The 115343-nt window shown below is 72.1% G+C and carries 98 protein-coding genes, 1 tRNA gene and 2 pseudogenes (2 of these 101 cut by a window edge); 70 read left to right on the top strand and 31 right to left on the bottom strand.

Annotated elements, in window-relative coordinates; translation table 11 throughout:
• Positions 1-756, bottom strand: the 5' portion of a protein-coding gene (locus AB0G84_RS19555) for a pseudouridine synthase (RefSeq protein WP_361321813.1). Its footprint begins 288 nt before the window's first position; only the first 756 of its 1044 coding nucleotides appear in the window; the start codon lies at positions 754-756; its stop codon lies beyond the left edge, outside the window.
• A gap of 106 nt (positions 757-862) precedes the next feature.
• Between AB0G84_RS19555 and AB0G84_RS19550 the strand changes: the two genes are divergently transcribed.
• The 3 genes from AB0G84_RS19550 to AB0G84_RS19540 are packed head-to-tail and all read left to right on the top strand — an operon-like array spanning position 863 to position 4157.
• Positions 863-1360, top strand: a complete 498-nt coding sequence (locus AB0G84_RS19550) for a hypothetical protein (protein WP_361321810.1) — start codon at positions 863-865, stop codon at positions 1358-1360.
• Positions 1357-2697, top strand: coding sequence for an AAA family ATPase (locus AB0G84_RS19545; RefSeq protein WP_361321807.1), 1341 nt, complete (start codon positions 1357-1359; stop codon positions 2695-2697). The genes AB0G84_RS19550 and AB0G84_RS19545 overlap by 4 nt, the downstream gene beginning before the upstream one ends.
• The gene (locus tag AB0G84_RS19540) at positions 2694-4157 is read left to right on the top strand and encodes a hypothetical protein (protein ID WP_361321804.1); all 1464 of its coding nucleotides are present in this window, start codon (positions 2694-2696) and stop codon (positions 4155-4157) included. Before AB0G84_RS19545 ends, AB0G84_RS19540 begins: the two co-directional genes overlap by 4 nt.
• Positions 4158-4699: 542 nt before the next feature.
• Here the strand turns inward: AB0G84_RS19540 and AB0G84_RS19535 are convergent.
• A tRNA-Leu gene (locus AB0G84_RS19535) sits at positions 4700-4787 on the bottom strand.
• Positions 4788-5094: 307 nt separating this feature from the next.
• Between AB0G84_RS19535 and AB0G84_RS19530 the strand changes: the two genes are divergently transcribed.
• The 3 genes from AB0G84_RS19530 to AB0G84_RS19520 all read left to right on the top strand — a co-directional run bounded on the left by AB0G84_RS19530 (position 5095) and on the right by AB0G84_RS19520 (position 7853).
• On the top strand, positions 5095-6420 hold the full coding sequence (locus AB0G84_RS19530; protein WP_361321801.1) for a M20/M25/M40 family metallo-hydrolase: 1326 nt from the start codon (positions 5095-5097) through the stop codon (positions 6418-6420).
• Between the two features lie 205 nt (positions 6421-6625).
• Positions 6626-6859, top strand: coding sequence for a chaplin (locus AB0G84_RS19525; protein WP_361321798.1), 234 nt, complete (start codon positions 6626-6628; stop codon positions 6857-6859).
• 184 nt (positions 6860-7043) lie between these two features.
• Complete coding sequence (locus tag AB0G84_RS19520) at positions 7044-7853, top strand: chaplin (RefSeq protein ID WP_361321795.1); 810 nt, start codon at positions 7044-7046, stop codon at positions 7851-7853.
• Between the two features lie 1060 nt (positions 7854-8913).
• Here AB0G84_RS19520 and AB0G84_RS19515 read toward each other — a convergent pair.
• Positions 8914-9102, bottom strand: a complete 189-nt coding sequence (locus tag AB0G84_RS19515; protein WP_006607658.1) for a DUF5703 family protein — start codon at positions 9100-9102, stop codon at positions 8914-8916.
• Positions 9103-9149: 47 nt separating this feature from the next.
• Here AB0G84_RS19515 and AB0G84_RS19510 point away from each other — a divergent pair, with 47 nt between their 5' ends.
• On the top strand, positions 9150-9833 hold the full coding sequence (locus AB0G84_RS19510) for a hypothetical protein (protein ID WP_361321792.1): 684 nt from the start codon (positions 9150-9152) through the stop codon (positions 9831-9833).
• A 536-nt stretch (positions 9834-10369) separates the two neighbouring features.
• Here AB0G84_RS19510 and AB0G84_RS19505 read toward each other — a convergent pair.
• Together AB0G84_RS19505 and AB0G84_RS19500 are read right to left on the bottom strand one after the other, a co-directional pair.
• Positions 10370-13111 carry a helix-hairpin-helix domain-containing protein gene (locus tag AB0G84_RS19505; RefSeq protein ID WP_361321789.1) on the bottom strand — a complete coding sequence of 914 codons (2742 nt, stop codon included), beginning with the start codon at positions 13109-13111 and terminating at the stop codon, positions 10370-10372.
• The gene (locus AB0G84_RS19500) at positions 13108-14091 is read right to left on the bottom strand and encodes an aldo/keto reductase (RefSeq protein WP_361321786.1); all 984 of its coding nucleotides are present in this window, start codon (positions 14089-14091) and stop codon (positions 13108-13110) included. The genes AB0G84_RS19505 and AB0G84_RS19500 overlap by 4 nt, the downstream gene beginning before the upstream one ends.
• A 127-nt stretch (positions 14092-14218) precedes the next feature.
• Between AB0G84_RS19500 and AB0G84_RS19495 the strand changes: the two genes are divergently transcribed.
• Positions 14219-15283, top strand: a complete 1065-nt coding sequence (locus tag AB0G84_RS19495; RefSeq protein WP_361321783.1) for an LLM class F420-dependent oxidoreductase — start codon at positions 14219-14221, stop codon at positions 15281-15283.
• Between the two features lie 259 nt (positions 15284-15542).
• Positions 15543-16331, top strand: coding sequence for a ferritin-like domain-containing protein (locus tag AB0G84_RS19490; RefSeq protein ID WP_361321780.1), 789 nt, complete (start codon positions 15543-15545; stop codon positions 16329-16331).
• Positions 16332-16427: 96 nt separating this feature from the next.
• Here the strand turns inward: AB0G84_RS19490 and corA are convergent, their stop codons facing one another.
• Complete coding sequence (corA, locus tag AB0G84_RS19485; protein WP_361321777.1) at positions 16428-17423, bottom strand: magnesium/cobalt transporter CorA; 996 nt, start codon at positions 17421-17423, stop codon at positions 16428-16430.
• A 59-nt stretch (positions 17424-17482) separates the two neighbouring features.
• Between corA and AB0G84_RS19480 the strand changes: the two genes are divergently transcribed.
• The 4 genes from AB0G84_RS19480 (at position 17483) to mshC (ending at position 21117) form a co-directional block, all read left to right on the top strand.
• On the top strand, positions 17483-18181 hold the full coding sequence (locus AB0G84_RS19480; RefSeq protein ID WP_361321774.1) for a histidine phosphatase family protein: 699 nt from the start codon (positions 17483-17485) through the stop codon (positions 18179-18181).
• A 110-nt stretch (positions 18182-18291) separates the two neighbouring features.
• Positions 18292-18882, top strand: a complete 591-nt coding sequence (locus AB0G84_RS19475; RefSeq protein WP_361321771.1) for a DUF3090 domain-containing protein — start codon at positions 18292-18294, stop codon at positions 18880-18882.
• Entirely contained in the window at positions 18846-19760 is a 915-nt protein-coding gene (locus tag AB0G84_RS19470; RefSeq protein WP_361321768.1) for an SCO1664 family protein, read from the top strand. The genes AB0G84_RS19475 and AB0G84_RS19470 overlap by 37 nt, the downstream gene beginning before the upstream one ends.
• Positions 19761-19887: 127 nt before the next feature.
• Positions 19888-21117, top strand: coding sequence for a cysteine--1-D-myo-inosityl 2-amino-2-deoxy-alpha-D-glucopyranoside ligase (gene mshC, locus AB0G84_RS19465; protein ID WP_361321766.1), 1230 nt, complete (start codon positions 19888-19890; stop codon positions 21115-21117).
• Between the two features lie 490 nt (positions 21118-21607).
• Here mshC and AB0G84_RS19460 read toward each other — a convergent pair whose 3' ends face one another.
• Positions 21608-22711, bottom strand: a complete 1104-nt coding sequence (locus AB0G84_RS19460; RefSeq protein ID WP_361321763.1) for a PAC2 family protein — start codon at positions 22709-22711, stop codon at positions 21608-21610.
• A 262-nt stretch (positions 22712-22973) separates the two neighbouring features.
• Here AB0G84_RS19460 and AB0G84_RS19455 point away from each other — a divergent pair, with 262 nt between their 5' ends.
• Genes AB0G84_RS19455 through AB0G84_RS19425 form a run of 7 tightly spaced genes read left to right on the top strand, consistent with a single transcriptional unit; the run spans position 22974 to position 30734 of the window.
• The gene (locus AB0G84_RS19455) at positions 22974-24332 is read left to right on the top strand and encodes an enolase C-terminal domain-like protein (RefSeq protein WP_361321760.1); all 1359 of its coding nucleotides are present in this window, start codon (positions 22974-22976) and stop codon (positions 24330-24332) included.
• The gene (locus AB0G84_RS19450) at positions 24329-25126 is read left to right on the top strand and encodes an SDR family oxidoreductase (protein WP_361321757.1); all 798 of its coding nucleotides are present in this window, start codon (positions 24329-24331) and stop codon (positions 25124-25126) included. The genes AB0G84_RS19455 and AB0G84_RS19450 overlap by 4 nt, the downstream gene beginning before the upstream one ends.
• A gap of 56 nt (positions 25127-25182) precedes the next feature.
• Positions 25183-26211 (top strand): sugar ABC transporter substrate-binding protein, encoded by a 1029-nt coding sequence (locus AB0G84_RS19445; RefSeq protein WP_361321754.1) that lies wholly within the window; start codon positions 25183-25185, stop codon positions 26209-26211.
• On the top strand, positions 26211-27812 hold the full coding sequence (locus AB0G84_RS19440; RefSeq protein ID WP_361321751.1) for a sugar ABC transporter ATP-binding protein: 1602 nt from the start codon (positions 26211-26213) through the stop codon (positions 27810-27812). Before AB0G84_RS19445 ends, AB0G84_RS19440 begins: the two co-directional genes overlap by 1 nt.
• Complete coding sequence (locus tag AB0G84_RS19435) at positions 27809-28843, top strand: ABC transporter permease (protein ID WP_361321749.1); 1035 nt, start codon at positions 27809-27811, stop codon at positions 28841-28843. The genes AB0G84_RS19440 and AB0G84_RS19435 overlap by 4 nt, the downstream gene beginning before the upstream one ends.
• Positions 28844-28854: 11 nt before the next feature.
• Positions 28855-29856: an aldo/keto reductase gene (locus AB0G84_RS19430; RefSeq protein WP_361321747.1), complete on the top strand. Its 1002-nt coding sequence runs from the start codon at positions 28855-28857 to the stop codon at positions 29854-29856.
• A 20-nt stretch (positions 29857-29876) separates the two neighbouring features.
• Positions 29877-30734: an amidohydrolase family protein gene (locus AB0G84_RS19425; protein ID WP_361321745.1), complete on the top strand. Its 858-nt coding sequence runs from the start codon at positions 29877-29879 to the stop codon at positions 30732-30734.
• Positions 30735-30855: 121 nt separating this feature from the next.
• On the opposite strand, the gene AB0G84_RS19420 is transcribed toward AB0G84_RS19425, so the two are convergent.
• The 6 genes from AB0G84_RS19420 to AB0G84_RS19395 form a co-directional block, all read right to left on the bottom strand.
• Entirely contained in the window at positions 30856-31527 is a 672-nt protein-coding gene (locus tag AB0G84_RS19420; protein ID WP_361321743.1) for a FadR/GntR family transcriptional regulator, read from the bottom strand.
• A gap of 60 nt (positions 31528-31587) precedes the next feature.
• Complete coding sequence (locus tag AB0G84_RS19415) at positions 31588-32625, bottom strand: hypothetical protein (RefSeq protein WP_361321741.1); 1038 nt, start codon at positions 32623-32625, stop codon at positions 31588-31590.
• A 317-nt stretch (positions 32626-32942) separates the two neighbouring features.
• The gene (locus AB0G84_RS19410; RefSeq protein WP_361321739.1) at positions 32943-34547 is read right to left on the bottom strand and encodes a glycerol-3-phosphate dehydrogenase/oxidase; all 1605 of its coding nucleotides are present in this window, start codon (positions 34545-34547) and stop codon (positions 32943-32945) included.
• A 13-nt stretch (positions 34548-34560) separates the two neighbouring features.
• Entirely contained in the window at positions 34561-36102 is a 1542-nt protein-coding gene (glpK, locus tag AB0G84_RS19405) for a glycerol kinase GlpK (RefSeq protein WP_361321737.1), read from the bottom strand.
• 48 nt (positions 36103-36150) lie between these two features.
• On the bottom strand, positions 36151-36939 hold the full coding sequence (locus AB0G84_RS19400; protein ID WP_361321735.1) for an MIP/aquaporin family protein: 789 nt from the start codon (positions 36937-36939) through the stop codon (positions 36151-36153).
• A 228-nt stretch (positions 36940-37167) separates the two neighbouring features.
• Positions 37168-37932, bottom strand: coding sequence for an IclR family transcriptional regulator (locus tag AB0G84_RS19395; protein WP_361321733.1), 765 nt, complete (start codon positions 37930-37932; stop codon positions 37168-37170).
• Between the two features lie 272 nt (positions 37933-38204).
• On the opposite strand from AB0G84_RS19395, the gene metH reads away from it, so the two are divergent.
• From metH to AB0G84_RS19375, 4 genes are all read left to right on the top strand, one after another.
• Positions 38205-41714: a methionine synthase gene (metH, locus tag AB0G84_RS19390; protein ID WP_361321731.1), complete on the top strand. Its 3510-nt coding sequence runs from the start codon at positions 38205-38207 to the stop codon at positions 41712-41714.
• A 278-nt stretch (positions 41715-41992) separates the two neighbouring features.
• Positions 41993-42706, top strand: a complete 714-nt coding sequence (locus tag AB0G84_RS19385; RefSeq protein ID WP_361321729.1) for an HAD family phosphatase — start codon at positions 41993-41995, stop codon at positions 42704-42706.
• Between the two features lie 362 nt (positions 42707-43068).
• The gene (locus tag AB0G84_RS19380) at positions 43069-44676 is read left to right on the top strand and encodes an ABC transporter substrate-binding protein (RefSeq protein ID WP_361321727.1); all 1608 of its coding nucleotides are present in this window, start codon (positions 43069-43071) and stop codon (positions 44674-44676) included.
• A gap of 108 nt (positions 44677-44784) precedes the next feature.
• Positions 44785-46383 carry an ABC transporter substrate-binding protein gene (locus AB0G84_RS19375; RefSeq protein WP_361321725.1) on the top strand — a complete coding sequence of 533 codons (1599 nt, stop codon included), beginning with the start codon at positions 44785-44787 and terminating at the stop codon, positions 46381-46383.
• 80 nt (positions 46384-46463) lie between these two features.
• Here the strand turns inward: AB0G84_RS19375 and AB0G84_RS19370 are convergent, their stop codons facing one another.
• Both AB0G84_RS19370 and AB0G84_RS19365 read right to left on the bottom strand, forming a co-directional pair.
• Entirely contained in the window at positions 46464-47135 is a 672-nt protein-coding gene (locus tag AB0G84_RS19370; protein WP_361321723.1) for a response regulator transcription factor, read from the bottom strand.
• 41 nt (positions 47136-47176) lie between these two features.
• Positions 47177-48088, bottom strand: coding sequence for a RecB family exonuclease (locus AB0G84_RS19365; protein WP_361321721.1), 912 nt, complete (start codon positions 48086-48088; stop codon positions 47177-47179).
• Positions 48089-48288: 200 nt separating this feature from the next.
• Here AB0G84_RS19365 and AB0G84_RS19360 point away from each other — a divergent pair, with 200 nt between their 5' ends.
• The 3 genes from AB0G84_RS19360 to AB0G84_RS19350 all read left to right on the top strand — a co-directional run bounded on the left by AB0G84_RS19360 (position 48289) and on the right by AB0G84_RS19350 (position 51356).
• Positions 48289-49548 carry a site-2 protease family protein gene (locus AB0G84_RS19360; RefSeq protein WP_361321719.1) on the top strand — a complete coding sequence of 420 codons (1260 nt, stop codon included), beginning with the start codon at positions 48289-48291 and terminating at the stop codon, positions 49546-49548.
• Positions 49549-49621: 73 nt separating this feature from the next.
• Positions 49622-50542, top strand: coding sequence for a tRNA (adenine-N1)-methyltransferase (locus tag AB0G84_RS19355; protein ID WP_361321717.1), 921 nt, complete (start codon positions 49622-49624; stop codon positions 50540-50542).
• A gap of 241 nt (positions 50543-50783) precedes the next feature.
• Positions 50784-51356 carry a hypothetical protein gene (locus AB0G84_RS19350; RefSeq protein WP_361322049.1) on the top strand — a complete coding sequence of 191 codons (573 nt, stop codon included), beginning with the start codon at positions 50784-50786 and terminating at the stop codon, positions 51354-51356.
• Between the two features lie 45 nt (positions 51357-51401).
• On the opposite strand, the gene AB0G84_RS19345 is transcribed toward AB0G84_RS19350, so the two are convergent.
• Positions 51402-51695: a ferredoxin gene (locus tag AB0G84_RS19345; RefSeq protein ID WP_361321715.1), complete on the bottom strand. Its 294-nt coding sequence runs from the start codon at positions 51693-51695 to the stop codon at positions 51402-51404.
• A 249-nt stretch (positions 51696-51944) separates the two neighbouring features.
• Here AB0G84_RS19345 and arc point away from each other — a divergent pair, with 249 nt between their 5' ends.
• From arc to prcA, 6 genes and pseudogenes are all read left to right on the top strand, one after another.
• Positions 51945-53711 (top strand): proteasome ATPase, encoded by a 1767-nt coding sequence (arc, locus tag AB0G84_RS19340; protein WP_361321713.1) that lies wholly within the window; start codon positions 51945-51947, stop codon positions 53709-53711.
• A gap of 276 nt (positions 53712-53987) precedes the next feature.
• Complete coding sequence (gene dop / locus AB0G84_RS19335) at positions 53988-55499, top strand: depupylase/deamidase Dop (protein WP_361321711.1); 1512 nt, start codon at positions 53988-53990, stop codon at positions 55497-55499.
• 186 nt (positions 55500-55685) lie between these two features.
• Positions 55686-55904: a ubiquitin-like protein Pup gene (locus tag AB0G84_RS19330; protein WP_361321709.1), complete on the top strand. Its 219-nt coding sequence runs from the start codon at positions 55686-55688 to the stop codon at positions 55902-55904.
• A 140-nt stretch (positions 55905-56044) separates the two neighbouring features.
• Positions 56045-56222, top strand: a pseudogene (locus tag AB0G84_RS19325) (endonuclease domain-containing protein); the annotation flags it as partial.
• Positions 56174-57019 carry a proteasome subunit beta gene (gene prcB, locus AB0G84_RS19320; RefSeq protein WP_361321707.1) on the top strand — a complete coding sequence of 282 codons (846 nt, stop codon included), beginning with the start codon at positions 56174-56176 and terminating at the stop codon, positions 57017-57019. The pseudogene AB0G84_RS19325 and the gene prcB, both read left to right, overlap by 49 nt.
• A gap of 62 nt (positions 57020-57081) precedes the next feature.
• Positions 57082-57933 carry a proteasome subunit alpha gene (prcA, locus tag AB0G84_RS19315; protein WP_361321705.1) on the top strand — a complete coding sequence of 284 codons (852 nt, stop codon included), beginning with the start codon at positions 57082-57084 and terminating at the stop codon, positions 57931-57933.
• A 73-nt stretch (positions 57934-58006) separates the two neighbouring features.
• Here the strand turns inward: prcA and AB0G84_RS19310 are convergent, their stop codons facing one another.
• Complete coding sequence (locus AB0G84_RS19310; protein ID WP_361321703.1) at positions 58007-59056, bottom strand: LacI family DNA-binding transcriptional regulator; 1050 nt, start codon at positions 59054-59056, stop codon at positions 58007-58009.
• Between the two features lie 120 nt (positions 59057-59176).
• Here AB0G84_RS19310 and AB0G84_RS19305 point away from each other — a divergent pair, with 120 nt between their 5' ends.
• The 10 genes from AB0G84_RS19305 (at position 59177) to tatC (ending at position 67636) form a co-directional block, all read left to right on the top strand.
• Positions 59177-60439 (top strand): MFS transporter, encoded by a 1263-nt coding sequence (locus AB0G84_RS19305; RefSeq protein WP_361321701.1) that lies wholly within the window; start codon positions 59177-59179, stop codon positions 60437-60439.
• Positions 60440-60448: 9 nt separating this feature from the next.
• Entirely contained in the window at positions 60449-61810 is a 1362-nt protein-coding gene (gene pafA, locus AB0G84_RS19300) for a Pup--protein ligase (protein WP_361321699.1), read from the top strand.
• A 135-nt stretch (positions 61811-61945) separates the two neighbouring features.
• Positions 61946-62935, top strand: coding sequence for an FKBP-type peptidyl-prolyl cis-trans isomerase (locus tag AB0G84_RS19295; protein ID WP_361321697.1), 990 nt, complete (start codon positions 61946-61948; stop codon positions 62933-62935).
• A 68-nt stretch (positions 62936-63003) separates the two neighbouring features.
• Positions 63004-63378 (top strand): FKBP-type peptidyl-prolyl cis-trans isomerase, encoded by a 375-nt coding sequence (locus AB0G84_RS19290; RefSeq protein ID WP_361321695.1) that lies wholly within the window; start codon positions 63004-63006, stop codon positions 63376-63378.
• Between the two features lie 207 nt (positions 63379-63585).
• Positions 63586-64620, top strand: a complete 1035-nt coding sequence (locus AB0G84_RS19285; RefSeq protein WP_361321693.1) for a WYL domain-containing protein — start codon at positions 63586-63588, stop codon at positions 64618-64620.
• A 23-nt stretch (positions 64621-64643) separates the two neighbouring features.
• Complete coding sequence (locus AB0G84_RS19280) at positions 64644-65594, top strand: WYL domain-containing protein (RefSeq protein WP_361321691.1); 951 nt, start codon at positions 64644-64646, stop codon at positions 65592-65594.
• A gap of 43 nt (positions 65595-65637) precedes the next feature.
• The gene (locus AB0G84_RS19275) at positions 65638-65883 is read left to right on the top strand and encodes a hypothetical protein (RefSeq protein ID WP_361321689.1); all 246 of its coding nucleotides are present in this window, start codon (positions 65638-65640) and stop codon (positions 65881-65883) included.
• 16 nt (positions 65884-65899) lie between these two features.
• Positions 65900-66103: a hypothetical protein gene (locus AB0G84_RS19270; protein WP_361321687.1), complete on the top strand. Its 204-nt coding sequence runs from the start codon at positions 65900-65902 to the stop codon at positions 66101-66103.
• Positions 66104-66321: 218 nt separating this feature from the next.
• The gene (gene tatA / locus AB0G84_RS19265; RefSeq protein WP_361321685.1) at positions 66322-66612 is read left to right on the top strand and encodes a Sec-independent protein translocase subunit TatA; all 291 of its coding nucleotides are present in this window, start codon (positions 66322-66324) and stop codon (positions 66610-66612) included.
• 61 nt (positions 66613-66673) lie between these two features.
• Positions 66674-67636: a twin-arginine translocase subunit TatC gene (tatC, locus tag AB0G84_RS19260; protein WP_361321683.1), complete on the top strand. Its 963-nt coding sequence runs from the start codon at positions 66674-66676 to the stop codon at positions 67634-67636.
• Between the two features lie 435 nt (positions 67637-68071).
• Here tatC and AB0G84_RS19255 read toward each other — a convergent pair whose 3' ends face one another.
• Positions 68072-68218, bottom strand: a complete 147-nt coding sequence (locus AB0G84_RS19255; RefSeq protein ID WP_361321681.1) for a hypothetical protein — start codon at positions 68216-68218, stop codon at positions 68072-68074.
• Positions 68219-68364: 146 nt separating this feature from the next.
• Here AB0G84_RS19255 and AB0G84_RS19250 point away from each other — a divergent pair, with 146 nt between their 5' ends.
• Entirely contained in the window at positions 68365-71181 is a 2817-nt protein-coding gene (locus AB0G84_RS19250; protein ID WP_361321679.1) for a DEAD/DEAH box helicase, read from the top strand.
• 190 nt (positions 71182-71371) lie between these two features.
• On the opposite strand, the gene AB0G84_RS19245 is transcribed toward AB0G84_RS19250, so the two are convergent.
• Both AB0G84_RS19245 and AB0G84_RS19240 read right to left on the bottom strand, forming a co-directional pair.
• On the bottom strand, positions 71372-72118 hold the full coding sequence (locus AB0G84_RS19245) for an SRPBCC domain-containing protein (RefSeq protein WP_361321677.1): 747 nt from the start codon (positions 72116-72118) through the stop codon (positions 71372-71374).
• 2 nt (positions 72119-72120) lie between these two features.
• Entirely contained in the window at positions 72121-72768 is a 648-nt protein-coding gene (locus tag AB0G84_RS19240) for a helix-turn-helix domain-containing protein (RefSeq protein ID WP_361321675.1), read from the bottom strand.
• A 557-nt stretch (positions 72769-73325) separates the two neighbouring features.
• On the opposite strand from AB0G84_RS19240, the pseudogene AB0G84_RS19235 reads away from it, so the two are divergent.
• Positions 73326-74266: pseudogene (locus AB0G84_RS19235) on the top strand (IS5 family transposase).
• 36 nt (positions 74267-74302) lie between these two features.
• Here the strand turns inward: AB0G84_RS19235 and AB0G84_RS19230 are convergent.
• From AB0G84_RS19230 to AB0G84_RS19220, 3 genes are all read right to left on the bottom strand, one after another.
• The gene (locus tag AB0G84_RS19230) at positions 74303-74680 is read right to left on the bottom strand and encodes a VOC family protein (RefSeq protein ID WP_361321673.1); all 378 of its coding nucleotides are present in this window, start codon (positions 74678-74680) and stop codon (positions 74303-74305) included.
• 103 nt (positions 74681-74783) lie between these two features.
• Positions 74784-75644, bottom strand: a complete 861-nt coding sequence (locus AB0G84_RS19225) for a siderophore-interacting protein (protein ID WP_361321671.1) — start codon at positions 75642-75644, stop codon at positions 74784-74786.
• A gap of 47 nt (positions 75645-75691) precedes the next feature.
• Positions 75692-76606: a 5'-3' exonuclease gene (locus AB0G84_RS19220; RefSeq protein ID WP_361322046.1), complete on the bottom strand. Its 915-nt coding sequence runs from the start codon at positions 76604-76606 to the stop codon at positions 75692-75694.
• Between the two features lie 227 nt (positions 76607-76833).
• Here AB0G84_RS19220 and AB0G84_RS19215 point away from each other — a divergent pair, with 227 nt between their 5' ends.
• From AB0G84_RS19215 to AB0G84_RS19195, 5 genes are all read left to right on the top strand, one after another.
• Positions 76834-78024, top strand: a complete 1191-nt coding sequence (locus AB0G84_RS19215) for a glycine betaine/L-proline ABC transporter ATP-binding protein (RefSeq protein WP_361321669.1) — start codon at positions 76834-76836, stop codon at positions 78022-78024.
• Complete coding sequence (locus AB0G84_RS19210) at positions 78017-80617, top strand: ABC transporter permease/substrate binding protein (protein WP_361321667.1); 2601 nt, start codon at positions 78017-78019, stop codon at positions 80615-80617. Before AB0G84_RS19215 ends, AB0G84_RS19210 begins: the two co-directional genes overlap by 8 nt.
• Positions 80618-80777: 160 nt before the next feature.
• Complete coding sequence (locus AB0G84_RS19205) at positions 80778-81215, top strand: hypothetical protein (RefSeq protein ID WP_361321665.1); 438 nt, start codon at positions 80778-80780, stop codon at positions 81213-81215.
• A 33-nt stretch (positions 81216-81248) separates the two neighbouring features.
• Positions 81249-81986: a helical backbone metal receptor gene (locus AB0G84_RS19200; RefSeq protein ID WP_361321663.1), complete on the top strand. Its 738-nt coding sequence runs from the start codon at positions 81249-81251 to the stop codon at positions 81984-81986.
• 113 nt (positions 81987-82099) lie between these two features.
• A complete protein-coding gene (locus tag AB0G84_RS19195) occupies positions 82100-82561 on the top strand; it encodes a hypothetical protein (RefSeq protein WP_361321661.1) in 462 nt (153 codons plus the stop codon).
• 93 nt (positions 82562-82654) lie between these two features.
• Here AB0G84_RS19195 and AB0G84_RS19190 read toward each other — a convergent pair whose 3' ends face one another.
• On the bottom strand, positions 82655-84829 hold the full coding sequence (locus AB0G84_RS19190) for a hypothetical protein (protein WP_361321659.1): 2175 nt from the start codon (positions 84827-84829) through the stop codon (positions 82655-82657).
• Between the two features lie 117 nt (positions 84830-84946).
• Positions 84947-85663: a TetR/AcrR family transcriptional regulator C-terminal domain-containing protein gene (locus AB0G84_RS19185; RefSeq protein WP_361321657.1), complete on the bottom strand. Its 717-nt coding sequence runs from the start codon at positions 85661-85663 to the stop codon at positions 84947-84949.
• 106 nt (positions 85664-85769) lie between these two features.
• On the opposite strand from AB0G84_RS19185, the gene AB0G84_RS19180 reads away from it, so the two are divergent.
• Positions 85770-87506: a CocE/NonD family hydrolase gene (locus AB0G84_RS19180; RefSeq protein WP_361321655.1), complete on the top strand. Its 1737-nt coding sequence runs from the start codon at positions 85770-85772 to the stop codon at positions 87504-87506.
• On the opposite strand, the gene AB0G84_RS19175 is transcribed toward AB0G84_RS19180, so the two are convergent.
• Positions 87503-88627, bottom strand: a complete 1125-nt coding sequence (locus tag AB0G84_RS19175; RefSeq protein WP_361321653.1) for a TDT family transporter — start codon at positions 88625-88627, stop codon at positions 87503-87505. The two genes, AB0G84_RS19180 and AB0G84_RS19175, sit on opposite strands and share 4 nt — an antisense overlap.
• Before the next feature lie 105 nt (positions 88628-88732).
• On the opposite strand from AB0G84_RS19175, the gene AB0G84_RS19170 reads away from it, so the two are divergent.
• Positions 88733-89659 (top strand): LysR family transcriptional regulator, encoded by a 927-nt coding sequence (locus AB0G84_RS19170; RefSeq protein ID WP_361321651.1) that lies wholly within the window; start codon positions 88733-88735, stop codon positions 89657-89659.
• A 147-nt stretch (positions 89660-89806) separates the two neighbouring features.
• On the opposite strand, the gene AB0G84_RS19165 is transcribed toward AB0G84_RS19170, so the two are convergent.
• From AB0G84_RS19165 to AB0G84_RS19155, 3 genes are all read right to left on the bottom strand, one after another.
• A complete protein-coding gene (locus AB0G84_RS19165) occupies positions 89807-90508 on the bottom strand; it encodes a gamma-glutamyl-gamma-aminobutyrate hydrolase family protein (protein ID WP_361321649.1) in 702 nt (233 codons plus the stop codon).
• Between the two features lie 91 nt (positions 90509-90599).
• On the bottom strand, positions 90600-92087 hold the full coding sequence (gene eat, locus AB0G84_RS19160) for an ethanolamine permease (RefSeq protein ID WP_361321647.1): 1488 nt from the start codon (positions 92085-92087) through the stop codon (positions 90600-90602).
• Between the two features lie 165 nt (positions 92088-92252).
• Positions 92253-92984 carry an FCD domain-containing protein gene (locus AB0G84_RS19155; protein WP_361321645.1) on the bottom strand — a complete coding sequence of 244 codons (732 nt, stop codon included), beginning with the start codon at positions 92982-92984 and terminating at the stop codon, positions 92253-92255.
• A gap of 74 nt (positions 92985-93058) precedes the next feature.
• Here AB0G84_RS19155 and AB0G84_RS19150 point away from each other — a divergent pair, with 74 nt between their 5' ends.
• From AB0G84_RS19150 to AB0G84_RS19135, 4 genes are all read left to right on the top strand, one after another.
• A complete protein-coding gene (locus tag AB0G84_RS19150) occupies positions 93059-94447 on the top strand; it encodes a glutamine synthetase family protein (protein WP_361321643.1) in 1389 nt (462 codons plus the stop codon).
• Between the two features lie 13 nt (positions 94448-94460).
• Positions 94461-95843 carry an aldehyde dehydrogenase family protein gene (locus AB0G84_RS19145; protein WP_361321641.1) on the top strand — a complete coding sequence of 461 codons (1383 nt, stop codon included), beginning with the start codon at positions 94461-94463 and terminating at the stop codon, positions 95841-95843.
• The gene (locus AB0G84_RS19140) at positions 95840-96625 is read left to right on the top strand and encodes a 3-oxoacyl-ACP reductase (RefSeq protein ID WP_361321639.1); all 786 of its coding nucleotides are present in this window, start codon (positions 95840-95842) and stop codon (positions 96623-96625) included. Before AB0G84_RS19145 ends, AB0G84_RS19140 begins: the two co-directional genes overlap by 4 nt.
• Before the next feature lie 112 nt (positions 96626-96737).
• Positions 96738-98006: a haloacid dehalogenase-like hydrolase gene (locus AB0G84_RS19135; RefSeq protein ID WP_361321637.1), complete on the top strand. Its 1269-nt coding sequence runs from the start codon at positions 96738-96740 to the stop codon at positions 98004-98006.
• Positions 98007-98045: 39 nt separating this feature from the next.
• Here the strand turns inward: AB0G84_RS19135 and AB0G84_RS19130 are convergent, their stop codons facing one another.
• A complete protein-coding gene (locus AB0G84_RS19130; protein ID WP_361321635.1) occupies positions 98046-99269 on the bottom strand; it encodes an amino acid deaminase/aldolase in 1224 nt (407 codons plus the stop codon).
• A gap of 214 nt (positions 99270-99483) precedes the next feature.
• On the opposite strand from AB0G84_RS19130, the gene AB0G84_RS19125 reads away from it, so the two are divergent.
• The 4 genes from AB0G84_RS19125 (at position 99484) to AB0G84_RS19110 (ending at position 103596) form a co-directional block, all read left to right on the top strand.
• Entirely contained in the window at positions 99484-100734 is a 1251-nt protein-coding gene (locus tag AB0G84_RS19125) for a hypothetical protein (RefSeq protein WP_361321633.1), read from the top strand.
• Positions 100731-101891: a type VII secretion-associated serine protease mycosin gene (gene mycP, locus AB0G84_RS19120; RefSeq protein WP_361321631.1), complete on the top strand. Its 1161-nt coding sequence runs from the start codon at positions 100731-100733 to the stop codon at positions 101889-101891. The genes AB0G84_RS19125 and mycP overlap by 4 nt, the downstream gene beginning before the upstream one ends.
• A gap of 64 nt (positions 101892-101955) precedes the next feature.
• Entirely contained in the window at positions 101956-102687 is a 732-nt protein-coding gene (locus AB0G84_RS19115) for an SseB family protein (protein ID WP_361321629.1), read from the top strand.
• 114 nt (positions 102688-102801) lie between these two features.
• Positions 102802-103596 carry an MIP family channel protein gene (locus AB0G84_RS19110; RefSeq protein WP_361321627.1) on the top strand — a complete coding sequence of 265 codons (795 nt, stop codon included), beginning with the start codon at positions 102802-102804 and terminating at the stop codon, positions 103594-103596.
• Between the two features lie 80 nt (positions 103597-103676).
• On the opposite strand, the gene AB0G84_RS19105 is transcribed toward AB0G84_RS19110, so the two are convergent.
• Positions 103677-104066 (bottom strand): DUF1844 domain-containing protein, encoded by a 390-nt coding sequence (locus AB0G84_RS19105; protein WP_361321625.1) that lies wholly within the window; start codon positions 104064-104066, stop codon positions 103677-103679.
• Positions 104067-104398: 332 nt separating this feature from the next.
• Here AB0G84_RS19105 and infC point away from each other — a divergent pair, with 332 nt between their 5' ends.
• The 10 genes from infC to AB0G84_RS19055 all read left to right on the top strand — a co-directional run.
• Positions 104399-105085 carry a translation initiation factor IF-3 gene (gene infC, locus AB0G84_RS19100; RefSeq protein ID WP_361321623.1) on the top strand — a complete coding sequence of 229 codons (687 nt, stop codon included), beginning with the start codon at positions 104399-104401 and terminating at the stop codon, positions 105083-105085.
• Between the two features lie 125 nt (positions 105086-105210).
• On the top strand, positions 105211-105405 hold the full coding sequence (rpmI, locus tag AB0G84_RS19095; RefSeq protein ID WP_016576627.1) for a 50S ribosomal protein L35: 195 nt from the start codon (positions 105211-105213) through the stop codon (positions 105403-105405).
• A 104-nt stretch (positions 105406-105509) separates the two neighbouring features.
• The gene (gene rplT / locus AB0G84_RS19090; RefSeq protein ID WP_176097768.1) at positions 105510-105893 is read left to right on the top strand and encodes a 50S ribosomal protein L20; all 384 of its coding nucleotides are present in this window, start codon (positions 105510-105512) and stop codon (positions 105891-105893) included.
• Between the two features lie 126 nt (positions 105894-106019).
• Positions 106020-106874: an RNA methyltransferase gene (locus AB0G84_RS19085; RefSeq protein ID WP_361321621.1), complete on the top strand. Its 855-nt coding sequence runs from the start codon at positions 106020-106022 to the stop codon at positions 106872-106874.
• 82 nt (positions 106875-106956) lie between these two features.
• Entirely contained in the window at positions 106957-108087 is a 1131-nt protein-coding gene (locus AB0G84_RS19080) for an ATP-binding protein (protein ID WP_361321619.1), read from the top strand.
• A gap of 192 nt (positions 108088-108279) precedes the next feature.
• Complete coding sequence (gene pheS, locus AB0G84_RS19075) at positions 108280-109404, top strand: phenylalanine--tRNA ligase subunit alpha (RefSeq protein ID WP_361321617.1); 1125 nt, start codon at positions 108280-108282, stop codon at positions 109402-109404.
• Complete coding sequence (pheT, locus tag AB0G84_RS19070; protein ID WP_361321615.1) at positions 109404-111929, top strand: phenylalanine--tRNA ligase subunit beta; 2526 nt, start codon at positions 109404-109406, stop codon at positions 111927-111929. Before pheS ends, pheT begins: the two co-directional genes overlap by 1 nt.
• 458 nt (positions 111930-112387) lie before the next feature.
• Positions 112388-112795 (top strand): YciI family protein, encoded by a 408-nt coding sequence (locus tag AB0G84_RS19065; protein WP_361321613.1) that lies wholly within the window; start codon positions 112388-112390, stop codon positions 112793-112795.
• 8 nt (positions 112796-112803) lie between these two features.
• Positions 112804-113952, top strand: a complete 1149-nt coding sequence (locus AB0G84_RS19060) for a DUF6596 domain-containing protein (RefSeq protein WP_361322043.1) — start codon at positions 112804-112806, stop codon at positions 113950-113952.
• A 348-nt stretch (positions 113953-114300) separates the two neighbouring features.
• On the top strand, positions 114301-115343 hold the 5' portion of the coding sequence (locus AB0G84_RS19055) for a PP2C family protein-serine/threonine phosphatase (protein WP_361321611.1). It continues 190 nt past the right edge of the window; the window shows 1043 of its 1233 coding nt (coding positions 1-1043); it begins with the start codon at positions 114301-114303; its stop codon lies beyond the right edge, outside the window.

Raw genomic sequence — 115343 nt, 5'->3', positions numbered from 1 at the left:
CCCGCTCATATGCACCCGCAGCTGATGCGTACGCCCGGTCGCCGGCAACAGCCGGTACCGCCCCAGCCCGCCCCGCCGCTCCACCAGCTCGATCCGGCTGACCGCATTCACCTCACCGGGCACCTCCCGCGCCGCCGGAACCCCCCGCTCCTTCACGATCCGGCTGCGCACCGTCACCGGCAGCGCCACCCCCGCCTCGTACCGCGCCACCGCCTCGTACTCCTTGCGCACCCGCCGCGCCGCGAACAGCCCCTGGTACGCACCCCGGTCCTCCGGCCGCACCACGAACAGCACCAGCCCCGCCGTCAACCGGTCCAGCCGGTGCGCCGGCTGCAGCGCGGGCAGCCCCAGATCCCGCCGCAGCCGCGCCAGCGCGGTCTCGGTGACGTGCTGCCCCCGCGGCGTCGTCGCCAGGAAATGCGGCTTGTCGGCGATCACGATCCGCTCGTCCCGGTGGACGATCCCCACCTCGAACGGCACCGGTACCTCTGGCACGAAATCCCGGTGGAACCACACATACCGCCCGGCGCAGTACGGCTCACCCCCGCTCAGCGCCCCGTCCACCCCGACGAACCGCCCCGCCCGCAACATCTCCGCCACCCGCGCCGCCCCGACCGCCCCCGCGAACCGGTCCCGCAAATGCTCCCCGACCGTCCCCCACACCCCGTCCGGATCGGCCGGCAACCGCACCCGTACCGGATCGATCCCCTCACGCTGCGGAAGCGGAGCAGGCGGAACCGGCGATCTACGTCTCATGGGAGCAAGAGAACCCCGGTCGGGCGGTGGTTTCAAGCCGGGCCGGTACCCGTGCGGATATCCGATGCCGCCTGCCGCCACGAGGCGGCACCCATAAGATCAGTCTGTGCCTGAGACTTCGAAGGAAGACCATTACGCGAGCGCCGCGTTACGCCACCACAACGATGCGGTCTACCTGCACGACGACGGCCGACTGCCCAATGCGGACCACCATTTCGGCTTCTCCGTGGAATGCGCCCTGAAGAGCCTCATGCTGCGGTACACCCAGGTTTCGGTGGCCCCGGTCAAACCGGGCGGCCAGCCGACCAAGAAGCCGTACATCCCGCAGCAGAGCGGTAAGCAGAGGTATATCGAGCATCTCCCGGAAGCGTGGTCCGATACGGGAGACGTCATATCCGACGCGACGCTCCTGCTCCGCGGCCGCACCGGAAGCGCCCTGTCGGCAATTCTGACGGCGTCGTCGCCGTTCGCCACGTGGAGCGTGCATGACCGCTACAGCGACGGATCCTCTGTGCACGAGGCCGATGTGCGAGCTCGTCGTGCGGCATCAGAACGGATTCTCGGCCTGCACGAGCAGGCGCTCATAGACGGAGTGCTCACGTGACCTTCCCACCCGATCCGGTTCGCTTCGACGAGGCGCGGCCCCTCGCGCTGGCCGTTGCCCTCGACACGGCTGCCTCCGGCGTCGACGTACTGCTCGTGCGGGACATTCTCGGCCGGATCTCCCTGCTCCTGGACGACCGGTCCGGCGGACTCGACGCGGCCAAGACAGCGACGTGGCGTGAGCGCCTCAAGAACACCCTCGGTCCGTACGCGGCGGACCGGCCCCTGCTCCTCGCTTCCGGCCTCTTCCAACCGGATGCATACTTCGCGTCGCCCCGCGCGGCAGCCGAACTCGGTTACGTCGCCCAACCAGGCCACGGCAGCATCCGCTGGCTCGACAACACCGTCGTCGGCGGCGACTGGGCCCGGGTGAGTACCCCGGAGGCGGAGTCCGGGGGAGTGCGCACCGCACGCACCGCGCTCTACGGATTCAAGGGTGGTGTCGGCCGCTCGACCGCAACGTTCATGCTGGCCAAGCACCTCGCCGGGCAGGGCAACTGCGTTCTCGTCGTCGACCTTGACCTTGAGTCTCCCGGCGCGGGCCCGCTGCTCGTCGCGGAGGAGCAGCTACCCCAGTACGGAATCATCGACCAACTCGTCGAATCGGCGCTGCACAACGAGGAAGGCCTCGACCTCGTCGCCCAGGCCACCCATTTCCACCTCCCCAACAACGGCGAGCTCTGGGTAGCCCCCGCCCGGGGACGAGGGGCGCCCGGTACCGAGTACGCCTACGTCGACAAGCTCAACCGTGTCTACGCCGATGTGCCCGGCCACGGTCAGGGCAGTTTCGCGGACCGGCTGGAAGCGGCGGTCCACGCCTGCGAGGACGCAGTAGCCAGGGAGAGCCGCCGTCCCGACGTCGTGCTCCTCGACAGCCGGGCAGGAATCCACGACATCGCCGCCGTTGCGATCTCACGCCTCTGCGACCTCGCCCTGCTCTTCGGCAGCGACAACGGCCAGACCTGGGCGGGATATCGAGCCCTCTTCACGGCCTGGCTTTCCTCGGGCCAGGCGCCGGAGATCCGGGAGAAACTGAGAATGGTCGCCTCAATGGTCCCGGACGCCGATCGTGCTTCCTACCTGGAGACGTTCCGGGACCATGCCTGGGAATGCTTCTCCGTCCTCTATGACGACCTCGTCGATGGCAATACGGGCTTCAACCCCAGCCCGGAGGACGGCTCAGCGCCGCACTCGCCCATTCCGATCCTGTTTGCCATCGAACTCGTCGGCCTTGACGCTGTCACCACGCCAGGTTGGGACGACCGCGCCTTCGTTCGTGCCGCGTACGATTCCTTCCTGAAGACCGTCACCAACCTGATGATCGAAGGACCGCGATGACCGCCCCGCTCGAAGCCGAGGACTACCGGAACCTGCTGGTCGCCGCGCTGCCCCCCGCACAGGACGCGGATACGGTCGAACCTACGCGCTTCAATCTCTTCACCCCCGACTCACATCGCCTCGCGCTGCACGTGGACACCACCGTGGTGCGGGGCGGCCGTGGCGTGGGCAAGACGTTCTGGTGCCGTTCCCTGCTCGACGATCAACTCCGGGAAGTCGCCGCGGAGGAGTACCGCATCGAGCGGCTTCGGAACCTGAAGGTTTCGCCGGGGTACAGCGCCATGCTGGACCCCGATCTGTACCCGGGAGCCGGTGAGCTGGCCAACCTGGTGGACCGCGGCGTGCGCGCCTATGACCTGTGGAACGCCGTGCTGCTCGTGGCACTCGGGCAGCCCGAGCTCCACGGCAACATGGAGTGGAAGGACCGCATCGCCTGGGTGCAGGCCAATCCGGGGGCGCGAGACCGGACCGTCGCCCGTGCCGACAAGCAGGCGCAGTCGGACGCGATCACGCACCTGGTCCTCTTCGACGCGCTGGAGCACCTCCACCGGGACCGCATCCAGGCAGACCGGCTTGTCGCCGGCATCCTCCAACTCGCTCTGGAGATGCGGCTGAGCACCAAGAACATCCGGTGCAAGATCTTCATCCGGCCCGACATGTTCGATGGAGCGCTCCTCCACTTCCCCGATGCGTCGAAACTGACGTCGAACGCCGCCAGTCTCCAGTGGACGACCACCAATCTGTACGGTCTCTTCTTCCACTACCTCGGCAACCACGAAAGCGCCGAGTCCATGAAATTCCGCTCCTGGACAGGCAGCTGGACCGAACACGCAGGACGGCACCTGCTTCCCGCCACGCTGCTCGGTGACGAGCAGATCCAGGCATCGGTCTTCAGCCAGCTGGCCGGCCCGTACATGGGAGCCAACTACCGCAAGGGCATCACGTATACGTGGCTGCCCAACCACCTCATGGACGGCGTCGAGCAGGTGAGTCCCCGCAGCTTCCTCAACGCGCTGAGCATGGCCGTGGACGAGACACGAGGAAAGTACGCGAGCCATCTGTACGCCATCTACCACGAGGGCATACGGAAGGGCGTCCAATCCGCCTCGCAGACCCGCGTCAATGAGATCAGCGAGGACATGCCGTGGGTGCGTACCGTCATCGCACCGCTGGCAGGCCAGCAGGTGCCGATCGACCAGGGACTTGTACTCGACCTCTGGCAGGCATCCGACCTGACGTCCACCCTGGGCAGGGAGGCGGCCCGGGCCAATTCGGGTGGGGCCGGGGCGGAGGTCCGTACCGGGCCGCGCTACCCGGATGACTACCTTCGTCTGATCGACGAGCTGATCGCCCTCGGCGTGATGCGCCGCCGCAAGGACGGCCGGATCGACCTCCCGGACGTGTACCGAATCGCCTTCTCGATCGGCCGCAAGGGCGGGGTGCCGAAGGTCCAGCCGTAAGAGCCTGCCTGCCCAGGCTCCCAAAGCCCTCGGGCCTCCGTCATGGGGGTCGATCCACCCGCAAGCGGCGAGACGGGGCACTACCGCCGGGGCGCGCCACCCTTCATCCGGACGATGCGCGACGCACTCATCGGCGCGGATCCGAGCGCAGTTCCACCAAGGTGTGGCCAATCCCACGCTCGTCGATGGGGTCGGGGAAAGCCGACCACAAGATCCCGTGAGGGTGTCGGCCGGGTGGTGCCCCTGCGCGCCTGGCTCCCTCCCGCCCGAGGGCTTCGGGGCCCCGCCCCTGGACACGGCAGAGGCCACGAACGATCCGTAGGGGGAATCCGCGTAGCAGCGCCGCGAACCTCCGGGGCCACTCACCGGGCTCCACCAAAGCCCGCGACGGGCACACGTGGGAGGACAGCGCGCGCCGACTTGGCCGCCCCCGTACGGGTCGCCCCGGTCTGCCACCCCGTTCTGACCAACGGGATCGCTCGACGGTTGGTCGCGCAAGGGCCCGAGAAACAGAAAAACCCCAGGTCAACTGGGGTTTCTGCTGGTGTCCGAGGGGGGACTTGAACCCCCACGCCCGATAAAGGGCACTAGCACCTCAAGCTAGCGCGTCTGCCATTCCGCCACCCGGACAAGGTGTCTGTCGTTGCGGCCCCGGGCCGTTCCGACGTGGAAAACAATAGCAAACCTTCAGGGGTGGTCGATCACCCCTACATCCGGCCCAGGGCGACCCCGTGACCAGCGGATGTCCGGCGCATTGCGGCCTTGGGACGCAGCACCCAACGGGTGGAGGATGGTCATGGACCCCCCGCCGCCGAGCGCCCCCCGGGCGCGGACGCGGCCGCGAACCCAGAGGAGGCAGCGTGAGCGAGCTCCGCCAGCGAACCGAGGAAAGGTGCCAGCCCCGCGCATGCGGAGCCGAGCGAAGCGAGGTTTCGGCATGAGCGAGTCGCAGCCGGCCCGTACCGTCACCGGCGAGGACGAGGTCGTCGACCTGTGCCGGGACCTGATCAGGATCGACACCAGCAACTACGGCGACCACTCGGGCCCGGGCGAGCGCGCCGCCGCCGAGTACGTCGCCGAGAAGCTCGCCGAGGTCGGACTCGAACCGAAGATCTTCGAGTCCCACAAGGGCCGCGCCTCGACCGTCGCCCGGATCGAGGGCGAGGACCGCTCACGGCCCGCGCTGCTCATCCACGGGCACACCGACGTCGTACCGGCCAACGCCGAAGACTGGACCCACCACCCCTTCTCCGGCGAGATCGCCGACGGGTGCGTGTGGGGCCGCGGCGCCGTCGACATGAAGGACATGGACGCGATGACGCTGGCCGTCGTCCGTGACCGGCTGCGCACCGGACGCAAGCCGCCGCGCGACATCGTGCTGGCCTTCCTCGCCGACGAGGAGGCCGGCGGCACCTACGGCGCGCGCTACCTCGTCGACCACCACCCCGAGCTCTTCGAGGGGGTGACGGAGGCGATCAGCGAGGTCGGCGGCTTCTCCTTCACGGTCAACGAACAGCTGCGGCTGTACCTCATCGAGACGGCCCAGAAGGGCATGCACTGGATGAAGCTGACCGTCGACGGGTCCGCCGGTCACGGCTCGATGATCCACAAGGACAATGCGATCACCGAACTCTCCGAGGCCGTCGGACGGTTGGGCCGCCACGAGTTCCCGGTCCGGGTGACCAAAACGCTCCGGGTCTTCCTCGACGAACTCGGCGACGCCCTGGGCGCCGAACTCGACCCGGAGAACATGGACGACACCCTCGCCAAGCTCGGCGGCATCGCCAAGCTCATCGGCGCCTCACTCCGGAACACCGCCAACCCCACGCAGCTGGGCGCCGGCTACAAGGTCAACGTCATCCCCGGCCAGGCCACCGCACACGTCGACGGACGGTTCCTGCCCGGATACGAGGAGGAGTTCCTCGCCGACCTGGACCGGATCCTCGGGCCATGCGTCAAGCGCGAGGACGTGCACGCCGACAAGGCCCTGGAGACGACGTTCGACGGCGCCCTGGTGAACGCCATGCAGTCCGCCCTCCAGGCGGAGGACCCGATCGCCCGCGCGGTGCCGTACATGCTCTCCGCCGGTACGGACGCCAAGTCCTTCGACGACCTCGGGATCCGCGGGTTCGGCTTCGCCCCGCTGAAGCTGCCGCCGGAACTGGACTTCGCGGGAATGTTCCACGGCGTGGACGAGCGGGTCCCGGTCGACGGACTGAAGTTCGGGGTGCGGGTGCTCGACCGGTTCATCGAACAGAGCTGAGGTCGTTTCCGCTCCGGCGCCCCTGCCGGTCCCGGTGCGCATCGGAAGGGTGTGGACCTGAATTCGGCGCGGATTTCCTGCCGTTCGCGCCGGCTTCGCTGAAAAGAGTGAAAGCCCCGATGTGTTCGTAGCTTCAACGGTCTATTCCTCGTTGCAGGGTGTAGCGGTCCGCGGCTGGGATCGCTTTTGCCTACAAGGAGGAACAATGATCAAGAAGATCGTCGCTGCTGCGACGGCCGCCGGCGGGCTGCTGCTCGCCGGCGCCGGCCTGGCCGCTGCCGACTCCGGTGCCCAGGGCGCAGCCGTGCACTCGCCTGGCATCGCGTCCGGCAACGTCGTTCAGGTGCCGGTACACGTTCCGGTGAACGCCTGCGGCAACACGATCTCCGTGATCGGGCTGCTCAACCCCACCTTCGGCCACTACTGCGTCAACAAGTGACTTTCTGACGCCCTTTGGCGTTGTACCTGCACCCGTATCGGTCCGATCCGGATCGGGCCTCGGAATGCACGCCTCGCATTCCGGAGTCTCTGGGTATTTCGGTGGGCGGGTGGATCGCAGGGCTCTCTCCTTGGGACCGCTACTCGCACGCATTCCGGTAACACACTAGGCAGGGGAACAACCTATGAGACAGGTCGCACGAAAGGGCCTGATCACCATGGCGGCGGCCAGCGGCGTACTCGCTGCGGCAGCCGGCTACGCACACGCGGATGCGGGGGCCGCCGGAAGCGCGGCCAACTCACCCGGCGTGGGATCCGGCAACAACCTCCAAGTCCCGCTCCACATCCCGGTGAACGCCTGCGGCAACACCGTCAACGTGGTCGGGCTCCTCAACCCCGCGTTCGGCAACAACTGCGCCAACGTCGGCGGGCACCACGGCGGAGCGACCGGCGGACAGCACCACGGCGGCCACCACGGTGGCGCCAATGCCGCGGGCGGAACCGCCAACTCGCCCGGCGTCGCCTCCGGCAACCACGTCCAGGCACCGGTCGACGTACCGGTCAACGCCTGCGGCAACACCGTCGATGTCGTCGGCCTGCTCAACCCGGCCTTCGGCAACGGCTGCGGCAACGCCTCGCCGTCGGTTCCGGGCCACCCGCACAACCCGGGGCAGCCCCACCACCCCGGCCACCCGCACCACCCCGGCCACCCGCACCACCCCGGTAAGCCGCACCACCCGGGCAAGCCGGAGCAGCCGGGCAAGCCGCACCACCCGGGGAAGCCGCACCACCCGCAGACCCCCGGCACCCATGAGCACGGCACGCGGCCGCAGACCACGCCGCACAGCCACACCGCGACGCCGGCCAAGCCCGCCGCGCCGCAGCAGCTCGCACACACCGGTGCCGGGTCGATCGGCTATGCGGTGCCGGCCAGCGCCGCCCTCCTCCTCGGAGGCGCCGTGCTCTACCGCAGGGCCCGCACGGCCCGCCGGTAGCCCCTGCGTCACCGCCGCACCCCCACCGATCCCCCCGTCACTGCCTTCCCGGCAGTGGCGGGGGTTCGGCCGTCAGAAGGCAGACGTTCGGGCATCCCCCCCAGCAGCCACAACCTAGACACCCGAAGCCGGGGACGCAGGCACCTGCACCACACAGTGCCTCGCCCCGAAAAGAGCGCCCCGCGGCCAAGACCCGCCCACGACGCGACTCTGAGATCCACGACGCGACTCTGAGATCCACGACGCGACTGCGAGACCCGTGACGCGACTCTGAGATCCACGATGCGACTGTGAGACCCACGATGCGGCTTTGAGACCGGCGACGCGACGTTGAGACCCGCGACGCGGCTCTGAGACCCGCGCCCGAGCAAGCCAGCAGTCCGGCGCCCGCCCAGCTCCCGCCCGCTCTCCAACCGCCCGTCCAGCCCCGTCCGGCGGGGCACAGGCACCGGCACAGGCCCCGGACGCCAAGGCAGGGCTCGTCACACCAAAAGAAGCCCCCAACATTCGAAAGAAGCTGCTGAAGGGCACCGAAGGAAGGGAAGCGTCGCCCCCCACAGAGGGGCTGAACGCCACCCCACAGGGCCGGACATCTTGATGGGGACGCGGACGCGGGGCGCTGCCGGCCATGGCCACGGGCAGCATGGACGGGGTGGGTGGGGACAGGCAGGACCGCGAGAGGCGGAGCGTGCGAGAGATGCCCGCCGCACCATGCGCTATCGGGGCGTTACGGCACGTGAAATCGGCAACCGCCCGCAGGCGCCCCACAGCGTCGGCCCGGCGCCCCCAGCGGCCGGACCCCGTCACCCTCCAGCAAGCGGACCCCGTCGCCCCCGCTGTGCTTGAGCCCCCGGAGCGCTGGCACACCCCGCAGCGCTGAGCCCCGTGCCCTGCAACGCTGGCCTGCCCCCAGCGTGGGTACCGTCCCGACGAGCCTCCTCCACCATGCTCGGCCCAAGCACACTCAGCCCCGCCACGCTCAGCCCCGGCACGCTCGGCTCCACCAAGCCTGGTCCCGTCATGCTGATCATCCCCCACCACGCTCAGTCGCCGACGGCACTCACCACGTGGCGCGGAGCTGGCGAATGATCCGGCGGCGCAGCCGCACCTTGCGACTCCCGTCCGGGTTCAGACGCAGTCGGTCCAACTCCCAGTGTCCGTACTCGGCATGGTCGGTCAGCAGGCGTGTGGCGGCCTTCCGGGACACTCCCCGTGGCACGTACACATCGCAGAATTCGTATTCCGGCATCGCATCTATTGTGCGGGACCGGCCCCGGTACGGATAGCGTCTGCACTATGTCTGATGCTGCGCAGCCTTCCGCTGCCGAGGTACGTGCCGCCGCCGAGGCGGTCAAAGCCGCGCTGGACCGTCACCTCGACGCGGTCGAACGCCGCTCGGGGCAGGACGACCCGGCTGTCTACGCCGCGTTCGACGAACTCGCCGCGGCCGCTGAGCTCTATGACGAGCTGCTCTACGACACCTACGACGAAGTCACCCCCTTCGAGATCCCCGGAAGCGACAGTCTGCCCGCCTACGCGGGCCCGGACGAACCCAGTGCGCTGAGCGTGCTGATCCGGCGCGACTACACCGTCGCCGAACCGCAGCGGCTGCTGCATCAGGCCCAGCGCATCGCCGACCTCGACCCGGACGCCGCCGACGAGGCGGTGGGCAACGCTTCCGAACGCGCCGACGCCGCGGCGGTGGTCGGCAGCAGCGTGCACGCGGCTCTCGGGGTCCTCTTCGGGGAGTTCGAGCCCGACGAGATCGCCTCCCGCCACAAGGAGTTCGGCCTGGAGGAGGGCGACTCCACGCTGTGGGTCGCCGCCGCCGACGACCCGGCCGAGCCGGGGGAGTGGCTCTCCGCGCCGTTCGACCAGGCGGACCCTCAGCGGGTGGTGTGCCGCTTCGATGTCAGCGCGGTCTTCGACGAGGAATTGGACGGCGACGACCTGCTGGAGCCGCTCGACCGGGAACGGTAGAAACGGCCCGGTAGCCCGGTAGCCCGGTAGCCCGGTAGCCCGGTAGCCCGGTAGCCCGGTAGCCCGACAGCCCGACAGCCGGCAGCCCGGTGGCCGGTAGCCGGGTTCGGCGCGGTCCTATGCGGCTGAGCCCTGCCCGGCTGGTTTGCGGCATGGCTCCCGCGGGCTGGGCTGGCGGTGCGGCCCCGCGGTGCGGCCCCTGCGCCGCTGGATGCGGCTGGGCTTGTGGTGGTGCTGCTGCGTGACGGCTCGCGGCGCTGCTGCTGGGTGACTGGGCCCTACGGGGTGACTGGGCCCTTTGGGCTTGTGGCCGGGGTGACTGGGCCCTTTGGGCTTGTGGCGCGGCCCCGGTATGCATCGGCCGTGGTCTGGCCCCCACGGGACCGGGTAGCCCACGGGACCGGGTAGTCGTTCTGGCCCCCACGGGACCGGGCAGTCGTGAGGCTGTCCGTGTCCGGGGTGGGGGCCAGCGCTGTTTGGGGTGCCTCGGCGCCTCCTTCAATCCGGCAACGATTACGGAGAGTTATTAGTTCCGGCTAATCGTTACCCTCTGTTGTTTCGGGGCGGAGGAGGGTGCGAAGGCGGGTGGTGCGGGGCTTGGCCGGCATGGTGGCCACGGCCTGCGGGAGGGCCTGGTCGACGCCCTGGACCACGGAGAGGTGCTGCTCGCCGCGGCTGAAGGCGGTGTAGACCCAGGAACGGGTCAGGCCGCCCGCGGCGTCGCCGGGCAGGACGACGACCGCGGCCGGCCAGCGCATGCCGGCGGACTGATGGGCAGTGAGGGCCCAGGCGTGGCGCACGGTTCCCGCGGCGACCTGGTCCCGGGGCACCACCAGAGCGGCGCCGTCGCAGAGAAGGTGGAGGCCCGCGGCGTCCGCGCCGGTGACCGTGCCGGTGGCCGTACGGCCGGGTGTCGGGGTGTAGGCGACACGGTCGCCGGGGTCGAAGCCGCCGAAGCGACCGGGGCCCGGGTTGAGCCGCTCCTTGAGGGCGGCGTTCAGGGCGCGGGTGCCGGCTGCGCCGCCGTGCCCGACGGTGATGACCTGGGTTCCGTCGGCCGGGATGTTCAGAGCCCGCGGGACCGAGTCGGCGACCAACTGGACGGTGCGGTGCACGGCCTCCCGCGCGTCCCTGACCGGGACGATCACCACTTCCTTGCCGGGCGCCTCGACCTGGCTCAGCTCGCCGATGCCGATGCCCGACACCAGCTCGCCGATCGGACCGAAGTCCGGCGTGCGGGAGACGACCTGGGGGCAGAAGCGGGCCGCGAGGAGGTCGGCGAAGAGCCGGCCGGGGCCGGCGGACCACAGGACGCCGGTGTCGCCGCTGAGCACCAGCCGGGTGCCGTCGGACAGCGACTCGACGAGGAGTGCGGCGGCCTCCAGGTCCAGTTGCGGAGCGTCCAGGACGACCAGGAGGTCGAGCGCGAGCGCGCCGTCCTGGTCGCGGCCGGGTCCCTGCCGGCCGGAGAGCAGACCGGAGACGGTGACGGCCGCCTCGCCCGGAGCGGAGGGGGAGGCGGAATCAGCGGGGGAAGCGGAACCGGAGAGGGAAGCGGGGGCGGAGGGGGGAAGGGAAGGCGAGTTGGCGGAAGTGGCGGTGAGTTCGGTGAGGTGGGCGGCGAGGCGGCGGCGGCCGTTCTCGGTGTGGGTGGCGCCGTAGGCGCGCAGCCCCAGGGAGCGGGCGGCGGCGATCAGTGCGGCTGGTTCGGCGCGCGCAGCTTCGGCACCGGTGTGCGCCACCAGGCCGCTGTCCGCGGCGGCTCGGATCAGTTCGGCGGCGGACGGTGACGCGGCGGCGGCAGCGGCGGCCTCCCAGGCGGCAGGGGAGGGGCGGCGGCGATCCACCGGACCAGGGTGATCCACCGGACCAGGGCGATCCATCGGGCCGGTGAGCGGCGAGGCCTCGCCTTCGGGCGCCCAGGCTGCACCGTCCTCACCCGTCGACGTTGCGCCGCCCTGACTCGTCGACGCTGCGCTGTCCTCGTCCGTCGACGTTGCGCTGACCTCGTCGGCCGGCTCTGCACCGCCCTCGTCGGCCGGCTCTGCACCGCCCTCGTCTGTCGGCTCGGCGCCGTCCGCGGGCGGGGGTTCTGCGCTGTCCCCACGGGTTGGTTCCTCGGCCGGGTCGGTGGCCTGGGTTGTGGGGCTTCCGTCCGCGTCGGCGGCGTGCGAGGTGGGGCGTTCGCCCGCGTCGGCGTCGGCGTCGGGGGCGGTGTCGGCGTCGGTGTGGGAGCCGGCGTCGGGGTCGGCGTCGGGGGCGGTGTGGGAGCCGGCGTCGCCGTGGGCGTTGGGGGCATCGGGCTCGGACGGGCCGGTGGGTTCGGTGGCTGGCTCGAAGGTGTTGAGCAGGCGGGCGAGGCCGTCGGCGACGCTCTCCTCGGCCATGGCGAAGCGGTCCAGGCCGAGGATGATGCGGACGGGCTGTTCCGCTTCTTCGTCATCGTCCTGGGCGGGGCGGGGCCGGCCGCCCGGTTCCTCGATGGCGTCCTGGAAGACCAGGACCGCGCCGTCGGCGATGGCGTTCTGCAGGGCGTCGTCGGGGTCGGGTACCGAGCGCTGGGCCAGTGCCGTACGCAGGGCGGAGGCCTCCAGGGCGGAGTGCCCGGCGACGGCGGCCTGCTCCAGCAGCCAGCAGACCAGGGCCTGGGCGCGGCGTTCGTCGCCCGGCCCGGCCGCCGCGCCCAGCAGTGCCCGGGCGAAGCCGTCGGCCTGTTCGGGGCGGACACCGGGCACGCCGAGCAGCTGCCAGGGATCTTCGCGCAGTGCCTCGGCGGCGCGCTCGCCCAGGACCTCGGCGGCCTTCTCGGCCAGCGTCTCCGGGGCGCCGCCCGCGGCGAGCACCTGGCGTACGCCCTCCAGGCCGGGGGCGGTGGGCGCGGCCGGGGCAGCGGGGACGACCGGGGTGGCGGGCTGTGGGGCCGGGCCGGCAGCCGCGGTGCCGGCCCCGGTGCCCGGGTGGGTCGGGGCCGTGGGCTGTGGGGTCGGGCGCTGGTCGGCGGGGGCGGCGGCCGGACGCGCCGTGGGGTGCTGTGGGGCGGACTGTGCGGAACGGGCGGCGGGAGCGGTGCCGGCCGGGCCCGCGGCGGGTGTAGGGGGTGTTGCGGGGCGGCGGGGAGCGTCGTTGAAGAACGAGGCCGCCGAGCGCTCGCCGCTCTCCACGGCCCGTACGGCCGCCGCCAGCGCCGCCGCCGTCGCATGGCCCGATCCGGCCGCCGGAGCCTGCTGCGCTCCCTGCTGCTCGGGCGGGGTGTCACCGGCGGGGCGGTCGGTACTCACAGCGTGCTCCAGTCGTGATCGGGGTAGTGGTGCACCGGCGCCGATACGTCGTCCAGCGCCCGGCGGATCTCGTCAGGAAGACTAAGGGTCTCCACTGACAATGCGGCTCTGAGCTGCTGCGCTGTGCGTGCGCCCACGATCGGGGCGGTCACTCCGGGATGGTCGCGGACCCAGGCGAGCGCGACCTGGAGCGGGGTGGCGGCCAGTCCGTCGGCGGCGGTGGTGACCGCATCGACGACGCGGCTCGCCGCCTCGTCGAGGTAGGGCGCGACGAACCCGGCGAGGTGGTCCGAGGCGCCGCGCGAATCGGCCGGGGTGGCGTGGCGGTATTTGCCGGTCAGGACGCCTCTGCCGAGGGGTGAGGACGGCAGGACGCCGATGCCGAGGTCCCGGGCCGCGGGCAGCAGTTCGCGCTCGATGCCGCGCTGCAGGAGGGAGTACTCCATCTGGGTGCCGGCGATGCGGTTGCGTATGCCGGGGGCGGCGAGCTGCCAGGTGGCGGCCTTGGCGAGCTGCCAGCCGGAGAAGTTCGACAGGCCGATGTAGCGGGCCCGGCCGCTGGTGACGGCGAGGTCGAGGGCCTGGAGGGTCTCCTCCAGCGGGGTGTGCGGGTCGAAGGCGTGCAGCTGCCACAGGTCGACGTAGTCCGTGCCCAGCCGCTGCAGGGAGGCGTCCAGGGCGGCGAGGAGGTGGCGCCGGGAGCCGTCGATGCGGCGGTCCGCCTCCAGGACGCTGCCGGCCTTGGTGGCGATGACGAGGTCGTCGCGTGGCACGAGGCCTTCCATCAGCCGGCCCAGGAGGTATTCGGCGCCGCCGTCGGCGTAGATGTCGGCGGTGTCCACGAGGGTGCCGCCGGCCTCCCAGAACGTCTTGAGCTGGTCGGCGGCTTCGTGCTCGTCCGTGTCGCGGGCCCAGTTCAGGGTGCCGAGCCCGAGCCGGGACACGCGCAGGCCCGTTCGGCCGAGGTGCCTTTGCTCCATGGGGCTTGAGATTACGCGCCGTGGCGCGGGATCAGGGGACCTGTGGACAACCTGCCGGTGACGCCCGGCGAGGGTGCGCGCTACAGTCCCCGCGACAGCGACGTTACTGAGCGGTAAGGGGAGCGGCATGAGGCTTGGCATCAACCTCGGCTACTGGGGCGCCGGGATGGACTCGGACAATCTCGCGGTGGCGCAGGAGGCCGACCGGCTCGGTTATTCGGTCTGCTGGGCCGCCGAGGCCTACGGCTCCGACGCCGCCACCGTGCTCGCCTGGGTCGCCGCCCAGACCGAGCGGATGGACATCGGCTCGGCCATCTTCCAGATCCCGGCGCGTACGCCGACGATGACGGCGATGACCGCGGCGACGCTGGACGCGCTGTCCGGTGGTCGGTTCCGGCTGGGGCTGGGCGTCTCGGGGCCGCAGGTCTCCGAGGGCTGGTACGGCGTGAAGTTCGACAAGCCGCTGGCGCGCACCCGGGAGTACGTCGACATTGTCCGCAAGGCGATGTCGCGCGAGCGGCTGTCCTACGAGGGGGAGCACTACACGCTGCCGCTGCCCGGTGGCCCGGGCAAGCCGCTGAAGCTCACCGTCCATCCCGAGCGCCCGCACATCCCGCTGTACATCGCCGCGATCGGCCCGAAGAACCTGGAGCAGACGGGGGAGATCGCCGACGGTGCGTTGCTGATCTTCCCGTCCGCCGAGCACCTGGAGGAGACCGCGGTCACGCACCTGCGCGCGGGCCGGGAGAAGGCGGGCCGGACGATGGACGACTTCGACGTCTGTCCGATGGTGCCGCTGGCCGTGGGGCCGCGCGGCGGCGACGGGGACATCGGTGCGCTGGCCGACATGTTCCGTCCGTACACCGCGCTATACGTCGGAGGCATGGGCAGCCGCAAGCAGAACTTCTACAACCGGCTGGCGCAGCGCATGGGTTACGAGAAGGAGGCCGCCGAGATCCAGGACAAGTACCTGGCCGGCGACAAGGAGGGCGCCGCCGCGGCGATTCCGGAGCGGCTGATCGACCAGACCACGCTGCTCGGCTCCGTCGAGCGGATCGCCGAGCGGATGCAGGCCTATGCGGCGGCCGGGGTGACCACGCTGACGCTGGCCCCGGCCGGGTTCACCCGTGAGGAGCGGCTGGCGTCGCTGCGGGCCGGTGTGGAGGCGCTGGAGCACGCCGGGCTGGCGTAGCGGGCGGCACAAACCGGCCGAAGGCCCGGCGCCTGGGCGCCGGGCCTTCCGGGAAGCTCTGCGGCCGTGGTGGGGGCTCGGGGGATCCTCCCCGCCACGGCCGTCGCGCTGCCCAACGCGTCAACGGGCGGGCGGGTTACGCCATGCCCCCGGGTGTGTTTCGTTCGAACGGGGGAACGGGCCGCCGCCCCGGTTGCCGGCACCGGAACGCCCTAATTGACTACTTCTTTACGGGTGTGTCCGTTCGGAGGTGGCGCAGATGTTCTCGGCCCGAAGCTTGTTCCAGGAGATCCTCGACAACGACAACTCCTACCGTCTGTTCTGTTCCATCGCAGCCAGCGGCGAGGCCCAGGGCGGCTGGGAGAACGGCCGGATCGCCGCGCTGCTGCCCGCGTCCCTGCGGGGGCTGGCGCCCAAGGTGGCCCGGCATGGCGCCGACGAGGACAAGCACGGCCGGATCTTCCATGCCCTGATGCGCAAGCGCGGACTGACCCCCACCACGGTCCCCGAGGGGACCGACTACACCATGCTCCTGGAGCGGCGGGGCATCGGTCTGGCGCACGACAAGCTGCGCCGCGACGAGCCACTGACCGAACGGGACGTCATCACCTACCTCGCGCACAGCCGGGTCACCGAGCAGCGCGCCGCCGACCAGATGCAGCTGCTCACCAAGCACTTCGGGGACCACCCCGAGCTGGGCAAGGCGATGCGGATGATCGCCCAGGACGAGGACAACCACCTCGCCTACTGCCACGAGGAGCTGCTGAAACTGGCCTGGGCCGGGCACGGCCGGACCATCCAGCACAGCCTGTACGAGTGTGCCCGTGCCGAGATCGTCGTCTACCGGGACGTCAGCCTCGCCGTGATGGACCACATGGGCCGCATCCTGCGCTGGCCCAGGCCCAAGGCCGCGGCGCTGGCCGCGGCGATCCGGGCGGTGCACGGCTATGAGCGGCTGGCCGGCTGGCGGCGGATGGTCACCCTCACGACGCCCGAGCGGCGGGACCCGCTGGGCGGCCCGGCCACCTCCGCGCCGGAGTTCGTCTAGGAGCGGCGGCCGGCGTGCTGCAGTCCGCGCCGGAGCAGCCCGCCCGGGCCCGTATGCCGGCACCGGCCCGTACGCCGGCACCGGCCCGTCGTGGAGTCACAGCCAGCCGCGGCGTTTGAACAGGCGGTAGAGCGAGACCTCGATCAGCACCATCACCACCAGGATCGCCGGGTAGCCCAGGTGCCACTTCAGCTCGGGCATATCGCTGAAGTTCATGCCGTAGATCCCGGCGATCAGGGTCGGTACGGCGGCCAGCGCCGCCCACGCCGAGATCTTGCGCATGTCGTCGTTCTGCCGGACGCCCATCTGGGCCAGGTGGGCGGAGAGGATGTCCGAGAGCAGCCGGTCCAGGCCGTCCACCGACTCGTTGGCGCGGGTGAGGTGGTCGTCGACGTCGCGGAAGAACGGCCGGGCGTGGTCGTGCACGAACGGCACGCCCGGGTTCTGCAGCCGGGCCATCGGCTCCGCCAACGGGCCGGTCGCCCGCCGGAACTCCATGATCTCGCGCTTGAACGCGTAGATCTCGGCGGCGGTGTTGCGGGTGTCCCGGCCGCGCACCGGAGCGAACACCTCGGTCTCCAACTCCTCCAGGTCCCCCTGGAGTTCGGCGGCCACCTCGATGTAGTGGTCGACCACCGCGTCGCTGATCGCATAGAGCACCGCCCCGGGCCCGTGCCGCAGGATCTCCGGGTGCTCCTCCAGCCGGCGCCGGACCGCGGCCAGCGGGCTGGCCTCCCCGTGCCGCACGGTCACCACGAACGAGTCGCCCACGAAGACCATCAGCTCCGAGGAGGTCACCGTGTCGGCGTCGACGTCATAGGTGACCGGTTTGAGCACCATGAACAGCGAGTCGTCGTAGACCTCCAGCTTGGGCCGCTGGTGCGCCTTGAGCGCGTCCTCGACGGCCAGCGGGTGCAGCCCGAACTCGGACGTGACGAGGTCGAACTCCTCCGCCGTCGGCTCGTACATGCCCAGCCACATGAAGGAGTGGCCCTGGCTCCGCGCCGCCGCCAGGGCGTCCGAGAAGTCGGTCGCGCACTCGGTGCGGCGGCCCTCCCGGTAGATGGCGCAGTCCACGATCACATCTGGCATTCTCGCGCGTCCCCGGGAGCCCTGCCAGGAAGGCGCCCGCAGAACGTAGGCTGGCGGCCATGCCCACGCTGATCCTGCTGCGGCACGGCCGCTCCACCGCCAACACCGCCGGAGTGCTCGCCGGGCGGGCGCCCGGCGTCGCCCTCGACGAGCACGGCGCCGCCCGCTCCGCCGAACTGCCCGCCCGGCTGGCGAGGGTGCCGCTGGCCGCGGTCGTCACCAGCCCGCTGCAGCGCTGCCGGGAGACCGTGCTGCCGCTGCTGGACGCCCGGCCCGGGCTGCCGCTGCACACCGAGGAGCGGATCAGCGAGTGCGACTACGGCGACTGGTCGGGCCGCAAGCTCGCCGAGCTGAACGACGAGCCGCTGATGGAGGTGGTCCAGCAGCACCCCTCCGCGGCGGCCTTCCCCGGCGGCGAGTCGATGCGTGCCATGCAGGCCCGGGCGGTTGAGGCGGTGCGCGACTGGAACGCCCGCATCGAGCAGGCCCACGGGCCCGAGGCGGTCTACGCCATGTGCTCGCACGGCGACATCATCAAGGCGCTGGTCGCCGACGCGCTGGGGCTGCACCTCGACCTCTTCCAGCGGATCTCCGTCGAGCCCTGCTCGGTGACCGTGATCCGCTACACCCGGCTGCGCCCGTACCTCGTACGGCTCGGGGACACCGGGGACTTCGCGTCCTTGGTGCCGCGCGAGGACGGTGGGGGCGCGGGGGACGGCCGGGACGCGGCCGTCGGAGGTGGTACGGGCGCAGCGTGATCGATCGGCGCAGTAGGGTGGGGCGACGGCGCTGCCCGCCACGCCCCTGCGGTTCGCAGGGCGTGCAGCGACCGCAGTGACCCCGCAGTCGAGCAATCGGGAGCAGGACGTTGTCCCGTCAGGTGTTCTTCTACGACGCACCGGACCGCTTCGTGGCCGGTACGGTCGGGCTGCCTGGCCGCCGTAGCTTCTACCTCCAGGCCACCGCGGCCGGCCGCACCACCAGCGTCGCCCTGGAGAAGACGCAGGTCGCGGCGCTCGCCGAGCGGATCGATGAACTGCTCGACGAGGTCGTACGGCGCAGCGGCGGCAACGCCCCGGTACCCGCCGTCTCCCCCAACGAGCTCACCGACACCGCCCCGCTGGAGACCCCCGTGGAGGAGGAGTTCCGGGTCGGCACCATGGCGCTGGCCTGGGACGGCGAGGACGAGCGGATGATCGTCGAGGCGCAGGCGCTGGTCGAGCTGGACGCCGGCAGCGAGGAGGACCTCGCCGACGCCGAGGAGCGGCTGCTCCAGGACGACGAGAACGGCCCGCCGATGCTGCGGGTGCGTCTGACCGGAACGATGGCCAGGGCCTTCGCCAAGCGGGCGCTGGACGTCGTCAACGCCGGCCGCCCGCCGTGCCCGCTGTGCAGTCTGCCGCTCGACCCGGAGGGACACGTATGTCCGCGCCAGAACGGATACCGACGGGACGCCTGAGCGCCCCGGAGCCCGTGGTGGAGCCGGCCGGTCCGGGGCCCGGCCCCGTGGACCCGCCGCTGCCCGCGGGGGTGGCCGGACCCGTGCCGGACACCGTCCTCGCCGAGGGGGAGCTGACCGTGCGCGGCCGGATCCCGGACGCGTCCAACGCCGTGCTGTACTGCACGGTCGCCCTCGACGGCAGCTCTGCGGCCTGTGTCTACAAGCCGGTCGCCGGTGAGCGCCCGCTGTGGGACTTCCCCGACGGCACCCTGGCCCAGCGGGAGGTCGCCGCGTACGAGGTCGCCAAGGCCTGCGGCTGGGACCTGATCCCGCCGACCGTGCTGCGGGACGGCCCATACGGCACCGGCATGGTGCAGGAGTGGATCGAGCCGCCGGAGTCCGACGACGCGGTGCCCGAGCTGCTGGCGCTGGTGGACGGTGCGGAGCCGGGGCCGGGCTGGAAGGCCGTGGGCCTGGCGCAGGTCGCCGAGGACCGCACCGCGCTGCTGGTGCACGCCGACGACCCGCGGCTGCGGCAGCTCGCGGTGCTGGACGCGGTCATCAACAACGGCGACCGCAAGGGCGGCCATCTGCTGCCCGGCACCGACGGGCGGTTTTTCGCGATCGACCACGGCGTGACGTTCCACGCCGAGGACAAGTTGCGCACGCTGCTGTGGGGCTGGGCGGGGGAGCCGCTGCCCGAGGACGCGGTGGAGGCCCTGCGGGGCCTGGCCGACGCGCTGAAGGACGGCGCCCCGCTCGCCGCCCGGCTGGTCGAACTGATCACGGATGCCGAGACCGAGGCGCTGCGGGCGCGGGTGGCGGGGCTGCTGCGCAGCGGCCGGCACCCCGAACCGGGCGGGGAGTGGCCGGCGATCCCCTGGCCGCCGGTCTGAGCCGGCACGGTGGCCCCGGCCGGCGGGGGAGGGGAGCACGCCCGGGGTTCCTGCGCAAGACCGCCTTTCCGGCCAAGACTCCTGGTCCGGTTCGTATGCGGAACATCCGTCCGGTTACGCTCAAGGCATGCATGCATGGCCCGCTTCTGAGGTCCCCGCCCTGCCCGGTCAGGGCCGCGACCTGAGGATCCACGACACCGCGACCGGCGGACGGGTGACCCTCGACCCCGGTCCCGTCGCCCGTATCTACGTCTGCGGCATCACGCCCTACGACGCCACCCACATGGGGCACGCGGCGACCTACAACGCGTTCGACCTGGTCCAACGCGTGTGGCTCGACACGAAGCGCCAGGTGCACTACGTGCAGAACGTCACCGACGTGGACGATCCGCTGCTGGAGCGGGCGGTGGCCACCGGCGACGACTGGACCGCGCTCGCCGAGCGTGAGACCGCCCTGTTCCGCGAGGACATGACGGCCCTGCGGATGCTGCCGCCGCGCCACTACATAGGCGCCGTCGAGGCGATACCCCGTATCGTCCCGCTGGTCGAGCGGCTGCTGGAGGCCGGTGCCGCCTACGAACTGGACGGTGACATCTACTTCTCGGTCGCCTGCGACCCGCACTTCGGCGAGGTGTCCGGCCTGGACGCCGAGGCGATGCGACTGCTGTCCGCGGAGCGCGGCGGCGACCCCGAGCGGGAGGGCAAGAAGAACCCGCTCGACCCGATGCTGTGGATGGCCGCCCGAGACGGCGAGCCGAGCTGGGACGGCGCTTCACTGGGCCACGGCCGGCCCGGCTGGCACATCGAGTGCGTCGCCATCGCCCTGGAGCACCTCGGGATGGGCTTCGACGTCCAGGGCGGCGGGTCCGATCTCGCCTTCCCGCACCACGAGATGGGCGCCTCGCACGCCCAGGCGCTCACCGGCGAGCACCCGTTCGCCAAGGCGTATGTGCACGCCGGGATGGTGGCGCTGGACGGCGAGAAGATGTCCAAGTCCAAGGGCAACCTCGTCTTCGTCTCCACGGAGCGCCGGAACGGCACCGACCCGGCGGCGATCCGGCTGGCCCTGCTCGCGCACCACTACCGCGCCAACTGGGAGTGGACCGACGCGGTGCTCCAGGAGGCGGTGGACCGGCTGGCGCGCTGGCGTGCCGCCGTCTCCCGTCCTGACGGCCCGTCCGCCGACGCCCTCCTGGAGGAGATCCGCACGGCGCTCGCCGACGACCTGGACGCCCCGGCCGCGCTGGCCGCGGTGGACCGCTGGGCCGCGGCGCAGGAGGCCGGGGGCGGCACGGACGAGGGCGCACCGGGCCTGGTCTCGCGGGCCGTCGACGCGCTGCTCGGCGTGGCGCTGTGAGGGCCGGCCGCTGAACCTGGAGTCCTAGAGGGGCGCTTCCGTCGTACGGCGGGGGCGCCCCTTGTGCTGGTGCCGATGTTGGGGGCGCGGCCGCGGGCCGGGGCGGCTCAGGAGTCTGGACGACCGGCCGCCGCGAGGCCGCGGGCCGGGGCGGCTCAGGAGTCTGGACGACCGGCCGCCGCGAGGCCCGCGGCGACCGGTCGGAGGGCACCAACAGGCCTGCGGGCGGCGGCCGTTGCCCGCGCCGCACCAGCTGCCGTGACGGAACGGTCCCGCGGCGCCCACGTTTTCGCCGGCCGACCGCGAAGCGCCTCTGCGGCCCGAATGCGGTCCGAAGGGCGTCTTTGCGCCGAAGAGGTCTTCGCGCTGAAGGGCGCCTCCGCTCGGAGGGGCAACTTTCGGCCCCTGAACGGCGCGGAGGGGCGCCGTACCGGCCCGCGTGGACGGTACGGCGCCCCCGGCTAACGGTGCGGCGCCCTGGTGCCTGTGCCTATCGGTCCTCGGGACCGTCGTCCTTCCCCGGCCGGTCGGCGGGGTCGGCGGGTTCGGCGGAGTCAGTGGGGCCGGTGGAGTCGGCGGGGTCGGTGGGGCCGCTCTCCTGGGAGCCCTGGTCCGCCTCGTCCGTGGGGCGTGGCTCCCGAGGCTCCTTGGGCAGCGGCCGGGGCGGGCGGGTGCGGCCGCTGGCGGTGTCGCGGAGGTAGGAGCTGTCGCCGCCCTCGGTGGCCACGCCGGGTCCGGTCTGCGGGTCGCGGCGCCGCAGGTAGCGCTCGAACTCGCGGGCGATGGCCTCGCCGGACGCCTCCGGCAGGTCCGCGGTGTCCCGGGCCTCCTCCAGCGACTGGACGTACTCGGCGACCTCGCTGTCCTCGGCCGCCAGCTGGTCCACGCCCAGCTGCCAGGCCCGGGCGTCCTCGCTCAGCTCACCCAGCGGGATGCTGATGTCGAGGAGGTCCTCCAGGCGGTTGAGCAGCGCCAGGCTGGCCTTCGGGTTGGGCGGCTGGGAGACGTAGTGCGGCACCGCGGCCCACAGGCTCACCGCGGGGACCCCGGCGTGGGTGCAGGCCTCCTGGAGGATGCCGACGATGCCGGTCGGGCCTTCGTAGCGCGACTCCTCCAGGTCCAGCCGCCGGGCCAGGTCCGCGTCCGAGGTCACCCCGCTGACCGGCACCGGCCGGGTGTGCGGGGTGTCGCCGAGCAGCGAGCCCAGCACCACCAGCATCTCCACGCCCAACTCATGGGCGAAGCCGAGGATTTCGTTGCAGAACGAGCGCCAGCGCATGCTGGGCTCGATCCCGCGGACCAGGACCAGATCGCGCTTGCGTCCCTTGCCGTCCGCATCGCCGACGCGGACGACGGAGAGGCGGGTCGTCGGCCAGGTGATCTTGCGTACCCCGCCGTCCAGGAAGACGGTGGGGCGGTTCACCTGGAAGTCGTAGTAGTCCTCGGCGTCCAGCGCGGCGAAGACCTCGCCCTTCCATTCCCGGTCCAGATGTGCGACCGCGGCGGAGGCGGCGTCGCCGGCGTCGTTCCAGCCTTCGAACGCGGCCACCATGACCGGGTCGATCAGCTCGGGTACCCCCTCGAGCTCGATCACCCAGCGCCTCCTTCCGACCGGTTCGGCCGTCTGGGGGCGGCCGCCGGCAGCAGTTCCTGTGCGTGCGTCACCAAGACTACGGCGTGCGCCGCGCTCCTCCGCAGCCCCTCTGCAAGAACCCGATCTGATTCATCCGATCTGTGTCCGGGATTGATCGCACAACTTCCGTACGGGGTCTGGACGAGCCCTCGCGCAGGGGGCTATACATCGGATGACCGGGAAAGGTCCGATGTTCGTCCGCACCACCCCAGGGGGCATGCGTATGGCCGTGACCGACATCGTCACCGCGTTAGAGGTCCACGACGTCCGATTCCCCACGTCGGAGCGGCTGGACGGCTCCGACGCCATGCACCCCGACCCCGACTACTCCGCCGCCTACCTCGTGCTGCACACCGAGAGCGGGCCGCGGGGGCACGGCCTCTGCTTCACGATAGGGCGCGGCAACGAGGTGATGGCCGCCGCGATCCGGTCACTCGCGCCGTACGTCGTCGGCCGGCGGGTACCGGCCACCGCGGCGGACCTCGCCGCGCTCCACCACGACCTCGTCCACGACTCCCAGCTGCGCTGGCTCGGGCCGGAGAAGGGCGTGATGCAGATGGCGGCCGGCGCGGTGATCAACGCCGGCTGGGACCTGGCCGCCGGCCGAGCCGGCCTGCCGGTGTGGGAGTTCCTGGCCCGGATGACGCCCGAGGAGCTGGTCTCGCTCGTCGACTTCCGCTACCTCACCGACGCCCTGACACCCGACGAGGCGCTGGCCCTGCTGCGCGCCGCCGAACCCGGCCGGGCCGCGCGCACCGCCCGCCTGCGGGCCGAGGGCTACCCCGCGTACACCACCTCGCCCGGCTGGCTGGGCCACGACGACGGCACGCTGGTGCGGTTGGCCCGGCAGGCGGTGGCCGACGGGTTCGGGCAGATCAAGCTGAAGGTCGGCGCCGACCTCGCCGACGACACCCGGCGGATGCGGCTGGCCCGGGACGCGGTCGGGCCCGGCGTACGGATCGCCGTCGACGCCAACCAGCGCTGGGACGTGGCCGAGGCGGTCCGCTGGATGACCGCGCTGGCGCCGTACGCCCCGCACTGGATCGAGGAACCGACCAGCCCGGACGACATCCTGGGCCACGCCGCGGTGCGCTCCGGGCAGCCGGTGAAGGTCGCCACCGGCGAACACATCGCCAACCGGGTGGTCTTCAAGCAGCTGCTGCAGTCCGGGGCGGTGGACTTCGTCCAGATCGACGCGGCGCGGGTGGCCGGCGTCAACGAGAACCTCGCGATCCTGCTGCTCGCCGCCAAGTACGGCGTCCCGGTGTGCCCGCACGCGGGTGGGGTGGGGCTGTGCGAGCTGGTGCAGCACCTGGCGATGTTCGACTACGTGGCGGTCTCCGGCAGCCGGGAGGACCGGGTCATCGAGTACGTCGACCATCTGCACGAGCACTTCACCGACCCGGTCGTCGTCGAGCGCGGCCGCTACCGCGCCCCGGCCGCGCCGGGCTTCTCGGCCCGGATGAAGCCCGGTTCGGTCGCCGCCCACCGCTTCCCCGACGGGCCCGTGTGGCGCGCCCGCCGGCCGCATCCGCATCCACCGTCGCCTCCGCACCAAGGAGAGCAGGAGGTCCCGGTATGACGCCCGCACCGCACACCGGCCGGCCGCCGGGCGACTTCACGGGGATGGCCGCCCTCGTCACCGGCGGCGGCTCCGGGATCGGGGCGGCCACCGCCGCCCTGCTGCTGGCGCGCGGCGCACGGGTCGCTGTCCTGGACCGGGACCCCACCGGCGCACCCGCCGGCGCCGTCCGGGTCCGGGCCGATGTGACCTCCGGTGCCGGGGTACGGGCCGCGGTCGAGGAGGCGGTGGCCGCACTGGGCGCCCTGCACACCCTCGTCGGCAACGCCGGCATCGGCGCGACCGGCACCGTCGAGGACAACGACGAAGCCGAGTGGAACCGGGTGCTGGACGTCAATGTGCTGGGGCTGGTGCGCACCGCCCGGGCCGCGCTGCCGCATCTGCGGCGGGCCGCCGCCGGGGAACCGGGCCGGGTCTCGATCACCCACACCTGCTCCATCGCCGCCACTGCCGGTCTGCCGCAGCGCGCGCTGTACAGCGCCAGCAAGGGGGCGGTGCTGTCGCTCACGCTGGCGATGGCCGCCGACCACCTCCGCGAGGGCATCCGCGTCAACTGCGTCAACCCCGGTACCGCGGACACCCCGTGGATCGGCCGGCTGCTGGCGCGGGCCGGTGACCCGGAGGCCGAGCGCGCCGCCCTGCACGCCCGTCAGCCGATGGGCCGGATGGTCACCGCCGCCGAAGTCGCCGCCGCCATCGCCTCGTTGGCGTCCCCGGCGGCCTCCGGCATCACCGGCACCACGCTCGCCGTGGACGGCGGGATGCAGGGCCTGCGCCCGCGCCCCGCCACCTGAGCCGTCCGGCCCGGGCGCTCGCGCACCCCGGCCGTCCACCACGAACAGGGGAGCCCATGAGACTGCGCACCACCGGCACGGCGGCCTGTGCCGCGGTGCTCGCCACCGCCGCGCTCGCCGGCTGCAACCGGGGCGCCACCGCCGGCGGCCGGATCGGCATCGACGTGCCCCGTACGGACACCGACTTCTGGAACTCCTACCAGCAGTACTTGCAGAAGGACCTGGACCACGGCGGTCCGGACGCCCTGCCGCTGTCCAACTCGCAGAACGACATCGCCAAGGTCGTCGCCGATGTGCAGGCGCTCACCGGCCAGGGGGCCAAGGCGATCGTGATGGCCCCGCAGGACACCGGCGCGATCACCGCCGAACTCCGGCGCCTGGCGGCGAAGAAGATCCCCGTCGTCAGCGTGGACACCCGCCCCGACGAGGGCCCGGTCTACATGGTCGTCCGCGCCGACAACCGCGCCTACGGCGAGAAGTCCTGCGCGTACCTCGGCCGGAAGCTCGGCGGCCGGGGCCGGGTCGCCGAACTCCAGGGCGACCTCAGCTCCGTCAACGGGCGGGACCGCTCCCGGGCGTTCGCGTCCTGCATGAAAAGGAGGTTCCCGAAGATCACCGTGCATGAGCTGGCCACCGACTGGAAGGGCGAGGTGGCCTCGGCCAAGCTGCAGGGCCTGCTCGCCCAACACCCGGACCTGGACGGCCTCTACCTCCAGGCCGGCGGCGCCTTCCTGCGGCCGGTGCTGGCCCTGCTGGAGCAGAAGAAGCTGCTGAAGCCGGCCGGCTCCGCCGGACACCTGACCATCATCTCCAACGACGGCATCCCCGACGAACTGGACGCCATCCGGGCCCGGAAGATCGACGCCACCCTCTCCCAGCCCGCCGACCTCTACGCCAAGTACGCGCTGTACTACGCCAGGGCCGGGCTCAAGGGCCGGACCTTCGCCCCCGGGCGCACCGACCACGGCTCCACCATCGTGCGGATCAGGAACGGGCTGGAGGACCAGCTGCCGGCGCCGTTGGTCACCCGGGACAACGTCGACGATCCGGCGCTGTGGGCCAATCAGCTGGAGGGGAAGGAGTAGTGGCCGGGCAGAGCGACACCCGCCCGCCGGCGGACGGCCCGCCGCCCGCGGTGCACGCCGAGGGGATCGTCAAGCGCTACGGCCCGACGGTGGCCCTCGACGGCGTCGGGCTGACCGTCCGGCCCGGTGAGGCACACGCCCTGGTCGGCCGCAACGGCGCCGGCAAGTCGACCCTGGTGTCCGTACTGACCGGCATGGCACGCCCGGACGCCGGCCGGATCACCTTCGGCGGCGCGCCCGCCCCCGGCCGCGGCGACGCCGCCGGCTGGCAGCGCACGGTCGCCTGTGTGTACCAGAAGCCGATGACCGTGCCCGAGCTGACCGTTGCGGAGAACCTCTTCCTGGGCCGCTACCAGGGGCGCCGGGCCATCCGCTGGCGGGCACTGCGCGCGCGGGCCGGTGCGCTGCTCGCCGAGTACGGGGTCGAGGCCGACCCCGCCGCCCGGATCGAAGAACTCGGCGTCGAACAGCGGCAGTTCGTGGAGATCGCCGGTGCGCTGTCCCGTGGCGCGCGGCTGATCGTCCTCGACGAGCCCACCGCCCGCCTCGACGCCGCCGGGATCGGCCGGCTCTTCGACAAGCTGCATGCCCTGCGCGCCCAGGGCGTGGCCTTCCTGTTCATCTCGCACCACCTGCCGGAGGTCTACGCGCTGTGCGACACCGTCACCGTGCTCCGCGACGCCCGGCAGGTGCTGACCGCGCCCGTCCGGGGGCTGACCCGGGAGGCGCTGGTGGCGGCCATGACGGGGCCGGCGGGGGAGCGGCGGGGCGCCACGGGCCGGCGGCCCCGTACCGGGGCGGGCACCGCGTTGGGACCCGCGGGGGAGCCGGTGTTGGAGACCGCGGGGCTGGTGCTGCGCGGACACTTTGCCCCGCTCGACCTGACCGTGCGGGCCGGTGAGGTGGTCGGCCTGGCCGGCGCCACGGCCAGTGGGAACACCGTGATCGGCGAGACCCTGGCCGGGCTGCGGGCCCCGGACGGCGGGCGGATCGCGGTCCGCGGGCGCCCGGTCCGCACCGGTAGCGTGCCCCGCGCCCTCGACGCGGGCATCGGCTACGTCCCCGAGGACCGGCACCGCGAGGGGCTCGTCCCGGGCCGCAGCGTGGCCGAGAACGCCACCCTCACCCTCGGCGGCCAGCTGGGCCCCCTGGGGACGGTACTGCCCGCGCGGACCCGGGAGTTCGCCCGGCGGATGATCGCGGCACTGGACATCCGGACGACGGGTCCCGACCAGCCGGTGTCCGGGCTGTCCGGCGGCAACCAGCAGAAGGTCGTGGTCGCCCGCGCGCTGGCCCGCGACCCCGCCGTGCTGGTCGCCGTACGGCCCACGAACGGCGTGGACGTGGCGTCCAAGGAGGCGCTGCTGGGCGTCGTACGGCAGGTCGCCGACCGCGGCAGCGGGGCCCTGCTGGTCTCCGACGAACTCGACGACCTGCGGGTCTGCGACCGGGTGCTGGCGGTCTTCCACGGCCGGGTCACCGCCGAGTTCGCCGCCGGCTGGCGCGAGCGCGACCTGGTCGCCGCCATGGAGGGCGTGGCGGGCGACGACGGCCCGCGCGCCGCACCGCACACGGCAGGAACGGAAGGGAGCACACCATGACCGGCACCGCCTCACCCCCGGCAGCGGACCGGGCGGCCACCCGGCCGGTACGCCGCCGGCCCCGGCCCGTCCCGTCCCGCTGGCGGGACTTCTCGCTGGTGCCGGTGGTGCTCGCCCTGGGCGTCATCGGTTTCGTCGTCTCGCCCGCCTTCCTCACCGAGGACAACCTCATCGGCGTCGTCCAGCAGTCCACGGAGCTGGGCCTGCTGGTGCTCGGCGAGGCGTTGATCCTGATCAGCGGGCGGATGGACCTGTCGCTGGAGTCCACCATCGGGCTGGCGCCGGTGCTTGCCCTGTGGCTGGTGCTGCCCGCGCACGGTGCCCGGTTCGCCGGGCTGGGGCTGCTCCCGGCCTGGACGGCGGTCCCGGTGTGCCTGGCCGTGGGCGCCGCGGTCGGCGCCGTCAACGGCCTGCTCATCCTCAAGCTCCGGGTCAACGGCTTCATCGCCACCCTCGGCATGCTCACCATGCTGCGCGGCCTCCACGTGGGCGTCTCCGAGGGGCAGTCCCTCAGCGACGTCCCGGAGTCGTTCGGCTATCTGGGCCGGGCCGACTGGCTGGGCGTGCCGGCCGCCGTCTGGATCTGCCTCGCCCTCTTCGCGGTGGGCGGTGCGGCGCTGGGCTACCTCCGGTCCGGGCGGGCGCTGTACGCGATCGGCGGCAACCCGGAGGCCGCCCGTGCGGCCGGCATCCGGGTGGACCGGATCACCTGGGTGGTGCTGACCGTCGGCGGGCTGCTCGCCGCCTTCGCCGGCATCCTCTACACGGGCCACTACGGCGCGGTCTCCGCGAGCCAGGGCAGCGGCTGGATCTTCCAGGTCTTCGCCGCCGCGGTGATCGGCGGCATCAGCCTCAAGGGTGGCCGCGGCACCCTCTTCGGCGCGCTGACCGGCGTGCTCACCCTCCAGTTGGTGATCAATGTGATGACGCTGGGTGGGGTGCCGCCGCTGTGGACCCAGTTCCTCAACGGCGCGATCATCATCGTCGCGCTGGTCATCTCCCGCTTCACCAGCGGCGAGCAGCGGGACTGAGGGGGCCGGCGATGCCACACCACCTTGACGGGCCGCGGGAGCTGGGGCGCAGCGGTGTCACCGTCCCCCCGCTGGGCCTGGGCTGCGCCCCGCTGGGCAACCTCTACCGCGCGCTCACCGAGGAGCAGGCCCGGGACGTCGTGCACACCGCCCTGGCCGCCGGGGCCGGCCACTTCGACACCGCACCGCACTACGGCCTGGGCCTGTCCGAGGAACGGCTGGGGCGGGCGCTGCGCGGCCACGACCGGGCCCGTTACACCCTCGCCACCAAGGTGGGTCGCAGGCTGCGGCCGCTCGCGCCGGGGGAACCGGCCGCCGCTGAGGGCTTCGTGGACACCCCGGCGCGGGCTCGGGTGCGCGACCACACCCGCGACGGCATCCGGGCCACCCTGGAGGCGTCCCTGGAGCGGCTCGGTGTGGACGCCGTCGACCTCCTGTACCTGCACGACGTCGAGGACCATCTGCCCGAGGTGTACGAGACCGGCTTCCCGGCGCTGGCCGAACTGCGCGCCCAGGGGGTCGTCCGCGCCATCGGCTTCGGGATGAACCACAGCGGGCCGCTGGCCCGGCTGGTCGCCGACCTCGACGTGGACGTGGTGCTCTGCGCCGGCCGCTGGACCCTGCTGGACCGCACCGCCCTCGACGACCTGCTGCCGGTCTGCGCGCGGCGCGGCACCTCTGTGGTCGTCGGCGGGGTCTACAACTCCGGCCTGCTGGCGGACCCGTCGCCCGGGGCGCCGTACGACTATGCGCCCGCGCCCTCCGCGCTGGTCGGCCGGGCGCGCCAACTCGGTGCGGTATGCGCGGAGTTCGGGGTGCCCCTCAAGGCGGCGGCGCTGCGCTTCCCGTTCGGGCACCCGTCCGTCGCCGCGGCGGTGGTGGGCGCCGCGACCCCGGCGGAGATGGCCGAGAACGCCGCGCTGTTCCGCCACCCGGTGCCCGACGCGCTCTGGCACACGCTCGTCGACCGCGGCCTGCTCGCTCCCGACCTGCCCCTGCCCCTGAACGCCTGAGTCCGCACCGGAGCTCCCTGATGCGCATCGACGCCCATCATCACCTGTGGGACCCGGCCCGGCGCCGGCAGCCGTGGATGGACGGACCCTGGGCCGACCCCATCCGCCGCCGCTACACCCAGGACGACCTGCTCCCGCACCTGGCCGGGCACGGCATCGACGCCACCGTGCTGGTGCAGTCGTCGTCCTCGTACGAGGAGACCGCCGAACTGCTGGCCGTCGCGGCGGGGGAGGGGCCGGTCGCGGGGGTCGTCGGCTGGGTCGATCTGACCGGTCCGGCGCTCGCCGAGACCCTGGCGGCGCTGCCCGCCGGCCTGGTCGGCGTCCGCCACCAGGTCCAGGACGAGCCGGACCCGGACTGGCTCACCCGCCCCGGGGTGCTGCGCGGCCTGGCGGTCCTGGCCGACGCCGGGCTGGTCTACGACCTGCTGGTCACCCCGCGCGAACTGCCCGCCGCGCACACCGCAGTACGGGCCCTGCCGCAGCTGGAGTTCGTCCTGGACCACGCCGGCAAGCCCCCGGTCGCTCGGGGCGGGTGGCAGCCCTGGGCCGATGCGCTGGCCGCGCTCGCCGCGCTGCCCAACGTCAGCTGCAAGCTCTCCGGGCTGGTCACCGAGGCCGGCTGGGACACCTGGCGGCCGCGGCAGATCCTGCCCTACGCCCGGCATGTGCTCGACACGTTCGGGCCGGAGCGGGTGATGTTCGGCTCCGACTGGCCGGTGTGCACCCTGGCCGCCGGCTATGACGACGTCGTCGCGCTGGCGGAGGCCGCCACCGGCCGGCTCACCCCGGCGGAGCGGGCGGCGGTCTTCGGGGGGACCGCGGCACGGGTGTACCGGACCGGGCCGGGGAGGTACGGGACCGGGCCGCTGGGGTAACGGGCCGGGCTGGGGGCGTATGCGACCGGGGCGCGGCGGCTCCCGCGCGACGGGTGCTGACCCGGCCCGGAGCGGCGCGCCGGGCCCCGGCCGTCGCCCGGCAGCCCGCCGCCGGCGTGGGTCACAGCGTGGAGCGCAGCCACTGCTCCACGCTGGCGATGTGCACCGTCGCCCAGGCCCGCGCCGCCTCCGCATCGCGGTCGCGCAGCGCGCCGAGGATCGCACGGTGCTCGGTGAGGGTGCGGGCCACCGCGTCCTTCTGCGTCAGCCCGCGCCAGATCCGGGCCCGGGTGGTCGGACCGGACAGCCCCTCCAGCAGCGAGCACAACACCGAGTTGCCGGACGCCGCGACGATCGCGCGGTGGAACTCCAGGTCGCAGGCGACCAGGTCCTCCACCGAGGGGGCCGGCCCCAGCGCGTCCAACTGGGCTTCCAGAGCGTCCAGTTCGTCCGCCGATATCGCGCCGGCCGCCATCGCCGTGGCGGCCGGCTCCAGGATCCGGCGGACGGCCAGGAACTCCAGCACGGTGTCGTCGCGGTGGAAGTCCACCACGAAGCTCATGGCCTCCAGCAGGAGCTGCGGATCGAGGCTGGTGACGTAGGTGCCGTCGCCCTGGCGCACGTCCAGGATGCGGATGAGGGAGAGCGCGCGCACCGCCTCGCGCAGCGAGTTGCGGGACAGCCCCAGCTCGGCCGCCAGCTCGCTCTCCTTCGGCAGCCGGTCACCCGGCCGCAGCGCACCGGAGACGATCATGCCCTTGATCTTCTCGATGGCCTCGTCGGTGACCGCCATGCCGACCTCCCCGCTGCGGACCGCCCGGACGCCCGCACAGACATCCGATGTATGGGCTCATTATGACCCGGTCGCGCCCCAGCCACGGCGGTATGCCGCCCAGTCCTCCTCGGTGGCCGCGAAGTCGACGTACAGCGCCGTCCCGAACCGCCGACGCCCCGGGTCCTCGCGGCTCAGCCCCAGCCGTACGCCCCGCACCGCGGCGCGTACGGTCTCCGCCGAGGCGTGGTGGCCGATGCCTTCGGTGTGGAAGAACGGCAGCCCCATCAGCAGGTCGGTGTGCGGTCCGGTCGCCTCCAGCGCCAGCCGGGTCTGCTGCGCCACATAGCCGCCGTACAGGCTCTCGGCCGGCAGACCGGTGTCGTACGACATCAGCGCTATCTGGTCGACCCGGCGTGCCACCTGCCCGAAGAACCGCTGGGACAGCCACTTGCGATGGCCGGTCAGCGCTCCGCTGACGTGGTGCAGCCCGGGCAGCGGATCGATCTGGTGGACCGCCACGGACAGCACCCCGCCCCGGCGGTGGACCGCGGGCCCGAGCCGGTCCAGCAGCCGCAGGTAGTCCTGGTTGTCGGAGTGCAGCGGTTCGAGGTCCAGATGGACGCCGGCGAAGCCCTCCGCCAGCACCTGCCGGGCGCTCGCCACGATCGCCGTGCGGGCCGCGGCGTCCGACAGCCGCAGTCCGCCGTGCGCGTCCGGCGCGTACACCAGCCGGTCGCCCAGCCAGGCGTGCACCCGCACCGACGGCAGCACGCGGTGCACCGCGGCGATCAGCCAGCGCGCCCGCGGAGCGGACCGACGGGTCGGCGGCAGCGTGCCGTTGTGCTCCAACGGCCCGGCGTGGACGTACAGATCGCGGATGCCCGTGCCCTTCAGCCGGCGGCCCAGCGCCGCCACATCGGCGTCGTCCCGCCGCCCGTCGACCCAGGCGTGCCCGAGCCAGAAGGCGTCCCGTCCCCGCGTGGTGGTCTCCGGTGCCGCCGCGCCCGCGTACTGGGCGCGCAGCGCCGTCGCCGCCACCGTCAGCGGCAGTACGAGCAGGACGGCGACGGTCCAGGCCGCCCACTTCCCCACCCGTTTCCAGCGTTGCCGAGCCATGACTGTCCCCCGTGCTCATTCCCCGTGCCCCCAACGGTGCCCATCATCGCAGCCGGCACCGACAGTCACCGCCGGCCCCGGCCGGAAGGCCGGCGTCCGCCGGGCACTCGGGATGGACAGGGCGCCGGAGAAGGACCGGAAACGCGGACCGAAAGGCACGACGAAGGGGCGGCAAGGCACGGCGAAGACACGGCGAAGGGCGGCAAGACACGGCGAAGGGCGGCAAGGCACGGCGAAAGCACGGCGAAGGGGCGGCCTCCCCTGGAGACCGCCCCTCGTCATCCGTCATCCGGCACCCGTGGTGCCATGACGGTTCGTCAGCCGTTCAGCATGCCCTTGACCCTGGCCCGGACGTCCTCGGTGTCCAGACCGCGGATGGTCAGGGTGGTGCGGCGGCGCAGCACGTCGTCGACCGTCTCGGCCCACTCGTTGTCCCGCGCGTAGGCCACCTGCGCCCAGATCTCCGGGGCGTCGGGGTGGATCCGCTCGGCCAGCGCCGGGTCCTCGTTCGCCAGCCGGGCGATGTCGAAGGACAGCGAGCCGTAGTGGGTGGCCAGGTGCCGCGCGGTCTCCGGGGCCATCCGCGGGCCGGGGGTGCCGCCGTCGACGAGCAGCCGGTGCGCGACCGCGTTCGGGTTGGCGATGCCGGGCAGCGGGAGCTTCTTCGGCAGGCGCGCGATCGGCTCCATGTCGTCGGCCAACGGGTGGCCGGGCAGTGCGGCGAGCTTGTTCATGACCGTACGGCCGATGTGCCGGAAGGTCGTCCACTTGCCGCCGGCGACCGACAGCATGCCGCCGCTGCCCTCGGTGACCACCGTCTCCCGCTTGGCCTTGGAGGTGTCCCCGGGGCCGCCGGGCAGCACCCGCAGACCGGCGAAGGAGTAGGTGATCAGGTCGCGGGAGAGCTGCTGGTCGCGGACGGAGAAGGCGGCCTCGTCGAGGATCTGGGCGGTGTCCTTCTCGGTGACCGCGACGTCCGCCGGGTCGCCCTCGTACTCCTCGTCGGTGGTGCCGAGCAGCAGCATGTCCTCCCAGGGGAGGGCGAAGGTGATGCGGTACTTGTCGATCGGGGTGGCCAGCGCGGCCTTCCAGGGGGCGGTGCGCTTGAGGACCAGGTGCGCGCCCTTGGACAGGCGGATCGAGGGCGCCGCGTTCGGGTCCTCCATCTTGCGCAGGTGGTCGACCCACGGGCCGGTGGCGTTGAGCACCAGGCGGGCGTTGACGCCGAACTCCTCGCCGTCCGTGCGGTCCTTGAGCTCCGCACCGGTGACCCGGCCCTGAGTGAAGCGCAGACCGGTGACCTCGGCGTGGTTGAGGACCGTGGCGCCGGCCGCGACCGCGGCACGGACGGTCATCAGGGCCATCCGGGAGTCGTTCATCTGGTCGTCGCCGTAGACGGCCACGGCCTTGAGGTTGTCGGTGCGCAGTTCGGGCACGTCGCGCTGCGCCTTGGCCGGGGATATGACGTGGCCGACGCCGTCACCGAACGCGGAGAGCGCGGAGTAGGCGAAGACGCCCGCGCCGAGCTTGGCCGCGCCGTGCGGGCCGCCCTTGTAGACCGGCAGGTAGAAGGTCAGGGGGTTGGCGAGGTGCGGTGCCACGTCACGGGAGACCGCACGCCGCTCGAAGTGGTTCTCCGCCACCAGCTTGACCGCACCGGTCTGCAGGTAGCGCAGACCGCCGTGCAGCAGCTTGGAGGAGGCGGAGGAGGTGGCGCCGGCGAAGTCGCCGGCGTCCACCAGGGCCACCCGCAGCCCGGCCTGCGCGGCGTGCCAGGCAGTGGAGATGCCCAGGATGCCGCCACCGATCACCAGGAGGTCGTACGTCGCCTTGGACAGCTGCTCCCGGGTTTCGGCGCGGCTCGCGTGCGAACCGTGGGCCGGGTGCGTCCCGAGTGCCGGGACGCTCTGCAGGGTGCTCATGATGTGCTCCTCGTCAGCTCTCGTCGTCGATCCAGCCCATGGTCCGCTCGACGGCCTTGAGCCAGTTCTTGTATTCGCGGTCACGGGTGGCCGCGTCCATGCGGGGGGTCCATTCGGCAGCCCGGCGCCAGTTGGCGCGCAGCTCGTCGGTGCTGGACCAGAAGCCGACGGCCAGACCGGCCGCATAGGCTGCGCCGAGGCAGGTGGTCTCGGCGACCATCGGGCGCACCACGGGTGCGTCCAGGAAGTCCGAGATGGTCTGCATCAGCAGGTTGTTGGAGGTCATGCCGCCGTCGACCTTCAGTGCGGTCAGGTCGACGCCGGAGTCCTTGGTCATGGCGTCGGTGATCTCGCGGGTCTGCCAGGCGGTGGCCTCGAGGACGGCGCGGGCGATGTGCGCCTTGGTGACGTAGCGGGTCAGGCCCGCGATGACACCGCGCGCGTCGGAGCGCCAGTACGGGGCGAACAGGCCGGAGAAGGCCGGTACGAAGTAGGCGCCGCCGTTGTCCTCGACGGTGCTGGCCAGGGTCTCGATCTCGGCCGCGCTGTTGATCAGGCCCATCTGGTCGCGCATCCACTGGACGAGCGAGCCGGTGACGGCGATGGAGCCCTCCAGGGCGTAGACCGGCTGCTGCTCGCCGATCCGGTAGCCGACCGTGGTCAGCAGCCCGTTGTAGGAGTTGACCGGCTCGTGGCCGGTGTTCATCAGCATGAAGGTGCCGGTGCCGTACGTGGACTTGGCCTCGCCCTGCTCGAAGCAGGTCTGGCCGAAGAGCGCGGCCTGCTGGTCACCGAGGGCGGAGGCGACCGGAACGCCGGCCAGCACGCCCGAGGCGGTGGTGCCGTAGACCTCGGCCGAGGACCTGATCTCCGGCAGCAGGGTTGCCGGGATGTCCATCGAGGCGAGGATCTTCTCGTCCCATTGGAGGGTGTGCAGGTTCATCAGGAGGGTGCGTGAGGCGTTGGTGACGTCGGTGACGTGGTGGCCGCCGTTGACGCCGCCGGTGAGGTTCCAGATGACCCAGGAGTCCATGGTGCCGAAGAGGATCTCGCCGCGCTCGGCGCGCTCCCGCAGGCCCTCGACGTTGTCGAGCAGCCAGCGGATCTTGGGGCCGGCGAAGTACGAGGCCAGCGGCAGGCCGGTCTCGCGGCGGAAGCGGTCCTGGCCGACGTTGCGTCCGAGCTCCTTGCACAGGGCGTCGGTGCGGGTGTCCTGCCAGACGATGGCGTTGTGGACCGGCTCACCGGTGTTCTTGTCCCACAGCAGCGTGGTCTCGCGCTGGTTGGTGATGCCGATGGCCTTGACGTCCGCGGCGGTGATCCCGGCCTTCTGGACGGCGCCGTCGACGACCTGCTGGACATTGGTCCAGATCTCGGTCGCGTTGTGCTCGACCCAGCCCGGCTTCGGGAAGATCTGCTCGTGCTCCTTCTGGTCGACCGAAACGATCCGGCCGTCCTTGTCGAAGACGATGCAGCGGCTGGAGGTGGTGCCCTGGTCGATGGCCGCGATGAACGGGCCGTGGCCGTGCGAGGAGGTGGTGTGCGTGTCGCTCATGGTCTCTGCTCCAAGAAGTCTCTGCGGTCGGCGGGGCGGTCGAACGGCTCAGGCGAACGCGACCTGGTAGAGGCCTCCGGCGAGGGCACCGCCGATGAGCGGGCCGACGACCGGGATCCAGGCGTAGCCCCAGTCTGAACCGCCCTTGTTGGGCAGCGGCAGAAGCGCGTGGACGATTCGCGGGCCGAGGTCGCGGGCCGGGTTGATGGCGTACCCGGTCGGACCGCCCAGCGACAGGCCGATTCCGACGACGACCAGCGCGACCAGCAGGGTGCCGATGACGCCGACGCCCTTGCCGTTGTCGCTCAGGCCGAGGGTGAGGATCGAGAGCACGAGCACGGTGGTCGCGATGATCTCGGTGGCGAGGTTCTGCACGGCATTGCGGATCTCCGGGCCGGTGGAGAAGATGCCCAGGACCGGGCCGGCCGTGGGGGCGGCCTTCGGGTCGACCAGACCCTCCTCGGTGGAGTGGTCCGCCAGCACCTCGGGATCGGTCAGATGCGCCCGGAACTGTCCGTAGTAGACGACCCACACCAGCGCCGCGCCGATCATGGCGCCGAGCATCTCGCCGGCCAGGTAGACCGGCACCTGGCTCCACTGGATGGCGCCCTTGATGGCGAGGCCGAGGGTGACGGCGGGGTTGAGGTGCGCGCCGGACTTCACGGCGATGTAGGCACCCGTGAGGACGGCGAAGCCCCACCCGAAGGCGATGGCCACCCAGCCGGCGTTGTGCGCCTTGGAGCGCTTGAACGTGACGGCGGCGCAGACGCCACCGCCGAGCAAGATCAGAACAGCGGTACCGATGGTCTCGCTGATGAAGATGTCGGAGCTGGACACCCGCGACTCCTTTGTCCTTCGTCCAGGGGAAGACGAACCCCGGGTCCCGTCCGGTGGTCCGCACCCTCCGAGAGGGCGGTGGTCGGTACCGGCAATGCCTCACCATAGCGAATATTGCCGTTAGGTGTTCGACAATGCCGACCGACGAACGGCAGTTTTGTTCACCGTAAGGGCCCCGTCAAGGCTTCCTTGGCGAAAAACTTAGGTGAACTTAAGGGGTAAAACCGGTCAGAATCGCCCTGCGCCAAGATCACGGGACACCGCGCGTGCGCAATCCCTCACAGCAGCGATGATTTCCGGCCGCACTTCCCCCTCGCGGCAGACCCGCTCCACCGCCCCCGTGACGCCCACCGCGCCCACCGGCATCCGCCGCCGGTCGTGGATGGGGGCGGCCACCGACGCCACGCCCTCCCAGGTCTCCTCCACGTCCGCCGCCCAGCCGCGGGCCCGGGCCAGGTCCAGCAGCCCCTCGAACTCGCCGAGGCCGGTCACTGTGCGCGGGGTGAACCCCTCCCGCTCCGCCTCGACCACCTCGCTGTGCGCCACCGGGTCGTACGCCGAGAGCACCTTGCCCAGTGCGGTGCTGTGCAGCGGCTGCATCGCGCCCACCTCCAGCACCTGCCGGCTGTCGTCCGGCCGGAAGACGTGGTGCACGATCAGCACGCCCTGCTGGTGCAGTACGCCCAGGTAGACCGCCTCGCCGCTGGAGCGGGCCAGGTCGTCGGTCCACACCAGGGCGCGGGCGCGCAGCTCGTGCACGTCCAGGTAGCTGTTGCCCAGTCGCAGCAGCTCCGCGCCCAGCTGGTAGCGGCCCGAGGTCGCGTCCTGCTCGACGAAGCCCTCCTGCTGCAGCGTGCGCAGGATCCCGTGCGCGGTCCCCTTGGCCAGCCCCAGGGCGGAGGAGATGTCAGAGAGCCCCAGCCGCCGCTCCCCTCCTGCGAGCAGCCGCAGCATCGCGGCAGCACGCTCGAGCGACTGGATGGTCCGTGCCATCGGGCAACCTCCGAAGTAAGCGGTTCGACAATGCTGAACGATATCGGCCCATGCCGACTTCCGTCAGCGAACCGGACGTTGTTCCACGGCAAGCGGGAGTCTGCCAACGGCCACGGACCGTGCCGGACAGGGGGGTGGAAGGGGAGCGGTGCGGTGCTGTCCACGGCGTGAAACGGGGAACACGTGTACCGGGCCGGCAGCTACGCTGGCCGGGTGCGCCCTCTGAAGGAGGGTGCAAAGCCGACAGCCGTCGCAACCACGGGAGCACTTCCATGGCCTCGAACACGCCATCGCCCATCGATCCGTCCCGCGTCGCATCCCTCCGGGAGGCACTGGCCTCCCGCGTGGTGGTGGCCGACGGCGCGATGGGCACCATGCTGCAGGCGCAGGACCCGACCATGGAGGACTTCCAGCAGCTGGAGGGCTGCAACGAGATCCTCAACGTCACCCGGCCCGACATCGTCCGGTCGGTCCACGAGGAGTACTTCGCGGTCGGCGTCGACTGCGTGGAGACCAACACCTTCGGTGCGAACTTCGCGGCCCTGGCCGAGTACGAGATCCCCGAGCGGGTCTTCGAGCTCTCCGAGTCCGGCGCCCGGATCGCCCGCGAGGTCGCCGACGAGTTCACCGCCTCGACCGGCCAGCAGCGCTACGTCCTGGGCTCCATGGGCCCCGGCACCAAGCTGCCCACCCTGGGGCACGCCCCGTACGTCACGCTGCGCGACGCCTACCAGCAGAACGCCGAAGGCATGATCGCCGGCGGCGCCGACGCGCTCCTGGTGGAGACCACCCAGGACCTGCTGCAGACCAAGGCCGCCATCCTCGGCGCCCGCCGCGCCCTGACGGCCACCGGCACCAACCTCCCGATCATCTGCTCGGTCACCGTCGAGACCACCGGCACCATGCTGCTCGGCTCCGAGATCGGCGCCGCGCTCACCGCGCTGGAGCCGCTGGGCATCGACATGATCGGCCTGAACTGCGCCACCGGCCCGGCCGAGATGAGCGAGCACCTGCGCTACCTCTCCCGCCACTCCCGGATCCCGCTCTCCTGCATGCCCAACGCGGGCCTGCCGGTGCTGGGCAAGGACGGTGCGCACTACCCCCTGACGCCCGGCGAGCTGGCCGACGCCCAGGAGACCTTCGTCGCCGAGTACGGCCTGTCCCTGGTCGGCGGCTGCTGCGGCACCACCCCCGAGCACCTGCGCCAGGTGGTCGAGCGGGTTCGCGGCACCGCCCCCACCCCGCGCGAGGCGCGCCCCGAGCCGGGCGCCGCCTCCCTCTACCAGACGGTGCCGTTCCGCCAGGACACCTCGTACCTGGCCATCGGCGAGCGCACCAACGCCAACGGGTCGAAGAAGTTCCGCGAGGCGATGCTGGCCGGCCGCTGGGACGACTGCGTGGAGATGGCCCGCGACCAGATCCGCGAGGGCGCCCACATGCTCGACCTGTGCGTCGACTACGTGGGCCGGGACGGCGTCGCCGACATGGAGGAGCTGGCCGGCCGCTTCGCCACCGCCTCCACCCTGCCGATCGTCCTGGACTCCACGGAGATCGCCGTCCTCCAGGCCGGCCTGGAGAAGCTCGGCGGGCGGGCCGTCATCAACTCCGTCAACTACGAGGACGGCGACGGCCCCGAGTCCCGCTTCGCGAAGGTCACCGCGCTGGCCGCCGAGCACGGCGCGGCGCTGATCGCGCTCACCATCGACGAGGAGGGCCAGGCCCGTACCACCGAGCACAAGGTCGCCATCGCCGAGCGGCTGATCGCCGACCTGACCGGCAACTGGGGCATCCACGAGTCCGACATCCTCATCGACTGTCTGACCTTCACCATCTGTACCGGTCAGGAGGAGTCCCGCAAGGACGGCGTGCACACCATCGAGGCCATCCGGGAGCTGAAGAAGCGGCACCCCGACGTCCAGACCACGCTGGGCCTGTCGAACATCTCCTTCGGCCTCAACCCGGCCGCCCGGATCGTCCTCAACTCCGTCTTCCTGGACGAGTGCGTCAAGGCCGGCCTGGACTCCGCCATCGTGCACGCCTCCAAGATCCTGCCGATCGCCCGGCTGGACGAGGAGCAGGTCCAGGCCGCGCTCGACCTGATCCACGACCGCCGCACCGAGGGCTACGACCCGCTGCAGAAGCTGATGGAGCTCTTCGAGGGTGCCACCGCCTCGTCGCTGAAGGCCGGCAAGACGGAGGAGTTGCTGGCGCTGCCGCTGGAGGAGCGGCTCCAGCGGCGGATCATCGACGGGGAGAAGAACGGCCTGGAGGCCGACCTCGACGAGGCGCTCCAGGGCCGCCCCGCCCTCGACATCGTCAACGACACCCTCCTGGAGGGCATGAAGGTCGTCGGTGAGCTGTTCGGCTCCGGCCAGATGCAGCTGCCGTTCGTGCTGCAGTCCGCCGAGGTCATGAAGAGCGCGGTGGCCTACCTGGAGCCGCACATGGAGAAGTCCGACGACGAGGGCAAGGGCACGATCGTGCTGGCCACCGTCCGCGGCGACGTCCACGACATCGGCAAGAACCTCGTCGACATCATCCTCTCCAACAACGGCTACAACGTCGTCAACCTCGGTATCAAGCAGCCGGTTGCGGCGATCCTGGAGGCCGCCGAGGAGCACCGGGCCGACGTCATCGGCATGTCCGGGCTCCTGGTCAAGTCCACGGTGATCATGAAGGAGAACCTCGAGGAGCTCAACCAGCGCAAGATGGCGGCCGACTTCCCCGTCATCCTGGGCGGCGCGGCCCTCACCCGGGCCTACGTCGAGCAGGACCTGCATGAGATCTACGAGGGCGAAGTCCGCTACGCCCGCGATGCGTTCGAGGGCCTGCGCCTGATGGACGCGCTGATCGCCGTCAAGCGCGGGGTGCCCGGCGCGACCCTCCCCGAGCTCAAGCAGCGCCGGGTGCCCAAGCGGGACATCGCGGTGCCGGAGACCGAGGAGCCCGAGGGCTCGGTGCGCTCCGACGTCGCCACCGACAACCCGGTGCCGACCCCGCCGTTCTGGGGCACCCGGGTCGTCAAGGGCATCCAGCTCGCGGACTACGCCTCCTGGCTGGACGAGGGCGCGCTGTTCAAGGGGCAGTGGGGCCTGAAGCAGGCGCGCACCGGCGACGGCCCGACGTACGAGGAGCTGGTGGAGAGCGAGGGCCGCCCCCGGCTGCGCGGCTGGCTCGACAAGCTGCAGACCGAGAACCTCCTGGAGGCGGCCGTCGTCCACGGCTACTTCCCCTGCGTGTCCAAGGGCGAGGACCTGATCCTGCTGCACGAGGACGGCTCCGAACTGACCCGCTTCACCTTCCCGCGCCAGCGCCGCGGGCGGCGGCTGTGCCTGGCGGACTACTTCCGCCCGGAGGAGTCCGGCGAGACCGACGTCGTCGGCCTCCAGGTCGTCACCGTCGGCTCGAAGATCGGCGCCGCCACCGCCGAGCTCTTCGAGTCCAACTCCTACCGCGACTACCTCGAACTGCACGGCCTGTCGGTCCAGCTGGCCGAGGCGCTGGCCGAGTACTGGCACGCCCGGGTCCGCGCCGAGCTGGGCTTCGGCGGCGAGGACCCGGACGACGTCGAGGACATGTTCGCGCTCAAGTACCGCGGCGCGCGCTTCTCGCTGGGCTACGGTGCCTGCCCCGACCTGGAGGACCGGGCCAAGATCGCCGACCTCCTGAAGCCGGAGCGGATCGGCGTCCAGCTCTCCGAGGAGTTCCAGCTCCACCCGGAGCAGTCCACGGACGCCCTCGTCATCCACCACCCGGAGGCGAAGTACTTCAACGCGCGGTAGGCGCCCGCCGCGGGGGCACGCCCCGGGTGCAGACCCGTGCCCACGGACGCGGGCCGGCCCCGCTGCCGCCGTCGCAGCGCACCCCGGCGGCCACGCTGTGTGGTCGCCCCAGGGGCCGTCCGGAGACCTTCCGGACGGCCCCTGACCTGCATCACCATCCGTTCCGCCGCGGACCGTCGTACACTGGTCGGTCCGGTAGTGGCCGGTCGTTCCCCTTAGCCGGGGAGGGCGACCGGCCCTTTCGTCCCTTCGGGGACCCTCGCAGTGGAGGTGGATGGATGACCAGCAGCATCCCCGCAGTCGGCACCCGGACGGCCGAACCCGCGACCCTCCAGGCCGTCTTCCTCGACCTCGACGGCACGCTCGTCGACACCGAGGGGTTCTGGTGGGAGGCGGAGGCCGAGGTCTTCGCCGAGATGGGCCACATCCTGGACGACGACCACCGCGAGGTGGTGGTCGGCGGCCCGATGAGCCGCAGCGCCACCTATCTGATTCAGGCCACCGGCGTCGACATCAGCCTGACCGAGCTGAGCGTGCTGCTCAACGCCGCGTTCCTGGCCCGAATCCGGCGCGGTGTCCCGCTGATGCCGGGCGCCCGCCGGCTGCTGACCGAGCTGGCCGCCCATGAGGTGCCGGCCGCGCTGGTCTCCGCCTCGCACCGCGCCATCGTCGACCAGATGCTGTACTCGCTCGGCCCGGAGAACTTCCGGCTGACCCTCGCGGGCGATGACCTGGCCCGCACCAAGCCGCACCCCGACCCCTATCTGACCGCCGCCGCGCGGCTGGGGGTGGACCCCGCGTGCTGTGCGGTCGTCGAGGACACCCTGACCGGTGTGACGGCCGGTGAGGCGGCCGGCTGCCCGGTCGTCGTGGTGCCCTCGGTGACGCCGGTCCCGCCCGCGGCGGGCCGTACGGTCGTCCGCTCGCTGGAAGAAGTCGATCTTCCATTTCTCCGGGCGCTCATCACGGAAAGCCGCGGCAGCGTGCACTGAGCGTGTCGCGGAGAAACTCGGCCGAACTGTGCGGAACGGGCCGCTCATTTTCCGTGACGAATGCGCTGACCGAATTGGTGCACCCACGCGGTTCCCAGAATGCGTGACGTTTCTCACGTGCCGTGCCGTCGACAGGCGGCCCGACAGGTGTTCCAGGGGCTCTCTTCGGTGGTTTCTACGGGGGTAAGTGTCCGGATTGGTGGAGCAACGCGCGAATCGTTCCGGCGTCCGGATATCGATCCCCGTGCCGTCGTTATCCGAGAGCCATATCGATACAACTCCTTTGTGTCCCAGCGCGGCTGGCCGTTCCTACTAATCTCGACGCGAGCAACACCGCTGCGCTGATAAGGAACCTGTCGACGATGAATCGCAAGACCCTGGTGCTGCCGGCGCTGGCCGGTCTCCTCGCCCCCGTTCTCGCTGCCTGCGGTAGCTCGGACGACGCGGGCGACGGCGGCGATCCGATCGTCGTGGGGGTGGCCACCCACATCGAGGCCACCAAGTCCGCGCCCGCCCCACTGGACCCGGCACAGGCCTACGACGTCGACGCGTGGAACGTCATGCGGGCGACCCTGCAGACCCTGATGCGGCTGCCGCGCAGCGGTACCGCGCCGGTGCCGGACGCGGCCGAATCCTGCGGGTTCCGCGACACCCAGAACGAGCAGTACCGCTGCACCCTGCGCAAGGGCCTGAAGTTCTCGAACGGGCACGCCCTGACGGCCCAGGACGTGAAGTTCTCCATCGAGCGCATGAAGACCATCAACAACACCAACGGCCCGGTCTCGCTGCTCGACGACATCGACAAGGTCGAGGCGCCCAGCGACACCGAGGTGGTGTTCCACCTCAGCAAGCCCGACGCCACCTTCCCGCAGAAGCTCACCACGCCCGCCGCGGCGATCGTCGACTCCCAGGTCTACCCCAAGGGCCACCTCTACAGCGGCTTCAACGTGGTCGGCTCCGGGCCGTACACCGTCAAGGCAGAGCGCAGCGGCAACCACATCGCCAAGGCCCTCTTCACCAAGAACCCCTCCTACCAGGGCGGGCTCAAGACGCACAACGACAAGGTGGAGATGCGCTTCTACGCCGACTCCGCCGACACCGAGCGGGCGCTGCGCAAGGGCGACATCGACCTGATGAACCGCGGTCTGTCGCCCAGTCAGGTCCAGGGCCTGGAGAACGCGCGGGACAGTCACATCACGCTGCAGACGATGACCGGTCAGGAGATCCGGTACCTCGCCTTCAACACCAAGGACCCCGCGGTCTCCAACAAGGCCGTGCGGCAGGCGATGGCGCAGGTCGTCAACCGCTCGGACCTGGTGCGCAACATCTACGCGTACACCGGTGACCCGCTCTTCTCGATGGTTCCCACCGGCCTCACCGGCCACATCAACTCGTTCTTCAACAAGTACGGGAACCCCAACGTCGCCGCCGCCCGCAAGACGCTGCGGGACGCGAACATCACCACCCCGGTGAAGTTCACCCTCACCTACACCACCAGCCACTACGGCTCCAGCACCGTCAAGGAGGTCCGTGCCCTGCAGCAGCAGTTCAACAGCACCAAGCTGTTCGACGTGAGCGTCAAGGGCATCGACAGCTGGCAGCAGTACCGCACCGACGCCGTGGCCGGCAAGTACAGCGTCTACAGCATGGGCTGGTTCCCCGACATCCCGGACGCCGACAACTACATCGCACCGTTCATCGGCAAGCAGAACTTCCTGGGCTCGCCGTACCGCAACGGCAAGATCGAGTCGCAGCTGATCCCGGCCAGCCGCCAGCAGTCCGACCGCAACGCCGCCGCCGCCGACTTCAAGCAGGTGCAGGACATCTTCGCCGACGACGTCCCGGTCCTCCCGCTGTGGCAGGGCAAGCAGTACGTCGCCGCCCACGATGACATCACCGGCATCTCATGGGCCCTCAACGCGGCTTCGGGGCTGCAGATCTGGGAGCTCGGCCGCGGCGTCTCCGACTGACCCGCGCACCACCCGCGACACCGTACGACCCGCGACACCGCACACCGCACCGCCGCGGCACTGCCGCCGCGGCCCGACAGGCACCACCCAGATCGTGAGGACCGTTCAGTGAGGAAGCGTGACCAGTGGTTGGCCGCCCCGATCGGAGCGGGGCTGACCACAGCCCTGCTCGCGCTCGCCGGGTGCGGCACGGACGACTCGGGAGCGGCCGGCCACGGTGAACCCGTGGTGATGGGAACGACGGACGGTGTCAAGGCCACCGACCCGGCGGCCGGTTACGACCCCGGATCCTGGCTGCTGTTCAACAACGTGTTCCAGTCGCTGCTCAGCTTCCCCAAGGGCGGCACCACCCCCGAGCCCGAGGCGGCCAAGAGCTGCGACTTCACCGACGCCGGTAGCAAGGTCTACCGCTGCACCCTCAAGGACGGCCTCAAGTTCAGCAACGGTGACCCGCTGACCTCGAAGGACGTCAAGTTCTCCTTCGACCGCACCAAGCGGATCAAGGACAAGAACGGCCCCGCGGTGATGTTCTCGGCACTCGACAAGGTCGAGACGCCGGACGCCAAGACCGTGGTCTTCCGCCTCAAGGCAGCGGATGCCACCTTCCCGATGAAGATCGCCTCGGGCGCCGGCTCCATCGTCGACCACACCCAGTACCCCGCCGACCGGCTGCGTACCGACGGCAAGGCCGTCGGCTCCGGCGTCTACACCCTCAAGGACTACAGCCGCGACCAGGCGGCCTTCGGGGTCAACGGCTCCTACAAGGGCCCCGCCAAGGTCAAGAACTCCGGGATGACCGTGAAGTTCTTCCGCAGCAGCGACAAGCTCAAGAAGGCCGTCCAGGGCGGCGACGTCGACCTGGCCTACCGCGGCCTGGCCATGAAGGACATCGCCCACCTGGGCAACGCCTCGCTGAAGCAGCAGCACGGCACCCAGGTCATCGAGGGCGGCAGCGCCGAGGTCATGCACCTGGTCTTCAACCTCAAGGACCCGGTGGCCGGCAAGCTGGGCGTCCGCAAGGCGGTCGCCTACCTCCTGGACCGCTCCACCCTCGTCCGGGACGTCTACCAGCGCACCGCCGAGCCGCTGTACTCCGTCGTCCCGGCCGGCATCACGGGCCACAGCACCTCCTTCTTCAACGCCTACGGCGACCGCCCGCAGCCGGAGAAGGCCAAGCAGGCGCTGCGTGCCGCGGGCTTCGACCGCAAGGTGCCGCTCACGCTGTGGGCCACCCCCGACCGGTTCGGCCCGGGCACCGTCGCCGCCTTCGAGGAGATCGCCCAACAGCTCAACGCCAGCGGCCTGTTCGACGCCAAGGTGCGCTCGGTGCCCACCGAGGACTACGACAAGGGCGTCTCCGACGGCCGGTTCGGCGTCTATGTGCGGGGCTGGGTGCCCGACTACCCGGACCCGGACAACTTCACCCAGCCGTTCTTCGGCAAGGACAGCGTCCTCGCCAACCACTACAGCTCGCCGGAGATCAGCGGCCGGCTGCTGCCGAAGACGGCCGACCAGCAGGACCGCGGCGCCACCAAGACCGACTTCCGCGCGCTGCAGGACATCGTCGCCAAGGACGTGCCGGTCATCCCGATATGGCAGGGCAAGCAGTACGCGGTGGCCCGCAACGGCGTCTCCGGCCTGGAGTGGACCCTGGACGCCTCGACCGTCTTCCGGTTCTGGGAGATCAGCAAGGCGGCCGACGCCTGACGGGCGGCGCCCACACGACGGCGGGGCCGGTCCGGGGAAATCCCGGGCCGGCCCCGCCGTTTCGGCGCGCCCGCTGCCGCCTACTGGGCGCCGGGGCGCACCAGCCCGCTCTCGTACGCATAGACCGCCGCCTGCACCCGGTCCCGCAGCCCCAGCTTCGTCAGCACATGCCCGACATGGGTCTTGACGGTCGTCTCGCTCACGAACAGGTCGGCGGCGATCTCCGCATTGGACAGCCCGCGCGCCACCAGCTTGAGGACCTCCACCTCGCGCTCGGTGAGGGTGTGCAGGGTGTCCGGCACCGGCTCCTCGCCCGACGGCAGGTGCCCGGCGTACTTGTCCAGCAGCCGGCGGGTGATGCTCGGCGCCAGCATCGCCTCGCCGGCCGCCACCACCCGGATCGCCTGCACCAGCTCATGGGCCGGCGCGTCCTTCAGCAGGAAGCCGCTGGCCCCCGCCCGTAGCGCCTCGACGACGTACTCGTCCAGGTCGAAGGTCGTCAGCACCAGCACCTTGGCCGGGCCGTCCTTCGCCGGACCGGTGATCTGCCGGGTCGCCTCGACCCCGTCCATCCGGGGCATCCGGATGTCCATCAGCACCACATCGGGCTGCAGCGCCCGCACCTGCTCCAGCGCCTGCAGGCCGTCACCCGCCTCCCCGACGACGGCCACATCCTGCTCCGCCTCCAGAATCATCCGGAATCCCGTACGCAGCAGGGGCTGGTCGTCGACCAGCAGGACGCGGATGGCCACGAGCTCTCCTTCGTTACGCCCGTTCGATACGCCCGGACAGGCTAGATCGCTCCCATTCTGCCCTGTGGCGCCTTGTCGGCGTCCCTGGGGCGCACCTGGAGCGGATACACCGGGGGAGTGCCGCCGAATTCCGGACAGTGCGCCCGGTGGTCGCACCAGCCGCACAGCTTCGTCGGCCGCGGCCGCCAGTCACCGGTCTCCGTCGCCGTCCGGATCGCCTCCCACAGCGCCAGCAACTTCCGCTCCACGGCCCGCAGATCGGCCTCACCCGGGTCGTACGTCAGCACGTCGCCGCTGCCCAGATAGACCAGCTGCAGCCGCCGCGGCAGCACCCCGCGCAGCCGCCACAGCACCAGCGCGTAGAACTTCATCTGGAACAGCGCGCCCTCGGCGAACTGCGGCCGCGGCGCCTTGCCGGTCTTGTAGTCGACGATCCGCACCTCGCCGGTCGGTGCCACATCCACCCGGTCGATGAACCCGCGCAGCCGCAGCCCGGAATCCAGCACCGTCTCGACGTACAGCTCGCGGTCCGCCGGCTCCAGTCGCGTCGGGTCCTCCAGCGTGAACCACCGCTCCACCAGCGCCTCGGCCTCCGCCAGCCAGGCCGCCAGCTGCTCACCGTCCGCGTCCTCAGCGAACAGCCCGGCCAGCTCCGGCCGCTTGGCCAGCAGCTTCTCCCACTCGCCGGGCACCATCGCGCGCGCCCCGGCCGCCGTCCGCTGCGTCGCCGGCGCATCGAAGAGCCGCTCCAGCACGGCGTGCACGACCGTGCCCCGGGTCGCCGCCGCGCTCGGCTGCTCCGGCAGCTTGTCGATCACCCGGAAGCGGTACAGCAGCGGGCACTGCATGAAATCGCTCGCCCGCGACGGCGACAGCGCCGCCGGCGGCCGCGCCGGCTCCCCGTCCTGTGCACCCTGGGTGCCCGCCCCGTCCTGCTCCGTGCTCCATCCCATGCCACAGAACCCTACGGCCCGCCACTGACACGGCGCGGACGGGCCAGGCGGGCGGCGGCCGGCCCGCGCCGGGCACGGGCCCGCAGCGTAAAGGGACCCGCACTCCGCATACCATCGACGCCGGACCCCTTCGCCCTGCATGATCGATATATCAGGCCGAGCAGGGGCGCATGCCGTATTCGATGAGGGGACGCCACACCGTGGACGACAGCGGGAAGCCGCAGGACCCCGAGGAGTCCGCGCGGCACCAGCCGCCCGGGCCGCCCAAGGGTGCCGACGGCCCCAAGGCGCCTGGGCCCGGCAGAAAGAGCACCGGCGGCGGCATCCTGATGGGCCGTCCCTTCGGCGTACCGGTCTACGTCGCCCCCAGCTGGTTCCTGGTCGCGGCCCTGATCACCTGGGTCTTCGGCGGCCAACTGGAGCGCGTCCTGCCCGAACTCGGCGCCGCGCGCTACCTCGTCTCGCTCTTCTTCGCGGTCGCCTTCTACGCCTCGGTGCTCGTCCACGAGCTGGCCCACACCGTCGCCGCGCTGCGCTTCAAGCTGCCGGTGCGCCGCATCCAGCTGCAGTTCTTCGGCGGCGTCTCGGAGATAGAGAAGGAGAGCGAGAGCCCCGGCCGGGAGTTCGTGCTCGCCTTCGTCGGCCCGCTGCTCTCCCTCGTCCTCGCCGGGGTCTTCTACGCCGGGATGCAGCTGGTCGATCCCGGCACCGTCCCCGGCGTCCTGCTGGCCGGCTTGATGATCTCCAACCTGATCGTCGCGATCTTCAACCTGCTGCCGGGTCTGCCGCTGGACGGCGGCCGGATGCTGCGCGCCGTCGTCTGGAAGGTCACCGGCAACGCCATGACCGGCACCGTCGCCGCCGCCTGGGTCGGCCGGGCGCTCGCCGTCACGGTCCTGATCGGCCTGCCGCTGCTGACCCACACCGGTGCGCTGGGCAACGCCCGCCCGGAGATCGGCGGCGCGGACTCGCTCACCGACGCCCTGCTCGCCGCGATCCTCGCCGCGATCATCTGGACCGGCGCCGGCAACAGCCTGCGGATGGCCCGGCTGCGCGAGCGGCTGCCCGACCTCACCGCCCGCACCCTGACCCGGCGCGCGGTCCCCGTCGAGACCACCACCCCGCTCTCCGAGGCGCTGCGCCGCGCCAACGACGCTGGTGCCCGCGCCCTGGTCGTCGTCGACCCCCAGGGCAGCCCCACCGCCCTCGTGCGGGAGGCCGCCATCGTCGGCGTCCCCGACCACCGCCGCCCCTGGGTCGCCGTGGGCACCCTCGCCCAGGAGCTCAAGGACGGAATGCGGGTCTCGGCCGAACTCGCCGGCGAGGACCTCCTCGAATACCTCCGCGCCACCCCGGCCACCGAGTACCTCGTCGTCGAGGAGACCGGCGAGATCTACGGCGTGCTGTCCACCGCCGACGTCGAACGCGCCTTCGTCTCCGCCATGGCCCGCACCTCCTGATCCGCACCGCCCCGCGGCCGTCCCCGGCCGCCCACTGGTCAGCGGCGCCCCGGAGGGCCGGTAGGCTGGTCACATGTCCGAACCGACCGGTGCCGCCCGCCGTCGCGGGCCCTTCAAGGTCGGGGACCAGGTCCAGCTCACCGACCCCAAGGGACGCCACTACACCTTCACGCTCGAAGCGGGAAAGAGCTTCCACACCCACAAGGGAGCCTTCCCCCACGACGAGCTGATCGGTGCTCCCGAGGGCAGTGTTGTCCGTACCACCGGGAACGTCGCCTACCTCGCGCTGCGCCCGCTGCTCCCCGACTACGTCCTGTCCATGCCCCGCGGTGCCGCCGTGGTCTACCCCAAGGACGCGGGGCAGATCCTGGCGATGGCCGACATCTTCCCCGGCGCGCGCGTCGTCGAGGCGGGGGTGGGATCCGGCTCGCTCAGCAGCTTCCTGCTGCGCGCGATCGGCGACGACGGCATGCTGCACTCCTACGAGCGCCGCGCCGACTTCGCCGAGATCGCCACGCAGAACGTCGAGCGCTACTTCGGCGGTCCGCACCCCGCGTGGACGCTCACCGTCGGTGACCTCCAGGACAACCTCTCCGACACCGACGTCGACCGCGTCATCCTCGACATGCTCGCCCCCTGGGAGTGCCTGGAGGCCGTCTCCAAGGCCCTGGTCCCCGGCGGCATCCTCTGCGCCTACGTCGCGACCACGACCCAGCTGGCGCGCACCGTCGAGGCGATCCGGGAGCACGGCACCTTCAACGAGCCGTCGGCCTGGGAGACCATGGTCCGCACCTGGCACGTCGAGGGCCTCGCCGTCCGCCCCGACCACCGCATGATCGGCCACACCGGCTTCCTGCTCACCGCCCGCCGCCTCGCGGACGGCGTGGAGCCCCCGCTGCGTCGCCGCCGGCCCGCCAAGGGCGCCTACGGCGAGGACTACACCGGCCCCGGGGCCGGTGGCCGGGACCAGGCAGCGCCCTCCGCACGCGACTGACCGCCGCCCCTGCCGGGCCCGTGCCCGGTGGGCCGGACCGGGCCACCGAACCGCCAGGCGCCGCCGATGAGTTCCCCCGCGGGGAACCGTCGGCGGCGCCGCGGTGTCAGGGGACCGTGAAGACCTGGGAACGGCGCGGAAAACTCCGGTCCTGCTGGTTCCTTGCCGCTCGCCGCTGTGGAACGATGCTGGGCACTCCCACCGGCACAGCACTTCACAGGAGTTACCCCGCGTGCAGCCCATGGCAGGCCAGGACCTCTTGCACACCCAGCCCCGCCCCATGCACTGGCTCGCCACCGCCACTGCCGTCTCGGCGGTCGTCGCGGCCGCGTCCTTCGTCCAGCCCCCCGATGCCACCGCCACCACCGCCCACGGCGCCGCGACCGGCCGTCCCGTCGCCGCCCCGGATCCGGCCAAGGTCAGCTTCCCGGTCGACTGCGGACCCCACCGCCTCGACGTGGTGCACAAGGCCTCCGGCGACCTCGACGGCGACGGGACGACCGAGACCGTCGCGCAGGTCCGCTGCCACAGCGACACCGGCACCCCGCCCAGCGCCGTCTATGTCCTCGCCGAGCCCACGGAGGGACGGGCCGCCCCGCGGATCGTGGCGACACTCCTCGCACCCGCCCAGCAGCTCAGTGTCCGCAGGCTCACCGTCCGGCAGGGCGTGATCTCCGCGGGGCTGCTGGGCTACTCCCGGCTCGATGTGCCGCGCTGCTGCCCGGACGTGCACAAGGACGTCAAGTGGCAATGGAAGGGCGGGAAGTTCGTCCAGAGCGAACTCCCCGCCGCCATGGGGACCCAGCGCGCCTGACCGGTCACCGGACGTGCCCGTCGGGAGCCCTGCGTTCCCCGGGCGCTACTCCGCGTCGGGGCCGTAGACCTCGACGCCGTCGCTGACCCGGCGGACGTGGATGCAGTCCCCCGGGCACTCCTTCGCCGAGTCCCGCACGTCGGCGAGCAGCTTCAGCGGGACGGGCGTTGTGGCCCCCTCGTCCTGGAGCAGCTCGTCCTCGGCGCTCTTGACGTAGGCCAGGCCGTCGATGTCCAGCTCGAAGACCTCCGGCGCGTACTGGGCACAGATGCCGTCCCCGGTGCAGAGGTCCTGGTCGATCCAGACTTCCAGCTCCGGGCCTTCGTCCTGCGCGGTCATCTCGCCTGCCGTTCCTACGTACGTGAACCGTTTTTGTCTAAGTGGCGCCAGCCCTGACGGGTGTTGACCGACTCGACGATACAACCGCTCGCTTTCCGATGTTGTTGGGTGGGTATTCCCTTGGCGTGAGGACGTGCGCAAGGGTGAAGATCGGACACACCCCGACAGTCTTTTCGATCTAGGGGTTTCAACCTGCACCGGCCCAGGTAGGGTCAGGAAGCGTCCAGCTCCTTGGAGGAGGTGAGGACCGTGGCAGCCCACGACGACGACATCAACCGCGGCATCCGGCCGGGGCGAGGGTCTGAAGATCCCGCCGGCCAGGTTGCCTATCTCGAGCAGGAGATCGCCGTCCTGCGACGCAAGCTCGCCGACTCTCCGCGTCACACGAGGATTCTCGAAGAGCGGATCGTCGAGCTGCAGACCAACCTGGCCGGCGTCTCGGCGCAGAACGAGCGTCTCGCCAACACTCTCCGCGAGGCGCGCGACCAGATCGTGGCCCTCAAAGAAGAGGTCGACCGGCTCGCGCAGCCGCCGGCCGGCTTCGGTGTCTTCCTGCAGGCGAACGAGGACGGCACGGTCGACATTTTCACCGGTGGCAGAAAGCTCCGGGTCAATGTCAGCCCGAGTGTGGAGACCGAGGACCTCCGGCGCGGCCAGGAGGTCATGCTCAACGAAGCGCTCAACGTGGTCGAGGCCATGGAGTTCGAGTCCGCCGGCGACATCGTCACCCTCAAGGAGATCCTTGAGGACGGCGAGCGGGCGCTGGTGATCGGGCACACCGACGAGGAGCGGGTGGTGAGGCTCGCCGAGCCGCTGCTGGACATCACCATCCGTCCCGGCGACGCCCTGCTGCTCGAGCCCCGCTCCGGCTACGTCTACGAGGTCATCCCGAAGAGCGAGGTCGAGGAGCTCGTCCTCGAAGAGGTCCCGGACATCGACTACACCAAGATCGGCGGTCTGGGCGGCCAGATCGAGCAGATCCGGGACGCGGTCGAGCTTCCGTACCTCTACCCCGACCTCTTCAAGGAGCACGAACTCCGCCCGCCCAAGGGTGTCTTGCTCTACGGCCCGCCCGGCTGCGGCAAGACGCTCATCGCCAAGGCGGTCGCCAACTCCCTTGCCAAGAAGGTCGCCGAGGTGACCGGGCAGCCCGCGGGGAAGAGCTTCTTCCTCAACATCAAGGGCCCCGAGCTGCTCAACAAGTACGTCGGTGAGACCGAGCGGCACATCCGGCTGGTCTTCCAGCGGGCCAGGGAGAAGGCCAGCGAGGGCACCCCCGTCATCGTCTTCTTCGACGAGATGGACTCGCTCTTCCGCACCCGCGGGTCCGGCGTCAGCTCGGACGTGGAGAACACCATCGTCCCCCAGCTGCTCTCCGAGATCGACGGTGTCGAGGGCCTGGAGAACGTGATCGTGATCGGCGCCTCCAACCGCGAGGACATGATCGACCCCGCGATCCTGCGCCCCGGCCGCCTGGACGTGAAGATCAAGATCGAGCGTCCGGACGCGGAGGCCGCCAAGGACATCTTCTCGAAGTACCTCACGGAGAACCTCCCGCTGCACGCCGACGATCTCGCCGAACACGACGAATCGCGCAAGGCCGCGGTCAGCGGAATGATTCAGTCCGTCGTCGAGCAGATGTACGCGGAATCCGAGGAGAATCGCTTCCTGGAGGTCACCTACGCTAATGGTGACAAGGAAGTCCTCTACTTCAAGGACTTCAACTCCGGTGCGATGATCGAAAACATCGTAGGACGCGCAAAGAAGATGGCCATCAAGGCCTTCCTCGAACACAATCAGAAGGGCCTGCGGGTTTCCCATCTCCTCCAGGCCTGTGTGGACGAGTTCAAGGAGAACGAGGACCTGCCCAACACCACCAACCCGGACGACTGGGCTCGGATCTCCGGAAAGAAGGGCGAGCGGATCGTCTACATCCGCACCCTGGTCACCGGAAAGCAGGGCGCCGACACCGGTCGCTCCATCGACACGGTGGCGAATACCGGCCAATACCTGTAACACCGCTCTCCGGCTGCGGATGTCCTGCACGGGGCGTCCGCAGCCGGACGCTTTTCCGGGAGCTGACGGAAAGGCGCCGGAAAGGGCGCGATGGACCAGGGAAAACCGGACTGGAGCAATGACTGTAATGATCTCCCCAGCGCCGCAGAGGCGTCCTAGGCTCTTCGGTACCGCTGCGTCACGCTGTGCCGGCGTGGGGCACACGCACGGACCGGAAGCACAGCGGTACTTGAGCGCCGACCCCGTCCGGGGGCGCCGCCGGGCAAGGAGGGCCGCATGACCGTACGGCGAGTAATGGGAATCGAGACGGAGTACGGGATCTCCGTCCCCGGCCACCCGAACGCCAATGCCATGCTCACCTCATCCCAGGTCGTCAACGCCTACGCGGCCGCGATGCACCGGGCACGCCGTGCCCGCTGGGATTTCGAGGAGGAGAACCCGCTGCGGGACGCCCGCGGCTTCGACCTCGCACGGGAGAACGCCGACGCCAGCCAGCTCACCGACGAGGACATCGGCCTGGCCAATGTGATCCTCACCAACGGCGCCAGGCTCTACGTCGACCATGCGCACCCCGAGTACAGCGCCCCCGAGGTCACCAACCCGCGCGACGCCGTGCTCTGGGACAAGGCCGGCGAACGGATCATGGCCGAGGCCGCCGAGCGGGCCGCCCAGGTGCCCGGGGCCCAGCCGATCCACCTCTACAAGAACAACACCGACAACAAGGGCGCCTCCTACGGCACGCACGAGAACTACCTGATGAAGCGGGAGACCCCGTTCTCGGACATCGTGCGGCACCTGACGCCGTTCTTCGTCTCCCGCCAGGTGGTCACCGGCGCCGGACGGGTCGGCATCGGCCAGGACGGCCACGAGCACGGCTTCCAGCTCAGCCAGCGCGCCGACTACTTCGAGGTGGAGGTCGGCCTGGAGACGACCCTCAAGCGGCCCATCATCAACACCCGCGACGAACCGCACGCGGACGCGGAGAAGTACCGCCGGCTCCATGTGATCATCGGCGACGCCAACCTCTCCGAGATCTCGACGTACCTGAAGCTGGGCACCACCTCCCTGGTGCTCGCCATGATCGAGGACGGCTTCATCGCCGTCGACCTCGCCGTCGAGCAGCCGGTGCGCACCCTCCACCAGGTCTCGCACGACCCCACCCTGCAACGCCTGATCACCCTCCGCAGCGGCCGCACGCTCACCGCCGTACAGCTCCAGATGGAGTACTACGAGCTGGCCCGCAAATACGTCGAGGACCGTTACGGAGCGGATGCGGACGAGCAGACCAAGGACGTCCTGACCCGGTGGGAGGACGTGCTCGGCCGGCTGGAGAACGACCCGATGAGCCTGTCCGGCGAGCTGGACTGGGTCGCCAAGCGGGAGCTGATGGAGGGCTACCGCCGCCGGGACGGCCTGGACTGGGACGCGGCCCGGCTCCACCTCATCGACCTGCAGTACGCCGACGTACGCCCCGAGAAGGGCCTGTACAACCGTCTGGCGGCCCGGGGCAAGATGAAGCGCCTCCTGGACGAGCAGGACGTCCAGCGGGCCCAGCAGAAGCCTCCGGAGGACACCAGGGCCTACTTCCGGGGCCGCTGCCTGGAGCAGTACGCCGACGACGTGGCGGCCGCCTCCTGGGATTCGGTCATCTTCGACCTGCCCGGCCGTGACTCCCTGCAACGGGTCCCCACGCTGGAGCCGCTGCGCGGGACCCGTAAGCACGTCAAGGAGCTGCTGGACCGCTGCCGCACCGCGGAGGAGCTGGTGAGGACGCTGTCCGGCCGCTGACCGGCAGGTGCACGACAGATTTCTCCGGTGTGCCCGGCCGTACCGCGGCTGAAATCGCCGCGGTGCGGGAATCATCGAGGTGACTACCGGGCGTTGCCTCAACAGCAGGGCCGATGTCGGACCCTGCTTGTAGGGTCGGATCTTGACGGTCACATCGAGCGGGGCGAACCGAGCGGGGTGAGGGATATGGCGACCAAGGACAGCGGCGGCGGACAGGCCAAGGCCACGCGTTCCACGGAAGAGGTCGAGGAGCAGACACAGGACGCGCAGGCCTCGGACGACCTCAAGGAACGCCAGGAGAAGTTGTCGGACGACGTGGACTCCGTCCTGGACGAGATCGACGACGTACTCGAGGAGAACGCGGAGGACTTCGTGCGGTCCTTCGTGCAAAAGGGCGGGCAGTAGGCCGAAGCGGGCGCCGCCCGGCCTCCGTCGGCCGAAGCGCCGTGCGCGGCAGCACGAGGACGTGCCGCGCACGGGCTTCGGCCGGTGTGCCCAGGGCTCCGGGGCCGGGACCACGGGCCGAATCCATCCCGCCCGAGCGGGTGGATCATCTCTACGGGGCGGGTAGGGTCCGAGGCGTACTGTGCTTCAGCTGCACCGCAGCTTTGGGCCAATTCAAGGATCGGCCGGACGCCTTGAAAGCGGGCGGCCGAGTATCCGGAAGGAAAAGTGTGGAAGCCAACACTCGAAGCACCGGGCGTCTACCAGCTGCCTTCCTGACGCCGGGATCCTCGTCGTTCATGGACTTCCTCGGCGCGCACGCGCCGGACCTGCTGCCGGGCAGCCGCCCGCTGCCGCCGGTGCAGGGCGCCGTCGAGGCGCCGCACGGCACGACGATCGTGGCCGTGACGTTCCCCGGCGGCGCGGTCCTCGCCGGTGACCGGCGGGCGACGATGGGCAATGTCATCGCCCAGCGCGACATGGAGAAGGTCTTCCCGGCGGACGAATACAGCGCGGTCGGCATCGCCGGCACCGCCGGCCTCGCCGTCGAAATGGTCAAGCTCTTCCAGCTGGAGCTGGAGCACTTCGAGAAGGTCGAGGGAGCCCAACTCTCCCTGGAGGGCAAGGCGAACCGGCTCTCGACGATGATCCGCGGCAACCTCGGGATGGCCATGCAGGGCCTGGCCGTGGTGCCGCTGTTCGCCGGCTACGACCTCGACCGCGAGAAGGGCAGGATCTTCTCGTACGACGTCACCGGCGGGCGTTCCGAGGAGCGGGGGTTCGCGGCGACCGGTTCCGGCTCGGTCTTCGCACGCAGCTCGCTGAAGAAGCTCTACCAGGACGACTTCACGGCGGATCAGGCCGTTACGGCCGTCGTCCAGGCGCTCTACGACGCCGCCGACGACGACTCGGCGACCGGTGGGCCCGACCTGGCGCGGCGGATCTATCCGATCGTCACGGTGATCACCGACGAGGGCGTCCGGAAGCTGACCGACGACGAGATCTCGGAGATCGCCCGCAACGTTCACGAGCGCCGGCTCGACCAGCCCGACGGCCCGCGCGCCGCGCTGCTCTGACGGGACGGATGTTCCCCATGCCGCCACTGAGAGAGCTTTCGACAGGAAGGGACGGATAGCCGGTGTCGACGCCGTTCTATGTCTCACCCCAGCAGGCCATGGCCGACCGTGCCGAATACGCCCGCAAGGGCATCGCGCGCGGCCGCAGCGTCGTGGTGCTGCAGTATGCCGACGGCGTGGTCTTCGTCGCCGAGAATCCCTCCCGCGCCCTGCACAAGGTCAGCGAGATCTATGACCGGATCGCCTTCGCGGCGGTCGGTAAGTACAACGAGTTCGAGAACCTGCGGATCGGCGGGGTGCGCTACGCCGACCTGCGGGGCTACACCTACGACCGCGAGGACGTCACCGCGCGCGGCCTGGCGAACGTCTACGCCCAGACGCTCGGCACGATCTTCTCCAGCGCCGCCGAGAAGCCGTACGAGGTCGAGCTGATCGTCGCCGAGGTGGGCAGCGCCCCCGAGGACGACCAGATCTACCGGCTGCCGCACGACGGCTCGATCGTCGATGAGCACGGCTCGGTGGCGGTCGGCGGCAACGCGGACCAGATCAGCAGCTACCTCGACCAGCGCCACCGCGACGGGATGACGCTCGCCGAGGCCCTGAAGCTGGCCGTGGAGTCGCTGTCGCGGGACACCAACGGCGGCGAGCGCACGCTCACCGCCGAGCAGCTGGAGGTCGCGACGCTGGACCGTACCCGGCCCCAGCAGCGCAAGTTCAAGCGGATCCTGGGCCGTCAGCTGTCCCGGTTGCTGGACGAGGGCGGCGCGGCGTCCGGCAAGGAGCCCGAGGCGGGTGCCGGCGACGCCGGGGCCCCGGCCGAGGACACCGGCGACAAGCCCACCAAGGGCTCCGGCGGCAAGGGGGCCAAGGGCTCCGGGGGCACGGACGACTCCGACGGAGAGCCCCTGCTCTGACGTACCGCTACCGGGCCCGTCGCCCGGACCGCGCGCCCCGGTGGGTCACCTCCCGCCGGGGCGCGCGGCGCTTTCAGCGGGCGCCGGCGGGCGGGGCGGTGGAGCCCCGGGGGACCAGCCGCACCGGAAGGGTGGGGGACGGCGCCGGATCCCCGTCGAGCACCGCGGTCAGGGCCCGCATCCCGGCCTCGCCGAACTCCTCGGCGGGCAGCCGTACGGTGGTCAGTTCCGGCTCGACGGCGACCGCGAGCGCGAGGTCGTCGAAGCCGGTCACCGAGACGTCCTCGGGGATCCGCAGGCCCAGCCGGCGGACGGCCTTGCAGGCGCCCGCGGCGATGATGTCGTCGTCGCAGAGCAGGGCGGTGGGGCGGGGACCGGGGCCGGTCAGCGCGGTATGGGCGGCCTGGAGACCCGCCTCCACGCTCAGGGCGGCGGGCAGCCGGCGCAGCAGGGTGCCGGGCACCTCGGCGAGGCTCTCGGCGACGGCACGGGCGCGGACCTCGAAGGTCCAGGAGCGCACATCGGCCGCGAGGTGGGTGATGCGGCGGTGGCCGAGCCCGGTCAGATGGGCCGTCAACTGCCGTGCGCCGTCGGCGATATCGAGGTTGACGGTGGCACCGGCCCGGCCGTCGGCGGGGTCGCTGTCGAGCATCACCAGCGGTAGGTCGGCGGCGCGCAGCGCGTTGAGGGCCTCGGCGGCCATGGAGGACGCGATCACCCCGTCGAGGGTGGCCGCGGCGGAGTCGAAGGGGTCGCGGGCCGGGCCGATGCCCTCGGGGGAGGGGTAGAGGACCACGCCGAAGCCCTGAGCGGCGGCGACGCGGGCGGCGCCGGTGTAGACCCGGGCGAAGAACTCGGTGGTCAGGGCGGGGACGACGAGCAGCACGGTACGGGTGCGGCCCATCCGCAGGCTGCGGGCGGCGAGGTTGGGCCGGTAGCCCAGCTCGCGGGCGGCGGTGCGGACGGCCTCGGCCTTGCCGGGGGAGACCCGGCCGCGCCACTTGTCGCCGAGGACGAGCGAGACGGCGGCCTGGGAGACCCCGGCGGCGCGTGCCACATCCCGGCTGGTGACCCGGGGGGCGGCCGGTCGGCGGCCGGAGTGCGTGGCCTCATTGCTGGTCACCGGGGGTTTCGCCTCTCGCTTCGGCGCTGCGGGGTGGACCGTGGACAGCCGCCATGGTACGTATGACGCCGGAAGTTATACGTAACACGTCCGGGGAGTCCGGACGGGAGGGGGGAAGGAATGGGCGCGGGATACGGGGAGCTCCTCAGGGCCCGGCACGCCGCCCGGCTGCTGGCCGGGACGCTGGTCGGCAGGCTGCCGAACGCCACCGCCTCGCTGTCGGTGGTCCTCTTCGTCCGGGCGGAGGGCGGCAGCTATGCGCTGGCCGGCTCGCTCGCTGCGGTCTACGGGGTGTGCACGGCGATCGGCCAGCCGCTGCTCGGGCGGGCCGTGGACCGCTGGGGCCAGCCGCGGGTGATGCTGCCCGCCGCGGTGCTCTCCGCGCTGGGGATGGCGCTGCTGGCCGTCGCCGGTCCGGACCTGCCGGTGGTGCCCTGGGCCGCCGTGGCGATCGCCGGGCTCTTCACCCCGCCCCTGGAGGGCGGGCTGCGGGCGCTCTGGCCGGGGGTGCTCCGGCGCGCGGACCAGGTGCACGCCGCCTACGCCCTGGACGCCGTCGCCCAGGAGGTGATGTACGTGGTGGGGCCGTTGTTGGTGACCCTGTGCGTGGGGTTCTGGTCGGCGGGGGTGGCGCTGCTGGTGATCAATGCGCTCGGGGTGCTCGGCGCGCTCTCCGTCGTCGTCTCCGGGCCGTCCCGCCGGTGGCGCAGCGGGCCGCGGGAGGCGCACTGGCTGGGCGCCCTGCGCTCGGCCGGGCTGCGGGTGCTGCTCGGGTCGTTCTTCTTTGTGGGGCTGGCGCTGGGTTCGGTGGAGGTCGCGGCGGTGGCGTACGCCGATGAGCGGGGCGGCCAGGTGGTCGCCAGCTATCTGCTCTCCGCGCTGAGCGCCGGCGCGCTGGTCGGCGGTCTGGTCTACGGTGCGCGGGCCTGGCCGGGGCGCCCCGAGGGCCGGCTGCGGCTGCTCATCGGGCTGCTGGCGCTGGGCTATCTGCCGCTGGTGCTGGTGCCGGGGGTGGCCGGAATGACGGCGCTGGGCGGGCTCGCCGGGCTGTTCCTGGCGCCGTCGCTGGCCTGTGCCTTCGTCGTCGTGGACCGGCATGCGCCCAAGGGCACGGTGACGGAGGCCTTTTCGTGGCTGGTGACGATGTTCGGCGTCGGGGCGGCGACGGGTGCCTCGGTGTCCGGGCCCGCGGTGGGCAGCGGGGGAGCGGTGGCCGGATTCGCGGTGGCCGGCGCGGGCGGCCTCGCCGCGTTGTGCGTGATTTTGTCGATGAAGAGATTTCTCGGTGAGCCGCCCGTGCAGCCTACGGCGGGTGCGCCCACGACGGAAAATGATCGAAACGGGGCCGTCGAACCCGGTTTCAGAGCGGGCCGTCAGGCGTAATGTTCAGTCATGGACCGCCGCATTTTCGGGCTGGAGAACGAGTACGGCGTCACGTGCACGTTCAGGGGACAGCGCCGACTGTCGCCTGACGAAGTGGCGCGGTACCTCTTCCGCCGTGTCGTGTCATGGGGCCGCAGCAGCAATGTCTTCCTGCGGAACGGCGCCCGCCTGTACTTGGACGTGGGTTCGCACCCGGAATACGCAACTCCCGAGTGCGACAACGTGACGGAGCTGGTCACCCACGACAAGGCCGGTGAGCGCATTCTCGAAGGCCTGCTCGTCGACGCCGAGCGCCGCCTGCATGAGGAGGGAATCGCGGGCGACGTCTACCTCTTCAAGAACAACACCGATTCGGCGGGAAACTCCTACGGCTGCCACGAGAATTACCTGGTGGCCCGCCACGGCGAGTTCTCCCGGCTCGCGGACATCCTCATTCCGTTCCTGGTCACCCGTCAGCTGCTGTGCGGTGCGGGCAAGGTGCTGCAGACCCCGCGCGGCGCGGTGTACTGCGTCAGCCAGCGCGCGGAGCACATCTGGGAGGGCGTCTCCTCGGCGACCACCCGCTCCCGCCCGATCATCAACACCCGTGACGAACCGCACGCGGACGCCGAGCGCTACCGCCGGCTGCACGTCATCGTCGGTGACTCCAACATGTCCGAGACCACGATGATGCTCAAGGTCGGCGCCACGGACCTGGTGCTGCGCATGATCGAGGCGGGCACGGTGATGCGCGACCTGACCTTGGAGAACCCGATCCGGGCCATCCGCGAGGTCAGCCACGACATCACCGGACAGCGCAAGGTCCGGCTGGCCAGCGGCCGGGAGGCCTCGGCGCTGGAGGTCCAGCAGGAGTACTACGAGAAGGCCGTGGACTTCTGCGACCGCCGGGGCATCCGCACCGGACTCGTCGAACGCGTCCTGGAGCTGTGGGGCCGCACCCTGGAGGCGATCCGGGACGAGGAGCTCGACCGCATCTCCACCGAGATCGACTGGGTGATGAAGCATCAGCTCATCGAGCGGTACCGCACCAAGAACAACCTCACCATGTCCCACCCGCGGGTGGCGCAGATAGACCTCGCGTACCACGACATCCACCGCCGCCGGGGCCTCTACTACCTCCTGGAGCGCAAGGGCCAGGCGGCGCGGATCTGCAACGACCTGAAGATCTTCGAGGGGAAGTCGGTGCCGCCGCAGACCACCCGGGCCCGGCTGCGCGGTGACTTCATCCGCCGCGCCCAGGAGCAGCGCCGTGACTTCACGGTGGATTGGGTGCACCTCAAACTGAACGACCAGGCGCAGCGCACGGTCCTGTGCAAGGACCCGTTCCGTTCGGTGGACGACCGGGTGGAGAAGCTGATCGCCGGAATGTGACCCGCGGGGAATGCGGAGATGTGCCGGGAGCGCGTTGCTCCCGGCACATTGCTGTGTTGTGCCGGGAAGGGCCCACGGGGACAGGTCGTAGAGTGGCGGGCATTGCCCACCACCCCACGAGCCCGAGTTGGACTGATGAACCTCATGAATAACACCCGTCGCGCCGCCGTGGCTGCGCTGACCGTGCCCCTTCTGCTGTTCACCGCCGCCTGCGGGTCCGAGGACGGCAAGGGCTCGGCCGGCAAGGCCGTGGTCACGGTCGACGGCAAGGCAGGGGCGAAGCCGAAGATCACCGTGCCCAAGGACGCCAAGCCGTCCGACACGGCCGTCACCAAGACCGTCATCAAGGGGGACGGTGCGGTCGTCAAGAAGGGTGATCTGGTCCGGCTGGACTTCTCGGCGCAGTCGATGAAGGGCCAGAACCTCGGCAGCAGCTGGACGCCGCAGCCCGGCGCCAAGCCCGGTGGGCCGCGCACCCAGGTCGTCAGCGAGGTCACCGACCAGATGACGCAGCAGATGCTGCCGCCGAAGGTGATGTCCGCGGTGGCCGGGCAGAAGGTCGGCAGCCGCTTCGAGGTCGAGGGCACCGCCAAGGCGCTGATCGGCCAGGGCCTCAACCCGCAGTCCGGCATCAAGCCGGGCGACGGCCTGGTCTGGGTCGTCGACGTGGTCGGTGCGCAGAAGGTCGACAAGAAGGCCAAGGCCGAGGGCACCCAGGCGTCCCCGGAGAGCGGGCTGCCCGAGGTGAAGGCCGAGGGTGAGAAGGCCGCCACGATCACCGTCCCCAAGGGTGAGAAGGCTCCCAAGGGCCTCAAGCAGCAGGTGCTGATCAAGGGCAAGGGCCCCGAGGTCAAGGCCGGGGACGGGCTGATCGCGCAGTACACGGGCGTGAAGTGGGAGGACGGCAAGAAGTTCGACTCCTCCTGGGACCACGGTGGTGCGACCGCCTTCCAGATCGGCACCGGGCAGGTCGTCCAGGGCTGGGACAAGGCGCTGGTCGGCAAGCACGTCGGCGACCGGGTGGAGATCGTCATCCCGCCGAAGCTGGGCTACGGCGCCAGCCCGCAGCACGAGCTGGCCAAGAACACCCTGGTCTTCTCGGTCGACATCGTCGGCACGGTCTGACCGCGGCACCGGCAAGATCTGCGAGACTGGCCCGGTAATCGTAAAGATTCGAAAGTAGGAGCACTTTCGTGAGCATCGACAAGCCCGAGATCGACTTTCCTGAGGGCCCGGCTCCCAGCGAGCTGGAGATCGTTGACCTGACGGAGGGCGACGGGCCGGTCGCCAAGGCCGGGGACATGGTCTCCGTCCACTACGTCGGCGTGTCCTTCAGCTCCGGCGAGGAGTTCGACGCGAGCTGGAACCGCGGCAAGCCGCTGCAGTTCCAGCTGGGCGCCGGCCAGGTCATCGCCGGCTGGGACCAGGGCGTCCAGGGCATGAAGGTCGGCGGTCGCCGCCGGCTGACCATCCCGCCGCACCTGGCGTACGGCGAGCGCGGCGCGGGCGGCGGCCGGATCGCCCCGAACGAGACCCTGATCTTCGTCTGCGACCTGGTCTCCGTCTGAGACCGGCGTACGTCGCGGCCCCGGTGGCCGGCGAGGTACTTCCCCGGGCCGGTGCCGCGCGCCGGCACCGGCCCCACGGCGGGTGAGCCCCCGCTCCCCTTCGCCCCGCGGGCGGAGGAGGAGACGGGGGCTCACCCGTCCGGCTTTTGCCGCACGCACCCCGAGCGGTACGGTCAACGGTCGGGAGTACAACGAGAGAGGGCGTCGATGGCCATTGCCAAGGCCGAGCGGTTGATGAACCTGGCGCTGTGCCTGCTGGGGACGCGGCGCCCGCTGACCAAGCGCGAGCTCAGGCAGTCCATCGAGGCCTACCTGGAGGCCTTCGGGCCGGGGGGCGGCGCGGCCTTCGGGCCGGGCAACGGTGCGGCCTCGGGCGCGGCCGCGGGCGGCACCGACGATGCCTTCAACCGCATGTTCGAGCGGGACAAGGACGACCTGCGCGAGCTCGGCCTGGTGATCGAGACCGTCGAGGGCATCGAGGGGGAGATCGGCTACCTGGCCCGCCGGGACAGCAACCGGCTGCCGCCGATCACCCTGGACGCCGCGGAGGCCGCCGCCCTGGGCCTGGCCGCCAAGGTCTGGCAGCAGGCGCGGCTGGCCGGCGCCGCCAGCGGCGCGCTGCAGAAGCTGCGGGCGGCCGGGATGCCGCTGGCCGCGGACGGCGAGGACTACGACTCCGGAGGGCCGCACAGCGCCCTGGAACCCCGCATCCCCACCCACGAGGCCGCCTTCGAGCCGCTGATGCTGGCCTGCCGGGACCGCCGCCCGGTGGTCTTCGACTACCGCAAGTCCAACGCCGCGCACCCCGAGCAGCGGCAGGTCGAGCCGTGGATCCTGGAGTGCTGGCGCGGGCACTGGTACGTCGCCGGATGGGACCGCGAGCGCAAGGCGGAGCGGGTCTTCAGGCTGTCGCGGATCACCGGCAAGGTCCGTTCCCGGCAGGGGAAGTTCACCGCGCCGGTGCCCGACCACGTCACCGTCCGCGAGACCGTCGAGAGCTGGGCGGGGGAGACCGCCACCGGCACCGCACGGATCAGGCTCCGGGCCGAGCACGGCTATCCGCTGCGGGCCCGGGCGCTCTCCGTCCGGGAGCTGGGCGACGGCTGGGACGAGCTGGAGATCCCCAACGGCCACGGACTCGACGCCTGGCTGGTGGAGTTCGGGCCCGATGTGGTCGTACTGGAGCCCGCGGAGCTGCGCGCCGACGTCATCGACCGGCTGCGCGCCGTGGCCAAGGGCTGACGAGGGACGGGGAAGCAACACTCATGGCTACCAACGCGATCGACCAGACCCGCCGGATGCTGTCGCTGGTGACGTACCTGCGCGAGCGGCCCGGCGCCCGGGTCGGCGACGTCGCCCGGGCCTTCGGCATCACCGAGGACGAGCTGATCGCCGACCTCGACGTGCTGCCGATGTGCGGAACCAGCTTCCGCGGCGGCGACCTGCTAGACATCGACACCGACGGCGACTGCATCTGGTGGCACAACCCCGACGACGTGGCGGAGCCGCTGCGGCTGGCCGCCGACGAGGCGACCGCCCTGCTGGTCGCCGCCCGCGCGGTGGCCACCCTCCCGGGGCTGCGCGAGGGCGACCGGCAGGCGCTGCTGCGCGCCACCGCCAAGCTGGAGGCGGCGGCCGGCGAGGCGGCCGGCGCCAGCTCCCGGCTCTCGGTGACCTTCGAGTCCGAGGGCGGGGTCTTCGCCGACGTCGACCGAGCCATCGCCGAGCGGCGCCGGCTGTGGCTGCGCTACTACTCCCCGGCCCGCGACGAGCTGACCGAGCGGGAGGTGGACCCGATCCGGCTGTTCGCCGTCGGGCACACCTACATGGAGGCCTGGTGCCGGCTCTCGGAGGCCCGGCGCACCTTCCGCCTCGACCGGGTCGCCGAGATCAAGCTGCTGGACGCGCCCGCCGACCCGCCGCCGGTGGAGCTGCGCGATCTGTCCGAGGGGCTGGTGCAGCCGGCCGCCGAGGACCCCGAGGTGTCCATCGAGGTCGGGCCGGGCGGCCGCTGGGTCGCCGAGTACTACCCGCACGACAGCGCCGAGGAACTGCCCGACGGCGGGCTGCGGATCACCCTGCGCACCCCGGACCCCGCCTCGCTGCGGCGGTTGGCGCTGCGGCTGGGCCGGGACGGCCGGATCGTGGCGCCGCAGGCGCTCGCGGACAGCGCCCGGCGCGCCGCCGAGCAGGCGCTCACGGCCTACGGCGCGTGACCGCGGCGCGCGGGGCTCAGGGAGCAGGAGGAGGCAGCGAGGGATGACGAAGACGATGGCGGGCGCGAGCGCCCGGGTGCTGTTCAAGGCGGCTTGCCCGGACTGCCGGGGCTGCTTCGAGCTGGCCTCGGACGCCTTCCGGCTGGCGATCGGCGCCAGCAGCCGCACCACCTTCTACTCCTTCACCTGCCCGGACTGCCGCCGCGCGGTGCGTCGTCCGGCCGGCGAGCGGATCGTGGAGCTGCTCACCGGCGGCGGGGTGCGCACGCTGCGGCTGCACCTGGGCTGACCGATAGGCTCGCCCCATGCTCTGGCCCATGATCGCAATCGCCCTCGGCTTCCTCGGCATCGCCGTGCTCGGCGCCCTCGCCGTCCGCGTCTTCGTCGAGGTGCGGCGCCTGGGCCACCAGGTCGGCGCGGTGTCGGAGCAGATCCAGCGGGCGGCCCAGGACCTGGAGCGGGCGGCGCTGCCGCTGGCCTCGTCCCTGGACCTGAGCAAGAAGCGGTAGCACGGCGCGTACGGCCCCCCTTCCGCGTTCTCCCCGGGCGGTACGCTGTTCCCCAGGGCCGATCGACGAGGCGCGGCCCCGCAACCGGGAGTGCGCACAGGGGTTGCCCCGTATTCACCCGTGAGCGCTACGATCGCTGCAAGTACGGCGGGCGGACGGATGCCCGACCTGGTCAGCTCGTTCCAACCCCAGCCGCCTCGGTGAGAAGGTAAAGATTTATGTTCGGTGGAAAGATCGGCGTCCCTGAGCTCGTCCTCATCGTTGTCGTCCTCCTGCTCCTGTTCGGCGCGAAGAAGCTGCCGGACATGGCCCGTTCGCTGGGCAAGTCCGCTCGGATCCTCAAGAGCGAGGCGAAGGCGATGAAGTCGGAGGGCTCCCAGAAGCAGGAAGCGCCCGCCGACCCGCCGAAGGACGAGGCGGGGGCCGACCGCAGGACCATCCAGGCCGCTCCGGGGGATGTCGCCAGCGCACGGCCGGTGACCGACTCCGAGCACACCTCCCAGCGCTGACAACAGCTTGACCGTGGCGGCCACCGGGCCGCGGCCCGGTGGCATGAGATGAGGACGTGGGTTGCGCAAGTCTGCCCCTGAAGAGCGAGCCAAGAAGAAGGACCCCGAGGGGCGGATGCCCCTCGTGGAGCATTTGCGCGAGCTGCGCAACAGGCTGGCCAAGGGTGTCCTGGGCATTGTGGTCGCGACCATCGCGGCGGCGTTCTTCTACGAAGCGATCATCAACGTCCTGACCGAGCCGATTCTGCGGTCGGTCGGCTGCCACTCCCTCTTCACCGACGTCGCGAAGATGAGGAAGGGCTCGGCCTGCGCCAACATCGTGATGCTCGACCTCCTCGGGCCGTTCACCCTGGCGCTGAAGGTGTCGCTGATGACCGGTGTCATCGTCGCCTCCCCGGTCTGGCTTTACCAGCTGTGGGCCTTCCTCGCGCCCGGTCTGCACCGGCACGAGAAGCGGTACGCGCTGAGCTTCGTCGCCACCGGCTTCCCGCTCTTCGCCTGTGGCGCCTACTTCGCGTACACGACCCTGCCGACCACGGCGAGGGTGCTGATCGGCTTTACCCCGGACGGTGTCGGCAACCTCCTCCCGCTGGACAAGCTGCTCGACCTGATCACCCGCATGGTGATCGTCTTCGGGCTGTCCTTCGAGCTTCCGCTGCTGCTGGCCATGCTGAACTTCGCCGGACTGATCACCGGTAGGCGGATGCTGGGCTGGTGGCGGGGGATGGTCCTGGGGATCACCGTCTTCGCCGCGATCGCCACGCCGAGCACCGACCCGCTCACCATGCTCATGCTCGCCGTGCCCATCGCCCTGCTCTACTTCGTCGCGGTCGGCGTCGCGCTGGCCAATGACACCCGGCGGCGGCGACGGACCGAGGCGGGGCCGTCCGATGACGAGGCGTCCGAACTCGATCTGACGCCCGAGGACATCGGCGCGCTCCAGTCGGTGGCGACGCCTGCGGCGCTGCCGGAGCAAGCCAGCGGGGACGACGGGAAGCGCGGCAGCTTCGACGACGTCACCTGACCCCGGCGTGGGCTCACCCTCCCTCAACAGCAGTTGCTGCGGAACGAGGGTGCTGTGCCCTTCCAGCCGGGGCCGGCCGCTCCCCGTTGCACGGCGTTCACGGCCGGAATGGGTATGAACAGCGGAAGACGTTCGGTGGGTGGCTCTGCGGAGCCGCCCACCGAACGTTGCTAGCGCCGAGCGAGCAGCACGTGCCGTAGTCCTTGATCGCGACAGGTCCACCCACGGCGCGGGAAGGGAAAGGCGCGGTGGTCGGGCTCGGTCTGTCCTTCGCGCTGTTCCTGGTGCCGGTGGTGCTGCGCGGTGTCATCCCGTGCGTTACTGCGGTGGGAGAAAGCCGTGGGGCGGGGAGCCGTGTGCGACTCCCCGCCCCTTCGGCGTGGTCTGCCCGTCTTCCGGTGGTGCGATGACGGGCCCACCCCGGCGCTCACGGGCTCAGCAGTACTTGATGCCCTGCAGCTTGCCGGTGCCCCGGTAGTGGAGCTTGCCCTTCGGTCGGATCGTGAGGCAGCCGCTGTCCGGCCACCAGCGCTCGGCAATCTGCACCTTGATCGTCTTCGTGCAGCCGTTGTAGATGTCCACAGCGTTCTGGCTCGGGTGCCACGTTGCCTTGACGGGTGAGGGCAACGGGTTTTCCAGCAGTGCCGCCGCTCGGGGCGGTCGCTCGGTAAAGGCCGCACATAAAGATCGGGTCGTTGTCAGAGGTGGCCGGTACGCTCGTAAGCACGATGACCGAGGACATGTCCCCTGCTGAGCGCTATGCCGCCGCCAAGCTCCGGGCGGCCGAGCAGGCCACCGCACTCGCCCCGTTCCGAGAGATGTACGACTTCGACCTGGACCCCTTCCAGGTCGAGGCGTGCACGGCCCTGGAGGCCGGAAAGGGCGTGCTGGTCGCGGCTCCCACCGGATCCGGAAAGACGATCGTCGGCGAGTTCGCCGTCCACCTGGCCCTGGAGCAGGGCCGCAAATGCTTCTACACCACGCCCATCAAGGCGCTGTCCAACCAGAAGTACCAGGACCTGGTCAAGCGGTACGGCGCCGGCAAGGTCGGCCTGCTGACCGGCGACAACAGCGTCAACTCCGAAGCACCGGTGATCGTGATGACCACCGAAGTGCTGCGCAACATGCTCTACGCGGGGTCGCAGTCGCTCAGTGGCCTCGGCTATGTGGTGATGGACGAGGTGCACTACCTCTCCGACCGCTTCCGCGGCGCCGTCTGGGAAGAGGTGATCATCCATCTCCCCGAGTCTGTGACGCTGGTGTCACTGTCGGCGACGGTCTCCAACGCCGAGGAGTTCGGCGACTGGCTGGACACCGTCCGCGGGGACACTGAGGTGATCGTCTCCGAGCACCGCCCGGTGCCGCTGTGGCAGCACGTCCTCGCCGGCCGCCGGATATATGACCTCTTCGAGGAGCGGGACGGGCAGCGCGGGGGCCGCCGGGAGGTCAACCCCGACCTGGAGCGGCTGGCCCGGATGGAGAACAGCCGGCCGACGTTCGGCCGGGACAAGCGCCGGGGCCGTAACCTGCGCGAGGCGGACCGCGAGCGCGAGCGGCGGCAGCGCGCCCGGATCTGGACGCCGAGCCGCCCCGAGGTGATAGACCGCCTCGACAACGAGGGCCTGCTGCCCGCGATCACCTTCATCTTCAGCCGCGCCGGCTGCGAGGCCGCCGTCCAGCAGTGCCTGTACTCGGGCCTGCGCCTGAACGACCAGGAGGGGCGCGAGGAGGTCCGCCGGATCGTCGAGGCGCGGACGGCCGGGATCCCCGACGACGACCTCCATGTGCTGGGCTACTTCGAGTGGTTGGAGGGCCTGGAGCGGGGCATCGCGGCGCACCACGCCGGGATGCTGCCGACCTTCAAGGAGGTCGTGGAGGAGCTCTTCACCAAGGGTCTGGTCAAGGCCGTCTTCGCCACCGAGACGCTGGCGCTGGGCATCAACATGCCGGCCCGTTCGGTCGTGTTGGAGAAGCTGGTGAAGTGGAATGGCGAGCAGCACGCCGACATCACCCCCGGCGAGTACACCCAGTTGACCGGGCGGGCCGGGCGCCGCGGCATCGACGTCGAGGGCCATGCGGTGGTGCTGTGGCAGCGCGGGATGAACCCGGGCGCGCTGGCCGGACTCGCCGGGACCCGGACGTATCCGCTGCGGTCCTCCTTCCGGCCGTCGTACAACATGGCGGTCAACCTCGTCTCGCAGTTCGGCCGGCACCGTTCGCGGGAGCTGCTGGAGATGTCCTTCGCGCAGTTCCAGGCCGACCGGTCGGTGGTGGGGATCACCCGCCAGGTGCAGAAGAACGAGGAGGGGCTGGACGGCTACCGCGGCTCGATGACCTGTCACCTCGGCGACTTCGAGGAGTACTCGCGGCTGCGGCGGGAGCTGAAGGACCGGGAGTCCGAACTCGCCAAGCAGGGGGCCGCGCAGCGGCGGGTGGCGGCCGCGGCGGCGCTGGAGAAGCTCCGGCCCGGCGACGTCATCCATGTGCCCACCGGCAAGTACGCGGGCCTGGCGCTGGTCCTGGACCCGGGTATGCCCTCGGGCCGGACGAACGGCCACCGCGGCTTCGAGGCGCAGGACGGCCCCCGGCCGCTGGTGCTGACCGCCGAGCGCCAGGTCAAGCGGCTGGGCTCGATCGACTTCCCGGTGCCGGTCGCCGCGCTGGACCGGATGCGGATCCCCAAGTCCTTCAATGCCCGCAGCCCGCAGTCGCGCCGTGATCTGGCGTCCGCGCTGCGGACGAAGGCCGGGCACATCCCGCCGTCGCGGCACCGCAAGCAGCGCGCGGCGGCGGCCGACGACCGGGAGATCGCCCGGCTGCGGACGGAGATCCGGGCGCACCCCTGCCACGGCTGCGCCGAGCGGGAGGACCACGCCCGGTGGGCGGAGCGCTACCACCGACTGCTGCGGGACACCCGCCAGTTGGAGCGGAGGATCGAGGGCCGGACGAACACCATCGCCCGGACCTTCGACCGGATCTGTGCGCTGCTGACGGAGCTGGACTACCTGGAGGGTGACACGGTCACCGACCAGGGCCGCCGGCTGGCCCGGCTCTACGGCGAGCTGGACCTGCTCGCCAGCGAATGCCTGCGCGAGGGCGTCTGGGAGGGCCTGGGCCCGGCCGAACTGGCGGCCTGTGCCTCGGCGCTGGTGTACGAGGCACGGCAGGCGGACGATGCCGTCGCGCCCAAGCTGCCGGCCGGCAAGGCGCGGGACGCGCTGGGGGAGATGGTGCGGATCTGGGGCCGGCTGGACGCCCTGGAGGAGGACCACCGGATCAACCAGGCCGAGGGCGTCGGCCAGCGCGAGCCGGACCTCGGTTTCGCCTGGGCGGCGTACCGCTGGGCCTCCGGATTCGGCCTCGACGAGGTGCTCCGCGAGGCGGACATGCCGGCCGGCGACTTCGTCCGCTGGTGCAAGCAGTTGGTCGATGTCCTCGGCCAGATCGCGGCGGCGGCCCCGCCCGAGGGCTCGGTGGTGCGGGCCGCCCGCCGGGCGATGGACGGGGTGCTGCGGGGCGTGGTGGCGTACTCCTCGGTCGGCTAGCGGTACGGTCCGGCCGGCCCGGTGCACGACGGCGCCGCGACCCCGAGGGGGGCGCGGCGCCGTCCGGCGTGCTGCGGGTCGGTCAACGGCGCTGCCGCACGGGCCGGTTGCGGACCGGGCGCGGGCCGGGTGGCTCTCCGGGGTGTTGCTTGGCCTCCGCGTCCGGTACCCCAGGGAGTCCGGCGGCCCGTCAGCCGGCGCTCTGCGGCGCGTACACGCCGTCGATCCAGCGCTGCCAGGCCGCTTCGGCCCGTCCGGCGTCGGCGGTGCCGTCCTGCGCGCCGTCGAAGAGGTGGATCGTCATACCGACCGGTGCCTTGAAGGCGTTGCGGCCGAAGAAGCGGTAGAGGGCACCGTCGGTGCGCAGGCCGAGGAAGTGCGCGGTGCGGTAGTCGATGACCGCGTCCAGCGGGTCCGTGCCGGGCGGTCCGCCCCGCAGCCGGTCGCCCACGCCCATGGCGTCGGTGACGCCCAGGGCCCGCAGCAGCACCTCGAATCCGTCGGGGGTGCGGGACGCCGCCGGGCCCTGCACATCAGCGAAGGCCGCCGGCCGGCCGGTGAAGAACTCCAGGTACTGGCCGAGGGTGTGCAGGTAGAAGTCGGTGTGCAGGGACGCGCCGTCGTACTGGCCGTCCCAGTCCTCCTCGCTCAGCACCCCGCTGTGGACGTAGCGCAGCACCGCGGTGCCGCCGTCGCGGGCCTCGATGACGTACTCCAGGGCGTTGAACCAGCCGTCTTCGCCGTCCACCCGGACCTCGAAGCGGTGCGGCGGCTCCCAGGCCTTGACCGTGGGGTCGTCCGGGCCTTCCCCACCGACGGCGGGGACCTTCTCGGTCGGGAACATCCACGCGCCGGTGTGCGTGGTGACCGCGGCGAAGACCTCTTCGGGGGCGGCCGGCAGGACGACCTCGCGGCGGATCTCGAACTCTCGGGACATGGCTACTCCTCGGGGGGTGCGGGGGGTGCGGCACCGTCAGCCACCGGGCCCGGTGCGGGCTCGTCCGCGGGGCGGGTGAGGCTGGGGTGGAGGGCGACGATCAGCCGGTGCGGACGGCCGCCGGGCGCCTCCTCGTCGTGGTACTTGGCGACGAGCCCGTTGACGCAGGCGCCGAGCTCCTCGGCGAACGCGGCCCGGTCGGCGGCCGAGGCGAACCGGATCTCGCCGTCGAGGGCGAAGGTGGCCAGCCGCTGCCGGGCCCGGGTGGAACGCTTGATCAGCTCGCCGACCTCGCGCACCAGCCGGGCCGCGAGGGCCAGCAGCCAGCGGGCGGAGAGCTGGTCCGGGGCCCGGCCGGGATCGGGCTCGACGGCGGACAGCGCGGCGGGCGAGATCACATAGGACGCGGCGGTCGCCTGCACGATCCGCTCCGTGACATTGCCCTTGCGGCGCTCCTCGACCAGCTCGACCAGGCCGTGCCGCTCCAGGGCCCGCAGGTGGTAGTTGACCTTCTGCCGGGACAGGCCGACCCGCGCGGCCAGGGTCGTCGCCGAACCCGGTTCGGCGAGCACGGCCAGCAGGCGCGCCCGCACCGGATCCAGGGAGACACCGGCGGCGGCCGGATCCTCGATCACTGCTACATCGATCACCCCCTCAGAGTGCGACCGAAAACTATTGTTGTCAAGGAAGGGAGAGTTGTCGGTGCGGGGCGTCGCAGCGCCGGGGCACGGCGGCGGGGCAGTGGGGCAGTGGGGGGGGTGGGGGTGCGGCCGTGGTGGGCACGTGCGAGCCGGGGCGGGGAGGCGTGAGCGGCTCGGAGGCTGTGAGCGGCCCGGAGGTGCGGGCGGGCCGGGCGGTGCGGCCGGTCAGCCCGGTGGCGCGGGCGGGGCCGGGCGGTGCGGCCGGTGGGCCGGGCGTGCCTGACGCCCGGCCCGGTGCGGCTGGTGCCCGTGCGGCGGCGGCATTACGGGGCGAGCGTTAGGGCGCGAGGGGCATCCGGGAGGCGGCGGCCAGGCCGTCGGTCGCCCTCCCGGGGCACGGTGGTGTCGCGGGGCTCGGTGGTGTTGTCGCCGTAGGAGTCGGCGGGTGTGCGACCAGACCCGGCCCCGGGGGCTGGTCCTGTGAGAGGGCGGATGCGCGGACCCGGGCCCGGCACCGGGGCGGGGTGCTAGGCCGTGTCTCTTCGTTCAGGTAGCTGGTTGTTCGGATCACGCTCAGCAGGGGGGAGCTGACTGACGGCGAGTGGGCAGTGTCGGAGCCGCTGCTCCCGGTGCGCAAGAAACGGTGCGGCCGGTGGCGGGACCACCGGCAGGTGATCAACGGAATCATTCACCGGCTCAGCACCGGGGTGCAGTGGCGGGAGCTTCCCGAACGCTTCGGCCCATGGAAGACCGTCCACAAGCGGCACTTGCTGTGGTCAGCTGACGGCACCTGGGGCAGACTCCTCCAGCACATCCAAGCCGTCGCCGATGCCGAGGGCGATATCGACGGGAACATCAACGTCGACTCCACCCTCGTGCGCGCTCACCAGCACGCCGCCGGAGCACCCAAGAACCCACCGCCTGTGCCACCCGGTTCCTCAAGGGGGGCGCCCCGAAGATCAGTTCACCTGCGCGCACACAGTACCCAACGGCTCCAGCTGGGGGAGGCGGTGCACCAGGCGAGGCCCTCGGCCGCTCCCGCGGCGGCCTGACCACCAAGATTCACGTTGCCGCGGAGGGCCGCTGCCGCCCCTTGTCCCTGCTCATCACGCCGGGGCAGCGGGCGGACTGCACCCAGTTCCAGCTGGTCGTGGACAAGATCCGCGTTCCCCGCACGGGGCTCGGCCGCCCGCGCCGCACCCCGGACAGCGTGGGCGCCGACAAGGCATACAGCAATCGCAAGATCCGCACCTACCTCCGCAAGCGCGGTATCCGGCACGTGATCCCTGAGAAGAAGGACCACAAGGCCGCCCGCCTGCGCCGGGGTTCGCGCGGCGGCCGGCCTCCGGGCTTCGACAAAGCAAGGTACAAGGATCGGAACACGGTGGAACGGGCCATCGGAAAGCTCAAGCAGTTCAGAGCCGTGACCACCCGCCATGACAAGCGCGGGCATGTCTACCTCGGCACGGTGACCGCTGCCGCCCTGCTCATCCGGCTCTGCTCGTGATCATGCGCCGGCGCGCCCGCAGCCTGTTCCCTCTCCTCAGTGCCGCACCAGGCAGAACGGATGCCCTGCCGGATCGGCATAGACACGCCAGCTTCGTCCACCGGAATCGTCGTCCAGCATCCTCGCCCCCGAGGCCAGCACCTGTTCCTGGGCTCGGTCCAGGTCAGCGACACCGAAGTCCAGATGGAACTGCTGAGGCCGGGTCGAGCCGGGCCACTGCGGCGGCATGTAGTCAGCCACCCGTTGGAAGACCAGGACGAGTCCGGACGGCGTGTGCAAGGTCGCCCAGCCGTCGCTCAGGGTCCATCGCCGATCCTCCTGATTGACAGCCCCACCGAGCAGCGCCTGGTAGAACTCGGCAAGTTGCCTCGGCTCGGAACAGTCCAGCACCACGCACTGCAGGTCAGCGATCATGGGCTGATCCTAAGCGGCCGCCAGACAGCCCCGCCCCTCGATATCCCAGATCGCAGCGACAGGCCCTAGGCGTGCCCGGTCATGGCAGGCGGCGCTGGAGGTGTCAGGACGTGGCCGCGGGTGCCGACTCCTGTTCGGCCTCCACCTGCTGGTTCCAGTCGCGCTTGGACGCCTGCCAGCCGTCCTCGTCGTGGCCGGCGCGCCAGTAGCCGGAGAGGGAGAGGGACTCGCGGGGGACGTCCCGCTCGATGCGCAGGAGCCGGCGGAGTTCCTTGACGAAGCCCGCCTCGCCGTGGACGAAGGCCTGGACGCGGCCCGGCGGGAAGTCCAGCGCCCGCACCGCGGCGACCAGGGCGCGGCCCACCGGTGCGGTGCCGCGGTGCAGCCAGGTGATCTCGGCGCCGGCCGGCGCCTCCAGTTCCTGCTGCTCCTCCGGGCCGGCCACCTCGATGAAGGCACGGACCGGGGCGCCGGCCGGGACCCGCGCCAGGGACGCGGCGATCGCCGGCAGTGCGCTCTCGTCGCCCGCCAGGAGGTGCCAGTCGGCGTCGGCCCCGGGGGCGTAGGCGCCGCCCGGGCCGAGCAGGAAGATCTCGTCGCCCGGTCGGGCAGCGGCGGCCCAGGGGCCGGCCAGCCCCTCGTCGCCGTGCACCACGAAGTCCACGGTCAGCTCGCGGGTCCCGGCGTCCCAGGCGCGGACGGTGTACGTACGGGTTCTGGGCCACCGGTGGCGCGGGAAGTCGGCGCGGATCTGTGCGAGGTCGAACGGCTCGGGGTAGTCCACGTCGGGCAGCGGAAAGACCAGCTTGACGTAGTGGTCGGAGAACTCGCCGGCGGTGAACTCCGCCAGCCCGGCGCCGCCGAGCACCACCCGCACCATGTGCGGGGTGAGCCACTCGGTGCGCTGGACCCGGGCGTGGTGCAGGGTCGGCGTCTTGCGGGTCGGACGTTCTGCTGCTGCCACGGCAATCTCCCCTGATGCGTGTGGTTAGGGTTACCTAACTTAACAGGTCATCGATGGAGTGTGACGAGCAGCCGGTGCAGCGCGCCGCCCAGCCCCCACTGTTCGGCCAGTGCCTCCAGCCGCTCGGGGTCGGCCGGTTCGGTGGGCAGCGCGTGGTCGATGTCCGGTACGGCGACGTCGGTGGCGACCTTGACGACCTTCGGGGCGACCTCCAGGTAGGGCCGCGCCTCCAGCAGGCGCGCCCGCTGGGCGGGGGTCACCTTGGTGGCGGGGTCCTCGGCGGCGGCCACGATGCCCGCGAGATCGCCGTAGGTCGCCAGCAGCTTGGCGGCGGTCTTCTCGCCGATGCCGGGCACCCCCGGCAGGCCGTCGCTGGGGTCCCCGCGCAGCAGCGCCAGATCGGCGTAGCCGGGGCCGTCCACCCCGTACTTCTCGCGCAGCAGCGCCTCGTCGGTGAGCTGGAGCGTGCCGACGCCCTTGAGCGGGTACAGCACGCGGATCCCGCGCCGGTCGTCGACGAGCTGGAAGAGGTCGCGGTCGCCGGTGACGATGTCCACCGGGCCGTCCGCCCGCGTGGTCAGGGTGCCGATGATGTCGTCGGCCTCGTAGCCGGCCGCGCCGATGCGGGCGATGCCCAGCGCGTCCAGCACCTCCTCGATGACCGGGACCTGTGGCGAGAGGGAGTCCGGGATCTCCTCCTCGTCAGGCTCGGCGGATCCGGCCGGGGCCTCCTCGGCGACCCGGTGCGCCTTGTACGAGGGGATCAGGTCGACCCGCCACTGGGGGCGCCAGTCGAAGTCCATGCAGGCGACCAGGTCGTCGGGGTGGTGGTCCTGGACGAGGCGGGCGATGAAGTCCAGCAGGCCGCGCACCGCGTTCACCGGAGTCCCGTCCGGGGCCTTGACTGATTCCGGTACCCCGAAATAAGCGCGGAAGTAGAGGGAGGCGGTGTCGAGGAGCATCAGGCGTCGATTCACACCTCGCATGATGCCGTATGCCCCAAACGTCACGGCGATGTGATCTGGAACACCGTTGTGTTTGAGCCAGATAAAGAGGGGCAGGCGCGCATCCGGAGCTGAACCCGGTTGGAATGCACCATTTCGCCGGTGATGGCGGGCGGAACCCGTCCCGCTCCACGACCTGCCTGCGGGGGTGGCAGGTCGTTCGACGTTCGACAAGAGAGGTCTATGTGTCCAGGCTGCAAGCCGAGCACTTGTACAAGGTGTTCGGCAGAAGACCCGAGGACGCGGTACGCGCACTCGAAGCCGGTGCCGATCGGGACGAGTTGCGGGCCGAAGGCACCACCGCCGCGGTGATCGACGCCTCGATCGAGGTCGGTGAGGGCCAGATCTTCGTCGTCATGGGTCTGTCCGGCTCCGGTAAGTCGACGCTGCTGCGCATGCTCAACGGGCTGTTGGAGCCGACCGCGGGAACCGTACGGTTCGACGGCCAGGACCTCACCTCGCTCAGCGACAAGGAACTGCGCGCCGTCCGCTCCCGGAAGATCTCCATGGTCTTCCAGCACTTCGCGCTCTTCCCGCACCGCAGCGTGCTGGAGAACGCCGGCTACGGCCTTGAGGTGCAGGGCGTGCCGCGCGCCGAGCGCGAGCGGCGGGCCGCCGAGGCGCTGGCCCTGACCGGCCTGGAGGGCTGGGAGAAGTCCTGGCCCGACGAGCTGTCCGGCGGTATGCAGCAGCGCGTCGGCCTGGCCCGGGCGCTGGCCACCGACGCGGACCTGCTGCTGATGGACGAGTCCTTCAGCGCGCTCGACCCGCTGATCCGCCGGGACATGCAGGACCAGCTGCTGGAGCTGCAGAAGACCCTGAAGAAGACCATCGTCTTCATCACCCACGACCTCAACGAGGCGATGCGCCTGGGCGACCGGATCGCGGTGATGCGGGACGGGCGGATCGTGCAGACCGGCAGCGCCGAGGACATCCTCGTGCGCCCCGCCAACGACTATGTGGCGTCCTTCATCCAGGACGTGGACCGCAGCCGGGTGCTGACCGCCGGCGCGGTGATGACGGAGGTCGGAACGGTGCTCGGCGCCACCACCCCCGACGGCGCGACGCTGGGTACCGCCGCGGAGTTCCGGGCCGCCGCGCCCGCCACGGTCGGGGTGGACACCCCGCTCGCCGACCTGTTCGCGCCCTGCTCCTCCTCCGCCGTGCCGGTCGCGGTGACCGACGCCCAGGGAGACCTGGTCGGTGCCGTACCGGCCGAGCGGCTGCTGGCCGTGCTCGGCGAGTCGGCACCGGAGCCGGACGCGGCGGCTGCCGGCATCCCCGGACAGCCCGGGGCGAAGACCGCACCGGAGCGGTCCGCCGAGCGCGGGGCCGGGAACGACGAGCCCGAGGGCAAGGTGAGCGCCGATGCCTAGGATCCAGATAGGCAGCTGGGCGAACGACGCCGTCAACTGGTTGCGGGACAACCTCGACTGGCTGTTCACCCTCATCACCAAGGTCCTCAACGGCCTCTACGACGCCATCCACACCGTGCTGGCCGCCCCCGAACCGCTGCTGCTGGCCGGCATCTTCGCGGTGCTTGCCTGGTGGCTGCGCGGGCTGCCGGCCGCCCTGCTCACCTTCGTCGGGTTCGCCCTGATCGACTCGATCGAGCAGTGGGGCCCGACCATCGAGTCGCTCTCCCTGGTGCTGGTGGCCTGCCTGATCACGGTCGTGGTCGCGGTGCCGCTGGGCATCTGGGCGGCCCGCAGCCGGGTCGTCGGCGGGGCGCTGCGCCCGGTCCTGGACCTGATGCAGACCATGCCGGCGATGGTCTACCTGATCCCCGGCATCCTCTTCTTCGGCCTCGGTGTCGTCCCCGGCATCGTCGCCACCATCGTCTTCTCCATGCCGCCCGCGGTCCGGATGACCGAGCTCGGCATCCGGCAGGTGGACGGGGAACTGGTCGAGGCCGCGGAGGCGTTCGGCACCCACCCGCGCAGCACGCTCTTCCGCGTCCAGCTGCCGCTGGCGCTGCCCACCATCATGGCCGGAATCAACCAGGTCATCATGCTGGCGCTGTCCATGGTCGTGATCGCCGGCATGGTCGGCGGCGGCGGCCTGGGCTCCTCCGTCTACAACGCGATCAGCTCGGTCAATGTGGCGCTGGGCGCCGAGGCCGGCCTCGCGGTGGTCATCCTCGCCATGTACCTGGACCGGATGACCGGCGCGCTCAACCAGCGGGTCTCCCCGCTCGGCCGGCGGGCGCTGGCCAAGGCGCAGGCCTCGCTCGGCGGGCTGAAGTTCCTGCACTGGCGGCCCGCCACCTCGGTGGCGATGGTCGGCGTGGTCGTGCTGGCGCTGCTCGCCGGCGGGATGGGCTACTTCGGCAAGGGCGGCGGCGCGGCCGGCGGCGGCAACGGCCGCCCGATCAGCCTCGGCTACGTCAACTGGGACGAGGGCAAGGCCACCACCTACCTCTGGAAGGAGATCCTGGAGGAGCGCGGCTACAAGCCCAAGGTGCAGGCCCTGGAGGCCGGTCCGCTGTTCGCCGGGCAGGCCCGTGGCGACATCGACGTACAGACCAACGCCTGGCTGCCGACCACCCACGCCTCGTACTGGAAGAAGTACAAGGACCACCTGGAGGACCTCGGCGCCTGGTACGACAAGACCTCGCTGGAGATCGCGGTGCCCTCGTACGTCAAGGGCGTCAAGACCCTCGACGACCTCAAGGGCAAGGCCGGCGAGTTCGGCGGGAAGATCACCGGCATCGAGCCCGGCGCCGGCGAGATGAAGATCCTCAAGGACAAGGTCCTCAAGGACTACGGCCTGGACGGCGCGTACAAGGTGCAGGAGTCCAGCACCGCGTCGATGCTCAGCGAGCTCGACCGCTCCGTCCACCAGAAGAAGCCGATCGCGGTCACCCTGTGGTCGCCGCACTGGGCGTACGACAAGTACCCGCTCACCAAGCTGAAGGACCCCAAGGGCTCGTTCGGCTCCGGCGACAGCCTGCACCTGCTCGGCCGCAAGGGCTTCGCCAAGGACGAGCCCGAGGTCGCCACGTGGATGAAGAACTTCCACCTGGACGAGAAGCAGCTCACCAGCCTGGAGAACGACGTCAAGAACGCCGGCGAGGGCCATGAGCAGGACGGTGTGCGCACCTGGCTGAAGAAGAACCCCGGCCTGGTCGACAAGGTCGCGCCGTCCGCCAAGGCCACCTACGCCAAGGGCAAGGATGCCGGCAAGGCGCCCAACATCGGCTACCCGGCGTGGGACGAGGGCATCGCCACCACCTACCTGTGGAAGAACGTCCTGGAGAAGCGCGGCTACAAGCCGAACATCCGCAACCTCGACATCGGGCCGATGTGGACCGGGCTGTCCACCGGCCAGATCGACGTGGAGACCGACGGTTGGCTGCCGGTGGCGCAGAAGCAGTACTGGGACACGTACAAGAAGGACCTGGTCGACGTCGGGCCGTGGTACGACAAGACGTCGCTGGAGATCGCGGTGCCCTCGTACGTCAAGGGCGTGAAGACCCTCGACGATCTGCGTGCCCACAAGGACGAGTTCAAGGGCAAGATCATCGGGATTGAGCCGGGCACCGGCGAGATGAAGCGGCTCAAGGACACCGTCGCCCCGGCCTACGGGCTCCAGGACTTCGAGGTCACCTCGGCCGGCACCAGCGCGATGCTGGCGGAGCTGGACCGGGCGTACCACAAGAAGGAGCCCGTCGCGGTGGTGCTGTGGTCGCCGCACTGGGCCTACAGCAAGTACAAGCTGACCAAGCTCGCCGACCCCAAGGGCACCTGGGGCGCCAACAACCAGATCAAGACGCTCGGCAACAAGAGCTTCCCGAAGAAGTTCCCGGAGTTCCACCGCTGGCTGAAGAACTGGAAGATGACCCCCGACGAGCTCGGCAGCCTGGAGAAGGACATCCAGGACGCCGGCAAGGGCAACGAGAACAAGGGCGTCGACAAGTGGATCGCCGACCACCCGGGCGTCGTCGACAAGATGGCCCCGGTGAAGTGACCGCCCACGGCGGGTGGTTCACCCGCTGAGGCACCCCTTGAAGCACCCTTTGGTGGGCCCGCTCCCGGACGACCGGGAGCGGGCCCACCGCGTTCTCCCAGTCACCCGATCGGCCGCGCACGGCTGGCCGGGCGGCCCTGCGGGTGCTTCGCTGAGCCGTGTGAAGTCCGCCCGCTCCGCCGCCGTCGCCCTGCTCAGCGCCGCCGCGCTGGGCGTCGCCGCGCCTGCCGCCCGGGCGCGGGTCGATCCGGACCCGGTGGCGGCCGGACAGCGGGTGAGCATCAGCGACGGACGGCAGTGCGCCTCTTCCTGGGGCGCGCGGGCGGCCTCCCCGCTCTTCGGTGCGGTGGTGCTGCGGCCCGGCGCTCATGGGATGGCCGCCGATGCCCGGGTCGCCGTGCGGGCGGAGCCGGGCCGCTACCCGGTCACCATCGAATGCGCCCCGGGCGGCGCGACGTTCACCGAGACCGTGACGGTGCGCGGCGGGGAGATCGAGGGCATCGGCATGGCCCAGGCGGCGGGCGGGCTGGCGCTGCTGGTGCTGGCCGGCGGCGCCGGGTATCTGCTCCGCCGGCGCGGTGCCGCAGCGCGCTCCTGAGACGCGGGCCGCGGCCGTCCGTACCGTGGGCGGATGACCTCTCACAGGCCCGTCCGGCGCGTGGTGTCCCTGGTGCCCTCCCTGACCGAAGCGGTGGCCGAGAGCGCCCCCGATCTGCTGGTCGGCGTCACCGACTGGTGCAGCCACCCGGCCGGGCTGACGGTCGCCCGGATCGGCGGCACCAAGAACCCCGACACCGCCGCCGTCACCGCCCTGGCGCCCGATCTGGTGATCGCCAACGAGGAGGAGAACCGCCCGCAGGACCTCGCGCTGCTCCGGGCCACGGGGCTCGACGTCCTGGTGACCGAGGTGCGGAGTCTGGCGGGGGCGTTCGCCGAGCTGCACCGGGTGCTCGTCGACGGCTGTGGGCTGCCGCGGCCCGGGTGGCTGGACGCCGCCGAGGCCGCCTGGCGCGACCTGCCGGCGCCGCCGGCCGAGCGGGCCGCGGTGGTGCCGATCTGGCGGCGGCCGTGGACGGTGCTCGGCCGGGACACCTTCGCCGGGGACCTGCTGGCCCGCCTGGGGGTGCGCAACCTCTACGCGGGGCACGCCGACCGCTATCCGCGGATCCCCCTCGCCACCCTTCTGGCCGCCCGGGCCGACCTCGTCGTCCTCCCCGACGAGCCGTACCGCTTCACCGCCGCCGACGGCCCCGAGGCGTTCCCCGGGCTGCCCGCCGCACTGGTCAGCGGCCGCCATCTGACGTGGTACGGACCGTCGTTGACCGAGGCCCCGGACGTCCTGGCCGGCGCGCTCGCCGCCGCTGACTGACGCTGTGTCAACCACCGTGGGCCGGCCCCGCAGTCGGCCCGCGGAGGTGGGGGAGGACACTGGTCCCGGCGGCGGCCCGACCGGCTGCCGAACGGGTGGAAGGAGAAGGCGTCATGGTGCGCCGGCGCAGTGCCGTTTCCTATGCGGTGATCGTCGTTCTGGCCTCGTGGGCGGTGGGGAAGGCGGTGGACCTGCTCTCCTCCCTCGGGGCGGAGGGGAAGGTCTGGGCGGCGGACACCTGGTCGCCCCGGGAGGCGGTCTTCGTGGTGTGCGCGGTCGTGGCGCTGGCGGTGGCCCGCCGGCTCTCCGCACCGGTGCCGCGGTGGCGGGCGGTCGCCGTCGACGGGAGCCTCTACAGCGCGGTGCTGCTGGTGGTGGCGGTCGGCGAGGCCGTGGTGGCCGGGGACGCGGCGCCGGCGGACTACGGGTTCCTCCGGCTGACCCTGGCGCTGATACTGCTGCAGATCCCGGCGGCGCTGCTGCTGTCGGGGTGGCGCTCGGGGTATCTGACGGCGGCCCCGCGGGACACCGCGGGGCCGGGCCGGCGCACCGGAGAGCCGGACGGCATCTCCTGACGCAACGTCAAGGGCGAGGAGAGCGAAGGAACTAGATTCAAGGAGTGTGAGAAGGAAGCCCCTTCATGGCCTCGCCGCGGTCGACGATAACAGTCAGGCGGGAACCAGGTCACGCAGATTTCCGGGCGTGATCACCCGGGAGTCCGGGTGCAGGCCCTCGGGGCGGTCCAGCCCGATGAAGGTCACCGGGCCGTCCGGCAGCGCGCCGCCGTCCCACAGGGTCATGGACGGGGCCCGGTCGGCCACCAGGTCGGCGAGGTAGCCGACGGTCAGGTACTCGCGCTCGATCATCCCGCGCAGCAGCGTCGCGACCGATACCCGGTTGCCCTCGACCTGGTTGGAGGTCGGTGTGCCCTTCAGGTAGAGGTGCAGCCAGTGGGCCCGCCAGCGACCGTCGTTGCCGCGCTGGAACGCCAGCGGCAGCGCGACCCGGCCCGGCCCCCGCAGCTCCGACTTCATCCGGACGGTGCGCGGTTCGAAGGGGCGGCCCTGCTGTGCGGCGTCGCGCAGCATGAAGCCGAAGAACGACTCCGCGACCTCCTCGAAGCACTCGCCCGCGTAGATGTTGACCTGAGGGACGATGAAGGTGCCGCGCACCGAGCCCAGCCGCAGGTTGATGAACTCCGAGGCGCCGTTGGGGGCGTCGGTGATGTCGCCGGAGTGCTCGCCCCCGACGTTGCGGAGCGCGGTGTACGACAACCAGGACACGGTCGCGTAGCGGCCGTTGAGCAGCAGCGCCGACAGGTCGTAGTCCGTCGGCTGGAAGGTCTGCTTCCAGTAGACGAAGAAGCGCAGCAGCTCGCCGTCGACCGGGGAGACGGAGCCGCGCGGCAGCACCCCCAGGCCGGAGGTGGTCGCCCTGCCGCTGAGGGGGAGGGCGACGTCCAGGACGTCGGGGTCGATCAGCAGGTGGCCCGGGTCGGGCAGGCGGCGGCGGACCTCGGCGTCCAGGATCGCGGTCAGCCGCTTGCGCTCCGGCGGCGGCACGGGCCGGCGGGTGTCGGCGGTGACCCAGGCGCGGCCGAGGCGGTTGACGAAGACCCGGCGCTTGCCCCGCTTCCCGGAGCGGTTGTGCAGGTGCTCACGGACCGACAGCACGACCCGGCCGGAGACCTGGGGGGCGACCCGCTCGGCGGCGGCCACCACGGCGTCGCGCTCCTCCTGGGTGCGGGCCGTGCGCAGCAGCCGGTCCAGGGCGCGGAACAGCTTGCCGGGCGCGGTGCTCAGCTGCTCCACCGCGCCGGTGACGTCCTTTCTTCTGCCCAGGAGTTCCTCGACGCGGCCGTCGAGGGAGCGGGCCTCCCGCTCACCGCGGGCGACCGCGAACACCGCGGCGGCGCCCGGCCAGCGCGGGTACTCGTGCGGGTGGAGGCGTTCGCCCAGGCGCTTCCACCGCTCGCGGTGCGCGGGCACGTCGGCGAGCTTGCCGGGGGCCGCGGCGACCACCCCGTCCAGCCCGGCGAGCAGGGCCCGCCGGACCGGCCGGGGAAGCGCCCGGAAGCGGGTCGGTTCCTGGAGCGTCACATCGCCGTCCGACAGCGCGCAGGCCAGCCGGAGCACATCGGTGACGGTGTCCAGCAGGAGGTCCGCGCCGACGCCCAGGCGGGCCGCGTTGACCACGGCGCGGTTCTCCCGGATCGGTATCTCCTCGGGCTGCGGGCCGTCGACCCGTGCGGCGGCGAGGGTCCGCAGGTCGGCGAGGTGCTCGTCGCCCAGCGGGGTGGTGCTGCCGGCCAGGGCGAGGTACGCGGCGGTGACCTCGTCGTCCAGGACACCTCCCAGGTGCAGCACGGTCATCCGGTCGCCGGCCGCCGCTATCAGCTCGTCGTGGACCGCGAGCATCTCGGCATAGGTGTGGCGGTAGTTGCCGTAGGTGGGGAGGGTGAGCAGGTCCAGCACGCCGCTGCGCAGCTGGGTGGCGGTGGCGTCGCGGGTGGCATCGTCGGCCAACGCCGCGGCGATGCACTCCTGCCAGAAGTCGAAGGTGTCGGGCACCTGGGTCGGGAAGTCCCGGAAGTAGACGTTGTGTTGGACGTGGTCGCCGACCATGGCGCGGGCCGCGTCCAGCGCGAGCACGGCCGTCTCGACGACCGTGGCGGCGGACAGGCCCGACAGGTGGGCCAGCAGGTCCGTGGAGAGTTTGAAGCCCACCGACATCAGGGCGGCGTCGAGCTGCCGCGCCACGACGTCGCCGTCCCCGGTGGGTCCCGTGGGACAGGGGAGGCGGTGGGTGTGCCGGATGATCAGTGAGGCGAGACCGTGTCCCATTCCGCCATGATCCCAGACCGTGCGGCGCCCACGCAGTGGATTTCCCGCGGGGCGGCCCTCCCGGCGCCGGCGCGGCCGGAGTGCGGTGCCCCCGCGCCAACAAGGCGCCGAGCGGGGTCAGTTCGCGGCGAATCCGTCCAACAGGCGGTCCAGGAAACGAGTGAAGGTCGCCTCGGGGGTGGCCGGGTGGGCGGGGGCGGCGAGGGCCTCGGCGAGCTCCGGGTGGTGGCCGTCCGCCGCGACCGCGCCAAGGTAGCGGGCCTCGGCCGCGGCCCGGCCGGGGGAGCGCGCGGCGTCCGCCTGCGCGATCTCGTGCCCGACGTGACCGGAGACGAAGCCGGTGAGCTGGGCGAAGGCCTCCAGCCGCGCCGCGCCGTCCAGTCCGGTGGGCCGCAGGGCGGCCAGCGCGTGTTCCAGGAAGGCCAGCGCGTTCGGGCCGAGCGACCTCCGGGTGGTCAGGGTGCCGGGCAGCCACGGGTGCCGCAGCATCAGGGCGCGCTGGTGGTGGCCGATGGCCCTCAGATCGACGCGCCAGTCTCCGGTGAGCGGCGCCGGCGCGGGCGGCTCGCCGCTGACGTGATCGACCATCAGCTCCAGCAGCGTCTCCTTGTCGGGGGCGTAGCTGTAGAGCGACATCACACCGGCCCCGACCTGCGCGGCGACCCGCCGCATGGTGACCGCTTCGAGCCCCTCCGCGTCCGCCAGGGCGACCGCAGCCGCGGTGATCGCCGCGCGGCTGAAGGCCGGTCTGCGGCCCCGGCCGGACCGGGCGGGGCTCAGCCAGAGCTGCTGGGGATCGACGCTCGCGGCACCGGATCCGCCGTCACGGGTCACGGTCTGGGGTCCTTTCTCCGGGGCGGCCCTTGCGGAGGCCATCCAAGCATCCCTTATTCTCGTACATCGTACGTAAATTCTCGCGTACGCACCGAGGGAGGCAACCATGACCACAGCTCCGCACGGCGCCGGCACCCGGCCAGCCTGGGCACCGCCGCCCGGGAAACCGGCGCTGTCCGCACGGATGATGAGGGCGACCTGGCGCGGCCTGCCGGCCAAGCGGTACGACGTGGGGTGGGAGCCGGGGCTCGTGGTGCCGGCCGCCGACGGCAGCGGGCTGTGCACCGACCACTACTTCCCGCGCGCCCAGGGCGACTTCCCCACCCTCCTGGTGCGCTCGCCGTACGGCCGGGGCGTGCCCTGGTCCCCCATGTACGGCCTGCTCTTCGCCGAACAGGGCTTCCACGTCGTCCTGCAGAGCTGCCGCGGCACCGGCGGCTCGGGCGGCCGGTTCGACCTGTGGCGCAACGAGGCCGCCGACGGCCGGGCCACGGTGTCCTGGCTCCGCGAACAGCCCTGGTTCAACGGGGTGCTGGGCACCGTCGGCCCCAGCTATCTGGGGTACGTCCAGTGGGCGCTCGCCCTGGACCCGCCGCCGGAGCTGAAGGCGATGGCGGTACAGGTGGGCCTGCACGACCCGCACGCCATGTTCCACACCGACGGTGCGCTCCGCCTGGAGAACGCGCTGGTCGTCGGCGTCGGAATGACCTACCAGCACCGGGGGGTGGGGCCGTTCGCGAGGGCGACGCTGCGCCTGCACCGCCGGATGCGCCGGATGAGCCCCGCCCGGCCGCTGCACGGGAAGGCGGTGTCCGGCCTCGCCGCCGAGGTGCCGTGGCTGGACGGGGCGATGGCGCACCCCGACCCCCAGGACCCGTACTGGGACGGCGCCAGCCTGGCCGGGGCGGCGGAGCGGCTGCGCGTGCCCGTCAGCCTGGTCACCGGATGGCACGACGGACTGGTCGACCAGACCTTCGGGCAGTACCACCGGCTGCGCCGGGCCGGGTGCCCGACCGCCCTGCTCGTCGGCCCCTGGACCCACACCACCGCCCTCCAGCAGGGCTGGCCCGAGGTGTTCGGCGAGACCCTGGCCTGGCTGCGTGCGCACCTGTGCGACGACGACTCCGGGCTGCGCCCCACCGGCGTCCGGGTGCACGTCGGCGGCGAGGACGGCGGGGGCGCCTGGCGGGACCTCGACCACTGGCCGGAAGCGCCGGCAGTGACCCCGTGGTTCCCCACCTCGGACGGCCATCTCGTCGGGCAGGCCCCCACCGACGGCGCGCCCGTGGCGTCCTTCCGCTACGACCCGGCCGACCCCACCCCCTCCGTCGGCGGCCCCCTGCTCACCCCCACCGCCGGGGCGCGCGACAACGGGGCGCTGGAGGCCCGGGAGGACGTGGTGACGTTCACCGGCCCGCCGCTTCAGGCCCCGCTGGACGTCCTCGGCCCGGTCGCCGCCCGGCTGACCGTCGCCACGGACACCGGCCACGCCGATGTCTTCGCCCGCCTGTGCGAGGTGGACCCACAGGGCCGCTCCACCAATGTCTGCGACGGGCTGGCCCCGTTGCGGACGGAAGGGCTCGGGCCCGCGGAGGTCACCGTGCCGATGGGCGCCACCGCCCACCGCTTCGCCGCCGGGCACCGCGTCCGCTGGCAGATCAGCGGCGGCGCCCATCCGCGTTTCGCCCGCCACCCCGGCACCGGGGAGCCGCGGCTCGACGCCGCCCGCCTCGCCCCCGTACGGATCACCCTCCATGCGGACTCGGCGCTGCTGCTGCCCGACGGCGGGGCGGAACCCGGGGACGGAACCCACGACGCTCCGAAGGAAGCGCCCAAGGCCTAGCCCGGCGGGGCGAGCAGCCGGCCGCGGACCAGGCCGTCCGCGGTCCGGGTGCCGGTCACCGCCACCGCCGTCACCAGGACGGCGAACAGCCCCACGGCCAGCCAGTCGAAGGCGGCGAGTCCGGTGTGCCGGGCCAGGCCGGCCGCGCCGGTGACACAGGTGCCGAGCGGGAAGGTGAAGCCCCACCAGGTCATTGCGAAGCCCATGCCCCGGCGCCAGGCGCGGACCACCATCGCGGTCGCGAGCGCCAGCCACAGCAGGGCGAAGCCCATCACCGGCACCCCGTAGAGGACCGCGAAGGCCGCCATGGCGTGGGCGGTCGGGGCGTCCACCGCGCCGGGTGCGGCACCGGCGAGGTTGCCCACCGCGGTGGTCGACTGGCCCAGCGGACCGAGGACGAGGAAGAGCGTGGGGGTCAGGGCGAGGGGCAGCGGGCCGTGGTGCAGGAGCCGGGACACCACCAGGGGCAGCACCAGCAGCGTGGCCAGCAGGGACATCCCGAACAGGGCGTAGCAGGCGAGCAGCAGCGCCCGCTGCCACGGGCCGGCCGGCAGGTGGGGCACCAGGGCGGGCCCCAGCGCCGCCGAGACCATGGGGGCGACCAGCGGCAGCAGCCAGACCGGGGAGGCGCTGCCCGGCTCGATGCGGTGGCGGGTCACCATCAGGTACGGGATCCCGACGGCGGCCGCCAGCCCCAGCAGCGTGCCCAGCGTCCACAGCACCGCGTCGACGGCCACCGCGGCCGGCTCGCCGAGCACGTCCCGGCCGACCGCGAGGGTGCCGCCGCCGACCGCCAGCACGGCCATCGCCAGACACCCGTAGAACGGTGCGACGGCCGGGTCCCCGAGGTGGCGGCGGGCCTGGTCGGAGTGGCGCAGCCAGTGCACGGCCCGGGCGGTGAACAGCGTCAGCAGCAGCAGCGCCGACAGCGCCCAGACGACGCGGTAGCCGGTGTGCAGAACGGGCGAGGTGAGCGGCAGGGCCGTGCCGGCGCTGGCGACGATGGCCGTTCCCATGACGGCGGCGTACCAGTTCGGCCCGAGCTGGCGGACGCCGCCCGGTGGGCGCGGGGCGGCGGGGTCGGGGGCGGTACGGGAAGGTGCGTGCGTGAGAGCTGCCATGCGACGAGCCTCACCGGCCGGCACGGCCGCCACCAGGGGCATCGTGTCTATGAGGGCATAAGCTGGGGTTATGTGTCGTGGGGTAGTGAGGGGTGTGGGGGAGCGATGAGCGAGGACGGGCCGGCGGTGCCGCTGGCGCACCGGGTCCCGGACCTGGGGGCGCTGGAGCTGCTGCTCGCCGTCGCCCGGCTCGGCAGCCTGGGGCGTGCGGCGCGGGACCGCGGGATCAGCCAGCCGGCGGCCAGCAGCCGGATCCGTTCCATGGAGCGGCAGTTGGGCGTGGCGTTGGTCGAGCGGTCGCCGCGCGGCTCACGGCTGACCGACGCCGGGGCGCTGGTGACGGACTGGGCGCGGCGGGTGGTGGAGGCCGCCGAGGCGTTCGACGCGGGTGCCCAGGCGCTGCGGGCGCGCCGGGACTCGCGGTTGCGGGTGGCGGCGAGCATGACGATCGCCGAGTACCTGCTGCCGGGCTGGCTGATCGCGCTGCGCGCCGAGCTGCCCGGCACCGCCGTGTCGCTGCTGGCGGGGAACTCCAGCGTGGTGGCCGGGCGGCTGCTGGCGGGCGAGGCGGACCTGGGGTTCGTGGAGGGGCTCCAGGTGCCGGCCGGGCTGGACGGAGCGGTCATCGGGCACGATCGGCTGGTCGTGGTGGCCGCCCCCACGCATCCCTGGGCCCGGCGCCGCAGCGGGCTGACCGTCGCCGAACTGGCCGCGGCGCCGCTGATCCTGCGCGAGCGCGGCTCGGGCACCCGGCAGGTGCTGGACGCGGCGCTCGCCGCGCACGGCGGGCTGGCCGAGCCGCTGCTGGAACTCGCCTCGACCACCGCGGTGAAGGCCGCCGTGGTCAGCGAGGCCGCGCCCTCCGTGCTCAGCGAGCTCGCGGTGGGAGAGGAGCTGACCGCCCGGCGGCTGGTGGAGATCCCGGTGCGCGGGCTGCGGCTGGGCCGTGAGCTGCGTGCCGTGTGGCCGGCCGGTCAGCGGCCGGCGGGGCCGGCCCGCCGGCTGCTGGGGCTGACCCGCACCCCGTCCTGACGCCCTGAGCCCGGCTCGCCGCCCCGGGGGCTCGGCCTCACTGCCCCCGGGACCCGACCCGCTGCCCCGGGGCACGGCCCACTGCCCCCGGGGCACGGCGCGCGCTCCCGGGGGCGGGGCAAGGGCCGTGCCCCGGGGCAGCGAGGGTCACGCTCCGGTGGATGACTCCCCGCGCGCCGCCGCCACCAGCGCGTCCATCACGCGGGTGTCGTCGCCGGCCTCCGGGTGCCACTGCACCGCCAGGGCGAAGCCGGGCCCGTCCGGCAGCTCCACGGCCTCGATGGTGCCGTCCTCCGCGTACGCCGAGACCAGCAGTCCGCCGCCGAGCCGGTCCACCGCCTGGTGGTGGTACGTCGGCACGGAGACCGGCTCCGGCAGGGTGCGGCCCAGCAGCGTCCCCGGCACCGGCTTGACGGTGTGCTGCTCGAAGACCCCGGGTGCCCCCGCATGCCCGTCGAGGTGCTGGACGAGGGTGCCGCCGAGCGCCACGTTCAGCAGCTGGAGCCCGCGGCAGATGCCCAGCAGGGGCACCCCGCCGGCCAACGCGGCCTCGATCAGGGCCAGTTCCCAGGCGTCCCGGTCCAGGGCCGGCGGCCCGGTCCGGGGGTGCGGCTCCGCGCCGTACCGCGCCGGCGCCACGTCCGCGCCGCCGGCGATCACCAGCCCGTCCAGCCGGGCCACCGCGGCCGCGGCCGCCGCCGGATCGTCCGGGGGCAGCAGCGCGGCCAGGCCGCCCGAGCGCTGCACCAGCTTGGGGTATCCGGCGGGCACCAGGGCGGCGGGCAGTGACCACACCCCCCACCGGGCGTCTTCCTGGTACGTGCTGATGCCGATGAGGGGCTGGGACATGGGGTGTGGTCCTCCGTGTGCGGTAGGGGCGGTGCGGGACGGGCGGGGCCGGCCGGTGTCCCCGGCCGGCCCGGTGTCCCCGGTGGGTCGGTCAGTCGCGCTCCAGCTCGGCCTCCGCCGCCGCCAGCGCCGCGAACTCCTCCTCGGGAGCCGAGGCCACCAGCCGGTGCCGGGAGTAGAGCGCGAAGTACGCCAGCGCCACGCCGTAGACGCCGAGCGCGATGAACGCGGCCTCCTTGTCGACCAGGAACGTCGCGGCCAGCGCCGAGCAGGCCAGGACGAACGCGACCGACGAGGTCAGCATGCCGCCGGGGGTGCGGTACGGGCGCGCCAGGCCGGGCTCGCGGCGGCGCAGCACGATGTGCGAGAGGGCCATCAGCGCGTACGAGATGGTCGCGCCGAAGACCGCCACGTTCAGCATCCGGGCGCCGTCGCCGGTGGCCGCGGCCAGCGCGAAGCCCAGTGCACCGGGCACCAGCAGGCCCAGGTAGGGGGCCTTGCGGCGGCTGGTCAGGGACAGGAACCGGGGGAGGTAGCCGGCCCGGGAGAGCGCGAACAGCTGCCGGGAGCCGGCGAAGATCAGGGAGAAGAAGGACGCCACCAGGCCGGCCAGGCCCGCGTAGTTGACGATCCGGCTGACGGTGGTCGGCTTGCCGGCCGGCTGCAGCGCCTGGACCAGCGGGTCGCCCACCGACTGGATCGCGGCCGAGCCCCGGGCACCGGTCGCGGCGACGAAGGTGATCAGTGCGAGCAGCAGCAGGATGCCCATCGCGGCGGCCATCGCCTTGGGCAGCGAGCGCGCGGGGTCCTTGGTCTCCTCGGCGGCCAGCGGTACGCCCTCCACGCCGAGGAAGAACCACATGCCGAACGGGAAGGCCGCCCAGATCCCCAGGACGCCGAACGGCAGCCAGGAGTTGGCGCCGAACGCCCCGGCCTTGACCGGGATGTCATTGAGGGTGTCCACGTGGAAGTCGGTGAGTGCGGCGATGGCGAAGACCACGATCGCGGCGACCGCGATGGCCGTGACGATCAGGCTGAAGCGCAGCGCCTCGCCGACGCCCCACAGGTGGATGCCGATGAAGATCACGAAGCAGGCCAGATAGACCGGCCAGCTGGAGTGCAGTCCGAAGAGGCCGAGCGATTCGACGTAGTCGCCGATGAAGATCGAGATTGCGGCGGGGGCCAGCACGTACTCGATCAGGATGGCGGTACCGGTCAGGAAGCCGCCCCAGATACCCAGCGCCCGCCGGGCGAAGCCGTAGCCACCGCCCGCGGTGGGCAGGATCGACGCCAGCTCCGCCAGCGCGAAGACCAGACAGGTGTACATCAGGCCCATCAGGACGGCGGCGAGCGCCAGGCCGCCGAAGCCGCCCTGCGCCAGTCCGTTGTTCCAGCCCGAGAAGTCGCCGGAGACGACATAGGCGACGCCCAGGCCGGTCAGCAGCAGCGGTCCCGCGCTGCCGCGGCGCAGCGTCCGGCGCTCCAGATAGGTCTCGTCGGGCGCGGCGCCGCCGCCCGGGGGAGTGCCGCCCGCCGAAGCGCCGGGCGGTGCGGTCTTCGATTCCGTGCTGTCGGCCATGAGCCGCTCCTGCCTCGCCGAGGGGGAAATCGAGCAAAGGTTCAGCGGCATACCTTTGTCGCGGGTGCCACTCCGGCGCAAGACCTCTGCGTAAAAGATTGGTGAACGGGGCCTGGCGCCGCACACGGCCGGGCACCGACCGTCACGGCGGGCCGGGCGCCGGCGTCACGACGAGGGGCTGGTCAGGAAGCCGCGCAGCAGCGCCGCGGTCCCGCAGCAGTGCTCCCGCATCACCTCGCGGGCCCCGTCCGCATCGCCCTCCAGTACCGCCTCCACCAGCGAGGCGTGCTGGGCCTGGGAGTGCTCCAGGTTGCGCACCAGTAGCGGGATGCAGTCCAGCAGGTCGTTGACGGAGGCCCGGACCGCCGCGTACTGGGCGGCCAGCGACGGGGAGCCGGAGAGCTCGGCGAGGGTCAGGTGCAGCAGGGTGTCGCTGCGGCGGTAGTCGGCGAGCGGGGCGTCCTGGGTCGCGGCCAGAGCCTTGCGCAGCCGGTCGGCCTGCGCACTGGTCAGCCCGTGGGCCGCGCACAGCCCGGCCGCGCCCACCTCCAGCACCTCCCGGAACCGCAGGGTGTCCTCGACGTCGACCTTCGCGATCCGCCGGCGCAGCTCGGCCTCGCCGGGGTTCTCGGTGCGCACCCGCACGAAGGTGCCGCCGTAGCGTCCGCGCCGGCTCTCCACCAGGCCCTCGTCCTGGAGCACCTTGAGCACCTCGCGCAGGGTGACCCGGCTGATCTGTAGCCGCTCGGCCAACTCCCGCTCGGCGGGCAGCCGTTCGCCCTGGGGAACCAGGCCGAGCCGGACGACCTGGAGTATCTGCTCCAGCGCCTCCTCGAAACCGTTGCCCGCCCGCACCGGCCGCAGCACCGGTGCCAGCCGGTCAGCCGCACCGTTCATCGGAACCCCTTCCCATTTAATGGTTCGTGTGCCTACCTTATGACCTCTCGGATGCAGTGACAGGAGGCAACACCGTGGCAGACCGCACGCCCCCACTCTCCGTCGAGGAGCTCAGGGTCCTCGTCGACGCCGGGGAGATCGACACTGTCGTCCTCGCCTTCACGGATATGCAAGGCAGGCTCCAGGGCAAGCGGTTCGCGGCCCGATATTTCCTCGACACCGTCCTCGAACACGGCACGGAGGGCTGCAACTACCTCCTCGCCGTGGACGTCGATCTCAACACCGTAGACGGCTACGCCATGTCCTCCTGGGAGCGCGGCTACGGCGACTTCGCCATGCACGGCGACCCCGGTACCCTGCGCCGCACCCCCTGGAACCCGGGCACCGCGCTGATCACCGCCGACCTGGCCTGGCACGACGGCTCCCCGGTCGTCGCCTCGCCCCGGCAGATCCTGCGCCGCCAGCTGGACCGCCTCAGCCAGCTGGGACGGGACCGCACGGGCCGCGGCTGGCGCGCCTTCGCCGGCACCGAGCTGGAGTTCATGCTCTTCAAGGACTCCTACGAGGACGCCTGGTCCCGCGGCTACCGCGGTATGAACCCCGCCAACCAGTGGAACGGCGACTACTCCGTCCTGGGCACCGGCCGCGTCGAGCCCGTCCTGCGCCGGATCCGCAACGAGATGGGCGCGGCCGGGATGACCGTGGAGTCCGCCAAGGGCGAGTGCAACCTCGGCCAGCACGAGATCGTGTTCGTCTACGACGAGGCGCTCACCACCTGCGACCAGCACAGCATCTACAAGACCGGCGCCAAGGAGATCGCCGCCCAGGAGGGCATGGCGCTCACCTTCATGGCGAAGTACGACGAGCGCGAGGGCAACTCCTGTCACATCCACCTCTCGCTCCAGGACGAGGACGGCCGCCCGGTGCTGGCCGACGACGACGGCCCGTACGGCATGTCGAAGACGATGCAGCACTTCCTGGCGGGCCAGGTCGCCGCGATGCGGGACTTCACCCTGCTCTACGCGCCCAACATCAACTCCTACAAGCGCTTCCGCCCCGGCTCCTTCGCGCCCACCGCCGTCGCCTGGGGCCCCGACAACCGCACCTGCGCCCTGCGGGTGGTCGGCCACGGCCGCGCCCACCGGCTGGAGAACCGGCTGCCCGGCGGCGATGTGAACCCCTACCTCGCGGTCGCCGGCATGGTCGCGGCCGGCCTGTACGGCATCGAGCACGAGCTGGAGCTCCCCGACGCCACCACCGGCAACGCCTACACCGGCGATGCCGCGCACGTGCCCACCACCCTGCGTGCGGCCGCCGAGCTGTGGGAGAACAGCGCCATCGCCCGCGAGGCCTTCGGCGACGAGGTCGTCGACCACTACCGCCACATGGCCCGCGTCGAGCAGGACGCCTACGACGCCGCCGTCACGGACTGGGAGCGCTTCCGCTCCTTCGAGCGCATGTGAGGAACCACCACCCGTGTTGCACGAGCTGAAGATCATCAACCCGGCCACCGAGGACGTGGTGGCCACCGTCCCCACCACCTCCCCGGAGGAGGTCGACGCCGCGGTCCGCAGGGCCGCCGCCGCCCAGCAGGCCTGGGCCGCGGTGGCGCCCGGCGACCGGGCCCGGCTGCTGCGCCGCTTCGCCGACGTCGTCGACGCGCACATCGAGCCGCTGGCCGCGCTGGAGCTGAAGGAGGCCGGGCACCCGCTGGGCAACGCCCGCTGGGAGGCGGGCAACGTCCGCGACCTGCTGCACTACGCGGCCGGCGGGGTGGAGCGGCTGAACGGCACCCAGATCCCGGTGGCCGGCGGCCTGAACATCACCGTCCAGGAGCCGCTCGGTGTGGTCGCCGTGATCGCCCCCTGGAACTTCCCGATGCCGATCGCCGCCTGGGGCGCCGCACCCGCGCTCGCCGCCGGCAACGCCGTCCTGCTCAAGCCCGCCGAGACCACCCCGCTCACCGCGCTGCGGCTCGCCGAACTCGCCCTGGAGGCCGGGCTCCCCGAGGGCCTCTTCGCGGTCCTGCCCGGCGAGGGCCCGGTCACCGGCACCGCCCTGGTCGACCACCCCGGCGTCGCCAAGGTCGTCTTCACCGGCTCCACCGCCACCGGCCGGCAGATCGCCGCCCGCTGTGCCACCCAGACCAAGCGGCTCACCCTCGAACTCGGCGGCAAGAGCCCCAACATCGTCTTCGCCGACGCCGACGTGGCGGCCGCCGCGGCCGCCGCCCCGGGCTCCTTCCTGGACAACACCGGCCAGGACTGCTGCGCCCGCAGCCGCATCCTCGTCCAGCGTTCCGTCTACGACCGCTTCATGGAGCTGCTGGAGCCCGCCGTCAAGGCGTTCACGGTCGGCGACCCGGCCGACCCGGACACCCAGATGGGGCCGCTGATCTCCGCCGCCCAGCGCGAGCGGGTGCGCTCCTACGTCCCCGAGGACGCCCCGGCCGCCATCCGCGGGTCGGCGCCCGCCGGTAAGGGCTTCTGGTACCCGGCCACCGTCCTGGAGGGCCGCCCCGACGACCGCTCCGCCGTCGAGGAGATCTTCGGCCCGGTCGCGGTGGTCCTGCCCTTCGACGACGAGGCCGAGGCGGTACGGCTCGCCAACGCCACCGACTACGGCCTGTCCGGTTCCGTCTGGACCCGGGACGTCGGCCGCGCGCTGCGCGTCTCGCGGGGTGTCGCCGCCGGCAACCTCTCCGTCAACTCCCACAGCAGCGTGCGCTACTGGACCCCCTTCGGCGGGTTCAAGCAGTCCGGCCTCGGCCGTGAGCTGGGCCCGGACGCGCTCGCCGCCTTCACCGAGACCAAGAACATCTTCATCAGCACCGAGCCCCGCACCGAGGAGAGCAAGTGACCGACCAGACCGCAGTGTGCCGCCGCCTCGTCGGCCGTACCGCCGTGATCACCGGAGCCGGCAGCGGCATCGGCCTGGCAACCGCCCGCCGCCTGGCCTCCGAAGGCGCCAACGTCGTCTGCGCCGACATCGACGAGGTGGCCGGCAAGGCCGCCGCCGAGGAGGTCGGCGGCACCTTCGTCAAGGTCGACGTGACCGACTCCGAGCAGGTCGAGGCGCTCTACAAGACCGCCTTCGAGACCTACGGCTCGGTCGACATCGCCTTCAACAACGCTGGCATCTCGCCGCCCGACGACGACTCCATCCTCACCACCGGCCTGGACGCCTGGAAGCGCGTCCAGGAGGTCAACCTCACCTCCGTCTACCTCTGCTGCAAGCACGCCCTGCCCTACATGCAGCGGCAGGGCAAGGGCTCGATCATCAACACCGCGTCGTTCGTGGCCGTGATGGGCGCCGCCACCTCCCAGATCAGCTACACCGCCTCCAAGGGCGGCGTGCTGTCGATGTCCCGCGAACTGGGCGTGCAGTTCGCCCGCGAGGGCATCCGGGTCAACGCGCTGTGCCCGGGGCCGGTCAACACCCCGCTGCTCAAGGAGCTGTTCGCCAAGGACCCCGAGCGCGCCGCGCGCCGTCTGGTGCACGTCCCGGTCGGCCGGTTCGCCGAGCCCGAGGAGATCGCCTCCGCGGTGGCCTTCCTCGCCAGTGACGACTCCTCGTTCGTTAACGCGGCCGAATTCCTGGTCGACGGCGGCATCGCGGGCGCGTACGTCACCCCGCTGTAAACGCCTGCTGTTCACCTCGGTGTCAGCGCCATGGCGGCCGGACGTCGCACGACGCCCGGCCGCCATGCGTTAGCGTCCGCCTTCGGATCCTCGTTCGACAGGAGTGCGTTCCATGCCCAACATGCGTCGCTGGCTGGCAGCAGGGGCTGCCCTCGCGGTGGTGGGAGGCGGCCTCGCGGTCGCCCAGTCGGCCACCGCCGAACCGGCACCGCGGCACTGCCCCACGCTCCACGTGAGCAAGGGCTGGTACGGCGACAACCGTGCCAAGCTGCAGAAGATGATCGACGAGCGCGGCAGCTGCTCGGGATCCGGCGGCGCCCGCCCGGTCGCCACCTTCGACTGGGACAACACCGTCGTCAAGAACGACATCTCCGACGCCACGCTGGCCTGGATGCTGCGGCACGACAAGGTGCTCCGCCCCGCCAGCTGGAAGGCCACCAACAAGTGGCTCACCGACGACGCCGCCCGCGCCCTCACCACGGCCTGCGGCACCTCGGTCCCGGCCGGCCGCCCGCTGCCGACGTCCACCGACACCGGCTGCACCGACGAGATCCTCGACGTCTACCAGGACGCCAAGACCTCCACCGGCAAGGCGGCGTTCGAGGGCACCTGGAACCACCGCCGCACCGTGCCCGGGTACGTCTGGATCACCCAGCTGTTCGCCGGCCACAGCCCCGCGCAGCTGACCGCCTTCGCCCGCGCCGCCCGCGCCGAGAACCTCGCCGCGCCGATCGGCACGGAGCAGAAGGTCGGCACCCACACGATGGAGGGCTACGTCCGCTACTACGCCCAGCAGCGCGACCTCATCGCCACCCTCAAGAAGGCCGGCTTCGACGTCTACATCGTCTCCGCGTCGGCCGAGCCGCTGGTCCGCGCCTGGGCGCCGGGCGTGGGCATCGACCGCGCCCACACCATCGGCATCCGCAACCTCATCCGCGACGGCAGGCTCACCACCGGTGTCCAGGGCTGCGGCGACGTCAAGGACACCAACGGCGACGTCCTGACGTACATGGACGGCAAGCGCTGCTGGATCAACCAGGAGATCTTCCACGTCAAGGGCGCCAAGGCCTGGCAGCAGCAGGACCGGGCGCACCGCCCCGCCTTCGCGGCCGGCGACGCCGAGACCGATGTGACCTTCGTCGGTGACGCCACCGCCGGACACCTGGCCCTCAACCGCAACAAGGCCGAGCTGATGTGCCGGGCCTACGACAACAGCGACCACCGCTGGCTGATCAACCCGATGTTCATCGAGCCCAAGAAGCGCCAGGCCGACCCGTACCCGTGCGCCAGCACCGGCTACACCCGGCCGGACGGCACCCCCGGCCCGGTCCGCCGCGCCGACGGCTCGGTGGTCCCCGACCAGCAGGACACCGTGTACTGAGCCCCTTCGGGGCAGCAACACCGGGGAGGGCCGCGCCGGTCAGAGAAAGGCGTGGCCCTCGCCCCGGTAGGTCGGCACGGTGTCCACCACCCGGTCCCCGTCGACCAGATGCAGCTCGCTGAACCGCTCGCACAGCTCACCGGCCTTGGCGTGCCGGAACCACACCGTGTCGCCCACCGCCAGCCCGTCTGCCGCCGGCCCCAGCAGCGGCGTCTGCACCTCACCGGGCCCCTCCTGCGGGTCGTAGCGCAGCCCGGCGGGCAGCTGCGGCACCGGCAGCCGGTCCGCACCCGCCACCCCCGACGCGGGGTAGCCGCCGCCCAGCACCGTCACCACGCCCGGGCCGGGCCGGCGCACCACCGGCAGCCCGAACAGCGCCGCCGGACGCCCGCTGAACGACCGGAAGTTGTCGAACAGCCGCGGCACATAGAGCCCCGACCCGGCCGCGACCTCGGTGACCGCCGCCTCCGCGGCCGTGTGCTGCACACTGCCGGTCCCGCCGCCGTTGACGAACTCCAGCCGTGGCGCCACCTCCCGCACCGCCCGTACGGCCTCCCAGCGCCGCTGCGCCAACTCCTTGCGCGCCGCCGCCTGCATCACCCGGATCGCCCGCGAGAACACCGGCTTGCCCGCGACCTCGTCGCCGACCCCCGCCACATGCCCCTCGTAGGCCATCAGCCCCACCAGCCGGAACCCGGGCCGGCGCACCACCGAACGGGCCAGCGCGGCCAGTTGGGCCGGCTCCCGCACCGGCGACCGCCGGGCGCCCACCCGCACCCGGCCGCCCAGCAGACGGTAGGAGGTGTCCAGCTCCAGGCACACCCGCACCTCCGGGCCGCCGCGCGCCCCGCCCGGCCGGGCCGCGTCGATCAGCTCCAGCTGCGCGGGGTCGTCGACCATCACCGTCACCGCGGCCGCCAGCGCCGGGTCCGCGGTCAGCTCGGCGAAGCCGGCACGGTCCGCCGACGGGTAGGCCAGCAGGACGTCGGTGCACCCCGAGCGCGCCAGCCACAGCGACTCGGCCAGGGTGAAGCTCATGACCCCGGCGAAGCCCTCGCGCGCCAGCACCCGCTCCAACAGGGCCCGGCAGCGGACCGACTTGCTGGCGACCCGGATCGGTTTGCCCCGCGAACGGCGCACCAGATCGGCCGCGTTGGCGTCGAACGCCGGCAGGTCGACCAGCGCCAACGGGGCGTCGAGGTGGGCGGTGGCCCGGTCGTAGCGGGCCTTGTCGCCATCCGCGTCGGGGGAGTGTGGGGACATGGCCGCAGCCTGCCAGAACCGCCTACCACTGGGTAGAGGGGAGAGATCCCGACAGAGCGGACAACGGCCGGACAGGGGTTGGAGCACCGGGTGCGCCAGCCCTTACAGTGGCTCGACACCGCAACCGGCAGGTCAGCGGCGTGTTGTCCAGATACCAGCCACCCTGCCCCGATTGCGGATCGGGTCCGGGCCCACGGCGCAGGGGGGAGCGCGGGTGAGCACCGACGCCGAATTCGCCGAAGCGCGGCACATCCCACCCATACCCCCGAGGCCGCCCCGGCAGCCCGCGTCCGCCGCGACGCCGGAGGCGGATCCGCACACCGCGGTGCTGCGCCGGCCGGTACCCGGCCCGCCCCCGGCCCCCGCGCCGAGCCCGCCCGCCGGCCCTCCGCCCCCTGCCGCCCCGCCCGTCCCCCCGCGCCCCACGGTGCCGCCGTCCGCGCCGCCGCACAGCCGGCCCGCCGCCCCCGCTGCCCCCGCCGTCCCGCCCCCGCCGGCCGGCCGCCCGGCGGCCTTCCGGGACACCGCTGCCTTCCACCTGGCCAACAGCCAGGACGTATGGAGCACCGCCGGCCGCGGCGCCGCACCCCCGCCCGCCGCCGGCCGCCCGGCCCCGCGGCACTGGCCCGGCACCCCGGTACGGCCGGGGGGACCCGGGGTCCCCGGGGCGCCCGCGCGCCGGTTCCCCGCCGGCCGCCGCCCCGGTGCCCGGGTGCTGGCCGCCGCGGCCTGCCTCGTGCTCGGCGTCGGCCTGCTCGCCGGCGCGGCGGCCGGGAACTGGCTCACCGACGATTCCCCCGACGCCCCGCCGAGCCCCGCGGCGGCCTTCGCCCGGGGCCACGACGTCTGGCACAGCACCCCCGTCGACTCCCTCTTCCCGCGCACCATCGACGGCCTCGGCGCCGGTCCGGGCGGCGCCGACCGGGCCTGGACCCGGATCGCCGTCGCCCCCGACAGCGGCTGCACCGGGGCCTATGACCCCGCGCTCGCCAAGGCGCTGGCCGCGGCCGGCTGCGTCCGCCTGCTGCGCGCCACCTACACCGACGCCACCCACAGCAGCGTCATCACCGTCGGCGCGCAGACCGCCAAGGTCGATCAGGCCGGGATGATGGCCCTCAACACCCGCTTCAGCACCAAGAACCTGGGCACCCGCACCGACCTGATGCCGCTGCCGTACGCCCCCAAGGACACCGCCGCCGAGGGCTTCGGGCGTGCCCAGCGGGCCAGTTGGACCGTCCGGGTGCTCACCGATGTCCCGGTCATCGTCTACGCCGTCTCCGGCTTCGCCGACGGCCGCGAGGCCACCGCGCCGCAGCCCGCCGAGGACGCCGCCCGGCCGGGCGCCACCACCGCACCGGGCGAGTCCGGCCTGGGCCATGACGCCAAGGGCGTCGCGGACCGCATCGCGGCGGACTTCCGCACCGCCTCCGGCATCCCCTCGCAGACCACGGAGTCCTCGCCATGACTCGCTCCCCGCTGCGCGCCGCCGCCGTCGCGCTGGCCGCCGCGGCGCTCGCGGTGCTGCCCGCCGTGCCCGCGCGGGCCGACGCCCTCCGCGCCCAGCAGTGGGGCCTGGAGGCCGTGCACGCCCAGCAGGCCTGGCACACGACCAAGGGCAAGGGCGTCACCGTCGCCGTCCTGGACACCGGCGTCGACGCGGGCCACCCCGACCTCCAGGGTCAGGTCCTGCCCGAGAAGGACCTGGTCGGCTTCGGCGCCGGCCCCGGCGACGACTCCTGGGCCCGGCACGGCACCGGCATGGCCAGCGTCATCGCCGGCCGCGGCCACGGCCCCGGCGACCAGGACGGGGTCCTCGGCGTCGCCCCCGAGGCCCGCATCCTGCCGATCCGGGTCATCCTGGAGGACAACGACCCCCAGCGGGAACGCGCCCGTACGGAGAAGGCCGGCGCGCTCGCCGACGGCATCCGCTGGGCCGCCGACCACGGCGCCGACGTCATCAGCATGTCCCTGGGGGACGACAGCGCGTCCGCCCACCCCGAGCCGCGCGAGGACGCCGCCGTCCAGTACGCCCTCGGCAAGGGCATCCCCGTCGTCGCCTCCGCCGGCAACGGCGGCGAAAAGGGCAACCACGTCTCCTACCCGGCCGCCTACCCCGGCGTCATCGCCGTCACCGCGGTCACCCACCAGGGCGTCCGCGCCCCCTTCTCCACCCGCCACTGGTACGCCACGGTCAGCGCCCCCGGCGACGGCATCGTGATGGCCGGTACCGGCGAGTCCTACCTCTCGGGCTGGGGCACCAGCCCCGCCGCTGCCTTCGTCTCCGGCGCCATCGCACTGATCCGCTCCGCGCACCCCGGCCTGAGCCCCGCACAGATCCGCCGGCTGCTCACCAGCACCGCCCAGGACGCCCCCGAGGGCGGCCGAGACGACGACTACGGCGCCGGCCTGATCGACCCCGCCGCCGCGATCAAGGCGGCCGCCGACGTCAGGCCCGCGCCCGAGAAGCCGTCCCCCGCCGCCTACCGCCAGCGCTACTTCGGCCCCGGCCCGACCGCCGACGACGCGACGGCCTCCACCGACTGGCTCCCCTGGGTCGCCGGCGGCGCGGGCCTGGCCCTCCTGGTCGCCGCCGCCCTCCTCCTGCGGCGCACCCGCAGCTGACCCGTGGCCGCCCGCCCGGCACCGGGGGGCGGCCCGCACCCTTCGAACGGATACGCTCGCCGGCGTGGAAAAGAACATCCCCAACTCCGGCTTCGCCGACGACGACGGCTCCGCCGACCCCGCCCTGACGGCCGCCCTGGCGGCGTACGACGCCGACCGGAGCACCGAGCCGCAGTTGCTGTCCGCGCTGGCCGGAGCCCGCATGCTGGTCCCCGTCGTGGCGGTGCTGGGCGACGTGGAGACGGGCCCGGACGGCCTGCGGCGCGAGAAGACCAGCGATATGGCGGTCCCGACGCTGCAGGCCCCGGACGGCCGCCGCGCACTGCCCGCCTTCACCTCCATGGAGACCCTCCAGCGCTGGCGCCCGGACGCGCGCCCGGTGGCCGTCCCGCTCCAGCAGGCGCTGCTGGCCGCCGCCCACGAGAAGGCCGACACCCTCGTCATCGACCTCGCCGGACCGGTCACCTACCAGCTCACCGGCCCCGCGCTGCGGGCCCTCGCCGAGGGCCGGACCACCGCCGACCCGCTCGCCGACCCGGCCGTCGCCGACGTCCTGCGCGCGCTGCTCGCCGCCGAGCCCGCGGTGCTCCTCGCCCACCTCCTGCCCTCCGACGAGACCGACGGCACCCTGGCGCTGGCCTTCGCCGACGGCGCCCCGGCCGCCGAGGCCGCCCAGCGGCTGGCGCAGGCGCTGGCCGCCGACGAGACGCTGCGGAGCCGGCTCGTCCGAGGCCTGGACCTGGCCCTCCTGCCGCCCGGCGGTGCGCCCGCGGCAGAGCCGCTCTACCGGCGCTGACCACCCCGGCACGGCGTCCCCGGCAACCGCCCGGGTCGCCCGTGCCGACGGGCGGGTTCGTCCCCGGGGCCGCACAATGCCAGGAGAGCTCAAGATCCACGCGAGGAGAGCCCCATGGCGACAACGGAGCCGGAGACGGAGACCGGGCCCCACGGCCCCACGGTGTTGACCCGCACGATCGTGGCCGAGTTCCTCGGCACCCTGCTCCTGGTGTTCTTCGCCGTCGGCTCGGCGGTACTGGCGGGCGAGTACATCGGCACCTTCGGCATCGCCCTGGCCTTCGGCTTCACCATGCTGGCGCTGGCCTACGCGCTCGGCCCGATCTCCGGCTGCCACCTCAACCCCGCGGTCACGCTCGGCATGCTGCTGGCGCGCCGGCTCACCCTGCGCACCGCCGTGGAGTACTGGATCGCCCAGGTCGTCGGCGCCATCGTCGGCGCCGCGCTGCTGTTCCTGGTCGCCAAGCAGGTCCCCGGCCTGCAGACGCACGCCGCCTTCGGCACCAACGGCTGGGGCGACCGCTCCGCGGTGCACCTCAACCTCGGCGGCGCCTTCGTCCTCGAAATGGTGATGACGTTCCTGTTCGTCTTCGTCTTCCTGGCGGTGACCCACAAGGTGGCGCTGCTGGGCTTCAACGGTGTGGCGATCGGCATGGCCCTGGCCACCGTCCACCTGATCGGCATCCCGCTGGACGGCACCTCCGTGAACCCCGCGCGGTCCATCGGCCCCGCGCTGTTCGCCGGCGGCCCGGCCATCACCCAGCTGTGGCTGTTCATCGTCGCGCCGCTGATCGGCGGGGCCCTCGCGGCCGCGGTGCACCAGGTCACCCACCCGCCGCACGAACCAGTGATCGTCGCCGACACCGCCTCGCCCGAGGAGCCCGCGGCCGGCTCCGGCGAGCCGGTCTGAGCCCGGGCCCACCCGCCCCCGGACGCGCACGAGCCCCGGCCCTCCCTGGGCCGGGGCTCGTCGTGCGCGGTGGCCGGAGACTAGCCGTACACCGGCCCGGTGAACTTCTCCCCGGGACCCTGGCCCGGCTCGTCCGGGACGACCGACGCCTCGCGGAACGCCAGCTGCAGCGACTTCAGGCCGTCCCGCAGCGGCGCCGCGTGGTAGGAGCCGATCTCGGTGGCGCTGGCGGTGACCAGGCCGGCCAGCGCCTGGATGAGCTTGCGCGCCTCGTCGAGGTCCTTGTGCGCCTCGCCGTCCTCGGCGAGCCCCAGGTTGACCGCCGCCGAGCTCATCAGGTGCACCGCGACCGTGGTGATCACCTCGACCGCCGGCACCTCCGCGATGTCACGGGTCATGGCGTCGAAATTGGGGCCGGCCGCGCCCGCCGGGTGCGGGGCGTCGGGCTGCTGCGGGGTCTGGTCGCTCATGGCTGTGGGCTTCTTCCTGCTGAGGGGTCGGCCCCAGCCTATGGCCCACCGGCGCGCACCCCGCGTCCGGGAGCGTGCCCCGGGCCCCCGCGCGCCCGCGGCCGGCACACGAGTGGGTGGTGGCCCTTGACTCGTGTATTCTGGTGTTCCGACCGGCCGGACACGCATGTGACCGGCCCACAAGTGGAGGCTCCGATCTCCCACCCGGTCGACCTCAGGGTCGGCGGGTCAACGGTCCGGCTGCGCCCCGCGGAGACTTCGCGGCGGTGCTCCAGATCTATGTGGAGCCCCGCCTGTGTCCCGTCCGGGGCATTTTTCGTGTACCGGCGCGGTTGGTCACACCGAACAGACGTTACGCGGCAGTCCGCCAGGCCGTCGCGTGGTGCTACCGAGGAGGATCCATCAGCGCCGAGCCCCGCATCAACGACCGGATTCGCGTCCCCGAGGTGCGACTCGTCGGTCCCAGTGGCGAGCAGGTCGGCATTGTGCCGCTTGCCAAGGCCCTGGAGCTTGCGCAGGAGTACGACCTCGACCTCGTCGAGGTGGCGGCGAACGCCCGTCCGCCGGTCTGCAAGCTCATGGACTACGGAAAGTTCAAGTACGAGTCGGCCATGAAGGCCCGTGAGGCGCGCAAGAACCAGGCGCACACGGTCATCAAGGAGATGAAGCTCCGGCCGAAGATCGACCCGCACGACTACGACACCAAGAAGGGTCACGTCGTCCGGTTCCTCAAGCAGGGTGACAAGGTCAAGATCACGATCATGTTCCGTGGTCGCGAGCAGTCCCGCCCCGAGCTGGGCTTCCGACTGCTGCAGCGGCTCGCGGAGGACGTCCAGGAGCTCGGCTTCATCGAGTCGAACCCCAAGCAGGACGGCCGCAACATGATCATGGTCCTCGGTCCGCACAAGAAGAAGACCGAGGCGATGGCCGAGGCCCGTGAGGCGCAGGCCGCCCGCAAGGCGGAGCGTCAGGGCGGAGCTCCCGCGGAGGAGCCTGCCGAGGAGCCCGCCGAGGCGTGATCCATGGGCGTGAGCCCCGGGTTCATGCCGGGGCAAGCCGCCCCGGACACCAACCGATACATCTGACGCTCCCGCCAGCCCGGTCCGTGCCGGTGGGAGCGCCACTGACGAGGAGAGAACGGCGCATGCCGAAGAACAAGACGCACAGCGGTGCCAGCAAGCGCTTCAAGGTCACCGGCTCCGGCAAGGTGCTGCGTGAGCGCGCCGGCAAGCGCCACCTGCTCGAGCACAAGTCGTCCCGCGTGACGCGTCGCCTCACTGGCAACGCCGAGATGGCCCCGGGCGACGCCGCGAAGATCAAGAAGCTTCTCGGCAAGTGAGTCGCGGCGCCCCGCCGGACAGGCGGGGTGCGCGACCTCGACCGGGACCCAATCGATTCGGGCCGTGTGACGACAACCACGGCCCCGCTACAAGGAGTTAACAAGTGGCACGCGTCAAGCGGGCAGTCAACGCCCACAAGAAGCGTCGGGCGATCCTCGAGCAGGCCAGCGGCTACCGCGGCCAGCGCTCCCGCCTGTACCGCAAGGCGAAGGAGCAGGTCACCCACTCCCTCGTCTACAACTACAACGACCGCAAGAAGCGCAAGGGCGACTTCCGTCAGCTGTGGATCCAGCGCATCAACGCCGCTGCCCGCGCCAACGGCATGACCTACAACCGCTTCATCCAGGGTCTGAAGGCCGCCAACATCGAGGTGGACCGCAAGATCCTGGCCGACCTCGCGGTCAACGACGAGAACGCGTTCGCGGCGCTCGTCGAGGTCGCCCAGAAGGCGCTGCCGAGCGACGTCAACGCCCCGAAGGCTGCCTGAACGTCAGCCTGAGGTAGTTGTGACGCGGACCCGCAGGCTCCGGCCGGCGGGTCCGCCGCTTTTCCTGCCGGCCCCCGACGGCCCGGCCTCCCCCGCACCGGACAACAGAAGCGAGCCGCCGAACCCATGGGCACCCCCGAGCTGATCTCCCCGCGTTCCCCGCGTGTCGTCGCCGCGCGGCGATTGGCCCGCCGCGCCTTTCGCGGCAAGGAGCGCCGGTTCATCGCCGAGGGCCCGCAGGCCGTACGGGAGGCCATCGCCCACCGCGCCGGGGGCGCGCCCACGCTCATCGAGCTGTTCGCCACCACCGAGGCCGCCGAGCGGCACACCGAGATCGTCGAGGCGGCCCGCGCTGCCGGGGTTCGGGTGCACCTCGCCGACAACCGGACCGTCGCCGACATCTCCCAGACCGTCACCCCGCAGGGGCTGCTCGGCGTCTGCCGGTTCCTCGACACGCCCTTCGAGGAGATCCTCGCCGCCCGCCCGCAGTTGATCGCGGTGCTCGCCAACGTCCGCGACCCCGGCAACGCCGGTACGGTGCTGCGCTGCGCGGACGCCGCCGGCGCGGACGCGGTGGTGCTGACCGACGCCTCGGTGGACCTGTACAACCCCAAGTCCGTCCGGGCCTCGGTCGGTTCGCTCTTCCACCTCCCGGTCGCGGTCGGCGTACCGGTCGAGCGGGTGGTGGCGGGCCTGTCCTCCGCCGGCGTGCGCATCCTGGCCGCCGACGGCGCGGGCGACCGTGACCTGGACGCGGAACTCGACGCCGGCTCCATGGGCGGGCCCACCGCCTGGGTCTTCGGCAACGAGGCCTGGGGCCTGCCGGAGGAGACCCGGGCGCTGGCCGACGCCGTCGTACGGGTCCCCATCCACGGCCGGGCCGAGAGCCTCAACCTCGCCACCGCCGCCGCGGTCTGCCTCTACGCCTCCGCCCGCGCCCAGCGCAGCCCCGGCGGCTGCCGCGCGGTGTCACCCGCCTGAGGGGCGTCTTTCGGATCCCGCCGGTGAGACGGGACGAGCTAGTAGTCTTGCGTGCCCGGGGGCCCGGAAGGGGGTAACGGGGATGAGTGTGGGGACGTCCGGCAACTCCGTCGCGGCTGACGGCTGCCCGCCCGGCGGGCCGGTGGCCGGCCTCGGCATCGACCCCGACGACCTGCCCGACGGCCTGGTCGTCGCGGACGCCACCGGCCGGGTGACCTGCTTCAACACCGCGGCCGGCACGATCACCGGCATCGACCCCGACGAGGTGCTCGGCCGCCCCCTCGAACAGGCCCTGCCGCTCCAGGACATCGAGGGGCGCCGCTGGTGGCGGCTGACCGACCCCTACGGCGGCCTGGCCATCCGCCGCGGCCAGCCCGAGCGCAACCTGCTGCTCGGCGGGCGTGAGGTGCTGGTCTCCGCGCGCTACGTCCGCGGCCGGCCGGCCGGCCCCGTACAGCGGGTGGTGGTCGCGCTGCGCGGCACCGAGGCCCGGCGCCGTACGGAGCTCAGCCACGCCGAGCTGATCGCCACCGTCGCCCATGAGCTGCGCTCCCCGCTGACCTCCGTCAAGGGGTTCACCGCCACCCTGCTGCAGAAGTGGGAGCGCTTCACCGACGACCAGAAGCGGCTGATGCTGGAGACGGTGGACGCCGACGCCAACCGCGTCACCCGCCTGATCGCCGAGCTCCTGGACATCTCCCGGATCGACTCCGGGCGGCTGGAGGTCCGCCGGCAGCGGGTCGACATGATCGCCGCGGTGCGCCGGCACGTCCAGGCCCAGGCCACCGCCGGGCAGCGGCCCGACCGCTTCCTCATCCGGATGAGGGAGCCGCTCCCCGATCTGTGGGCGGACCCGGACAAGGTGGACCAGGTGCTGGGCAACCTGCTGGAAAATGCGGTGCGCCACGGCGAGGGAACCGTCACCATCGAGGTCGGACCGGCATCGGATGCGACCAGCGCGGATGCGACCAGCACAGAGGGGACGAGCGTCACCGTGAGCGACGAGGGCCCCGGTATCCCGGAGGAGTCGATGAGCCGCGTGTTCACCCGCTTCTGGCGGGGCAGCAAGCGCGGCGGCACCGGCCTGGGCCTCTACATCGTCAAGGGCATCGTCGAGGCCCACGGCGGCACGATCACGGTCGGCCGCGCCCCCGCCGGCGGCGCGCAGTTCCGATTTAGCCTGCCCGTCGCGGCCCCGGCCTTCCTGGCCTGAGGAGCCCGCGGCGGGCGCCCCGCACGGGGGCGTGGACCGGCCGCGCGGCCCGTCCCCCTTAGACTTGACCTTTGGCACCTTTGGCGCACAGGCATCGCGGGCGCAGCGCGGGCTCGGCATCCGACCTTTGTGATCGAGGAGCCGAGGCGAAGCGAGCCAAGCCAAGCCAGTCCACCGGAAGCACGGGAAGAGATGTCCGCACCCAATAAGTCGTACGACCCTGTCGAGGTCGAAGCCCTGAAACCGGAAGAGATCACCGCCCGGGTGGAGGAGGCGCTGGCCGCCGTCGCCGCCGCGGACTCTCTGGAGGCGCTGCGTGAGGTGAAGGTCGCCCACGCCGGCGACCGCTCGCCGCTCGCCCTCGCCAACCGCGAGATCGGCGCGCTGCCCCCGCACGCCAAGGCGGACGCCGGCAAGCGCGTCGGCCAGGCCCGTGGCCGGGTGAACCAGGCGCTCAAGGTCCGCCAGGAGGAGCTGGAGGCGGAGCGTGACGCCCGGGTGCTGGTCGAGGAGGCGGTGGACGTCACCCTGCCCTACGACCGCACCCCGGCCGGCGCCCGGCACCCGCTGACCACCTTCATGGAGCGGGTCGCCGACGTCTTCGTGGCGATGGGCTACGAGGTGGCAGAGGGTCCCGAGGTCGAGGCGGAGTGGTTCAACTTCGACGCCCTCAACTTCGTGCCCGACCACCCGGCGCGCCAGATGCAGGACACCTTCTTCGTCAAGGCCAACGGCGCCCAGGACGATGAGTCCGGCGTCGTGCTGCGCACCCACACCTCGCCGGTCCAGGCCCGTACGCTGGTCGACCGCGAGCCGCCCGTCTACATCGTCTGCCCGGGGCGGGTCTACCGCACCGACGAGCTGGACGCCACGCACTCCCCGGTCTTCCACCAGATCGAGCTGCTCGCCGTCGACGAGGGCCTGACCATGGCGGACCTCAAGGGCACCCTCGACCACATGGTCCAGGCGCTGTTCGGCCCCGACATGAAGACCCGGCTGCGGCCGAACTACTTCCCGTTCACCGAGCCGTCCGCCGAGATGGACATGGTGTGCTACGTCTGCCGTGGCGCGTCCGTGGGCAACCCCGACCGTCCCTGCCGCACCTGCTCCAGCGAGGGCTGGATCGAGCTCGGCGGCTGCGGAATGGTCAACCCCAAGGTGCTCATCGCCTGCGGTGTGGACCCCGAGAAGTACAGCGGGTTCGCCTTCGGGTTCGGCATCGACCGGATGCTGATGTTCCGGCACAACGTGGAAGACATGCGCGACATGTTCGAGGGCGACGTCCGGTTCACCCGGCCGTTCGGGATGGAGATCTGATGCGGGTCCCGCTTTCTTGGCTGCGGGAGTACGTCGACCTGCCGGCGACGGAGACCGGCCGGGACGTACAGGAGAAGCTGATCACGGTCGGCCTGGAGGTCGAGACGGTCGAGCGCCTCGGCGAGGGCCTCAGCGGTCCGCTCGTCGTGGGCCAGGTGCTGACCATCGAGGAGCTGGAGGGCTTCAAGAAGCCGATCCGCTTCTGCACGGTCGACGTCGGCCAGGCCAACGGCACCGGCGAGCCCCAGGAAATCGTCTGCGGCGCACGGAACTTCGCGGTCGGCGACAAGGTCGTGGTGGTCCTCCCCGGCGCGGTGCTGCCCGGCGACTTCAAGATCGCCGCCCGTAAGACGTACGGCAAGAAGTCGCACGGCATGATCTGCTCCGGCGACGAGCTGGGCATGGGCGACGACGGTACGCACGGCATCATCGTGCTGCCGCCCGAGTACGAGGTCGGCACCGACGCCATCGAGCTGCTGGAGCTCGTCGACGAGGTGCTGGACATCGCCGTCACCCCGGACCGCGGCTACTGCCTGTCGATGCGCGGGGTGGCCCGCGAGACCGCCACCGCGTACGGGCTGCCGCTGCGCGACCCGGCGCTGCTGGACGTGGCGCCGCCGAACGCCGGCGGCTACCCGGTGCAGGTGGCCGACCCGATCGGCTGCGACCGCTTCACCGCCCGCACGGTCACCGGTGTGGAGCCCGAGGCGCGCACCCCGCTGTGGATGCAGCGCCGCCTGCAGAAGGCCGGGATGCGCCCGCTCTCGCTCCCCGTCGACATCACCAACTACGTGATGCTGGAGATCGGCCAGCCGCTGCACGCCTACGACCGGGCCACCGTCGACGGCCCGATCGGCGTCCGCCGCGCCACCGCCGGCGAGCAGCTGACCACCCTGGACGGCACCAAGCGGGTGCTGGACGCCGAGGACCTGGTCATCACCGACAACCGCGGCCCGATCGGGCTCGCCGGTGTGATGGGCGGTGCCAACACCGAGATCGCGGGTGCGGTCGCCGACCCGGAGACCGGCCAGCTGCGCGGTACCACCGACATCGTGGTGGAGGCCGCGCACTTCGACGCGCTCGCCATCGCCCGCACCGCCCGCCGGCACAAGCTGTCCTCCGAGGCGGCCAAGCGCTTCGAGCGCGGGGTCGACCCGGAGGCCGCGTCCGCCGCGGCGCAGCGCACCGTCGACCTGCTGGTGCTGCTCGGCGGCGGCACCGCCGAGGACGGCGTCACCCAGGTCGTCTCGCCCCGCGGGCCGCGCACCATCAGCGTCCCCGCCGACCACCCGGACAGGGTCGCCGGTGTCACCTACGGCCGGGAGACCGTCGTCCGCCGCCTCCAGCAGGTCGGCTGTGACGTCTACGGTCAGGACGAACTGGTGGTCACCGTGCCGTCCTGGCGGCCGGACCTCAGCGACCCCAACGACCTGGCCGAAGAGGTCATCCGGCTGGAGGGCTACGAGAACCTGCCCTCCACCCTGCCCAAGCCGCCGGCCGGCCGGGGGCTGACCGAGCGCCAGCGACTGCACCGCAGGGTCGGTCGGGCGCTGGCCGGCGCCGGCTACGTCGAGGCGCTGAACTACCCGTTCACCGGCTCCGCCGTGCTCGACCAGCTCGGCATCGAGGCCGACGACCCGCGCCGCGCGGCGGTCACCCTCGTCAACCCGCTCTCCGACGAGGAGCCCGACCTCCGCACCACCCTGATCCCGGGGCTGCTGGGGGCGCTGCGCCGCAACCACGGCCGGGGCACGCACGATCTGGCGCTCTTCGAGACCGGCCCGGTCTTCCGGGCGACCGGTGACGAGAAGCCGGCCAGCCGGCTGGTCGTCGACCGCCGGCCGACCGACGACGAGATCGCCTCGCTGGACGCCTCGCTGCCGCAGCAGCCGCGGCGGGCCGCGGTGGTGCTCGCCGGGGCCCGGGAACAGGCCGGCTGGTGGGGCGCGGCACGCCCGGCCATCTGGGCGGACGCCATCGAGGCGGGCCGTACGGTCGCGCGGGAGGCGGGCGTCGAGCTGATCATCCGTCAGGACCAGCACGCGCCGTTCCACCCGGGCCGGTGCGCGGCCCTGCTCGCCCTGGTCGACGGCGAGGAGGTGCTCGTCGGCAACGCCGGTGAGCTGCACCCGCGGGTCATCAAGGCGATGGCGCTGCCCGAGCGGACGGCGGCCATGGAGATCGACCTGGACCGTCTGGAGCAGGCCGGCATCGGACGGCTCAAGGCACCCACGATCTCCTCCTTCCCGGTCGCCACCCAGGACGTCGCGCTCGTCGTCGACGCCGGTGTCCCAGCGGCGGACGTGGAGGCCGCGCTGCACGACGGTGCGGGCGAACTGCTGGAGTCGCTGCGGCTGTTCGACATCTTCACCGGCGAGCAGCTCGGTGCCGGCAAGAAGTCGCTGGCGTACGCGCTGCGCTTCCGGGCCCCGGACCGGACGCTGACCGCGGAGGAGGCCTCGGCGGCCCGCGACGCGGCGGTGGCCGCGGCCGTGGAGCGGACCGGAGCGGTGCTGCGCGGCTGAGTGGTCCGCGACCTCGTGTGACGGGGCGGGGGCGGAACGGTGCGAGCCGTTCCGCCCCCGCCCCGTCGGCATGTCCGGGGAAGGGGCGGCGCAGCGGCCGGCGTATGCGACCGACACCGGCCCGGGCGCACCGCGAAGCGCCGGGGCCACCCGTAAGGTGACGCAGGCCAGGCCTTCCCCCGGTCCATGCCCGGTCGCCACTGATCCTGGATCCGGGAAGGCCTGCTGCGTCCCGCCCCCGCGCCACGCCGTGGACCCGGACACCGCGGGACGGCTCACCCGGGCTCCTCCACGGAAGCCGCTAGGGAAGCGACGGCGAAAGCCCCTACGAAAGCCCGTACGGAAACGCCAACGAAAGTCGAAGAAACTCGGACGTCGATGTCGAGAACCCGTGACCGGCTCCGTCCCCGCAGTGAAGGCGACCACAATGGGTCGTACCAGCACCGAGGAGAACCACCATGGCCAAGTACTTGCTGCTCAAGCACTACCGGGGCGCCCCGGCTGCAGTCAACGACGTGCCGATGGACAAGTGGACGCCGGAGGAGATCTCGGCGCACGTGCAGTACATGCAGGATTTCGCGGCCCGGCTGGAGGGGACCGGCGAGTTCGTCGACGGTCAGGCGCTCGCCCCCGAGGGGATGTGGGTCCGGTACGACGGTGAGGGGCGCCCGCCGGTCACCGACGGCCCGTTCGCCGAGACCAAGGACCTCATCGCCGGCTGGATGGTGATCGACGTCGACAGCCACGAGCGCGCCGTCGAGCTGGCCGGGGAGCTGTCGGCCGCCCCCGGAGCGGGCGGGAAGCCGATCCACGAGTGGCTCGAGGTGCGCCCGTTCCTGACCGCGCCGCCCACCATCACGGAGTGACCTCTCCGATGGACGAGGCCCTGCTCCGGAGCCTCACGCCCAGCGTGCTCGCCGTCCTCGTACGCCGCGGAGCAGACTTCGCGGCGGCCGAGGACGCCGTGCAGGACGCGCTTCTCGAGGCCATTCGCGTCTGGCCGGCCGACCCTCCGAGGGACCCCAAGGGCTGGCTGGTCACCGTGGCCTGGCGCCGGTTCCTCGACGCGACCCGGGCGGACGCCGCCCGCCGCCGGCGTGAGGACCTCACCGGCGAGGAGCCGGCGCCCGGGCCCGCGCCCTCAGTGGACGACACCCTCCAGCTCTACTTCCTGTGCGCCCACCCCTCGCTGACGCCGTCGTCCGCGGTCGCGCTCACGCTGCGCGCCGTGGGCGGGCTGACCACCCGCCAGATCGCCCGGGCCTACCTGGTGCCCGAGGCGACCATGGCGCAGCGCATCAGCCGGGCCAAGCGCACCGTGTCCGGTTGCGGAAGGCTCGACCGGCCCGGCGACGTCGCCACCGTGCTGCGCGTCCTCTACCTGGTCTTCAACGAGGGCTACTCCGGCGATGTCGACCTCGCTGCCGAGGCCATCCGCCTCACCCGGCAGCTCGCGGCCGCGATCGACCACCCCGAGGTGGCGGGGCTGCTCGCCCTGATGCTGCTCCACCACGCCCGGCGCGCCGCCAGGACCGCGCCCGACGGCAGCCTGGTGCCGCTCGCCGAGCAGGACCGCGGCCGGTGGGACACCGCGTCGATCGCCGAGGGCGTCGAGATCCTGCAGGCGGCCCTCGCCCGCGACCGGCTGGGCGAGTTCCAGGCCCAGGCCGCCATCGCGGCCCTGCACGCCGATGCGCCCGCCGCCGGGGAGACCGACTGGGTGCAGATCGTCGAGTGGTACGACGAGCTCGCGCGCCTGACCGACAACCCGGTCGTCCGGCTCAACCGCGCGGTGGCCGTCGGTGAGGCCGATGGACCGCGCGCCGGCTTGGCGGAGCTCGCGGCGCTGGACGACTCCCTGCCCCGTTACACCGCGGTGGCGGCATACCTCCACGAGCGCGACGGCGACCTGGAGACCGCGGCGCGGCTCTACGCCGAGGCGGCCCACCAGGCGCCCGACCTCGCCGAGCGCGACCACCTGACCCGCCAGGCCGCCCGGCTCAACTCCGGCCGGCACCGCTGACGGCTCGCACTCGGATCGTCCCGCGGCGCGTGGTGCGGGCCCGTGCGTGGCCGGAGCGGTCGCCTCGACGTCCCCCCCCGACGTCCCCCCCCTGACGTCCCCCCGACGTCCCCCTCCCGCGATGATCCGGCTGCGCGGAAGGCGGCTCACCCACGCCCCTCATGGCACGGCCCATCACCCCATCGAGTGGTGATTTACCTATCGTCGTCGAATGGGCACATAAGGTAGCGAGAATCGGCAGGGGCGATACGGCCGGGGCGGCGGGTACGGCCCGCGGGGCCGCGGCGGCGGGCCCGGAGCCTGCCGGCTCAACACGTAAGGGGACCACTGGCTAAGGGGACCATCGGCATGATCCGAACCTGGGCGCGCGGCGGAGCACGCGCCGGGGCGGCCCGTGCCCGACGGGCCTTCGTCTTCGTCCTGCCCGGTCTCTGGGTGCTCGGCGTGGTGACCTGGGAGCTCTGCCAGCCGACCAGTGGCCGGCTGCTGCAACTCCTGGCCGCCGCACCGGCCATCGCCTGCGCGGGCACCGGCCGGCGCCAGTGCGTCCTGCTCGGCGGGGTCTGTGCGGTGGCCGCCCTGGTGCCCTTCGGCACGGCGGAGTCCGGGCCGGGACTCGGTACCCGCGCCATGACCTGCGGCGCGATCCTCGCGGTGGTCGGCGCCAGCTATCTGACGGCCCGCCGGCGGCTGCGGCTGCTGCGGGAACTGGAGCGCACCCGGGAGGTCGCCGCGGCGGCCCAGCGGGTATTGCTGCGGCCCCCGCCGCCGCGGCTGGAGGGGCTGGTGCTGGCGGCCGGGCACCTCTCCGCGAGCGAGGGGGCGGTGGTCGGCGGGGACCTCTACGAGGTCGTAGGGACCCGGCACGGCGTCCGCGCGGTGATCGGGGACGTCCGCGGGCACGGTCTGGCGGCCATAGGCACGGTCGCCGCGGTGCTCGGCAGCTTCCGCGAGGTGGCGCACGACGAGCCCGAACTCGCCGGTGTGCTGCGTCGGTTGGAGCGGGCGCACCAGCGGCACCTGGGGGAGCGGGGCCGCCGGGAGCAGCCGGTGGGCGAGGCGGAGGCGGCCGGTCCGCCGGCGGAGGAGTTCGTCACGCTGCTGCTGGTGGAGATCGCGCCGGACGGCTCGGTCACGGCCCTCAACTGCGGCCACCCGTGGCCGTACCGGATCGGCTGCGGCGCCGTCGCCCAGGTCGCGCCGGGCGACCCGATGCCGCCGCTGGGGCTGTTCCCGCTGCCCGAGGCGCCGGCGGTGGTGGGCTGTGGGCGACTGGCGCCCGGCGAGGGGCTGTTGCTGCACACCGACGGCGCGGTGGACGCCCGGGACGCGTCCGGCGGGTTCTTCCCGCTGACCGCGGAGGTGTGCCGCAGCGTCGACGCGGCGGCGCC

Source organism: Streptomyces sp. NPDC020742 (genome assembly GCF_040641675.1).
Taxonomy (GTDB): domain Bacteria; phylum Actinomycetota; class Actinomycetes; order Streptomycetales; family Streptomycetaceae; genus Streptomyces.
This window is presented reverse-complemented; position numbering and strand designations above follow the sequence as displayed.

Excerpts from the sequence above, each read along its gene's own strand:
- AB0G84_RS19230 (WP_361321673.1), bottom strand. The coding sequence starts at position 74,680 with ATGATCGCTGACCTGCAGTGCGTGGTGCTGGACTGTTCCGAGCCGAGG.
- AB0G84_RS19520 (WP_361321795.1), top strand. The coding sequence starts at position 7,044 with ATGAGACAGGTCGCACGAAAGGGCCTGATCACCATGGCGGCGGCCAGC.
- AB0G84_RS19430 (WP_361321747.1), top strand. The coding sequence starts at position 28,855 with ATGCCACACCACCTTGACGGGCCGCGGGAGCTGGGGCGCAGCGGTGTC.
- AB0G84_RS19155 (WP_361321645.1), bottom strand. The coding sequence starts at position 92,984 with ATGAACGGTGCGGCTGACCGGCTGGCACCGGTGCTGCGGCCGGTGCGG.
- AB0G84_RS19350 (WP_361322049.1), top strand. The coding sequence starts at position 50,784 with ATGGCAGGCCAGGACCTCTTGCACACCCAGCCCCGCCCCATGCACTGG.
- AB0G84_RS19200 (WP_361321663.1), top strand. The coding sequence starts at position 81,249 with ATGACCTCTCACAGGCCCGTCCGGCGCGTGGTGTCCCTGGTGCCCTCC.
- AB0G84_RS19500 (WP_361321786.1), bottom strand. The coding sequence starts at position 14,091 with ATGGAGCAAAGGCACCTCGGCCGAACGGGCCTGCGCGTGTCCCGGCTC.
- AB0G84_RS19365 (WP_361321721.1), bottom strand. The coding sequence starts at position 48,088 with ATGGGATGGAGCACGGAGCAGGACGGGGCGGGCACCCAGGGTGCACAG.
- AB0G84_RS19165 (WP_361321649.1), bottom strand. The coding sequence starts at position 90,508 with ATGTCCCAGCCCCTCATCGGCATCAGCACGTACCAGGAAGACGCCCGG.
- AB0G84_RS19455 (WP_361321760.1), top strand. The coding sequence starts at position 22,974 with ATGGCCGTGACCGACATCGTCACCGCGTTAGAGGTCCACGACGTCCGA.
- AB0G84_RS19420 (WP_361321743.1), bottom strand. The coding sequence starts at position 31,527 with ATGGCGGTCACCGACGAGGCCATCGAGAAGATCAAGGGCATGATCGTC.
- glpK (WP_361321737.1), bottom strand. The coding sequence starts at position 36,102 with ATGAGCGACACGCACACCACCTCCTCGCACGGCCACGGCCCGTTCATC.
- pheS (WP_361321617.1), top strand. The coding sequence starts at position 108,280 with ATGTCCGCACCCAATAAGTCGTACGACCCTGTCGAGGTCGAAGCCCTG.
- AB0G84_RS19170 (WP_361321651.1), top strand. The coding sequence starts at position 88,733 with ATGAGCGAGGACGGGCCGGCGGTGCCGCTGGCGCACCGGGTCCCGGAC.
- pafA (WP_361321699.1), top strand. The coding sequence starts at position 60,449 with ATGGACCGCCGCATTTTCGGGCTGGAGAACGAGTACGGCGTCACGTGC.
- AB0G84_RS19415 (WP_361321741.1), bottom strand. The coding sequence starts at position 32,625 with ATGGCTCGGCAACGCTGGAAACGGGTGGGGAAGTGGGCGGCCTGGACC.
- AB0G84_RS19425 (WP_361321745.1), top strand. The coding sequence starts at position 29,877 with ATGCGCATCGACGCCCATCATCACCTGTGGGACCCGGCCCGGCGCCGG.
- dop (WP_361321711.1), top strand. The coding sequence starts at position 53,988 with ATGACCGTACGGCGAGTAATGGGAATCGAGACGGAGTACGGGATCTCC.
- pheT (WP_361321615.1), top strand. The coding sequence starts at position 109,404 with ATGCGGGTCCCGCTTTCTTGGCTGCGGGAGTACGTCGACCTGCCGGCG.
- AB0G84_RS19130 (WP_361321635.1), bottom strand. The coding sequence starts at position 99,269 with ATGTCCCCACACTCCCCCGACGCGGATGGCGACAAGGCCCGCTACGAC.
- AB0G84_RS19250 (WP_361321679.1), top strand. The coding sequence starts at position 68,365 with ATGACCGAGGACATGTCCCCTGCTGAGCGCTATGCCGCCGCCAAGCTC.
- AB0G84_RS19060 (WP_361322043.1), top strand. The coding sequence starts at position 112,804 with ATGGACGAGGCCCTGCTCCGGAGCCTCACGCCCAGCGTGCTCGCCGTC.
- AB0G84_RS19515 (WP_006607658.1), bottom strand. The coding sequence starts at position 9,102 with ATGCCGGAATACGAATTCTGCGATGTGTACGTGCCACGGGGAGTGTCC.
- AB0G84_RS19540 (WP_361321804.1), top strand. The coding sequence starts at position 2,694 with ATGACCGCCCCGCTCGAAGCCGAGGACTACCGGAACCTGCTGGTCGCC.
- AB0G84_RS19210 (WP_361321667.1), top strand. The coding sequence starts at position 78,017 with ATGCCTAGGATCCAGATAGGCAGCTGGGCGAACGACGCCGTCAACTGG.
- AB0G84_RS19525 (WP_361321798.1), top strand. The coding sequence starts at position 6,626 with ATGATCAAGAAGATCGTCGCTGCTGCGACGGCCGCCGGCGGGCTGCTG.
- AB0G84_RS19355 (WP_361321717.1), top strand. The coding sequence starts at position 49,622 with ATGTCCGAACCGACCGGTGCCGCCCGCCGTCGCGGGCCCTTCAAGGTC.
- AB0G84_RS19295 (WP_361321697.1), top strand. The coding sequence starts at position 61,946 with ATGAACCTCATGAATAACACCCGTCGCGCCGCCGTGGCTGCGCTGACC.
- AB0G84_RS19065 (WP_361321613.1), top strand. The coding sequence starts at position 112,388 with ATGGCCAAGTACTTGCTGCTCAAGCACTACCGGGGCGCCCCGGCTGCA.
- mshC (WP_361321766.1), top strand. The coding sequence starts at position 19,888 with ATGCATGCATGGCCCGCTTCTGAGGTCCCCGCCCTGCCCGGTCAGGGC.
- AB0G84_RS19490 (WP_361321780.1), top strand. The coding sequence starts at position 15,543 with ATGTTCTCGGCCCGAAGCTTGTTCCAGGAGATCCTCGACAACGACAAC.
- AB0G84_RS19220 (WP_361322046.1), bottom strand. The coding sequence starts at position 76,606 with ATGCTCCTCGACACCGCCTCCCTCTACTTCCGCGCTTATTTCGGGGTA.
- AB0G84_RS19450 (WP_361321757.1), top strand. The coding sequence starts at position 24,329 with ATGACGCCCGCACCGCACACCGGCCGGCCGCCGGGCGACTTCACGGGG.
- AB0G84_RS19180 (WP_361321655.1), top strand. The coding sequence starts at position 85,770 with ATGACCACAGCTCCGCACGGCGCCGGCACCCGGCCAGCCTGGGCACCG.
- AB0G84_RS19345 (WP_361321715.1), bottom strand. The coding sequence starts at position 51,695 with ATGACCGCGCAGGACGAAGGCCCGGAGCTGGAAGTCTGGATCGACCAG.
- AB0G84_RS19330 (WP_361321709.1), top strand. The coding sequence starts at position 55,686 with ATGGCGACCAAGGACAGCGGCGGCGGACAGGCCAAGGCCACGCGTTCC.
- AB0G84_RS19480 (WP_361321774.1), top strand. The coding sequence starts at position 17,483 with ATGCCCACGCTGATCCTGCTGCGGCACGGCCGCTCCACCGCCAACACC.
- AB0G84_RS19470 (WP_361321768.1), top strand. The coding sequence starts at position 18,846 with ATGTCCGCGCCAGAACGGATACCGACGGGACGCCTGAGCGCCCCGGAG.
- AB0G84_RS19245 (WP_361321677.1), bottom strand. The coding sequence starts at position 72,118 with ATGTCCCGAGAGTTCGAGATCCGCCGCGAGGTCGTCCTGCCGGCCGCC.
- eat (WP_361321647.1), bottom strand. The coding sequence starts at position 92,087 with ATGGCCGACAGCACGGAATCGAAGACCGCACCGCCCGGCGCTTCGGCG.
- AB0G84_RS19275 (WP_361321689.1), top strand. The coding sequence starts at position 65,638 with ATGACGAAGACGATGGCGGGCGCGAGCGCCCGGGTGCTGTTCAAGGCG.
- AB0G84_RS19175 (WP_361321653.1), bottom strand. The coding sequence starts at position 88,627 with ATGGCAGCTCTCACGCACGCACCTTCCCGTACCGCCCCCGACCCCGCC.
- rpmI (WP_016576627.1), top strand. The coding sequence starts at position 105,211 with ATGCCGAAGAACAAGACGCACAGCGGTGCCAGCAAGCGCTTCAAGGTC.
- corA (WP_361321777.1), bottom strand. The coding sequence starts at position 17,423 with ATGCCAGATGTGATCGTGGACTGCGCCATCTACCGGGAGGGCCGCCGC.
- AB0G84_RS19190 (WP_361321659.1), bottom strand. The coding sequence starts at position 84,829 with ATGGGACACGGTCTCGCCTCACTGATCATCCGGCACACCCACCGCCTC.
- metH (WP_361321731.1), top strand. The coding sequence starts at position 38,205 with ATGGCCTCGAACACGCCATCGCCCATCGATCCGTCCCGCGTCGCATCC.
- AB0G84_RS19305 (WP_361321701.1), top strand. The coding sequence starts at position 59,177 with ATGGGCGCGGGATACGGGGAGCTCCTCAGGGCCCGGCACGCCGCCCGG.
- tatA (WP_361321685.1), top strand. The coding sequence starts at position 66,322 with ATGTTCGGTGGAAAGATCGGCGTCCCTGAGCTCGTCCTCATCGTTGTC.
- AB0G84_RS19395 (WP_361321733.1), bottom strand. The coding sequence starts at position 37,932 with ATGGCACGGACCATCCAGTCGCTCGAGCGTGCTGCCGCGATGCTGCGG.
- mycP (WP_361321631.1), top strand. The coding sequence starts at position 100,731 with ATGACTCGCTCCCCGCTGCGCGCCGCCGCCGTCGCGCTGGCCGCCGCG.
- AB0G84_RS19530 (WP_361321801.1), top strand. The coding sequence starts at position 5,095 with ATGAGCGAGTCGCAGCCGGCCCGTACCGTCACCGGCGAGGACGAGGTC.
- AB0G84_RS19110 (WP_361321627.1), top strand. The coding sequence starts at position 102,802 with ATGGCGACAACGGAGCCGGAGACGGAGACCGGGCCCCACGGCCCCACG.
- AB0G84_RS19435 (WP_361321749.1), top strand. The coding sequence starts at position 27,809 with ATGACCGGCACCGCCTCACCCCCGGCAGCGGACCGGGCGGCCACCCGG.
- AB0G84_RS19085 (WP_361321621.1), top strand. The coding sequence starts at position 106,020 with ATGGGCACCCCCGAGCTGATCTCCCCGCGTTCCCCGCGTGTCGTCGCC.
- AB0G84_RS19080 (WP_361321619.1), top strand. The coding sequence starts at position 106,957 with ATGAGTGTGGGGACGTCCGGCAACTCCGTCGCGGCTGACGGCTGCCCG.
- AB0G84_RS19285 (WP_361321693.1), top strand. The coding sequence starts at position 63,586 with ATGGCCATTGCCAAGGCCGAGCGGTTGATGAACCTGGCGCTGTGCCTG.
- AB0G84_RS19445 (WP_361321754.1), top strand. The coding sequence starts at position 25,183 with ATGAGACTGCGCACCACCGGCACGGCGGCCTGTGCCGCGGTGCTCGCC.
- AB0G84_RS19385 (WP_361321729.1), top strand. The coding sequence starts at position 41,993 with ATGACCAGCAGCATCCCCGCAGTCGGCACCCGGACGGCCGAACCCGCG.
- AB0G84_RS19280 (WP_361321691.1), top strand. The coding sequence starts at position 64,644 with ATGGCTACCAACGCGATCGACCAGACCCGCCGGATGCTGTCGCTGGTG.
- AB0G84_RS19105 (WP_361321625.1), bottom strand. The coding sequence starts at position 104,066 with ATGAGCGACCAGACCCCGCAGCAGCCCGACGCCCCGCACCCGGCGGGC.
- AB0G84_RS19410 (WP_361321739.1), bottom strand. The coding sequence starts at position 34,547 with ATGAGCACCCTGCAGAGCGTCCCGGCACTCGGGACGCACCCGGCCCAC.
- AB0G84_RS19380 (WP_361321727.1), top strand. The coding sequence starts at position 43,069 with ATGAATCGCAAGACCCTGGTGCTGCCGGCGCTGGCCGGTCTCCTCGCC.
- AB0G84_RS19195 (WP_361321661.1), top strand. The coding sequence starts at position 82,100 with ATGGTGCGCCGGCGCAGTGCCGTTTCCTATGCGGTGATCGTCGTTCTG.
- AB0G84_RS19270 (WP_361321687.1), top strand. The coding sequence starts at position 65,900 with ATGCTCTGGCCCATGATCGCAATCGCCCTCGGCTTCCTCGGCATCGCC.
- AB0G84_RS19510 (WP_361321792.1), top strand. The coding sequence starts at position 9,150 with ATGTCTGATGCTGCGCAGCCTTCCGCTGCCGAGGTACGTGCCGCCGCC.
- AB0G84_RS19135 (WP_361321637.1), top strand. The coding sequence starts at position 96,738 with ATGCCCAACATGCGTCGCTGGCTGGCAGCAGGGGCTGCCCTCGCGGTG.
- AB0G84_RS19495 (WP_361321783.1), top strand. The coding sequence starts at position 14,219 with ATGAGGCTTGGCATCAACCTCGGCTACTGGGGCGCCGGGATGGACTCG.